Annotated in this window: 103 protein-coding genes, 2 tRNA genes, 1 pseudogene and 1 riboswitch (2 of these 107 running past the window's edge); of the genes and pseudogenes, 70 read left to right on the top strand and 36 right to left on the bottom strand. The window is 62.6% G+C overall.

Translation table 11 applies throughout. The annotated features are described in order from the left end of the window. Positions 1–430 carry the 3' portion of a peptidoglycan editing factor PgeF gene (gene pgeF / locus AC07OE_RS04265; protein ID WP_495069330.1) on the top strand. The gene continues 368 nt to the left of window position 1, outside the view, so 430 of the gene's 798 nt are visible here — the last part of the coding sequence; its start codon lies beyond the left edge, outside the window; its stop codon occupies positions 428–430. Here the strand turns inward: pgeF and AC07OE_RS04260 are convergent. Next, positions 362–676, bottom strand: coding sequence for a hypothetical protein (locus AC07OE_RS04260; RefSeq protein ID WP_495069329.1), 315 nt, complete (start codon positions 674–676; stop codon positions 362–364). The two genes, pgeF and AC07OE_RS04260, sit on opposite strands and share 69 nt — an antisense overlap. Positions 677–769: 93 nt before the next feature. On the opposite strand from AC07OE_RS04260, the gene phaC reads away from it, so the two are divergent. The 5 genes from phaC (at position 770) to AC07OE_RS04235 (ending at position 8,530) form a co-directional block, all read left to right on the top strand. Beyond that, on the top strand, positions 770–2,503 hold the full coding sequence (gene phaC / locus AC07OE_RS04255; RefSeq protein ID WP_495069328.1) for a class I poly(R)-hydroxyalkanoic acid synthase: 1,734 nt from the start codon (positions 770–772) through the stop codon (positions 2,501–2,503). A 31-nt stretch (positions 2,504–2,534) separates the two neighbouring features. After that, on the top strand, positions 2,535–3,713 hold the full coding sequence (locus AC07OE_RS04250) for an acetyl-CoA C-acetyltransferase (RefSeq protein WP_495069327.1): 1,179 nt from the start codon (positions 2,535–2,537) through the stop codon (positions 3,711–3,713). 85 nt (positions 3,714–3,798) lie between these two features. Next, complete coding sequence (phbB, locus tag AC07OE_RS04245; RefSeq protein ID WP_495069326.1) at positions 3,799–4,536, top strand: acetoacetyl-CoA reductase; 738 nt, start codon at positions 3,799–3,801, stop codon at positions 4,534–4,536. A gap of 278 nt (positions 4,537–4,814) precedes the next feature. Beyond that, a complete protein-coding gene (locus AC07OE_RS04240) occupies positions 4,815–6,116 on the top strand; it encodes an HD-GYP domain-containing protein (RefSeq protein WP_495069325.1) in 1,302 nt (433 codons plus the stop codon). After that, entirely contained in the window at positions 6,113–8,530 is a 2,418-nt protein-coding gene (locus AC07OE_RS04235) for a putative bifunctional diguanylate cyclase/phosphodiesterase (RefSeq protein WP_495069324.1), read from the top strand. The genes AC07OE_RS04240 and AC07OE_RS04235 overlap by 4 nt, the downstream gene beginning before the upstream one ends. A 219-nt stretch (positions 8,531–8,749) precedes the next feature. On the opposite strand, the gene AC07OE_RS04230 is transcribed toward AC07OE_RS04235, so the two are convergent. Continuing rightward, on the bottom strand, positions 8,750–9,094 hold the full coding sequence (locus tag AC07OE_RS04230) for a cell division protein ZapA (protein WP_495069323.1): 345 nt from the start codon (positions 9,092–9,094) through the stop codon (positions 8,750–8,752). After that, positions 9,091–9,315 carry a DUF904 domain-containing protein gene (locus tag AC07OE_RS04225; protein WP_495069322.1) on the bottom strand — a complete coding sequence of 75 codons (225 nt, stop codon included), beginning with the start codon at positions 9,313–9,315 and terminating at the stop codon, positions 9,091–9,093. The genes AC07OE_RS04230 and AC07OE_RS04225 overlap by 4 nt, the downstream gene beginning before the upstream one ends. A 37-nt stretch (positions 9,316–9,352) precedes the next feature. Then, positions 9,353–9,586: riboswitch (cobalamin riboswitch) on the top strand. A gap of 162 nt (positions 9,587–9,748) precedes the next feature. Between AC07OE_RS04225 and AC07OE_RS04220 the strand changes: the two genes are divergently transcribed. From AC07OE_RS04220 to AC07OE_RS04105, 24 genes and pseudogenes are all read left to right on the top strand, one after another. After that, positions 9,749–11,497, top strand: a complete 1,749-nt coding sequence (locus AC07OE_RS04220) for a TonB-dependent receptor domain-containing protein (protein ID WP_495069321.1) — start codon at positions 9,749–9,751, stop codon at positions 11,495–11,497. A 5-nt stretch (positions 11,498–11,502) separates the two neighbouring features. Beyond that, positions 11,503–12,843, top strand: a complete 1,341-nt coding sequence (locus tag AC07OE_RS04215) for a cobyrinic acid a,c-diamide synthase CobB (protein ID WP_495069320.1) — start codon at positions 11,503–11,505, stop codon at positions 12,841–12,843. Continuing rightward, on the top strand, positions 12,840–13,691 hold the full coding sequence (locus tag AC07OE_RS04210) for an ABC transporter substrate-binding protein (RefSeq protein ID WP_495069319.1): 852 nt from the start codon (positions 12,840–12,842) through the stop codon (positions 13,689–13,691). Before AC07OE_RS04215 ends, AC07OE_RS04210 begins: the two co-directional genes overlap by 4 nt. Continuing rightward, positions 13,688–14,272, top strand: coding sequence for a bifunctional adenosylcobinamide kinase/adenosylcobinamide-phosphate guanylyltransferase (locus tag AC07OE_RS04205; RefSeq protein ID WP_495069318.1), 585 nt, complete (start codon positions 13,688–13,690; stop codon positions 14,270–14,272). Before AC07OE_RS04210 ends, AC07OE_RS04205 begins: the two co-directional genes overlap by 4 nt. 170 nt (positions 14,273–14,442) lie before the next feature. Then, positions 14,443–15,273 carry an ABC transporter substrate-binding protein gene (locus AC07OE_RS04200; protein WP_495069317.1) on the top strand — a complete coding sequence of 277 codons (831 nt, stop codon included), beginning with the start codon at positions 14,443–14,445 and terminating at the stop codon, positions 15,271–15,273. Then, entirely contained in the window at positions 15,270–16,358 is a 1,089-nt protein-coding gene (locus AC07OE_RS04195; RefSeq protein ID WP_495069316.1) for a FecCD family ABC transporter permease, read from the top strand. Before AC07OE_RS04200 ends, AC07OE_RS04195 begins: the two co-directional genes overlap by 4 nt. After that, a pseudogene (locus tag AC07OE_RS04190) lies at positions 16,355–17,140 on the top strand (ABC transporter ATP-binding protein); the annotation flags it as partial. The gene AC07OE_RS04195 and the pseudogene AC07OE_RS04190, both read left to right, overlap by 4 nt. A gap of 27 nt (positions 17,141–17,167) precedes the next feature. Next, positions 17,168–17,737 carry a cob(I)yrinic acid a,c-diamide adenosyltransferase gene (gene cobO, locus AC07OE_RS04185; RefSeq protein ID WP_495069601.1) on the top strand — a complete coding sequence of 190 codons (570 nt, stop codon included), beginning with the start codon at positions 17,168–17,170 and terminating at the stop codon, positions 17,735–17,737. Between the two features lies 1 nt (position 17,738). After that, on the top strand, positions 17,739–18,584 hold the full coding sequence (locus tag AC07OE_RS04180) for an ABC transporter substrate-binding protein (RefSeq protein WP_495069315.1): 846 nt from the start codon (positions 17,739–17,741) through the stop codon (positions 18,582–18,584). Between the two features lie 21 nt (positions 18,585–18,605). Then, on the top strand, positions 18,606–19,667 hold the full coding sequence (gene cobW / locus AC07OE_RS04175) for a cobalamin biosynthesis protein CobW (RefSeq protein ID WP_495069314.1): 1,062 nt from the start codon (positions 18,606–18,608) through the stop codon (positions 19,665–19,667). A gap of 20 nt (positions 19,668–19,687) precedes the next feature. Next, positions 19,688–23,506, top strand: coding sequence for a cobaltochelatase subunit CobN (gene cobN / locus AC07OE_RS04170; RefSeq protein WP_495069313.1), 3,819 nt, complete (start codon positions 19,688–19,690; stop codon positions 23,504–23,506). An 8-nt stretch (positions 23,507–23,514) separates the two neighbouring features. Then, positions 23,515–24,582, top strand: coding sequence for a magnesium chelatase ATPase subunit I (locus AC07OE_RS04165; protein ID WP_495069312.1), 1,068 nt, complete (start codon positions 23,515–23,517; stop codon positions 24,580–24,582). Further along, entirely contained in the window at positions 24,561–25,247 is a 687-nt protein-coding gene (locus tag AC07OE_RS04160) for a vWA domain-containing protein (RefSeq protein ID WP_495069311.1), read from the top strand. Before AC07OE_RS04165 ends, AC07OE_RS04160 begins: the two co-directional genes overlap by 22 nt. A 22-nt stretch (positions 25,248–25,269) precedes the next feature. Further along, positions 25,270–25,665 carry a DUF1636 family protein gene (locus tag AC07OE_RS04155; RefSeq protein ID WP_495069310.1) on the top strand — a complete coding sequence of 132 codons (396 nt, stop codon included), beginning with the start codon at positions 25,270–25,272 and terminating at the stop codon, positions 25,663–25,665. A gap of 54 nt (positions 25,666–25,719) precedes the next feature. Continuing rightward, entirely contained in the window at positions 25,720–25,911 is a 192-nt protein-coding gene (locus AC07OE_RS04150) for a CbtB domain-containing protein (RefSeq protein WP_495069309.1), read from the top strand. Between the two features lie 24 nt (positions 25,912–25,935). Then, positions 25,936–26,778 (top strand): CbtA family protein, encoded by an 843-nt coding sequence (locus AC07OE_RS04145; RefSeq protein ID WP_495069308.1) that lies wholly within the window; start codon positions 25,936–25,938, stop codon positions 26,776–26,778. After that, positions 26,775–27,515, top strand: a complete 741-nt coding sequence (cobA, locus tag AC07OE_RS04140; protein WP_495069307.1) for a uroporphyrinogen-III C-methyltransferase — start codon at positions 26,775–26,777, stop codon at positions 27,513–27,515. The genes AC07OE_RS04145 and cobA overlap by 4 nt, the downstream gene beginning before the upstream one ends. A gap of 13 nt (positions 27,516–27,528) precedes the next feature. Beyond that, a complete protein-coding gene (gene bluB, locus AC07OE_RS04135) occupies positions 27,529–28,254 on the top strand; it encodes a 5,6-dimethylbenzimidazole synthase (protein WP_495069306.1) in 726 nt (241 codons plus the stop codon). Beyond that, positions 28,251–29,219: an adenosylcobinamide-phosphate synthase CbiB gene (gene cbiB, locus AC07OE_RS04130; RefSeq protein WP_495069305.1), complete on the top strand. Its 969-nt coding sequence runs from the start codon at positions 28,251–28,253 to the stop codon at positions 29,217–29,219. Before bluB ends, cbiB begins: the two co-directional genes overlap by 4 nt. Continuing rightward, positions 29,216–30,202, top strand: a complete 987-nt coding sequence (locus tag AC07OE_RS04125; RefSeq protein WP_495069304.1) for an aminotransferase class I/II-fold pyridoxal phosphate-dependent enzyme — start codon at positions 29,216–29,218, stop codon at positions 30,200–30,202. Before cbiB ends, AC07OE_RS04125 begins: the two co-directional genes overlap by 4 nt. Beyond that, on the top strand, positions 30,199–31,683 hold the full coding sequence (locus AC07OE_RS04120) for a cobyric acid synthase (protein ID WP_495069303.1): 1,485 nt from the start codon (positions 30,199–30,201) through the stop codon (positions 31,681–31,683). The genes AC07OE_RS04125 and AC07OE_RS04120 overlap by 4 nt, the downstream gene beginning before the upstream one ends. 19 nt (positions 31,684–31,702) lie before the next feature. Next, entirely contained in the window at positions 31,703–32,791 is a 1,089-nt protein-coding gene (gene cobT / locus AC07OE_RS04115; RefSeq protein WP_495069302.1) for a nicotinate-nucleotide--dimethylbenzimidazole phosphoribosyltransferase, read from the top strand. A gap of 11 nt (positions 32,792–32,802) precedes the next feature. Then, complete coding sequence (locus AC07OE_RS04110) at positions 32,803–33,672, top strand: adenosylcobinamide-GDP ribazoletransferase (RefSeq protein ID WP_495069301.1); 870 nt, start codon at positions 32,803–32,805, stop codon at positions 33,670–33,672. Next, on the top strand, positions 33,669–34,220 hold the full coding sequence (locus AC07OE_RS04105; protein ID WP_495069300.1) for a histidine phosphatase family protein: 552 nt from the start codon (positions 33,669–33,671) through the stop codon (positions 34,218–34,220). Before AC07OE_RS04110 ends, AC07OE_RS04105 begins: the two co-directional genes overlap by 4 nt. A 2-nt stretch (positions 34,221–34,222) precedes the next feature. Here the strand turns inward: AC07OE_RS04105 and AC07OE_RS04100 are convergent, their stop codons facing one another. The 6 genes from AC07OE_RS04100 to AC07OE_RS04075 all read right to left on the bottom strand — a co-directional run bounded on the left by AC07OE_RS04100 (position 34,223) and on the right by AC07OE_RS04075 (position 39,178). Continuing rightward, entirely contained in the window at positions 34,223–34,801 is a 579-nt protein-coding gene (locus AC07OE_RS04100; protein WP_495069299.1) for a hypothetical protein, read from the bottom strand. Positions 34,802–34,925: 124 nt separating this feature from the next. Then, the gene (locus AC07OE_RS04095) at positions 34,926–35,738 is read right to left on the bottom strand and encodes a substrate-binding periplasmic protein (RefSeq protein WP_495069298.1); all 813 of its coding nucleotides are present in this window, start codon (positions 35,736–35,738) and stop codon (positions 34,926–34,928) included. Then, positions 35,735–36,868: a GGDEF domain-containing protein gene (locus AC07OE_RS04090; RefSeq protein WP_495069297.1), complete on the bottom strand. Its 1,134-nt coding sequence runs from the start codon at positions 36,866–36,868 to the stop codon at positions 35,735–35,737. The genes AC07OE_RS04095 and AC07OE_RS04090 overlap by 4 nt, the downstream gene beginning before the upstream one ends. A gap of 25 nt (positions 36,869–36,893) precedes the next feature. Next, on the bottom strand, positions 36,894–37,715 hold the full coding sequence (locus tag AC07OE_RS04085; protein WP_495069296.1) for an HDOD domain-containing protein: 822 nt from the start codon (positions 37,713–37,715) through the stop codon (positions 36,894–36,896). 15 nt (positions 37,716–37,730) lie between these two features. Further along, positions 37,731–38,375 carry an endonuclease III gene (gene nth / locus AC07OE_RS04080; protein ID WP_495069295.1) on the bottom strand — a complete coding sequence of 215 codons (645 nt, stop codon included), beginning with the start codon at positions 38,373–38,375 and terminating at the stop codon, positions 37,731–37,733. Further along, the gene (locus tag AC07OE_RS04075; RefSeq protein WP_495069294.1) at positions 38,372–39,178 is read right to left on the bottom strand and encodes an HDOD domain-containing protein; all 807 of its coding nucleotides are present in this window, start codon (positions 39,176–39,178) and stop codon (positions 38,372–38,374) included. The genes nth and AC07OE_RS04075 overlap by 4 nt, the downstream gene beginning before the upstream one ends. Positions 39,179–39,300: 122 nt before the next feature. Between AC07OE_RS04075 and AC07OE_RS04070 the strand changes: the two genes are divergently transcribed. Further along, on the top strand, positions 39,301–40,488 hold the full coding sequence (locus AC07OE_RS04070; RefSeq protein WP_495069293.1) for an aminotransferase-like domain-containing protein: 1,188 nt from the start codon (positions 39,301–39,303) through the stop codon (positions 40,486–40,488). A 15-nt stretch (positions 40,489–40,503) separates the two neighbouring features. Here AC07OE_RS04070 and AC07OE_RS04065 read toward each other — a convergent pair whose 3' ends face one another. Beyond that, positions 40,504–41,103: a response regulator gene (locus tag AC07OE_RS04065; protein WP_495069292.1), complete on the bottom strand. Its 600-nt coding sequence runs from the start codon at positions 41,101–41,103 to the stop codon at positions 40,504–40,506. A 111-nt stretch (positions 41,104–41,214) separates the two neighbouring features. Here AC07OE_RS04065 and AC07OE_RS04060 point away from each other — a divergent pair, with 111 nt between their 5' ends. Together AC07OE_RS04060 and AC07OE_RS04055 are read left to right on the top strand one after the other, a co-directional pair. Then, complete coding sequence (locus AC07OE_RS04060; protein ID WP_495069291.1) at positions 41,215–41,862, top strand: DsbA family oxidoreductase; 648 nt, start codon at positions 41,215–41,217, stop codon at positions 41,860–41,862. Between the two features lie 11 nt (positions 41,863–41,873). Next, on the top strand, positions 41,874–43,439 hold the full coding sequence (locus tag AC07OE_RS04055; RefSeq protein ID WP_495069290.1) for an alkaline phosphatase D family protein: 1,566 nt from the start codon (positions 41,874–41,876) through the stop codon (positions 43,437–43,439). A gap of 12 nt (positions 43,440–43,451) precedes the next feature. On the opposite strand, the gene serB is transcribed toward AC07OE_RS04055, so the two are convergent. The 3 genes from serB to mfd form a co-directional block, all read right to left on the bottom strand. Further along, entirely contained in the window at positions 43,452–44,174 is a 723-nt protein-coding gene (gene serB, locus AC07OE_RS04050) for a phosphoserine phosphatase SerB (protein ID WP_495069289.1), read from the bottom strand. A gap of 89 nt (positions 44,175–44,263) precedes the next feature. Beyond that, a complete protein-coding gene (locus tag AC07OE_RS04045; RefSeq protein ID WP_495069288.1) occupies positions 44,264–44,746 on the bottom strand; it encodes a hypothetical protein in 483 nt (160 codons plus the stop codon). A 68-nt stretch (positions 44,747–44,814) separates the two neighbouring features. Beyond that, a complete protein-coding gene (gene mfd / locus AC07OE_RS04040) occupies positions 44,815–48,303 on the bottom strand; it encodes a transcription-repair coupling factor (RefSeq protein ID WP_495069287.1) in 3,489 nt (1,162 codons plus the stop codon). Positions 48,304–48,335: 32 nt separating this feature from the next. On the opposite strand from mfd, the gene ispD reads away from it, so the two are divergent. Genes ispD through ispF form a run of 3 tightly spaced genes read left to right on the top strand, consistent with a single transcriptional unit; the run spans position 48,336 to position 50,155 of the window. Beyond that, the gene (gene ispD / locus AC07OE_RS04035; protein ID WP_495069286.1) at positions 48,336–49,061 is read left to right on the top strand and encodes a 2-C-methyl-D-erythritol 4-phosphate cytidylyltransferase; all 726 of its coding nucleotides are present in this window, start codon (positions 48,336–48,338) and stop codon (positions 49,059–49,061) included. Between the two features lie 6 nt (positions 49,062–49,067). Then, positions 49,068–49,655, top strand: a complete 588-nt coding sequence (locus AC07OE_RS04030) for an adenylate/guanylate cyclase domain-containing protein (RefSeq protein ID WP_495069285.1) — start codon at positions 49,068–49,070, stop codon at positions 49,653–49,655. A 17-nt stretch (positions 49,656–49,672) separates the two neighbouring features. After that, the gene (ispF, locus tag AC07OE_RS04025) at positions 49,673–50,155 is read left to right on the top strand and encodes a 2-C-methyl-D-erythritol 2,4-cyclodiphosphate synthase (protein ID WP_495069284.1); all 483 of its coding nucleotides are present in this window, start codon (positions 49,673–49,675) and stop codon (positions 50,153–50,155) included. Here ispF and AC07OE_RS04020 read toward each other — a convergent pair. Further along, positions 50,142–51,503: an ATP-binding protein gene (locus tag AC07OE_RS04020; RefSeq protein ID WP_495069600.1), complete on the bottom strand. Its 1,362-nt coding sequence runs from the start codon at positions 51,501–51,503 to the stop codon at positions 50,142–50,144. The genes ispF and AC07OE_RS04020 overlap by 14 nt on opposite strands. A 63-nt stretch (positions 51,504–51,566) precedes the next feature. Then, entirely contained in the window at positions 51,567–52,298 is a 732-nt protein-coding gene (gene ompR, locus AC07OE_RS04015) for an osmolarity response regulator transcription factor OmpR (RefSeq protein ID WP_495069283.1), read from the bottom strand. Positions 52,299–52,469: 171 nt separating this feature from the next. Here ompR and AC07OE_RS04010 point away from each other — a divergent pair, with 171 nt between their 5' ends. From AC07OE_RS04010 to AC07OE_RS03990, 5 genes are all read left to right on the top strand, one after another. Beyond that, complete coding sequence (locus AC07OE_RS04010) at positions 52,470–52,715, top strand: hypothetical protein (RefSeq protein ID WP_495069282.1); 246 nt, start codon at positions 52,470–52,472, stop codon at positions 52,713–52,715. A 128-nt stretch (positions 52,716–52,843) separates the two neighbouring features. Next, positions 52,844–55,855, top strand: a complete 3,012-nt coding sequence (locus AC07OE_RS04005; protein ID WP_495069281.1) for an EAL domain-containing protein — start codon at positions 52,844–52,846, stop codon at positions 55,853–55,855. Positions 55,856–55,867: 12 nt separating this feature from the next. Further along, positions 55,868–57,211, top strand: a complete 1,344-nt coding sequence (locus AC07OE_RS04000; protein WP_495069280.1) for a putative bifunctional diguanylate cyclase/phosphodiesterase — start codon at positions 55,868–55,870, stop codon at positions 57,209–57,211. 107 nt (positions 57,212–57,318) lie between these two features. Then, positions 57,319–59,772, top strand: coding sequence for a protein kinase domain-containing protein (locus AC07OE_RS03995; protein WP_495069279.1), 2,454 nt, complete (start codon positions 57,319–57,321; stop codon positions 59,770–59,772). A 64-nt stretch (positions 59,773–59,836) separates the two neighbouring features. Next, entirely contained in the window at positions 59,837–61,030 is a 1,194-nt protein-coding gene (locus AC07OE_RS03990; RefSeq protein ID WP_495069278.1) for an MFS transporter, read from the top strand. Between the two features lie 61 nt (positions 61,031–61,091). Here AC07OE_RS03990 and AC07OE_RS03985 read toward each other — a convergent pair whose 3' ends face one another. Beyond that, positions 61,092–61,862: a 3-hydroxybutyrate dehydrogenase gene (locus AC07OE_RS03985; protein WP_495069277.1), complete on the bottom strand. Its 771-nt coding sequence runs from the start codon at positions 61,860–61,862 to the stop codon at positions 61,092–61,094. A gap of 70 nt (positions 61,863–61,932) precedes the next feature. On the opposite strand from AC07OE_RS03985, the gene AC07OE_RS03980 reads away from it, so the two are divergent. The 6 genes from AC07OE_RS03980 to AC07OE_RS03955 all read left to right on the top strand — a co-directional run bounded on the left by AC07OE_RS03980 (position 61,933) and on the right by AC07OE_RS03955 (position 69,689). Then, positions 61,933–62,820 carry an alpha/beta fold hydrolase gene (locus AC07OE_RS03980; RefSeq protein ID WP_495069276.1) on the top strand — a complete coding sequence of 296 codons (888 nt, stop codon included), beginning with the start codon at positions 61,933–61,935 and terminating at the stop codon, positions 62,818–62,820. Positions 62,821–62,845: 25 nt separating this feature from the next. Next, a complete protein-coding gene (locus AC07OE_RS03975) occupies positions 62,846–65,080 on the top strand; it encodes a RelA/SpoT family protein (protein WP_495069275.1) in 2,235 nt (744 codons plus the stop codon). Between the two features lie 22 nt (positions 65,081–65,102). After that, positions 65,103–65,858, top strand: coding sequence for a substrate-binding periplasmic protein (locus tag AC07OE_RS03970; protein ID WP_495069274.1), 756 nt, complete (start codon positions 65,103–65,105; stop codon positions 65,856–65,858). A gap of 179 nt (positions 65,859–66,037) precedes the next feature. Continuing rightward, entirely contained in the window at positions 66,038–67,501 is a 1,464-nt protein-coding gene (locus AC07OE_RS03965) for a sensor histidine kinase (protein WP_495069273.1), read from the top strand. Positions 67,502–67,512: 11 nt separating this feature from the next. Continuing rightward, positions 67,513–67,944 (top strand): response regulator, encoded by a 432-nt coding sequence (locus tag AC07OE_RS03960; RefSeq protein ID WP_495069272.1) that lies wholly within the window; start codon positions 67,513–67,515, stop codon positions 67,942–67,944. A gap of 14 nt (positions 67,945–67,958) precedes the next feature. Further along, positions 67,959–69,689, top strand: a complete 1,731-nt coding sequence (locus AC07OE_RS03955; RefSeq protein WP_495069271.1) for a putative bifunctional diguanylate cyclase/phosphodiesterase — start codon at positions 67,959–67,961, stop codon at positions 69,687–69,689. A 17-nt stretch (positions 69,690–69,706) separates the two neighbouring features. Here the strand turns inward: AC07OE_RS03955 and AC07OE_RS03950 are convergent, their stop codons facing one another. Genes AC07OE_RS03950 through AC07OE_RS03940 form a run of 3 tightly spaced genes read right to left on the bottom strand, consistent with a single transcriptional unit; the run spans position 69,707 to position 72,129 of the window. Continuing rightward, positions 69,707–71,173: a TRAP transporter large permease subunit gene (locus AC07OE_RS03950; RefSeq protein ID WP_495069270.1), complete on the bottom strand. Its 1,467-nt coding sequence runs from the start codon at positions 71,171–71,173 to the stop codon at positions 69,707–69,709. Further along, the gene (locus AC07OE_RS03945) at positions 71,170–71,619 is read right to left on the bottom strand and encodes a C4-dicarboxylate ABC transporter substrate-binding protein (protein WP_495069269.1); all 450 of its coding nucleotides are present in this window, start codon (positions 71,617–71,619) and stop codon (positions 71,170–71,172) included. The genes AC07OE_RS03950 and AC07OE_RS03945 overlap by 4 nt, the downstream gene beginning before the upstream one ends. A gap of 12 nt (positions 71,620–71,631) precedes the next feature. Beyond that, positions 71,632–72,129 carry a heme-degrading domain-containing protein gene (locus AC07OE_RS03940; protein WP_495069268.1) on the bottom strand — a complete coding sequence of 166 codons (498 nt, stop codon included), beginning with the start codon at positions 72,127–72,129 and terminating at the stop codon, positions 71,632–71,634. Positions 72,130–72,229: 100 nt separating this feature from the next. Between AC07OE_RS03940 and AC07OE_RS03935 the strand changes: the two genes are divergently transcribed. Further along, entirely contained in the window at positions 72,230–73,162 is a 933-nt protein-coding gene (locus AC07OE_RS03935; protein WP_495069267.1) for a ketopantoate reductase family protein, read from the top strand. Positions 73,163–73,234: 72 nt separating this feature from the next. On the opposite strand, the gene AC07OE_RS03930 is transcribed toward AC07OE_RS03935, so the two are convergent. Next, complete coding sequence (locus AC07OE_RS03930; RefSeq protein WP_495069266.1) at positions 73,235–73,708, bottom strand: EVE domain-containing protein; 474 nt, start codon at positions 73,706–73,708, stop codon at positions 73,235–73,237. 77 nt (positions 73,709–73,785) lie between these two features. On the opposite strand from AC07OE_RS03930, the gene AC07OE_RS03925 reads away from it, so the two are divergent. Further along, entirely contained in the window at positions 73,786–74,973 is a 1,188-nt protein-coding gene (locus AC07OE_RS03925; RefSeq protein ID WP_495069265.1) for an MFS transporter, read from the top strand. 20 nt (positions 74,974–74,993) lie between these two features. Here the strand turns inward: AC07OE_RS03925 and AC07OE_RS03920 are convergent, their stop codons facing one another. From AC07OE_RS03920 to AC07OE_RS03900, 5 genes are all read right to left on the bottom strand, one after another. Then, positions 74,994–75,746 carry a carbon-nitrogen hydrolase family protein gene (locus AC07OE_RS03920; RefSeq protein WP_495069264.1) on the bottom strand — a complete coding sequence of 251 codons (753 nt, stop codon included), beginning with the start codon at positions 75,744–75,746 and terminating at the stop codon, positions 74,994–74,996. 13 nt (positions 75,747–75,759) lie between these two features. After that, positions 75,760–77,046 (bottom strand): amidohydrolase family protein, encoded by a 1,287-nt coding sequence (locus tag AC07OE_RS03915; RefSeq protein ID WP_495069263.1) that lies wholly within the window; start codon positions 77,044–77,046, stop codon positions 75,760–75,762. 66 nt (positions 77,047–77,112) lie between these two features. Next, a complete protein-coding gene (locus AC07OE_RS03910) occupies positions 77,113–78,093 on the bottom strand; it encodes a GSU2403 family nucleotidyltransferase fold protein (protein ID WP_495069262.1) in 981 nt (326 codons plus the stop codon). Between the two features lie 65 nt (positions 78,094–78,158). After that, positions 78,159–78,812, bottom strand: a complete 654-nt coding sequence (upp, locus tag AC07OE_RS03905) for a uracil phosphoribosyltransferase (protein WP_315463949.1) — start codon at positions 78,810–78,812, stop codon at positions 78,159–78,161. Positions 78,813–78,875: 63 nt separating this feature from the next. Then, positions 78,876–80,468, bottom strand: a complete 1,593-nt coding sequence (locus AC07OE_RS03900) for a helicase HerA-like domain-containing protein (protein WP_495069261.1) — start codon at positions 80,466–80,468, stop codon at positions 78,876–78,878. A 58-nt stretch (positions 80,469–80,526) separates the two neighbouring features. Here AC07OE_RS03900 and AC07OE_RS03895 point away from each other — a divergent pair, with 58 nt between their 5' ends. The 12 genes from AC07OE_RS03895 to AC07OE_RS03840 all read left to right on the top strand — a co-directional run bounded on the left by AC07OE_RS03895 (position 80,527) and on the right by AC07OE_RS03840 (position 93,903). Continuing rightward, entirely contained in the window at positions 80,527–81,246 is a 720-nt protein-coding gene (locus AC07OE_RS03895) for a YebC/PmpR family DNA-binding transcriptional regulator (RefSeq protein WP_495069260.1), read from the top strand. Next, positions 81,243–82,535 (top strand): phosphoribosylamine--glycine ligase, encoded by a 1,293-nt coding sequence (gene purD / locus AC07OE_RS03890; RefSeq protein ID WP_495069259.1) that lies wholly within the window; start codon positions 81,243–81,245, stop codon positions 82,533–82,535. Before AC07OE_RS03895 ends, purD begins: the two co-directional genes overlap by 4 nt. 2 nt (positions 82,536–82,537) lie before the next feature. Further along, a complete protein-coding gene (locus AC07OE_RS03885; protein ID WP_495069258.1) occupies positions 82,538–83,179 on the top strand; it encodes a 1-acyl-sn-glycerol-3-phosphate acyltransferase in 642 nt (213 codons plus the stop codon). 5 nt (positions 83,180–83,184) lie between these two features. After that, a complete protein-coding gene (gene hemF, locus AC07OE_RS03880; protein ID WP_495069257.1) occupies positions 83,185–84,108 on the top strand; it encodes an oxygen-dependent coproporphyrinogen oxidase in 924 nt (307 codons plus the stop codon). Then, positions 84,105–84,710, top strand: coding sequence for a nicotinate (nicotinamide) nucleotide adenylyltransferase (nadD, locus tag AC07OE_RS03875; RefSeq protein WP_495069256.1), 606 nt, complete (start codon positions 84,105–84,107; stop codon positions 84,708–84,710). The genes hemF and nadD overlap by 4 nt, the downstream gene beginning before the upstream one ends. Further along, positions 84,710–85,399 (top strand): ribosome silencing factor, encoded by a 690-nt coding sequence (gene rsfS, locus AC07OE_RS03870; RefSeq protein ID WP_495069255.1) that lies wholly within the window; start codon positions 84,710–84,712, stop codon positions 85,397–85,399. Before nadD ends, rsfS begins: the two co-directional genes overlap by 1 nt. Before the next feature lie 8 nt (positions 85,400–85,407). Continuing rightward, complete coding sequence (gene rlmH, locus AC07OE_RS03865) at positions 85,408–85,875, top strand: 23S rRNA (pseudouridine(1915)-N(3))-methyltransferase RlmH (protein WP_495069254.1); 468 nt, start codon at positions 85,408–85,410, stop codon at positions 85,873–85,875. 112 nt (positions 85,876–85,987) lie between these two features. Continuing rightward, complete coding sequence (locus tag AC07OE_RS03860; RefSeq protein ID WP_495069253.1) at positions 85,988–86,602, top strand: Maf family protein; 615 nt, start codon at positions 85,988–85,990, stop codon at positions 86,600–86,602. Continuing rightward, a complete protein-coding gene (gene rng, locus AC07OE_RS03855; protein ID WP_495069252.1) occupies positions 86,584–88,059 on the top strand; it encodes a ribonuclease G in 1,476 nt (491 codons plus the stop codon). Before AC07OE_RS03860 ends, rng begins: the two co-directional genes overlap by 19 nt. Positions 88,060–88,068: 9 nt before the next feature. Then, on the top strand, positions 88,069–90,519 hold the full coding sequence (locus tag AC07OE_RS03850) for a glycosyltransferase family 4 protein (RefSeq protein ID WP_495069251.1): 2,451 nt from the start codon (positions 88,069–88,071) through the stop codon (positions 90,517–90,519). Then, on the top strand, positions 90,516–92,417 hold the full coding sequence (locus AC07OE_RS03845) for an acyltransferase family protein (protein ID WP_495069250.1): 1,902 nt from the start codon (positions 90,516–90,518) through the stop codon (positions 92,415–92,417). The genes AC07OE_RS03850 and AC07OE_RS03845 overlap by 4 nt, the downstream gene beginning before the upstream one ends. A 73-nt stretch (positions 92,418–92,490) precedes the next feature. Beyond that, positions 92,491–93,903, top strand: a complete 1,413-nt coding sequence (locus tag AC07OE_RS03840) for an O-antigen ligase family protein (protein ID WP_495069249.1) — start codon at positions 92,491–92,493, stop codon at positions 93,901–93,903. Here AC07OE_RS03840 and AC07OE_RS03835 read toward each other — a convergent pair. The 5 genes from AC07OE_RS03835 to AC07OE_RS03815 form a co-directional block, all read right to left on the bottom strand. Continuing rightward, positions 93,880–94,452, bottom strand: a complete 573-nt coding sequence (locus AC07OE_RS03835) for a hypothetical protein (protein ID WP_495069248.1) — start codon at positions 94,450–94,452, stop codon at positions 93,880–93,882. The genes AC07OE_RS03840 and AC07OE_RS03835 overlap by 24 nt on opposite strands. Positions 94,453–94,640: 188 nt before the next feature. Further along, positions 94,641–95,528 carry a DUF6492 family protein gene (locus AC07OE_RS03830; protein ID WP_495069247.1) on the bottom strand — a complete coding sequence of 296 codons (888 nt, stop codon included), beginning with the start codon at positions 95,526–95,528 and terminating at the stop codon, positions 94,641–94,643. Further along, on the bottom strand, positions 95,525–96,241 hold the full coding sequence (locus AC07OE_RS03825) for a polysaccharide deacetylase family protein (RefSeq protein ID WP_495069246.1): 717 nt from the start codon (positions 96,239–96,241) through the stop codon (positions 95,525–95,527). The genes AC07OE_RS03830 and AC07OE_RS03825 overlap by 4 nt, the downstream gene beginning before the upstream one ends. Then, positions 96,238–97,971, bottom strand: coding sequence for a lipid A export permease/ATP-binding protein MsbA (msbA, locus tag AC07OE_RS03820; RefSeq protein WP_495069245.1), 1,734 nt, complete (start codon positions 97,969–97,971; stop codon positions 96,238–96,240). The genes AC07OE_RS03825 and msbA overlap by 4 nt, the downstream gene beginning before the upstream one ends. Then, complete coding sequence (locus AC07OE_RS03815) at positions 97,964–98,758, bottom strand: glycosyltransferase family 2 protein (RefSeq protein ID WP_495069244.1); 795 nt, start codon at positions 98,756–98,758, stop codon at positions 97,964–97,966. Before AC07OE_RS03815 ends, msbA begins: the two co-directional genes overlap by 8 nt. A gap of 84 nt (positions 98,759–98,842) precedes the next feature. On the opposite strand from AC07OE_RS03815, the gene AC07OE_RS03810 reads away from it, so the two are divergent. The 7 genes from AC07OE_RS03810 (at position 98,843) to AC07OE_RS03780 (ending at position 103,390) form a co-directional block, all read left to right on the top strand. Next, positions 98,843–99,721, top strand: a complete 879-nt coding sequence (locus tag AC07OE_RS03810; RefSeq protein ID WP_495069243.1) for a glycosyltransferase family 2 protein — start codon at positions 98,843–98,845, stop codon at positions 99,719–99,721. A gap of 10 nt (positions 99,722–99,731) precedes the next feature. Beyond that, the gene (gene tolB / locus AC07OE_RS03805; RefSeq protein WP_495069242.1) at positions 99,732–100,994 is read left to right on the top strand and encodes a Tol-Pal system beta propeller repeat protein TolB; all 1,263 of its coding nucleotides are present in this window, start codon (positions 99,732–99,734) and stop codon (positions 100,992–100,994) included. A 23-nt stretch (positions 100,995–101,017) separates the two neighbouring features. Further along, entirely contained in the window at positions 101,018–101,560 is a 543-nt protein-coding gene (gene pal, locus AC07OE_RS03800) for a peptidoglycan-associated lipoprotein Pal (protein WP_495069241.1), read from the top strand. Between the two features lie 56 nt (positions 101,561–101,616). Next, positions 101,617–102,360 carry a tol-pal system protein YbgF gene (ybgF, locus tag AC07OE_RS03795; protein ID WP_495069599.1) on the top strand — a complete coding sequence of 248 codons (744 nt, stop codon included), beginning with the start codon at positions 101,617–101,619 and terminating at the stop codon, positions 102,358–102,360. A gap of 8 nt (positions 102,361–102,368) precedes the next feature. Beyond that, complete coding sequence (locus AC07OE_RS03790) at positions 102,369–103,160, top strand: tRNA threonylcarbamoyladenosine dehydratase (RefSeq protein WP_495069240.1); 792 nt, start codon at positions 102,369–102,371, stop codon at positions 103,158–103,160. A gap of 60 nt (positions 103,161–103,220) precedes the next feature. Beyond that, positions 103,221–103,296 (top strand) — tRNA-Lys (locus AC07OE_RS03785). 18 nt (positions 103,297–103,314) lie between these two features. After that, positions 103,315–103,390, top strand: a tRNA-Lys gene (locus AC07OE_RS03780). Between the two features lie 84 nt (positions 103,391–103,474). Here AC07OE_RS03780 and AC07OE_RS03775 read toward each other — a convergent pair. After that, a complete protein-coding gene (locus tag AC07OE_RS03775; RefSeq protein WP_495069239.1) occupies positions 103,475–105,418 on the bottom strand; it encodes an ABC-F family ATP-binding cassette domain-containing protein in 1,944 nt (647 codons plus the stop codon). Positions 105,419–105,534: 116 nt separating this feature from the next. Here AC07OE_RS03775 and AC07OE_RS03770 point away from each other — a divergent pair, with 116 nt between their 5' ends. After that, on the top strand, positions 105,535–105,669 hold the full coding sequence (locus AC07OE_RS03770; protein ID WP_495069238.1) for a hypothetical protein: 135 nt from the start codon (positions 105,535–105,537) through the stop codon (positions 105,667–105,669). A gap of 115 nt (positions 105,670–105,784) precedes the next feature. Here AC07OE_RS03770 and prmB read toward each other — a convergent pair whose 3' ends face one another. From prmB to dapC, 5 genes are read right to left on the bottom strand one after another with little or no spacing between them, the layout of a single operon-like run. After that, positions 105,785–106,675 carry a 50S ribosomal protein L3 N(5)-glutamine methyltransferase gene (gene prmB, locus AC07OE_RS03765; protein ID WP_495069237.1) on the bottom strand — a complete coding sequence of 297 codons (891 nt, stop codon included), beginning with the start codon at positions 106,673–106,675 and terminating at the stop codon, positions 105,785–105,787. Then, entirely contained in the window at positions 106,672–107,862 is a 1,191-nt protein-coding gene (gene dapE, locus AC07OE_RS03760) for a succinyl-diaminopimelate desuccinylase (protein ID WP_495069236.1), read from the bottom strand. Before dapE ends, prmB begins: the two co-directional genes overlap by 4 nt. Continuing rightward, on the bottom strand, positions 107,862–109,025 hold the full coding sequence (locus AC07OE_RS03755) for a PilT/PilU family type 4a pilus ATPase (protein ID WP_495069235.1): 1,164 nt from the start codon (positions 109,023–109,025) through the stop codon (positions 107,862–107,864). The genes dapE and AC07OE_RS03755 overlap by 1 nt, the downstream gene beginning before the upstream one ends. Before the next feature lie 31 nt (positions 109,026–109,056). Next, complete coding sequence (gene dapD / locus AC07OE_RS03750; RefSeq protein ID WP_495069234.1) at positions 109,057–109,881, bottom strand: 2,3,4,5-tetrahydropyridine-2,6-dicarboxylate N-succinyltransferase; 825 nt, start codon at positions 109,879–109,881, stop codon at positions 109,057–109,059. Positions 109,882–109,915: 34 nt separating this feature from the next. Then, a complete protein-coding gene (gene dapC, locus AC07OE_RS03745; protein ID WP_495069233.1) occupies positions 109,916–111,133 on the bottom strand; it encodes a succinyldiaminopimelate transaminase in 1,218 nt (405 codons plus the stop codon). A 213-nt stretch (positions 111,134–111,346) separates the two neighbouring features. Between dapC and smc the strand changes: the two genes are divergently transcribed. Beyond that, positions 111,347–112,872, top strand: the 5' end (the start) of a protein-coding gene (gene smc, locus AC07OE_RS03740) for a chromosome segregation protein SMC (RefSeq protein WP_495069232.1). Its footprint extends 1,990 nt past the window's final position; the window shows 1,526 of its 3,516 coding nt (coding positions 1–1,526); it begins with the start codon at positions 111,347–111,349; its stop codon lies beyond the right edge, outside the window.

Raw genomic sequence — 112,872 nt, 5'->3', positions numbered from 1 at the left:
CGCACACGCAGGTTGGCGCGGCCTGGCCGGGCAGGGTGGGGTGGGCGTGGTGGAGAGCACGCTGGCCGCCGTTTATAGACAAAAACAGGCGCTAGCCCCCGTGGAATATGCGCCAACAGCTCCTGAAATAATAGCGTGGCTGGGGCCTTGCATAGGCCCCGCTGCGTTTGAGGTGGGGGACGAGGTGCGCCAGACTTTTGTGGACAGCACGCCTGGGGCTTCGGGGTGCTTTGTGCCTGCCAAGCTGGGGAAATGGCTGGCCGATTTGCCGGCCCTGGCTCGGCTGCGCCTGCGGGCGGTGGGGGTCAAGGCGGTCTATGGCAATGACAGCAGCCCGCCCTGGTGCACCGTCAGCAACCCCTCACGGTTCTTTTCTCACCGGCGCGACCGGGTCAGCGGGCGGCTGGCTGCCTGCATCTGGCTGGGCTGATTCAGTTGCGGCAGTGGCCGCTGCGGCGTGGGCGGCAATGGCAGCTTCGCGTTCCGCCATCTCCTGGGCCCGGATTTTGCGTTTGCGCCCTGGTGTGCCCATGAAATACACCATCAGCGCGGTGGGCAGCAGTCCGTAGAGGATGAAGGTGAATACCGCCCCCAGCACGGTGCCGGTGGTGTTGGTGGCTTCGGCCACGCTCATCATGAGGGCCACATAGAGCCAGGCAATGGGAATGATGTACATAGAGTTTCAATTTGCGTTATGTCAGGATAACGCAGCCATGGGACTGCCATACTTGGGCGTTAGACTAGACACACTAAAACCCAAGGTGACGGCGTGACCCAATCCAATACTGACTTTTTGGCCCAGGCAACGCAACAATTTCAGCAGGCATTCACCCAGAGCTGGTCCAAGGCGCTGGAATCCTTCCAGGGCATGGACCTGGGGGCCGCGGGCGCGGGCTTTCCGGCCCTGGCCGAAAAGCCGCCCGAAATCCACTTTGCCCCCGAAAAATTGCAAGAACTGCAGCAGAAATACCTGCAAGACGCGATGGGCCTGTTCAGCCAGGGGCTGACCCACCCCACGCAGGCCCCTGCGACCGACGACCGCCGGTTTGCAGCGCCCGCCTGGGGCGCCAATCCCGTGGCCGCCTACGCCGCTGCGGTGTACCTGCTCAATGCCCGCACGCTAATGGGTCTGGCTGATGCGGTGGACGCCGACGCCAAGACGAAGAGCCGCATCCGCTTTGCCGTGGAACAGTGGATGGCCGCCGCCGCGCCGAGCAACTTTTTGGCCTTCAATGCCGAGGCGCAGAAAAAAGCCATTGAGACCAAGGGCGAGAGCATTGCCAAAGGCATGCAAAACCTGGTGCACGACATCCAGCAGGGCCACGTGTCCATGACGGACGAAAGCCTGTTCCAGGTCGGCAAGAACGTGGCCACTACCGAGGGGGCCGTGGTGTTCGAGAACGAGCTGTTCCAGCTCATCGAATACAAGCCCCTGACCGCCAGGGTCTATGAGAAGCCGTTTCTGCTGGTGCCCCCATGCATCAACAAGTTTTACATCCTGGACCTGCAGCCCGAGAATTCGCTGATCCGCTATGCGGTGGAGCAGGGGCACCGGACGTTTGTGGTGAGCTGGCGCAACCCCGACGCCACACTCGCCAACAAAACCTGGGATGACTACATCGAGCATGCGGTGATCCGCGCCATCGGCGTGGCCAAGGACATCAGCGGCTCGCCCACCATCAACGCGCTGGGTTTTTGCGTGGGCGGCACCATGCTGGGCACGGCGCTGGGCGTGCTGGCAGCGCGCGGCGAGAAGCCCGTGGACAGCGCCACCTTCCTCACCACCTTTCTCGATTTTTCGGACACCGGTATCCTGGACGTGTTCATCGACGAGGCCATGGTCAAGTTCCGCGAGGCGGAGTTTGCCAAGGGCGGCATCATGAAGGGCCAGGACCTAGCCAGCACCTTCAGCTTTCTGCGCCCCAACGATCTGGTCTGGAACTACGTGGTGGGCAACTACCTCAAGGGCGAAACACCGCCACCGTTTGACCTGTTGTACTGGAACAGCGACAGCACCAACCTGCCGGGCCCGTACTACGCCTGGTACCTGCGCAACACCTACCTGGAAAACAACCTCGTCAAGCCCGGCAAGCTCACCGTGTGCGGAGAGAAGCTGGACCTTCGCCTGGTGGACATACCGGTCTACATCTATGGTTCGCGTGAAGACCACATCGTGCCGATTGGCGGGGCCTACGCATCCACGCAGGTGTTGCCCGGCAAAAAACGCTTTGTGCAGGGCGCGTCGGGCCACATTGCCGGCGTGATCAACCCGCCGGCCAAGAACAAACGCAGCCACTGGATACGCGCCGACGGCAAGCTGCCCAAGACGCATGCACAGTGGCTGGAGGGTGCAACCGAGCATGCCGGCAGCTGGTGGACCGACTGGTCCCACTGGCTCAAGAGCCATGCTGGCAAGCAAATTGCTGCGCCCAAAACCTATGGCAAAGGCAAGTACAAAGCCATCGAGGCAGCTCCCGGGCGCTACGTTCAAGCCAAGGCTTGAGAATTTCTGATTGATTAAAAGGAGACACCTTATGGAAGACATCGTTATCGTTGCTGCAGCCCGCACTGCGGTCGGCAAATTTGGTGGCACCTTGGCCAAAACCCCCGCCACCGAGCTGGGCAGCATCGTCATCAAGAGCCTGCTGGAGCGCAGTGGCCTGCCCGTGGACGCCGTGGGCGAAGTGATCCTGGGCCAGGTGCTGGCCGCAGGCGTGGGCCAAAACCCTGCACGCCAGGCCGGCATCAAGTCCGGCCTTGCCAAGGAAACCCCGGCGCTGACCATCAATGCCGTCTGCGGCTCCGGCCTCAAGGCCGTGATGCTCGCGGCCCAGGCCGTGGCCTGGGGCGACAGCGAGATCGTGATCGCCGGTGGCCAGGAAAACATGAGCGCATCGCCCCACGTGCTGCTGGGTAGCCGCGACGGCCAGCGCATGGGCGACTGGAAGATGGTCGACACCATGATCACCGATGGTCTGTGGGACGTGTACAACCAGTACCACATGGGCATCACCGCCGAAAACGTGGCCAAGGCGCAGGGCATCACCCGCGAGCAGCAGGACGCACTGGCGCTGGGCAGCCAGCAAAAGGCCGCAGCGGCACAAGAAGCCGGCAAGTTCAAGGCCGAGATCGTTCCGGTGTCCATTCCCCAGCGCAAGGGTGACCCCATCGTGTTCGATGCGGACGAGTTCATCAACAAGAAAACCAACGCCGAAGCCCTGGCCGGCCTGCGCCCTGCGTTTGACAAGGCTGGCAGCGTGACTGCAGGCAACGCCTCCGGCATCAACGACGGCGCAGCCGGAGTGGTAGTCATGACGGCCAAGAAGGCGGCGGCCTTGGGCTTGACGCCATTGGCCCGCATCGCCAGCTTTGGCACCACCGGCCTGGACCCCGCCCTCATGGGCTTGGGCCCCGTGTCCGCCACCCAACGTGCGCTGGCCCGCGCGGGCTGGAAGGCGCAGGACGTGGACCTGTTTGAACTGAATGAAGCCTTTGCCGCGCAAGCCTGCGCCGTGAACAAGCTGCTGGACATCGACCCGGCCAAAGTGAACGTGAACGGCGGCGCCATCGCCATCGGCCACCCCATCGGTGCATCCGGCGCCCGCATTTTGGTGACGCTGTTGCACGAAATGCATCGCAGCGGCGCCAAGAAGGGCGTGGCCTCGCTGTGCATCGGCGGTGGCATGGGCGTGGCCCTGGCCGTTGAGCGTTAAGTATGTTTTTGGCTGCTAGTCCGCATGGAATGTGCGGGAGCAGCTCTAGTTTTCATAGCAGTTAGATTTAAAAAGAGGACACAAAATGAGCCAAAAAGTAGCGTACGTCACCGGCGGCATGGGTGGCATCGGAACCGCCATCTGCCAGCGCCTGCACAAGGAGGGCTTCAAGGTTATCGCCGGCTGCGGCCCTACGCGCGACCACGCCAAGTGGCTGGCCGAACAAAAGGCGCTGGGTTACACCTTCTACGCATCGGTGGGCAATGTGGGGGACTGGGACTCCACCGTGGAAGCTTTTGGCAAGACCAAAGCCGAGCACGGCACCATCGACGTGCTGGTCAACAATGCCGGCATCACGCGTGACCGCATGTTCCTGAAAATGAGCCGCGAAGACTGGGACGCTGTCATCGAGACCAACCTGAATTCCATGTTCAACGTCACCAAGCAAGTGGTGGCAGACATGGTGGAAAAGGGCTGGGGCCGCATCATCAACATCTCGTCCGTGAATGGTGAGAAGGGACAGGCCGGCCAGACTAACTACTCGGCTGCCAAAGCCGGCATGCACGGTTTCTCCATGGCCCTGGCGCAAGAGTTGGCCACCAAGGGCGTGACGGTCAACACCGTGAGCCCAGGCTATATCGGTACCGACATGGTCAAGGCGATCCGCGAAGACGTGCTGGCCAAGATCGTGGCCACCGTGCCTGTGAAACGCCTGGGTGAGCCGTCCGAAATTGCGTCCATCATCGCCTGGCTGGCCTCGGATGAGGGCGGCTACGCCACTGGTGCTGATTTCTCGGTGAACGGTGGTTTGCACATGGGCTAAGGGCTCGTGCTCTCCGGCCCTGTGGCCGGAGCAATAAAAAGCCCGCTGTTGCGGGCTTTTTTGTAACTGTTCAAAGGCTTAGGTGCCTGCCTCTAGCGTAGTGGCGCTGCACTGTGGTGGATATGCCAAAACCACTGACTCGGTTGGCAGTTTCCCCTTCCGGCGTGGGGTATGCTCGGGGCTGCCTGACAGCTGTCAAGCAGGTGGTTCCGCAGTGCGGATCCGGCCCGTCGCCAACGTGGGGCAGATGGGCCCAAGGCGATAGTCAACAACAGAATATGAACACAGAAGAGTCCGTTTGGGTAGATACCAAGCTGTTGCGCGTGGGCTTGTATGTCGAGCTGGACGTGGGGTGGATGTCGCATCCGTTTCCCACAGGCAGCTTCAAGATTTCTTCGCAAAAGCAAATCGACACCATCCGGGATCTGGGGCAGGTGCGCGTGCGCTACCTCCCATCCAAGAGTGACCCCGAAGCGCTTGCAGCGCTCAATGGCACGCCCAATGCCGCCACTGCCGCCCATTCCGCTGCGGCCGAAGAGCGCCTGCAAGCCGCCATACGCGAGAAGGAACAACGCCGCCTGCGCGCATTGGCCGTATCGGCCCAGGAGCGCAGCCTGGTGGTATGCGAGCGTCGTTTCGGTGAATCGGTGCGCCTGTACCGCAAGGCCCTGGACCAGGTGCTGACCCAACCCAAAGTGACCGCCGAGCAATGCCATGCCATGGTCAATGGCTATGTCACCGAGCTGCTGGAAGACGGTGAAGCTTCGATCCGGCTGCTGTCGGAAGCGGCGGGTGACAAGTCCTCTATGCACCCGGTGAACGTGACCATTGTTTGCCTGCTGCTGGGCAAGGCCATGGGGCTGCCTCACGGTGACATGCTGGACTTGGGGCTGGCCGCATTTCTGCACGATATCGGCAAGGTCAAAGTGCCCGACCGCGTGCGCTGGGTGGAGGAGAATTTCTCGTCTGTCGAGTACCGCATGTACCAGGAACATGTGGCCCAGGGGGCCTTGCTGGCCAAGGCCATGGACCTGAGTCCGGGAGCCCAGAACGCCATGGTGCAGCACCATGAGTTGGTGGATGGCAGTGGTTTTCCAGCCCGCCTGAAGGGCGATTCCATGTCCATGGCCGGCCGCATTCTGGCCCTGGTCAATCGCTACGACAACCTTTGCAATCCCAGCCGCCCTGGTGCCGCGCTCACCCCCCACGAAGCCTTGTCGTTGATCTTTGCGCAGCTCAAGACCCGGTTTGATGCGGCTGCGCTCAGCGCCTTCATTCGCATGATGGGCGTGTACCCACCGGGTTCGGTGGTGCAGCTGATCGATGACCGCTATGCCATCGTGGTGTCGGTCAATTCGGCGCGGCCACTCAAGCCGCGTGTCATCGTGCATGACCCCAGCGTGCCCAAGCAAGAGGCGCTGATTCTGGATCTGGAGCACGCGCCCCATCTGGGCATCCGCCGCAGCCTGAAGCCTTCGGCCCTGCCGGCATCCGCGCAGGACTATCTGGCACCGCGGCAACGCATCTGCTATTTCTTTGAACAGGCCACGGACCCCGAGTCGCCGGAACCTGCTGCATGACAGTGCAGGCTTGGGCAAGCTTGCTGGAGGGCATGCTCGAGGCAGTCTGGTTGGTCGACCCCAAAAGTCTGCGCATTCTGGCGGTGAACCAGACCGCGGCGTCGCTCGTGGGTCTGCATGCAGCGTCCTTGGTGGGCTTGCCAGCGATTGACCTGACCGCCACACCGGAGGACATGTTTTTCTGGGAAGACGTGGCAGCGGGCCTGGCGCATGGCATTCACTCCAACACCCTGTTGCGCGGCGCCGATGGCGATGCCATTCCGGTCGAGCGCAAAGTCAGCCGGGTGTGGCTGCAGGACGATGAGCCGGTGTACGTGGTGGGCCTGCGTGATATGCGCCCCCAAAAGCATGCCGAGGACGAGCTGGAACGGCGCCTGGCCGAGCTGCGCGCCACGCTGGAGTCCACCGGTGACGGCATTTTGGTGACTGACCTGCAAGGCCAGGTGCGCAACTACAACCGCAGGTTTGCCGAGTTGTGGCGCCTGCCCGTGGCGCTGCAGGAGGCGGCGGACCAGCCGGCTCTGGCCAGCCACATGGCGCAGATGTTGCAGGACGCTGCCGCCACGGATCCTCTGCAGGCCGACACAGTCGCCAGTCTGCCCGATGTGCTGCACCTGACCGACGGCAAGACACTGGAGCGCGTCAGCGTTACCCAGACCAGCCGCCATCAGGTGCAGGGGCAGGTCTATTCATTCCGCGACGTCTCGGCCCGCGTGGCCTCGGAGGGGCAGTTGCGTCTCGCCGCCAAGGTGTTTGAGTCCAGCCCGGATGCGGTGTTCATCACCGATGCCCGCTACGCCGTGGTGCAAGCCAACCCGCGCTGTATCCAACTTGCGCAGGCGCAGGAAGGGTGCTTGCTGGGTAGCTCGGCGCAACAGTTGTTCCACGACCCCGAGCGCCATGCGTTGTTTGCCGAGATTGAAATGGCTTTGCAGGCCCGCGGCATCTGGACGGGCGAGGTTTGGCGCACCGTGGGCGACACTTCGGTTGCGGTGGAGGTATCGTGGGTCGCACTGACGGATGCGCAGGGCGGCATCGTCAACACCATCGGACATTTTAAGGATATGACCGAGCGCATTGAGGCACAGCGCCGCATCGAAAAACTGGCTTACCGCGATGTGCTGACAGGATTGCCCAACCGCCTGTTGCTGGCCCAGCGCGTGGACTTTTCGCTGCGCTTGGCTGAGCGGGGGGGCGGCACCTTTGCCGTGATGTTCATTGATCTGGACCGCTTCAAGAATATCAATGACTCGCTGGGCCATGCCTTCGGCGACCGCGTGCTGATTGAAGTGGCCGATCGCATCCTGCATTGCATGCGCGACGTGGATACGCTGAGCCGCATGGGTGGCGACGAGTTTGTGGCGTTCCTGCAGGATGCCGACGCACTGGGTGCCGAGGTAGCTGCGCGCCGCATTCTGGATGCACTGGCCCAGCCGTTTTTGGTGGACGAGATGAACTTCTCGCTGGGCTGCAGCATCGGCATTGCCATGTACCCGGCGGATGGCCGTTCGCTGGACGACCTGATCAAATGCGCTGACACTGCCATGTACCGCGTGAAGGAGCGTGGTCGCGGAAATTTCCGTTTTTACCAGCCGCAGATGAATGTGGACCTGCTCTCGCGCATGAAGCTGGACCATGCCATGCGACGCGCCATGGAGTCGGGCCTGTACCGCCTGCACTACCAGCCGCAGGTGGCGCTGGATGATGGACGTCTGCTGGGCGCTGAAGCCCTGGTGCGCTGGACCGACCCGGAGCTTGGTACTGTGTCGCCCGGCACCTTCATTCCACTGGCCGAGGAGTCCGGCTTCATCATCGCCATCGGCAGCTGGGTCATGCAGGAGGCCGTGCGCCAGGCGGCGACCTGGCAGCGCGCCGGCCGGCCGCTGGTGGTGTCGGTCAACGTGTCGGCCTTGCAGTTCCAGCAACCTGACTTTGTCGAGCGTGTGGCGACCTGCATTGCTGATGCGGAGCTGAACCCTGCGCTCTTGGAGCTCGAGCTCACCGAGTCCATCCTGGTGCAGGATGCAAACGAAGCCCTGACCCGTTTGCATGCGTTGGCAGGCCTGGGGGTGAGTCTGGCGATTGACGACTTCGGCACCGGCTATTCCAGCCTGGCTTACCTGAAGAAATTTCCGATTTCCAAACTCAAGATCGACCGCACCTTTGTCATGGGGCTGCCGGAAGACGAAAGTGACCGCGCCATTGTGGGGGCCACGGTAGCCATGGCCCGCGCACTCAAGCTTTCTGTGGTGGCGGAAGGAGTGGAGACCGAGGCCCAGCGTGACTATTTGCGTGAGCTGCAGTGCGCATCGTTCCAGGGTTTTCTGTGCTCGCCGGGCTTGCCGGCAGCAGAATTTGAAACCCTGGCTGCGCAACTGATGCCGCCGCCAAGGCCCGGTGCGCTGGGCTTTTGAGCGGGAAGAATAAGGTGTCTGCGGTGTGATCCACCAGACCGTCACCCTAAACCGAAGTTTAGGTGGGCGAGGTCAGCACTGGCTTTGGGTTCATCTGACGCGAGATGATCACGCTAGCAAGGCAATGTTCCAAGCCCGGGCTCAATGAGCATTGGTTCAGGAAATATAAAGCCCGGCAGCACCGCAGACAGTTGCAATTGTAGGCCTTGGCGGCCCGGTTTAGAGCAAGCGTCCGTCTTCGCCGAGAGCGGCGTCCAGACGTTCCAGCAGGGAACTGAGCAGCAATTGGCTGTCGCCCGCATGGTCGGCAGAGGTGGCGGCAGGGCTGGGGGATGTGGCAGCCGCGGCAACCGCCGGAGCGGCAGGGCGTTCCGACAGGTCAAAGGCCAGGTTCAGCGCGGCCAGCACGGCAATGCGGTCCCGTGCGCGCACCTTGCCCGCGTCACGGATCTTGCACATGGCGGTATCCACACGCTCCACGGCTTCGAGCAGTCGGGCATCGCCGCCTTCCGGGCAGCCCAGCAGATAGCTCTGCCCCATGATTTGAACTTCAAGCTGTTTCATGTTGGGTCTTTTTGCGGGGTCAGCGTGTCCGGCAGGCGCTCCAGCAGCGCATCCACGCGCGCACGCGCAGCGCCCAGACGGGATTTCAGGGCATCCCGCTCGCTTGTGAGCGTTTCCACCTGGGTAGCCAGCAGGGCGTTGGTGCGCTGCAGCTCCTCGTAGCGCACCAGCAGGCGGTCTACGCGCTCGGCAATTTGGTCGATGGGGGTCTGGTTCGACATAGAAGCCGCATTGTAGGGTGAGCGAAAGCTGGGCAGCGTAAAATGCAAAGGTTGGTGCTCGCGGTGTGGTTCACACGCCGCAGTTCAACGGGAAGCAGGAGGGTTCGGCTGGCAACAGCAAACCTAACCTGCGCTGCCCCCGCAACGGTAAGTGGACGAGTCCCTGTACTCCGCTTCCATCACGGCCACTGAGCGTAACGAACACACGCTTGGGAAGGCGATGGAGGTTGCTTCCACCAGCCCGGATACCGGCCAACACGGTGGAGATGCGCTTGGCGCGCCTCCGTGACGCCCATGCCCTGGCGGGGAAGCCGGGGAGGGTTCTTGTTCGGGTTTTTATTTCATGAGATTGTGTTTGTCTGGGGTGCGATCTTCCGCACCTCTGCTCGCCTTCTGGGCATGCTCTGCCGCGCACGCACAGGTGGAGTCAACCGTGGCGTTGAAAGAGGTGGTGGTGACGGCGACACGCATGGCGCGTCCCGTTGGCGATGTCGTGGCCGATGTCACCATCATTGACCGCGAAACACTGGAGCGCGCGGGACCGGTGGGGTTGGCCGATGTGCTGGCCCGCGTGCCCGGGCTCGAGATTGCCCGCAATGGCGGGGTTGGCAATGCCACCTCGGTGTTCGTACGTGGCGGTGAAAGCAAGCACACGGCGGTGCTCGTAGACGGCGTGCGACTGGATTCGCAAAACGTGAGCGGTGGTGCCAACTGGAACACCATTCCGCTCTCGCAAATCGACCACATTGAAATCGTGCGCGGCCCCACCAGCGCCGTCTATGGTTCGGACGCCGTCGCCGGGGTGATTCAGATCTTCACCAAAAAAGGCGAAGGCCGTTTTTCCCCATCCCTGGCGCTGGGCTACGGCAGCAACAACACGCAAACCCTGGACTTCGCGGCCAGTGGCGGCTCTGGCTTGCTGGATTACTCCTTTGGCATCTCTGGCGCGACCAGCGATGGCTTCAATATCCGGACCGTCAGCACCCAGAACTCGGATGCAGACGGGTACCTCAGCAACAGCGGCAATGTGCGTGTGGGCCTGCAATTCAGCCCGGACCAGCGCCTGGAGCTGACCGCATTGCAGAGCCGCATGGATGCCCAGTACGACGGCGGACTGACCAAAGACTACCGCAGCATCAACAGCAACTCCACCCAAAGCCTGCAATGGAGTTCGCAGTGGACCGAGCGCTATGCGACCAAGCTCAGCCTGAGCCAGGGGCTGGACCAGGGGCGCGACTTGCCTGCGGACTCCAACAACCGCACGCAGATCGACAGCGCCTTGTGGTTGAACGAGTACCGCATGGGTCCGCAGACCTTCAGTGCCACGCTGGAGCAGCGCAACGACGCCTTCCAGCTTTCTGGCACACCGCGCATTGACAAGGGCAAGTCCCAGGCCGGTGCAGGACTGGGCTATGCGTGGTCGGGAGAGGTCCACACCTTCCAGCTCAGCGCCCGCAATGACAACGACAGCGAATTCGGCGGTCAGACCACCACCTCGGCAGCCTATGCCTATGCGCTTACGCCGCAATGGCGCCTATCCGCCAGCACGGCCAGCTCTTTCCGTGTACCCACGCTGTACCAACGCTTCAGCAAATACGGTGTGTCCACCCTGGTGCCGGAGTCCGGCCGCAATGCCGAGCTGGGCGTGCACTACACCGAGGGGCCCAATGCCTTTGGCGTGGTGGTGTACCGCAACACGCTGACCAACCTGCTGAGTTTTTTATCGGGGGCTACCGCTGCGGGTTGCCCGGTGCCGGCCAATGGCTGCTACGCCAACACCGCCCAAGCCCAGTACCAGGGGGTGGGCTTCAGTGCGCAGCGCGCGCTGGAGTTGGGGCGGCTGTGGGGGTCTCTGGACTTGCAGGACCCACGCGACAACGTGACCGGCAAACTCTTGCCACGCCGCGCGACCCACCATGCCGTAGTGGGTCTGGACACCCATGTGCAAAGCTGGTCATTGGGCGGGGAGTTGCAGCTATCGTCCATGCGCTTTGACGACGCCGCGAATAACACCGTGCTGCCGGGCTACGTGCTGCTGAATCTGTCGGCCCAGCGGATGGTGTCGCGGCAGTGGTCATTGCTGGTCCGGATGGACAATGCGACGGATACCAAGTACCAACTGGCGGACACCTATGCCACGGCAGGTCGCACCCTGTATGTGGGTCTGAAGTGGGCGCCCTGACACCTATGCACACCATCGCCACCTGTCCCGCCATCCTGATTGCTGCACCTGCCTCGGGGCAGGGCAAGACAACGGTCACATCGGCGCTGGCGCGTTTGCATGCGCGGCAGGGGCGGCGCGTGCGGGTGTTCAAGTGCGGACCGGATTTTCTGGACCCCTGCTGGCATGCGCTGGCCAGTGGTGCGCCGGTCTACCAGATGGACCTGTGGATGACCGGTGAGGCAGACTGTCGCACCCGCCTGCATGCGGCAGCGCTGGAGGCAGATCTGATCATTGTGGAAGGCGTGATGGGCCTGTTTGATGGCGAGCCCAGCGCAGCCGACCTGGCGCAGCGCTTTGGCCTGCCTGTGCTGGCGGTGGTGGACGCGTCTGGCATGGTGGGCACATTTGGTGCCCTGGCTTTTGGCCTGCAGCACTATCGACCTGACATGCCATGGGCTGGCGTGCTGGCGAACCGCGTGGCCAATGCGCGCCATGCGAGCATGTTGCAAGCCAGCGTGGCTGAGGACCAATGGCTGGGCGCGGTGCAGCGCAACGCCTCCATGGCCTTGCCCAAGCGCCACCTGGGCCTGACCGTGGCTGCCGAGGTGGTGGACGGCATGGAGCGGCTGGACGCTGCGGCCGATGCGCTGGCCACTACGCCGCTGGGCCAGATGGGCTTGGAAGACTTGCAGCGTTGGGCCGTGGAGTTTGCGGCGCCAGAAAAAACCGTACCCACGGCGCCGTTGCTGAATGGAAAAATCGTTGCCATTGCGCGCGATGCCGCCTTCTGCTTTATCTACGCAGCCAACCTTGACACGCTGCGCGCGCTGGGGGCCGAGCTGGTGTTTTTCTCGCCCCTGGCAGATGCCGCTTTGCCCGCATGCGATGCACTGTGGATTCCCGGCGGTTACCCCGAGCTGCACGCGGAAGTGATTGCGGCCAACACGGCTTTCAAAAACTGCCTGGCCGCACACATTGCTGCAGGCAAGCCCGTGTGGGCGGAATGCGGCGGCATGATGGCGCTGTTTGATACGCTGGTGACGCTGGATGGCCAATGCCATGCGCAGTGGGGGGTGTTGCCCGGAGAAGTGACCATGCAAAAGCTGTTGGCGGGCCTGGGACCGCAGCAGCTGACGCTGGAGAGCGGCACCTTGCGCGGCCACACCTTCCACTATTCGACCACGAGCACGCCGCTGCAGGCCTTGGTTCGTACCTCGCGCCCGAACATGGAGCCGTCTGACGATGCTGGTGAAGCCGTGTGGCAAATGGGCCCGGTGCGTGCCAGCTACTTCCACGCCTGGTTCCCGTCCTGCCCCGAGGCGGTGGTGGAACTGTTTACTGCGCCCGTGGAGGTCACCGCATGACGCACGACCTGCTGCACTTCCAGCCCGGCCCGCAGCGCATCGTTTGCCTGACCGAGGAGACCACGGAGTGGCTGTACCTGCTGGGCCAGGAGGCGCGCATTGTGGGCATCTCGGGTTACACCGTGCGGCCCAAGCGTGCGCGCGACGAGAAGCCGCGCGTCAGTGCGTTTCTGAGCGCCAAGCTCGACAAGATCATGGAACTGCAGCCTGACTGCGTGCTGGGTTTCTCGGACCTGCAGGCCGATATTGCGGCCGACTTGGTCAAGCGCGGCGTGCAGGTCACCATCTTCAACCAGCGCAGCGTGGCCGAGATTTTCTCCATGCTGTTCCAGCTGGCCGCCATGGTGGGTGAGGCGGAGCAGGGCGCACAGCGCATTGCGCAGATGCAGGCCGATCTGCGTGCCATGCAGGCTGCGATTGCGGCCAAGGTTGCCGCAGGTGCGCGCCGTCCCAAGGTGTTTTTTGAAGAGTGGGACAGCCCGCACATCAGCGCGATCCGCTGGGTGTCGGAGCTGATCGGCATTGCCGGGGGTGACGATTGTTTTCCCGAGCTGGCGACCGAGTCGCTGGGCAAGAACCGCATCATTGCCGATGGCGCCGAGATCGTCCGGCGCAACCCCGACATCATGCTGGGCTCCTGGTGCGGCAAGAAATTCCGGCCGGAAAACGTGGTGGCGCGAGAGGGCTGGGGTGCGGTGAATGCCGTGCGCCACAAGCAGTTGTTTGAAATCAAGTCCCCCGACATCCTGCAGCCCGGCCCCGCCGCACTGACCGATGGCGTGCAGAAGATGCATCAGATCATCCTGCAATGGATGGACGCAGATCAAGCGGGAGCTTTCCAGCCATGAGCACGATGACGATTGCAAAGAGCGAACTGATTCTGGGTGGCCAGAAAAGCGGCAAGTCGCGCCGTGCCGAGTTGCTGGCGCGTCAGTGGTTGGACCAAAGATTGGGTCACCGCGCTGTACTCATCGCCACCGCCCGGCCCTGGGACGACGAGATGCGCCAGCGCATTGCGCGCCACCAGGCCGACCGCGCCGAGCGCGTGCCGGGTATGACTACCGTGGAAGAGCCGCTGGCGCTGGCTGAAGCCATCCAAACGCACAGCCAGGCAGATACGCTGGTCGTGGTGGACTGCCTGACGCTGTGGCTGACCAACCGACTCATGCCCGCTGATTCTGAGAATAAAGTGCCTCTAGCCCCCGTAGATATTGCGCAAGCAGCTTCTCTTTTGATAGCAATTGCGCAGGCCCCCGGCCCCGTGGTGCTGGTGGGCAACGAGATAGGCCTGGGCGTGATTCCCATGGGACGCGAGGTGCGCGCCTTTGTGGACGCGCTGGGAAAACTGAATCAGGATGTAGCCGCCGCCTGCCAGCGCGTGACGCTGATGGCGGCGGGGTTGCCGCTGACGTTGAAGGATGCGTTATGAGGCTGAACCAGCTTTTCGGCCCCTCGCGACTCCGTCTGCAGCGAAGCGGTGAAGCGCTGGGGCGTTTTGCACAGGTAAAGGAGGAGCCCGCAAAGCGGGCGGGGGACACGGAGCAAAACGCCCCGGCGCTTCGCCGCCTGGTCGGTTGCGCCATCGCATTGGCGTGTGTATTGACCGGTGCAGCCCACGCCCTGCAAATCACCGACGACCGCGGCGTCACCGTCACGCTGCCCGCCGCACCCCAGCGCATCGTGAGCCTCTTGCCGTCACTGACCGAAACCGTGTGCGAACTCGGCCAGTGCCAGCGCCTCGTAGGTGTGGACCGCTATTCCAACTTCCCAGTCCGCGTACAAAAGCTGCCGCAAGTGGGCGGCGGGTTGGACCCGAACATCGAGATGATCGTGGCGCTCAAGCCCGACGTGGTGCTCATGGCCACCTCGTCCCGCGCTGGCGACCGGCTGCAGGCGCTAGGCATCAAAGTCATTGCGCTGGAACCCAAACGCCATGCCGATGTGCAGCGCGTGATGCTCAAGCTGGGCCAACTGCTGGAAGTGCCAGACGCCGCGCGAATCTGGCGCGCCATAGATGCCGGTGTATCGGCCGCCGCCCAGTCGCTGCCGGCCAGCGTGCGTACTGTGAAGGTCTACTTTGAGGTGAACCAGGGCCCCTATGCGGCGGGCGAGGCCTCATTCATTGGCGAAACACTCACGCGCCTGGGCGCCAAAAACATCGTCCCCGCCAACCTCGGGCCGTTTCCCAAACTCAATCCCGAATACATCGTGCGCGCCAACCCCGACCTCATCATGATCGGCCAGCGCAGCGCCGATGGCCTGACGGCCCGGCCCGGCTGGCAAAGCATTCGCGCGTTGCGCGAGCAGCGGGTCTGCATCTTCCCGCCAGACGAGGCCGACATGCTGGTGCGCCCCGGTCCGCGCATGGCCGAAGCAGCCCGTCTCATGGCCAAGTGCCTGAGCACGAAGGCCCCTGGAGCCAAACCATGATGCCCAAGCGCGTGTTCTGGCTGGTCTGGGCTGGCGTGCTAGGTGCATTGGCGCTGGTAGCGCTGGGCGTCTGCGTGGGCAGCGCTGGGCTGGAAAACCTTATTCGTCCCTTGCTCAACCCCACACAGGACCCGCAGCAGACCGCCATGGCGCAGCAAATCATCTGGCAGATTCGCCTGCCGCGTACGCTGGGAGCCTGGGCGGCTGGCGCCTTGCTGGGCCTGGCCGGTGCGGTGGCGCAGGGCCTGTTCCGCAACCCGTTGGCTGATCCGTATCTGCTGGGCAGCGCCTCTGGCGCTTCGCTGGGCGTGGCGCTCGCTCTGGCCGCGTTGGGCGGTGGCGCCGGCATGCTGGGAGGATCGGCCGCAAGCATGATGAGCGGTGGCGTGGCGGTCAGCGTGTTCTCCAGCAGCCTGTGGGTACGTCTGGGCCTGACCGGTGCGGCGTTTCTGGGCGCCGTGTTTGCCGTGACGCTCACGCTGGTGCTGTCGCGCGGCGTAGGCCACACCTTGCGTCTGCTGCTGGCAGGTGTGGTGGTGGGCGTGGTGCTGGGCGCCATGACGCACTTGGTGCTGCTGTTCTCGCCCGAGTCGCTGCAGGCCATGCAGGCCTTCATGCTGGGCTCCACCGCCTTTGTCGGTTGGACCTCGTGTGTGCTCATGGCCGGCGTGTGGGCCATGTGTGTGCTGGCAGCCTGGCTGCTGGCGCGGGTGCTCGATGGCCTGAGCCTGGGCGACGCTACGGCCATCAGCTTGGGTCTGCCCGTGGCGCCCATGCGTGCGGCGCTGGTGGCGGTGCTGGCGCTGGCCACGGGCACTGCCGTGGCCCAAACTGGTTTGATTGCGTTCGTGGGCCTGGCCGCGCCGCACCTTGTGCGTTCTGTCATCAAGACCACGCATGCGCACCTGATGCTGCTTTCCAGCCTCATGGGCGGCGTGTTGCTGATGGCAGCGGACACGCTGGCGCGCGGCCTCATTGCGCCGCAGGAGTTGCCCGTGGGCATGCTGACCGCAGTGCTGGGCGGCGGCTATCTCTTGTGGCTGATGCACCGTAGCAGCAGCCTGGGTGGAGGGCGTGCAGCATGACGGGTGCTACCAAAACCATAGCTATCAGCGCACATTCCATCGGGGCTAGCCTCGGAAATGGATTGCAGAAGCAGCCCATCCTGCACGACATCAGCCTGGACATTGCCGTCGGAAAGTGGACCAGCATCGTGGGCCCCAATGGCGCCGGCAAGTCCACCTTGCTCAAGTGCCTGGCCGGCGTGCTGCCGCACAGCGGTAGCGTCCATTTGCTGGGCCAACCGTTGCAGAGCCTGCCGCACCAGGAGCGCGCGCGGCAACTGGCCTGGCTGGGCCAGAACGAAACCTCGGCCGACGATTTGACCGTGTGGGACGTGGCCATGTTGGGCCGCCTGCCGCACCAGGCCTGGCTGGCGCCGCCCAATGCGGCCGACCATGCAGCTGTGGAACAAGCCCTGCGCGCCACCCGCGCGTGGGACTGGCGCCAGCGTGCATTGGGCCAGCTGTCGGGCGGAGAACGCCAGCGCGTGCTGCTGGCGCGCGCACTGGCTGTGCAGGCCCAGGTGCTGCTGATGGACGAACCCCTGGCCAACCTCGACCCGCCGCACCAGGCCGACTGGCTGGATGTGGTGCGCGCGTTGATCGCCGAGGGCAAGACCGTAGTAAGCGTTCTGCACGAGATCACCATGGCGTTGCAGGCCGACAGCCTGGTCGTCATGGCCGCGGGCCGTGTGACCCATCAGGGCGCCTGCGGCGATCTGGCGACACACCGCGCCATGGAAGATGTATTCGACGGACGCATTGCCGTTCACCCCGTACAGGGGCAGTGGATTGCGCTGCCCAAAGTGTCCCAAACCCCCAAGAGGGCTCCCATGCAAATTGAAACTCCACCCGTCGATTACGAACGTGTCGTCCCCACGGCCGAGCGCCGCGGCCTGATCCTGATCAACACCGGCCACGGCAAGGGCAAGAGCACGGCCGCTTTTGGTCTGGCCCTGCGTGCGCATGGCCGCGGCAAAGCCGTCAAGGTCTACCAGTTCATGAAGGTGCCGACCGCGCGTTTTGGCGAACACCGTTTGTTCGAGCAACTGGGTATCCCGATTGTTGGCCTGGGCGACGGCTTTAGCTGGAAGAGCAAGGACCTGGACCATTCCGCGCAACTGGCGCTGGATGGCTGGGCCAAGGCCGAAGCGACGATTCGCGCCGGCGAACATTTCATGGTGGTGCTGGACGAAATCATGTACCCGCTGCGCTACGGCTGGATTCCGCTGGAGACCATCCTCACCTGCTTGCGTGAACGTCCGCCGCATGTGCATGTGGTGCTGACCGGCCGCAATGCGCCGGGCGAACTGGTGGACCTTGCAGACACGGTGACCGAGATGACGCTGGTCAAGCACCATTTCAAAGCTGGTGTGCCCGCACAACGCGGCATTGAAGATTGAGATGAACACGCGGTTGCGGTTCATGTTGGGTGTCTTGGGACTGGCGTTAAGCCTGCTCTGCGGCTTCGCCATGGCGCAGAGTGCGCAGCCGGTGTCGCGCATCGTCACGCTGTCCCCATCGCTGACCGAATCGGTGTGTGCGCTGGGGCGTTGCGCGCAACTGGTGGGTACGGACCGGTATTCCACCTGGCCCACATCGGTGCTGGCGCTGCCCAAGGTGGGCGGTCTGGAAGACGCGCAGATCGAGCGCATTGTCACGTTACGGCCCAACCTGGTTTTGCTGGGCCCGCGCAGCCGTGCCGGTGACCGCCTGCAGGCGCTGGGTGTGCCGGTGCTCACGCTGGACGCGCGCACCCATGACGACCTCAAGCGCGTGATCGTGAAGCTGGGCGATACGCTGGGCGAGCCCGCGCGTGCCACCGAACTGCTGGCCCGCATCGGCAGCGAGCTGGAGGCTGCCGCAGCTCGCATGCCGGCCGCATTGCGCGGGCGCTCGGTGTATGTGGAAGTGGGCGCTGGTGCTGCCGCTGCCAGTGACAAGAGTTTTATCGGCGAAACCGTGGCCAAGCTGGGCCTGGTCAATGTGGTGAGTGGGGAACTGGGCCTGTTCCCTAAGATCAACCCCGAGCTGCTGTTGCGCCGTCCGCCCGACCTCATCATTGGCCCGCGTGCCACACTGGCCAACTTGGCAGATCGCCCTGGTTGGAGTGCGTTGCCAGCAGTTCGCAATCAGCAGCTATGCCTGCTGGACACCGAGCGCATGGACTTGCTGTCACGCCCCGGCCCACGCCTGGGTGAGGCCGCCCAAATGCTGGTTGAGTGCCTGAAAGCACTGCCATCTCGCTAAATTTTCTTGAAGGACCCTCGAATGCAAACCCGAAAAATCCCCGCCACCATCGTCACCGGCTTTCTGGGCAGCGGCAAGACCACGCTGTTGCGCCACTTGCTGGCCAACGCGCAGGGCCGCCGGATCGCGGTCATCGTCAATGAGTTTGGCGAGCTCGGCATCGACGGCGAACTGCTGCGCGGCTGCGGCATTGGCTGCGACGAGAATGGTGAAGAAAATGGCCAGTTGTACGAACTGGCCAACGGCTGCCTGTGCTGCACCGTGCAGGAAGAATTTGCCCCGGTCATGGAAAAGCTGGCCGCGCGCCGCGACCAGATCGACCACCTGATCATCGAAACCTCTGGCCTGGCGCTGCCCAAGCCGCTGGTGCAGGCCTTCCAGTGGCCCGCGCTGCGCAACACTTTCACCGTGGATGCGGTGGTGACCGTGGTGGACGCACCGGCTGTGGCCGCCGGCGACTTTGCCGATGACCCGGTGGCCGTGGACGCCCAGCGCCGTGCCGATGACAACTTGGACCATGACTCGCCGCTGCACGAGCTATTTGAGGATCAGCTGGCCACCGCTGATCTGGTGGTGGTGCACAAGACCGATGGCGTGACGCCCGCGCAGCTGGTCGACGTGGAAGCCGCTATCCGTGCCGAAACCCTGCCTGGCGTAAAGCTGGTGCATGCCCAGCATGGCCGCATTGACATTGATGTGCTGCTGGGCCTGCAGCGCGCGGTGGAAGACCAGATTGATGCGCGCAAGACCCACCACGACGAGGAAGAAGACCACGACCACGACGCGTTTGACTCGGTGCAGGTGGCACTGGACGTCACCAGCCGCGAAGGCCTGCTGGCCGCGCTGCGGGGCGTGGTGGCGCGCCATGAGATCTACCGCGCCAAGGGCTTTGTAGCCTTGCCCGGCGTGACCATGCGCCTGGTAGTGCAGGGCGTGGGCAGCCGTTTTGACAGCTACTTTGACCGCCCCTGGCGTGCGGACGAAGCGCGCCAGTCACGCCTGGTGCTGATTGGCGCTGAACTCAACGCCGCCGTTCTGCAAGCCGAGCTGAGCGAAGCGCTGGCAGCGCCTGTCGCGGCTTAAACCTTTTACCGAAAGCAGCCATGCATTTGCTCTCCACCCGCCCCGGCGGCCACGTTGAAGACGGTGGCCAGGGCGTAGTGCGCGTGGAGCAGACGCGCGGTGATATCGTGGTGCTAAGTGCGGCGGACACCACGCTGTCGTTGCTGGCCGATGCAGCGCAGCAGTTGCCTGATCACTTTCCCACGGTGCGCCTGGCCAACCTCATGTGGCTGCGCCAGCCGGCCTCGGCCGATATGTATGTGGACGACGTGCTGCAACATGCACGCGTGGTGGTGATTGACCATCTGGGCGCCGCCAGCGACTGGGCCTATGTGGTGGAGCGCGTGCGCGAGTTGGCGCGCGAACGTGGCCAGTGGCTGGCCCTGTTCTCGGGGGACGCGAGCGAAGACCTGCAACTGCTGCTGCGCAGCACCGCCGCGCAGGAGGACTGCCGCCAGCTCTGGCGCTGCTTGCGCGAAGGCGGCCGTGACAACGCGCGTAACTTTTTTGAGCTGATAGGTCATGCCGCATTTGGTATCGGCGCACGCCCCAAGCCACCTGCAGTGCTGCCACCAGCGATGGTCTACGAATCCCTGGCTACCCCAGCTTGGAAAGACGGCACGCCCGTGGCGCTTTTGGTGTTTTACCGCGCCCATGTGCAGGCTGGCAACACCGCCGTGTTTGACGCCATGCTGGCGGCGCTGCACGACCAGGGCCTGAACACGGTGGCGGTGGCGGTGGATTCATTGAAGAACCCCACCAGTCTGGCGCTGCTTCAATCACTGGCCACACAGCACAGCGTGGGCGTAGTGCTCAACGCCACCAGCTTTGCCATCACCGCACTGGATGGCGATGACGTGGACAGCGTGGACGGCGCGCAGATGGAGCCGTTGGCCGGTGATGCGCCCGTGCTGCAGCTCATCACTGCGGGCTGCGCGCAAGAGCAGTGGCTCTCTGACCCGCATGGCCTGGCGCCGCGCGACCTGGCGATGCAGGTGGTGCTGCCCGAGGTGGACGGCCGCATTGGCACGCGCGCCATCAGCTTCAAGGGCCTGGCCTGGCGCTGCGAGCGCACCGAGGTGGACGTGGTGCGCTACCAGCCCGAGCCCGAACGCATGGCCTTTGTGGCCGAACTCGCGCACCGCTGGTGCGTGCTGCGCGACAAACCCAACGCAGACAAGCGCGTGGCGCTGATTTTGGCCAATTACCCGAATGACGACTCCCGCCTGGCCAACGGCGTGGGTCTGGACACGCCAGCTTCCACCGTGGCCTTGCTGCGCGCCATGCAGGACGCGGGTTACGCCACGGGCGGGCTGCCCGAAAGCAGCGACGCGCTGATGGCGGCGCTGGTGGCGGGTGTGACGAACAACCTGGACGCCAACGACATGCGCCCCGTGGGCCAAAGCCTGGCCATGGCCGACTACCTGGCGGACTTCAACCGCCTGGACGTCGCCAGCCGCGATGCGGTCAACGCGCTGTGGGGCGCGCCTGAGCAAGACCCCATGGTGCGTAGCGGCAGCTTCATGGTGTCGGGCCATCGCTACGGCAATGTGTTTGTCGGCAACCAGCCAGCGCGCGGGCGTGATCTGGATTTGGTCGCGACCTACCACGATGCTGATCTGGTGCCCACGCACAACTACCTGGCTTTCTACTTCTGGCTGCGCCGCCAGTTTGCGGTGGACGCTGTGGTGCATGTGGGCAAACACGGCAACCTGGAATGGTTGCCCGGCAAAAGCGTGGCGCTGGGTGCCAACTGCTGGCCCGACGCCATCCTGGGCCCGCTGCCGCATCTGTACCCGTTTATCGTCAACGATCCCGGCGAGGGCAGCCAGGCCAAGCGCCGCACGCAGGCCGTCATCATCGACCACCTGATGCCAGCCCTGACCCGCGCCGAGACCTACGGTCCGCTGCAAAAGCTGGAGCGGCAGATGGACGAGTACTACGAGGCGCTCTCGCTGGACCCGCGCCGCGCCCAGCGCCTGCGCGGTGACATTCTGGACCGCGTGTTGACGGAGAACCTGCACACCGACCTGGGCTTTGCCAAGCCCGCCGACGATGCGGGCCGCGAGGCGCTGCTGCAGCGGCTGGATGCTTACCTGTGCGAGATCAAGGAATCGCAGATCCGCGACGGTCTGCACATTCTGGGCACATCCCCGCAGGGTCGCCAGCAGATCGACACGCTGGTGGCGCTGGCACGTTTTCCGGGTGGCACGGCGGCCGGGCAGCGCAGCCTGCTGGTGGCACTGGCGAAGGATTTGCAATTGGACGGTGTGGATGGCTTTAGCGCGTTGAGCCCGGAGTGGGCGGCACCCTGGAGTGGTCCATTCCCTGCGGTGTTGCGGGGCGTGAGCACCGAGGCCTGGCGCCATGCGGGCCATACACGCGAGAGACTGGAACTTCTTGCGCGTCAGTTAGTGATTGACCACGTGGTGGACGACCAAACAATCGATGCCTTAGCTTGGCCCCACACAGCCCCGGTGCTGCAACGCATGCAAGCCGTGCTGCGCCCACGCCTTGACGCTTGCGGTCCGCAAGAAATTTTGCAATGCCTGCGTGGCCTGTCTGGCAAGTTCGTGCCCGCCGGCCCCAGCGGCGCCCCGTCACGTGGCCGCCCTGATGTGCTGCCCACCGGCCGCAACTTCTATTCGGTGGACACGCGCGCCGTGCCCACACAAACCGCCTACGCCATGGGCGCTGCCGCGGCCGAGCGTGTGATTGAGCGGCACCTGCAAGACCACGGCAGCATGCCGGGCCAGGTGGGTCTGTCGGTCTGGGGCACCAGCACCATGCGTACGGGCGGCGAAGACATTGCCCAGGCGTTTGCGCTGCTGGGTGTGCGGCCCAAGTGGGCCGATGGCAGCAGCCGGGTGACGGACATCGAGGTGCTGCCCATGAGTTTGAAGGGCCGCCCGCGCGTGGATGTGACGCTGCGGGTATCTGGCTTCTTCCGCGATGCCTTCCCCAATGTGATCGACCTATTCGACACCGCGGTGCGCACCGTGGCCGCGATCAGTGAAGAGGACGAGCCCGACGAGGTCAACCCCATCCGCGCCCGCGTGCGACGCGAGGCGGCGGACGCACAGGCCAAAGGCCAGAGCGCCGAGGCGGCGGAGCGCGAAGCTACGTGGCGCGTGTTTGGACCGCGTCCTGGGGGCTATGGCGCTGGTTTGCAGGAACTGATGGCTAGTGGCCGCTGGACTGATGGCAATGATCTGGCCCAGGCCTATCTGCGTGCCGGTGCCTTTGCGTACGGCCAGGGTGAGCACGGCGTGGCCGCGCGCGGCAGTTTTGAGCAGCGCATTGCCGGGCTGGACGCGGTGCTGCACAACCAGGACAACCGCGAGCACGATGTGCTCGACTCGGACGACTACTACCAGTTCCAGGGCGGCATGGCAGTGGCCGTGGAAGCCCTGACCGGCGAGGCCGCTGCGCTGTACCACGGCGACTTCAGCGTGCCCGGTGCACCGCGCATCCGCACGCTGGGCGAAGAGGTGGCGCGCGTGGTGCGCTCGCGCGCCGTCAACCCCAAGTGGCTGGAGGGCGTGCGCCGCCACGGCTACAAAGGGGCGTTCGAGATGGCCGCCACGGTGGACTATTTGTTTGCGTTTGACGCCACCACCGGCGTGGTGGGTGACCACCAGTACGCGCTGGTGGCCGATGCCTATCTGTACGACGACACCAACCGCGCGTTTCTGCAACAACACAACCCTGGCGCGCTGCGCAGCATTGGCGAGCGCCTGCTCGAAGCCATGCAGCGCGGCCTGTGGGAGGCGCCGGGTGACCAGCGCGAACGCATTGAAGACCATTTGCTGGCGCTGGAGCGCCGCGTTGAAGAACACGGAGAAGGGCCCTTGGTATGAATACGACTATGAACACTTCTACAGACAACATTTCTCTGGAGCCCGCCACGCGCGCGGCGTTTCCCTTTACCGCCTTGGTGGGCCAGCCGCAACTGCAGCGTGCCTTGCAGCTCGCTGCCATCGACCCCGGCATTGGCGGGGTGTTGATCAGTGGTCCGCGCGGTACGGCCAAGTCCACGGCGGCGCGTGCGCTGGCTGCGCTGCTGCCCGGTGCGCCCTTTGTCACGCTGCCGCTGGCCGCCAGCCTGGAGCAACTGGTGGGCACGCTCAATGTGGAAGACGTGTTGCGCGATGGCAAAGTACGCCTGGCGCCCGGCCTCGTAGCGCGGGCCCATGGCGGTGTGCTTTATGTGGACGAAGTGAACCTGCTGCCCGATGCGCTGGTGGATGCGCTGCTGGATGTGGCCGCCAGTGGCGTCAATACGGTGGAGCGAGACGGTATTTCGCAGCAGCACGCCGCGCGTTTTGTGCTCGTAGGCACCATGAACCCGGAGGAGGGTGAGCTGCGCCCGCAACTGCTGGACCGCTTTGGCCTGTCGGTGGCGCTGGCCAACCCGACCGATGCTGCGCAGCGCACGGCGATTTTGCGTGCGCGCCTGGGCTTTGATGAAAACCCCGCGGGCTTGGGCGAGCAGCACGAGGAAGAGCAGAGCGCGCTGAGTGCCGCATTGGTAACAGCCCGTGCCGCATTGCCACGGCTGACATGGCCTGACGCAGTGCTGCACCACGCCGCCGCCTGTGCCATCGCCGCCGGTGTGGATGGCATGCGTGCCGACCTGGTGATGCTGCGCGCCGCCCGTGCATTGACCGCACTGGAAGGGCGCAATGAAGTGACGGTGGCGGATGTGGACGCCGTGGCCGAACTCGCACTAGCCCATCGCCGTCCCGAGGGCAATGCAGTGCAGCCGCCAAACAACGCTAACGCACCACAGCCACCGCAACAGAACCCGCAGCGCCCGCAAGACCAGCAAGCCGCCGCCCCCACGCCCCAAGGCGACTGGGGCACCATGCCCGCCCAGCCCGAAGGCACCACCAAGGTCCAACGCATCGCAGGGTGGCCACCAAAAAAAGCCTAGGCCACCCCAGCCGCCGCCCGCGTAACGGGCCTGGCAGCTGGCGGTGGCCTCCACCCCAGGCATCTTCTACAACGACTGCGCCCGGTGCACGGCAGCGCAGCAGCGCTATTGCCTGGCTGCCCACCGTGGTCGCCAAAGGCGCGGCGCCGTTGCAGCGCGCGCACCTGCGCCACCAGCCCGTGGCGCTGCGTGCCGGGCGGCTGCATTGCATCGTTCTGGACACCTCGGGCTCCATGCGTCAGCGCGGCCGCCTCGCGCTGGCCAAGGGCCATGCGGCCTTCATGATCGAGCAGGCCGCACGCCAAGGTGACGATGTGGCGCTGCTGCGCTTTGGCGGGCAGGGCGTGGAGCTGTTGCTGCCACCCGGCCGCGCACGCGCCTCCGGCAGCCAGCGCCTGCGCCCCGTGGGCGGTGGTGGTGGCACGCCGCTGGCAGAGGCCTTGGTGCAGGCTGACCGCCTGCTACAGCGCACTTTGCGTGTCAGTGGCCCCACCGAATGCTGGCTCTGGCTGCTGACCGATGGCCGCACGCTGGAGCAACCGCAGGCCCCGCTGACGCCGCAGCATCTGGTCATCGTCGACTTTGACGACCCGAAAAAGAACCTGGGCCGCTGCGCCGCCTGGGCCACGCGCTGGGGCGCAGAGCACCGGCTGGCACAGACCTGAACCCTTACCGAATTTTCTATTTATGTCCGATACCGAAATCATTGTCTGCACCACCTGCCGCCCGCCGGGCGCCTCGCGCGAGCTGCCGGCCGAAGGCCTGGCCCTGTTCGAAGCCGTGCAGGACGCACTCTTCGCGTGTGAGCTGGACACCGGCGAACACAAGGGCCTGCAAGTGCGCGGCCTCGCCTGCATGAGTGGCTGTTCGCGCGCCTGCACCGTGACGCTGCAGGCTCAGGGTAAGTTCACCTATTACTTTGGCGACCTGGCGCCCGATGCCGAAACCGCTGCCCAGGTGATTGCCTGCGCGCAGCTGCACAAAAACAGTGCCGACGGCAACCTGGCCCGAAACAGTCGCCCCGAGCGCATGCGCAGCGGTATCCTTGCCCGATTGCCCCCGCCAGGCTTGGCGCCGGCCTGATCCATTCCATTTTTTTGCGTACGTTTTTCCATTACCAACCCGAAGGAGATCGCGATGACCGAACCGACGACATTGACCCACAGCCCCGCTGCCACCCATAACCCCGGCCTGACCGTGCTGCGCCCCCTGCTGGGTGCGGCTGCATTGGGTCTAGTGGTGCTTTACGGCGTGGCGTTTGCCGAGAGCCCGCTGGCCCACAACGCCGCGCACGATGTGCGTCACATTACCGTCAAACCCTGCCATTGAACCGGCGCTTCACTGGAGATTGCCATGGTTTTCCAACGACTGATCTGGGCGGCGCTGGCCACCGCCGTGGTGGTGGGCAGTGTGCAAACCGGCGTGCAGCGCTGGCAGGCCGCGCCGCTGATCCTGGCCGCAGAGGTGTTCGAGGAGCAAAAGGCCGAAGCACATGCGGCCCCCGCCGCGGATGCCGCAACAGCCATCCATACCCACGCCGAGGGCGTGGCCCCGCATGACCACGACCATGAACATGGCGCAGCCAAGGAATGGGAGCCCGAGAATGGCGCCGAGCGCATTGGCTGGACCTGGGTGGCCAATATCCTGCACGCCTTCAGCATGGCGCTGCTGGCGTTTGCAGTGATGGGGGTCTGGCTATACCAACGAGGCACTGCCGTGGCTTCGCTGCGCCTGGCCGGTCTGGTGGCTGCCGCTGGCTGGCTGAGCTTTCACCTCTGGCCATCGCTGGGCCTGCACGCCGAAGTGCCCGGCATGGAAGCCGCGCCGCTGCATGCGCGCCAGGTCTGGTGGGCACTCGCCGTGGGCAGTGCCGCAGGGGCTTGTGCGGTGGCGGGCTTTGTCCGCGCCGGCTGGCGCTGGCTCGTCTCCGCAGCCTTGTTGGCACTGCCGTTTGTGGTGGGTGCACCGCAGCTGCAGGGCGATGCCCTGGCAGGTTTTGGCCCTGAAGCCCATGCCGCATTGGAACAGCTGGGTCGCCAGTTCATCTGGGCCACCCACTGGGTGGCGCTGTCGTTCTGGGGCAGCCTGGGCCTGGTGGGGGGACTCACCTTCCAGCGCTGGGTGCGCCCGGCTTTGCTGGCGGTGCTGCAGCGTGCGGATGTGCCCGCAGCGGGCGCAGTGCAAGCTTCGCAGTGAGCGGTGTGACTGGCTTTGTCTCCATCGTCGGCGCGGGCCCGGGCCCAGCCGACCTGATGACGCTGCGTGCGCTGGACCGGCTCCAGCGTGCCGAGGTGGTAGTGCACGACCGGCTGATTGGGCCCGAAGTGCTGGCGCTGATCCCGGCATCTGCGCAGCGTGTCTATGTGGGCAAGGCCTTGGGCAACCACGCGGTGCCGCAAGAAGGCATCCACGATCTGCTGGTGCTGCATGCGCGACGCGGTGCGCGCGTGGTGCGCCTCAAGGGGGGCGACCCCTATGTGTTTGGCCGCGGTGGCGAAGAGGTGCAGGCATTGCAGGCCGCAGGCATTGCGTTTGAGGTGGTGCCGGGCGTGACCGCGGCCAGCGGTTGCTCGGCCGCGGCGGGCATTCCGCTTACGCACCGCGACCTGGCAGGCAGCTGTGTGTTCCTGCCCGGCCATCTGGCCGACGACGACGCCACGCATGACTGGGCGGCTTTGGCGCGCCCGGGACAGACGCGGGTGTTCTACATGGGCGTGCAGCGCCTGCCGCAGATTGCGCAGCAGCTCATCCGCCACGGCCTGTCACCCGAGACGCCGGCGGCCATCGTGCGCGACGGCACACGGCCCACGCAAACCGTAATCGCGACCAGCTTGCGCAATCTGGTGGCCCGTGCGCCAGCCTATGGGCCGCAGCCAGGTTTGTTGATCATTGGCGAGACTGTGCAACTGAGCCCGGACTACCGTGCAGATTGAGGGCTCGCCACCTATGGCGGTAACGCCCACGCCCCCCGATGCCGCTGCCTCGGGCTTTTCCGAGCCCGAATGCAAGGCGGTGTACCGGGCCATTTTCGAGCGGCGTGATATGCGCCACTTTGCCGGTGGGGCCGTCGCGCCCGAGGTGATGCGGCGGCTGCTGACGGCGGCGCACCACGCGCCCAGCGTGGGTTTCATGCAACCATGGCGGTTTGTGCGTATTTCAGATGCCGCTGTGCGCGCGGATTTGCATGCCTTGGTCGAGCAGGAACGCGTGAAAACCGCCCAAGCCCTGGGGGAACGCCAAGATGCGTTCATGCGCCTGAAGGTGGAGGGCATGCGCGATGCCGCCGAGCTGTGGGCTGTGGCACTCGCTGACGGCCGGGAGGCCCATATATTCGGGCGCCGTACCTTGCCGCAGATGGACCTGGCGTCGGCTGCCTGTGCCATTCAAAACCTCTGGTTGGCCGCGCGTGCAGAGGGATTGGGTGTGGGATGGGTGTCCCTGTTTGACCCGTCAGCGGTCGCCGCACTCCTGCACATGCCGGCGGGCGCCGAGCCCATCGCGCTGCTGTGCATCGGACCTGTACATGCCTTTTACGAAGAGCCCATGCTGCAAAAGGAGCGTTGGGCGAAGCGTTGTGCCCTGGATGACCTGCTGTTTGAAAACGCCTGGGGCCAGGCCTTGAGGTCGGACGCTGGCGCCCCATGTGGCACATCCTCGGTGAACACTCCATGAGCCTTCTGGCAACCAATGTAGCCATTTTGGTCGCGTTGGCGGTAGACCGCTGGTGGGGCGAACCGCCCGTGCGCCTGCACCCCGTGGTGTGGATGGGCAACTACCTGGGCGCCGTGGGGCGCTGGGTGCAGCACCACACGCTGCAGGAGCCCGGCGTCGCAGATTACAAGGCATTTTGGCTCGCGGCCCTCGTCTGGTCTGCGGGGGCAGCTATGGTTTCAGGAGCGGCTGGTGCGCTGCAATGGTCGCTGCACGGCTTGCCCTGGTGGTGGCAGGGGCTGTTGCTGGGCCTGCTGCTCAAGCCACTCTTGGCCTGGGCCATGCTGCAAAGCGAGGTGCGGGCGGTAGAAGCCGCGCTGGGCCAGTCCTTGGCGGCGGGCCGCGAACGCCTGCGCTGGCTGGTGAGCCGCGATGTGGCCCAGCTCAGCGATACCCAGGTGCGCGAGAGCGCAATTGAGACGCTGGCCGAGAACCTGAACGACTCGGTCGTGGCACCGCTTTTCTGGTTTGTGCTGCTGGGGCTGCCTGGTGCTGCGCTGTACCGCTTTGCCAACACGGCCGACGCCATGTGGGGCTATCCCGGTGTCTACCAGGGCGCCAACTGGCAGTGGGCCGGCAAATGGGCGGCGCGGGTGGACGACGGGCTGAGCTATGTGCCGGCGCGCATCACCGCTGCGCTGTTGCTGCTGGCGGCCGGCGTGCGCGGTGCGGTGCTGGCGCGCCGCCTGCGGGCCGAGGCGCGGCAAACCCCCTCGCCCAACAGCGGCTGGCCCATGGCCGCCATGGCGCTGAACCTGGACGTGGCGCTGCGCAAACCCGGCGTTTATGTGCTCAACGCGCAGGGCAGGGCAGCGGACACCATGGACACAGCTTCTGCTCTCAGTTATGCATCAAAGGCACTGCTAGCCCTCGTCGTTATTGCGCTGGCAGCTATGGTTTTAATAGTGATTGGGGCCGGGCGATGAACGCGTTCTCCCGTGTCCATGGCGGGCCCGACGCGTTGGGCGCGCCGTTGCACGACTTTTCCACCAATAGCAACGCCTGTGGACCTTGTCCGCAAGCGCTGGCTGCGGTGCAGGCCGCTGAGGCCACACGCTACCCGGATGCGGGTTACGCGGCGCTGCGCGCTGCCTTGGCCGCCTTCCACGGTGTGGAGCCCTGGCGTATCACGCTGGCAGGCAGCGCCAGCGAATTCATTTTTCGCGTCACCGCCTGGGCCGTGCAGCAGGGCGCACGCAGCGTCTGCCTACCCACGCACGCCTATGGCGACTACGCGCATGCCGCACAAGCCTGGGGCCTGCCGGCGATGACCGATGCCAACGCGGCGTCGCTGGTCTGGGCCTGCGAGCCCTCCAGCCCGCTGGGCCAGGCGCACAGCCCGGCACTGGCCAGTTTGCGCGGCATCGTGGTGCTGGACAGCGCCTATGCGCCCCTGCGCCTGGAAGGGCAACCCACGCTGGGCGACAGCCAGCGCCAGCAGCTATGGCAGCTGTTTTCGCCCAACAAGGCGCTGGGCCTGACCGGCGTGCGCGCGGCTTACGCGATCGCGCCACTGGGAGCCGACGGGGCGGTGAAGCAGTTGGATGCGCTGGCGCCTTCGTGGGTGCTGGGCGCACATGGCGTGGCCCTGCTTACGGCCTGGACACAGCCCGACACCCAGGCATGGCTGCAGGTCAGCCTGCAAACGCTAGCGACATGGAAGCTGCGACAGACCGATCTGCTGCACGCCGCAGGCTGGAGCCTGCAGGTCAGCGACACCCCGTTTTTCTGCGCCCGCCCGCCTGCGGGTGTGGATACCGTGGCCCTTTGCGCCACGCTGCGCGCGCAAGGCATCAAGCTGCGCGACGCGACCTCGTTTGGCCTGCCGGGCTGGGTGCGGCTGGGCGTGTTGCCGCCCGCCGCGCAAGACGCACTGGCCAACGCACTGAACCAGAAAGTGGCTGCATGACCGCCAAATGCGTCATGGTGCTGGGCACCACCAGCGGCGCCGGCAAAAGCTGGCTCACCACAGCACTTTGCCGCTACTACGCGCGCCAGGGGCTCAAGGTGGCCCCGTTCAAGGCGCAGAACATGAGCAACAACGCGCGCGTCGTGGCTTCTGACAACGGCCAGGGCGAAATTGGCAGCGCCCAGTATTTCCAGGCCCTGGCCGCCAACGCTGTGCCCGATGTGCGCATGAACCCGCTGCTGCTCAAACCCGAGCGCGACACGCACAGCCAGGTGGTACTCATGGGGCAGGTGAGTCCGGAGCTGAGCGCCATGCCCTGGCGCGGCCGCAGCCTGAAGGTCTGGCCACAGATTGCGCAGGCCTTGGACGACTTGCGGGCCGAGAACGACGTGGTGGTGATTGAAGGCGCGGGCTCACCGGCAGAAATCAATCTGGCCACCAGCGATGTGGTGAACATGCGTGTGGCCCAGCATGGCGATGCGGCCTGCTTGCTGGTGACGGACATTGACCGCGGCGGCGCGTTTGCCCACCTCTATGGCACCTGGGCGCTGCTGCCGGAAGACCAACGCCAACTCATCAAGGGCTTTGTGCTCAACAAGTTTCGCGGTGATGCCACGCTGCTGGCCCCTGCGCCACAGATGCTGCAAGACCTGACCGGCATTCGCACCGTGGCCACCTTGCCCATGTGGTGGCACCACGGTCTGCCGGAGGAAGACGGCGTGTTTGACGACCGCAGTGTGAGCCGGGGCTCGGTGAACCTGACGGTAGCGGTGGTGGCTTATCCGCGCATCAGCAATCTGGATGAGTTCCAGCCGCTCAAGAATATTCCGGGCCTGCGTTTGCAGTGGGTACGTTCGCCTTCTGAGCTGGCAGGGCTCAAGCCGACCGACTGGATCATCCTACCGGGTTCCAAGCACACCAGTGGCGATCTGGGCTGGCTGCGCTCCCAAGGGCTGGACGCGGCGATCGCGCGGCATGCGGGGCAGGGCGGGGTGGTGCTAGGGGTGTGCGGTGGTTTGCAGATGCTGGGTGAGGCGCTGATTGATCCGCATGGGATTGACGGCAATGCGCCTGGGTTGGGATTGTTGCCGCTGGTGACGGTGTTTGCCGAAGACAAGACCGTGCGTCACACATCCACCCGCTTCGAGCCGCATATCGACGGGCGGTGGTCTGCACTGGCAGGCGCCCCGTTGACCGGCTACGAGATCCACCATGGCCAGACCGCGCAGCACGCTGCCATGGCCGCCGGCGGCGACTTGGCCCATGCGGTGTTACCCGATGGCCTCGGCTGGTGCAACGCCCGCGGCAATGTGCTGGGCCTGTACCTGCACGGCTTGTTTGAAGATGCCGCCGTGTTGCAAGCGCTGTTTGGCGCGCAACTGGGCGGCACCGTACCCACGCTGGAGACCGTGTTTGACGGGCTGGCGGATTACATCGCAGCGCACTTCTCGGAAGGTGTGCTGAAAGATTTGTTGAACTGATTTTTTGAAAGCGATTGCCATGACGAACTTCCTGCCTACTCTTGCCGACATTTCCGACGCCACGCTCACAGAAGCGCTGCAGGCCACGCTCAACAACAAGACCAAGCCCCTGGGTTCCCTGGGCCGCCTGGAAGACGTGGCCCTCAAGATTGGCCAGATTCTGGGCAGCACGGCCCCCGTGTTGGACCAGCCGCAGATGGTGGTGTTTGCGGGGGACCATGGGCTCACCGCACGCGGTATCTCGGCGTTTCCCAGCGATGTGACTTGGCAGATGGTGGAAAACTTTCTGGCCGGCGGTGCGGCGGTCAGCGTACTGGCCAAACAAAACGGCATTGCGCTGACCGTGGTGGACTGTGGCGTGAAGCGCGACTTCTTGGCCGGCTTGCCTGCGGGCAGCACGCGCCCTGGCTTGCAGGTGCGCAAGGCCACGGGTGCGGAGCTGGGCACGGCGGATTCCTCAGCCCAAGCCGCGATGACTCATACGCAACGCGACGAAGCGCTGCAACACGGCATGGACCTGATGAAGGGCTTGCCGGGCAATGCGCTGCTGCTGGGCGAAATGGGTATTGGCAATACCTCCGCGGCGTCGCTGCTGTTGTCGCGCCTGGCCGGGCTGGACATTGCGGTGTGCACGGGTGCTGGTACCGGGTTGGATGCGCCGGCCGTGCAACGCAAGACCGAGGTACTACGCGAAGTGCTGGCACGCCATGCTAACGCCACCGCGCCGTTGGACGCACTGGCGGCGTTCGGCGGCTTTGAGATTGCGACCATGGTGGGTGCGGTGTTGCAGGCAGCACATGAGCGCCGCCTGATCGTGGTGGATGGTTTCATTGCCACCAGCGCGGTGCTGGTGGCGCATGCGCTGCAGCCGCTGGTGTTGCAGCGCTGCGTGTTTGCGCACCGCTCGGGCGAGCGCGGCCATGAGTTCATGTTGCAGCACCTGGGCGTGCAGGGCTTGCTGGACCTGGGCCTGCGTCTGGGTGAAGGTTCGGGCGCCGCGCTGGCCTGGCCGCTGCTGCAGTCGGCCTGCACCATCCTGCGGGACATGGCGAGTTTTGCGTCTGCCGGCGTATCCGAGAAATCGGTCGACCCAGTCGTCATCCATTGAGTCAAGGCGCCATGGCCCGTTTCCTTCGCCACTACCTGCTGTCGCTGCAGTTCTTTACGCGCGTGCCGGTGACCGGCCGGCTGGCGGACTGGGTGGGTTTCAGCCCGGCCATGTTGCGCGCCAGCGCCGCGCACCTGCCGGGCGTGGGTTGGCTGGTGGGGGGCGTGGTGGCCTTGGCAAGCGTGCTGTTGCTCGTGCTGTTGCCCGCCAGCCCGTTTGCGCCGCTGGTGGCTGCGGTGTTGGGCACGGTACTCAGCGTGCTCATCACCGGCGCTTTCCACGAAGACGGCCTGGCCGATGTGGCCGATGGGCTGGGTGGCACGCAGAGCCGCGCGCGGGCGCTGGAAATCATGAAGGACTCGCGTGTGGGCGCATTTGGCGCCATTGCTGTGGTGCTGGCGCTGCTGGCGAAGGTGAGCCTGCTGGCGCTGCTGGGCTCGCTGCACGGCGCGGTGTTGTGTGTGGCGCTGTTCACGGGCCATGTGGTGTCGCGCTTCTGGCCGCTGCTGACCATTCGCCTGCTGCCGCATGTGGGCGACGTGGCCGGCTCCAAGTCCAAACCGTTGGCGGACCAGATCAGCCTGGGTAGTCTGTGGGTGGCGGGTGTGTGGTCATTTAGTGCTCTAGCCCTCGTGGTTATTGCGCAAGCAGCTATGGTTTTTGTAGTGCCGGTGCTGACGGTGCAGGCCTTGGCCCTCTGGCTGGGCACCGGCGTGCTGGCCAGTGGTCTGGCTTGGCTGGGCATGCGGCGATGGTTTGCGCGCCGCCTGCAGGGCTTCACCGGCGATTGCCTGGGCGCCACGCAGCAGGTCTGCGAGCTGGCGTTTTATCTGGGCTTGGCGCTGGCCTGGAGCGTGTGGACCCGCGGCGGGCTGGCATGACACTGTGGGTGGTGCGCCACGCGCAGCCGTTGGTGGCACCCGGCATTTGCTACGGCGCACTGGACCTGCCGGCAGAACCCGAAGCCACAACGCGCGCGGCTAATACGTTGGCGCAGGAGCTACCACCGGGCGCCGAAGTGCACGTCTCGGTGCTACAAAGATGTGAGCTGCTGGCGCAATGTTTACGGGGGCTACGCCCTGATTTGACCTTCAAACCCGAGCCGCGGCTGGTGGAAATGCACTTTGGCATGTTCGAGGGCGTGGCCTGGGCCGACATTGCGAAGGAGGCCATGGACGCCTGGACGGATGACTTCTGGGCGCACCGCTTCGGTGGACAGGAATCGGTGGCCGAATTCATGGCCCGCGTGGCCCAGGTGTGGGACGCCTGCCTGCCCGCGCGCGCGGCGGGCCAGGCCCAGGTGTGGATCACACACGCCGGCGTGGCGCGGGCGGCCAGCCTGCTGGCCCGGGGCCAGCGTCACATCCAGACTGCCGCACAGTGGCCTCAGAGCGCGCCGACTTTTGGGCAGTGGGTGTGCCTAGATTGAGATCAACATCCTGCTGCAATGGCAGTGGGGACGCTGATGCCACTGGTTCCCGGAAGGCTGTTCCAACTGGTATCGGACGACGTAATCGGCAACATATAGGCCCAGTGGGTCAAGCCTGCGGCCCCCGATCCCGCCGATATTTGCATGATGAAAGCAGGCTGGCTATAGGCCGTGGTCAACAGGCCTTGGCCCACGACCAACGAGCTTCCAAAGAAGCCAATCGACACCGTGTCGTTGATCGTGACCGATCCGATCAGTGTGGAAGCTGTCCAGCTGCTGCCATTGTCGGTGGAGGTGAACGCGCAGCCCATCAGATAGCCATTGCTGGCCGAGGTGAAGTGCCAGACCGTCTGGTCATTTACCTGCGTTACCGATTTGCTGGGGACGCTGACGTACTTTTGTGCAGGCAGGTAGCTGGTGGGCACGTACCAGTAGGTATTTACAAAGCTGGAGAGGTTTTTGACTGCAGGTGTGCTGCCACTGGATTGGGCTTGGGCCGTTCCACCGCTGCCTCCGCCGCAGCTGCTGAGCAGCAGTGCCAATGCGCAGGCGGGCAGCGCAATTGTCGTTATGGTTTTCATGATTTCCCTGGGGTTGGTGCGGTTGGCTGCCTGGGATTGCAGTCCAAGCGGTGGGGTACGCCATAGTGCGTTTCCAACCTTTCAATTGGCTGGAACTGAAGTCGCCATGTGATGAAGGGTGTTGCTAGTTGGGCATGTTCTCCATGGCCTGGCGTTCCAGGCGCCGGTAAGAAGCGCTGTTGCGCACGGTTTCAATCGCCTTCCAGACCCGCTGGGCCAACTCTGGCTGGGTGGCCAGCAACTGATGGGACAGCATCAGGTAGTAGGGCTTCTCGGTCAGGGGAAGGGGTAGCTCCTCCAATTGCGCGGCCACGTCGGGCTGTACCAGGACCATGGCGGCATCGCTGCCCCCCATGGCCACGGCGGCTACGCGTCCCAGCATCAGGCGGCGTGCCAGCGCCAGCGCGCCCTGGTTGTTTTCTTCCACAGGCACACCCCAGGTGCGCAGCTGCGCACCGATGGAGTAGCCCAGTTGCACGCCCACGGGGCCGTCGAGGTTGCTGATCTGCTTGCCATCCCACTGCACCGTGCCTCCCTTGCGGCGCAGCAGCACATAGCGGTCGGTGTGCATGCGCTTGCTGGCGTCCACCGTTTTGCCACCCGGGTAGGCGCCGATGTCGAGCCGCTCGTCGCTGAAGCTGGCGGCAAAGGCACCATCCACTTCGTTGCCCTGTAAGCTGGCCAAGCAGCGCTTCCAGGGCAGGGATTGGTAAACAAACGGTACGCCCACGTGTTGGCTGACTTGCTGCAACAGCTCAAAGTTCAGCCCCTTGCCCTCGGCGGTGCGCCAAGGCTGGATGGTTGCGCTTTCGAAACACAGGCGCAGGGGCGTAGCAGGTCTGGCTGGTTCCGCTGCCCAGAGAGGTGTGGCGCAGAGCAGGGCACAGCCAAGCGCACTCCACCAGCGTGCGATGGCGTGGCCGGGCCTGACGCTCATTGCGTCACGACCCGATTTCGACCCTGGTCCTTGGCACGGTACATGGCTGCATCGGCCCGCGACATCAGGTGCTGCAGCGACATATCGCTGGCCTGCAGGGTGGCCACTCCCATGCTGACCGTGTAGCGCGGGTGGGCGGGCGAGCTGGCAGTGGCGGCGCGGATGCGCTCGGCCACCACCACGGCTTCGTCCCGCGAGGTTTCCGGCAACAGCAGCACAAACTCTTCGCCGCCCAAACGGCCCAACTGGTCCTGGCGACGCAGATGCGTGTTGACCCGGACCACAAAATCAATCAGCGCCTTGTCCCCCGCCAGATGACCATAGGTGTCGTTGATCTGCTTGAAGTGGTCCAGGTCCATGGCCACCAGTGACAGGTCACGCCCATGGCGGCGGCAGCGGTCCATTTCCAGCTGGGCCGCAGTATCCCAGGCCCGGCGCATGAGCGCGCCGGTCAGTGAGTCTTTGGTGGCCAGGCGTTCAAATTCGTCACGCACGCGCTCACTGGCCAGCAGCACAAAGCCAATCAGCGTGAGCAGGGTGCAGCAGGTCAGCACCGCGCTGATCACCGCGTTGAAGTTGTTGGAGACCATGGCGTTGCCTTGGGTGTAGCCCGACAGCGCCCCCGCGCCCTGAACCACCCAGGCGCAAGCTGTGGCCATGAGCGACAGCACCAAAAAACGCCCCGAGAAATCGAAGCGATTGTGCTCAACCAGTCGGTGGCTGTGAAGCACAATCAGCACAACCAGCGTGGTGTCGATCACGGTGACCCGCGCTTCATAAAAGGGCTGGACCTGCACGAAGTACGCCAGCAGCGCAGATGCCAGCAGTACCATCGCACCGGTTTTGCGCAGGCTGGAGGGCAGACCCAAAAACTTCTCCGTGCCCAACAGCCACATGAGGGTGCCCCCCATCAGCAGGCTGTTGCCGCCCCACACGGTCGCCAGCAGAGGCAATATGTCCCGCAATGCCACCAGCACAATACCGACAAAGATCACCAGGGTGCCGCCAGCCCACCAGCCCAGGCCGCGCACACTGACGGGGTAGTTGCGCCGCAAAGACAGCAGCACAAATGCCATGAGCGGCCCCATGAAGGCGGCCATGAACAAAATGGTGCGAATATCCAGCTTCAAAAAATCACTCTCTCAAGGGTGCCGTTCAGGCGAACAGACTGGAAATATCGCTGAAGTCCTCAGGGTCTGGCAACTGTCCCGCGAGTCGGTCTACTGGCAGCTTCAGGTAGGCCAGCAGGCTGGACGGCGCTTGGCGAAGTCCGTTCTGCACGCTGGCCAGACTTCCGGCCTGATCGGCCAGGCAAGCTGCCAGGTGCACTACGGCGCACAGACGTGATACCTGAATCGCGGTCGATGCATCCGTGCAATGGCCCAGGGCCTGCACCACTTCGTCCGGAAAATCCCAGCGCAGCGCAACGCGGGCGGTAATTTGCCCTTCGTCAAATCCCAGGGTAGCGCGCTCACGTTGCCAGCGTTCCCCTGGAAGGGCGGGATGGGCTTCCAGGGTCGCAATCAATGAGGGGGTGTGCATAGCTACGACCAGCTCGCCCAGGCGCAGCATCATGCCGGTGAGCCAGGCCTGTTGTTCGTCCAGTCCTATTTGGCCTGCCAGAAACCTGGCGTAGCCTGCGCAGACCATGCTGTAGCGCCAGAACTCCTGGCGGCTGATCGATGGGGGCAGGGTGAAGCCCTGTGCCATGCAAATACCCAGCGCGCGTGCGCGAATTTGCGCCATGCCCACCACGCTGACGGCGTTGTCCAGCGAAGTGACCGAGCGTGACAAACCGAACATGGCACTGTTGGCCATGCGCAGCAAGGTGGTGGTGAGCGCCGGATCTTTGGCGATGATGTCGCGCACCATGACCACATCGGCCTCGTCATCGTCCAGCGTGCGGATCAACGCATGCGCAACTTCCGGCATCACGGGCAACTTGACCGTCTGGATGAAGGAGTTGATATCCGCCATGGTGTGGGACGCGGTTTAGCGTGGGGGTGCGGGAGTCTTGAGTGTATAGCCACAGACGGCAGCCACACCACATTGCCAGCACAGGGGTTTGCGGGCTTGGCATACGTAGCGTCCATGCAGGATCAGCCAGTGGTGGGCATCTACCATGTAAGCAGGCGGAATACGCTTGAGCAGCTTGTGTTCCACTTCCAGTGGAGTTTTTCCTGGCGCCAAACCGGTGCGGTTGCCCAGACGGAACAGATGCGTGTCCACGGCCATGGTGGGCTCGCCAAAGGCCACGTTGAGCACCACGTTGGCGGTCTTGCGGCCAACACCGGGCAAGGCTTCCAGCGCCTCGCGCGTGCGTGGAACCTGGCCACCATGCAGTGTTACGAGCATCTGGCAGGTCTGCATCAGGTGCTTGGCCTTGCTGCGGTACAGGCCTATGGTTTTGATGTGCTGTTCCAACCCGTCTAGCCCCAAGTCCAGAATCTTCTGCGGCGTGTTGGCCACCACAAACAGCCGCCGCGTGGCCTTGTTTACCCCCACATCCGTGGCCTGTGCAGACAACAGCACGGCCGCCAGCAACTCAAACACCGAGCTGAATTCCAGCTCCGTCTGTGGGTGTGGATTGGCTGCCTTCAGGGTGGCAAAAAAGGTCTCAATGGCGGCAGGGGTCACTGGGTGCTGACATCCAGAAAGGTGGATTCATCGGGGAACTTGGCGCGCAGCCATTCCACGTCAAGCATCAGCGCGGCAATCACTTCCTTGGGAAGAATGTCGACGGCTGTGGCATCGCGGTGGGGTTCTTCGGCCAGCAGGCCTGCCAGATGCACGATGGCGCCCAGGCGTGAGAAGGCTTGCTCGGTGATAGGGTCGGCCGAGCGCTGCAAGGCTTGCACGATTTGCATGGGGAAATTCCAGCGGCGGGCCAGTTCGGCGGTGATCTGTCCCTCGGTAAAGCCGGTGAGGCGCTGCTCGCGCTGCCAGCGCACTCCGGGGATGTGGGGCAGTTTTTCGATTTCGTGCAGGGTGACGGGATCGGCCTGGGCAATCAGCAGTTCGCCCAGACGCAACATCATGCCCGTGAGCCATGCAAGTTGGCCATCAATGCCCAGCCGCACGGCCAGCCATTGGGCGTAACCTGCGCAGGCCATGCTGGAACGCCAGAATTCTGTGCGGTCCAGGTCGGGCAGGGACGGAAAGGATTCGCTGAGGCAGGCGCCCAGCGCCAGGGTGCGCACCTTGGACATGCCGACCATGGTGATGGCGTCGTCCAGCGTGCCCACACCGCGCGGCAGGCCAAACTGGGCGCTGTTGGCCAGGCGCAGCAGCTTGGCCGACAGGGCGGGGTCTTTGGCGATCAGGTCGCGCACTTGGGAGACGGAGGCATTGTCATCATTCAGGCTCTGGATCAGCGCATGCGCGACCTCGGACATGGAAGGCAATTTGATGGATTCAAAGAATGAATCGAGGTTGGCCATGGTTTCTCCCAAAAAAGTTGCGACCCAATCGGTGACAATTTAACCCAAAGCCAAGCGCGCTCGCTGCAATCTGCGCCGCCCGGCTGACTATTTTTGCCCTTCGTTTGTCCAAAGAGAGCCCCATGCAATTTGCCGATCGCCTGAACAATGTAGAAACCTCTGCCATCCGTGAGCTGTTCAAACTGCTGGGCAAGCCCGGCATCATCAGCTTTGCCGGCGGTTTTCCCGACCCCGCGCTGTTTGATGTGGAAGGCATCCGCGAATCCACCGAGGCGGTCCTGAAGAACTCCCCGGGCCCGGTGCTGCAGTACGGCGCTACCGAAGGCTACCAGCCGCTGCGCGAGGGCATCAGCGCCCATATGGCGACCAAGGGTGCCAGCGTGGCGCCGGATGGCCTCATCGTCACCACTGGCAGCCAGCAGGCCCTGGACCTGATTGGCAAGACCATGATTTCGCCCGGCGACAAGGTCATCATGGAGGCGCCTACGTTCCTGGCCACCATCCAGTGCTTCCGCCTCTATGGTGCCCACGTCATCGGTGCGCCGATCGACGCCAACGGCGTGGATGTGGACAAGCTCGAAGCCCTGATTGCCGAGCACAAACCCAAGCTGGTTTACCTCATTCCCACTTTTGGCAACCCCAGCGGCGCCATGCTGAGCCTGGAGCGCCGCAAGCGTATTCTGGAAATTGCGGTGCGCACCCAGACCCTGGTGGTGGAGGACGATCCCTATGGTGAACTGTTCTTTGAACAGGCGCCACCGCCCAGCCTGCTGGCGCTGAGCGACAGCGTGCCCGGCAGCCGTGACTGGCTGGCGCACTGCGGCAGCTTCAGCAAGGTGCTGAGCCCCGGCTTGCGTGTGGGCTGGCTGATTGCGCCGCCCGCACTGTTGAGCCGCGCCACCATGTGCAAGCAGTTCAGCGATGCCCACACCAGCAACCTCACCCAGGCCACTGCGGCCCACTACCTCACGCTGAACCGCCTGCCCACGGCGCTGAAAGCCGTGCGCGCCACCTATGCGGAGCGTGCGCGGGTGATGGCCGAATGCCTGCAGCGCGAGCTGGGTGATGCGATTGCGTTTGACCGGCCCCAGGGCGGCATGTTCTTCTGGGCACGCCTGACAGGCGCCAACGGCAAGGAGCGCAATGCGGGTGAGTTTGCCAAACGTGCCATCGACAAGCTGGTGGCATTTGTACCCGGCGCGCCGTTCTACGCGCATGACCCGGACCAGAGCACCCTGCGCCTGAGTTTTGCCACCGCCGATGTGGCCAAAATCGAAGAGGGCATCGGTCGCCTCGGCCAGGCGCTCTAGGCCAGTGGGCCGGCGCTAGACGCGTTTGAGTTTGTAGGCCTCGACCATGCCGGGGGTGCCGCGCAGCTGGACGACCAGCTCGCCGCGGCGAAAAATCACATGCTTAACCGTGTCCTGGCGCCCCTGGTAGATCACGGTGTCGCCGTCCTTGAACTTGGGCATGACCGGCATGAGCTGGCGAGCGGCCTGGGCACTGGTGGGGTGCAGCATGCGCGCTATGGGTGGATGGGTTTCCGCCAGTTTTTCCATAGCCTTGGCCATCGCCCCCTTGATTTCGGACGCTGTGAACGGTTTGTGCAAATGAAAAAGGGCGTGGGCCTTTTGGGCTTGCTGAACCAGCGTGGGGTCCATTTGTGCGCTCATCAGCGCCAGCTGGCACTGCGGGTTGTATTGCAGCAATTGCGCTTGCACGGCCAACGCGGTCAGCGAATTTCCTGAGAAGCAGTCACTGATCAAGACATGGGGGCGGTGTTCCGCCGCGACTTCCAGCGCGGCTTGCGGGGTGCTGACGGTCTTGATCCAGGCGGATGCAAATCCGTAGCTTTCAAGAAGTTGGCGCAGAAAGGCTTGCACCGCGGGGCTGCTATCGGCCACCAAGAAATGAATCGTTGACATGGGAACGGACAGGCTCTTGATGCCACAGGAAAACCCGCGGCCTGCAGTAATGGATAACCCTGAGCATAATGGTGCAAACACGGTTTTGGGCCGTGAGAAATGAGGTTTTTTATGTTGAAGACTCTAAAAATTGATTTCGTGTCGGATGTGTCCTGCCCCTGGTGCGCCATCGGCCTGCAGAGCCTGGAAACTGCGCTGGGCAAATTGGACGGGGAAGTACAGGCGGACATCCATTTCCAGCCCTTCGAGTTGAACCCGAAGATGGTGCCTGAGGGTGAAGACATCACTGAACACCTGCACAAGAAGTACGGCTCCACGCCGGAACAAGCCGCTGCAGCGCGCGAAAACATCCGCCAGCGTGGCGAGTCGCTGGGTTTCACCTTCAACATGGACAAGCGCGGTCGCATTTACAACACCTTTGACGCGCACCGCTTGCTGCACTGGGCCGAGACTTCGGGCCAGCAATTGCAGCTGAAGAAAGCCTTGTTCGCCGCCTATTTCACCAATGGCGAAGACCCCAGCAACCACGAGGTATTGCTGCGCGCCGTGCGCGCGGCGGAGCTCGATGTGGACGAGGCCCAGCGCGTGTTGGCATCCAACGATTACGCCGATGAGGTGCGTGAGCAGGAGCAGTTCTACCTCGACCAAGGCATCCATTCGGTGCCAGCCATCGTCATCAACGACCGCCACCTGATTTCGGGCGGTCAGCCGCCGGAGGTGTTTGAGCAGGCGTTGCGCCAGATCGCCGCCCAAGCCTGAGCGAAGCCCGCATGGTTGACCGGCGGCGACTCCTTGGCTTCGCTGCCGCCAGTGCCGGGGCCCTATGGTTGCCACGCAGTGCCTGGAGCCAGCCGCGGTTGGATGGTGACCCATTTGCGCTGGGCATTGCCAGCGGTTCGCCTACGCATGACTCGGTGGTGTTGTGGACGCGGCTGGTGCAAGACCAGGCCTCGCGCCTGGGTGCTGATCCCGTCACCGTGCGCTGGGAAGTGGCACACGACGCGCAGTTCCGGCGCCCGGTGCAGTCTGGCCAGGCACAGGCTTTGCCCGTACTGGGGCATTCGGTGCATGTGGACGTACAGGGCCTGGAGCCCGACCGCTGGTACCACTACCGTTTTACGCTGGGCTCGGCGGTCAGCGCGGTGGGTCGCACGCGGACCTTTCCCGCGCCGGGCGCCCCGGCCCGGCGGCTGCGCCTGGGCTATGCGTCTTGCCAGCACTGGGAGCATGGCTATTACAGCGCTTACCGCCATATGCGGGACGAGCAGTTGGATGCGCTGATGTTTCTGGGCGACTACATCTACGAATACGCGGGCAGCAGCAAGGCGGTGCGCAGCGTGCCGGGCGGCACCGCCATCACGCTGGACGACTACCGGGCACGCTACGCCCTCTACAAGACCGACCCGCACCTGCAGGCCATGCATGCGGCCTGCCCCTGGCTGCTGACCTGGGACGACCACGAGGTGCAAAACGACTATGCCGGTGAGGCGCCAGGCAGCCACGGCCCCGAGGGCATTGACTTCGCCGCGCGCCGCGCCGCGGCCTACCAAGCCTACTACGAACACATGCCGTTGCGCGCGTCAGCCCTAGGGCGTGCACTCAATGGCGTCTGGGGCCCTAGCCGCGAATTGAGGCTCTATGGCCGCGTGCCCTTCGGCAATCTGGCAACACTGCATCTGCTGGACGACCGCCAGTACCGTGATCCGCAGGTCTGTACCAAGGGCGGTGGCTCCGGCTCCAGCACGGTGAACCCGGCGCGCTGCGCTGCGCTGGCAGATCCCAGGCGTACCTTATTGGGGGCCGCACAGGAGCGCTGGCTGGACCAGTCGTTGGCTTCCGGCGGCGGGCAATGGACAGTGTTGGGCCAGCAAACTGCATTTGGCCAGCGTGACTTCCATCTGGGCGACGGGCTTAGCGTGTCCAACGACGGCTGGGACGGCTACGCTGCGGCCCGCACCCGCATGACCGAGGCGCTGCAGCGCCATCAGGTCAGCAACCCGGTGTTCCTGGGTGGCGATGTGCACTCCAACTGGGTGGGGCATGTGAAGGCTGACTACGCACGCCCCCAGAGCAAGGCGGTGGGCGTGGAGTTTTGCGGTACCAGCATCACCTCCCGCGGCGCAAGCAATGAACGGCTACCGGAAACCCTGGCGGAAAACCCGCACTTCATTTTTGCGGACCGCGAACGGCGCGGTTACGGTGTGGCCGAATTCACACCCAAGCAACTTAGCGTCACCCTGCGGGTGGTGGAGGATGTGACCCAAGCAGACTCGGGGGTGCAAACCCTGGCAGCGTTTGCCGTGGAGCCGGGGCGGCCCGTGGTGCATCGGGCCTGAGCGGCCTGGTCGCTACGCTTGCTGCAGGACTTCGAGCAGCCGGTCCAGCCCGCCGCTGTTGATGGCCACCTGGGCTTGGGCCCGCACGGCGGGCTTGGCATGGTAGGCCACGGAGAGGCCGGCCGCACCCATCATGGGCAAGTCGTTGGCGCCATCGCCCATGGCAATGCACTGCGCGGGTTCGATACCCAGCAACGAAGCCACTTCCAGCAGGGTGCGGCGTTTTTCGGCACCGTCGCAGATGTCGCCCCAGCTTTGCTGCACCAGCCCGCCAGTCAGTGTGCCGCAATTGGGGCCAGAGGCGATTTCCAGCACATTGGAGCGGGTGTAGTCGATGCCCAGCAGTTCGCGCACATGCTCGGCAAAGTAGGTGAAGCCGCCGCTGACCAGCAAGACCTTGAGCCCGGCCTGCTTGCAGGCCGCCACCAGCGCGGCCGCCCCGGGGTTGAGCTGCAGGCGTTCGCGTTTGACGGCCTCCAGGTCCGCCACGGTCACGCCCTTGAGCAGCGCCACGCGGCGGCGCAGGCTGTCCTTGAAGTCGGTGATCTCGCCGCGCATGGCTGCCTCGGTGATGGCAGCTACCTCGGCCTTGCGGCCCACGGCGTCGGCAATCTCGTCGATGCACTCGATGTTGATGAGCGTGGAATCCATGTCGAAGGCGATGAGCTTGTAGTCGCTCAGGCGCAGCGCGGCGGGCAGGTTCTGGACAACGAGGCCGGGGGAGGGGTCTGACATGGTGAGGTCGGTTGCTATGAATTTGGTAGCTGCTTGTGCTTATTTCACGGGGGCTAGAGTCGTATTTCTTTCACAACCCGGGCTGGCATTCAATGCAGCGCATTGGCGCGCACCAGTTCCTGATGGCGGGCGTTGATGGCCATCACGGCCTTGTCGCCCCGGTCCCAGTGGTCCAGAAAGACCTCGCTGTCCTTGGTGAAGCGGTGGCCGATGCGGATGGAGTAAGACTTGAACATCCAGCTGAACATGGATTTGAAGAATACGGCTTCGTCCAGATCCCGCCACTTCACGCCGCTGGTACCCTTGGTCCAGGGCAGGAAGCCGGAGGAGCGCCAGACACCGATGTCGTCCATGTACAGGCGGTGGCTTTTGATGGAGAAGATGCGCAGGACGATGGCGATGGTGAACACGCTCGAGACGATCAGGCCGCCGATGATGTTGGCGTACAGGAACATGGAGGCCAGGATCGCCAGGATGATGGTCAGAATTACGGTCCCGATGTAGGCGGTCCAGGATTTGCCGCCCAGTTCCTGCACATTCTTGGCCGTGATGTTGGTGTTTTCTTGATCCATGGGCTCCCCGTAAAAAGTTGTGCCGAAAATGTAGCCGGAAAAAAGGCAGATTCCGCGACAGGCTGTGTTTAGGCCTTCGATTGCGTTGCCGTACTGTTGACGGGCGTACCTAAGCTGCGCAGCACAGCCCGCACCATTTGCACCCGGGCCTTCACCTCGGGCAGCTCACGTTCGATGCGCAGCTTCTCGTTGCCCACCAGCTTGATGTGCTTGTTCTTCTGGATCAGTGCGATCACCCCCATGGGGTCGATGGGGGCGTCCTTCTTGAAGGTGATGGTGATGACGCCGGGCGCGGCATCCACCTTCACCACGCCATAGGGCTTGGCGATCACGCGCAGGCGGTGCACGTCGATCAACGTCTGCGCCTGGGCCGGTAGCTTGCCGAAGCGGTCCACAATTTCTTCCAGCAGTGCATCCACCTGGTCGGTGTTCTTGGCCGTGGCCAGCTTCTTGTAGAAGGACAGGCGCAGATGCACATCGCCGCAGTAGTCATCGGGCAACAGCGCTGGCGAATGCAGGTTGATTTCGGTGGTGACGTTGAGCGGGCTCAAGAGGTCCGGCTCCTGGCCGTTCTTGAGACAGCGTACGGCTTCGGAGAGCATTTCGTTATAGAGCTGGAAACCCACTTCCAGCATGTTGCCGCTCTGGTTTTCGCCCAGCACCTCGCCCGCACCGCGAATCTCCAGGTCGTGCATGGCCAGGTAGAAGCCGCTGCCCAGTTCCTCCATCTGCTGGATCGCGTCCAGCCGCTGCTGGGCCTGCTTGGTCAGGCCCTCGATGTCGGGCACCATCAGGTAGGCGTAGGCTTGGTGGTGGCTGCGGCCCACGCGGCCGCGCAGTTGGTGCAGTTGGGCCAGGCCGAACTTGTCGGCGCGGCTCATCACGATGGTGTTGGCGCTGGGTACGTCGATGCCGGTCTCGATGATGGTGGAGCACAGCAGCAGGTTAAAGCGCTGGGCCACAAAGTCCCGCATCACGGCTTCGAGCTGGCGCTCAGGCATCTGGCCGTGGGCCACGGCGATGCGGGCCTCGGGCAGCAACTCTTCGAGCTTCTGGCGCCGGTTCTCGATGGTTTCTACCTCGTTGTGCAGGAAGTAGACCTGGCCGCCGCGTTTCAATTCGCGCAGCACGGCTTCGCGGATCACGCCGTTGCCTTCCGAGCGCACAAAAGTCTTGATGGCCAGGCGGCGCTGCGGCGCGGTGGCGATGACACTGAGGTCGCGCAGGCCTTCCAGCGCCATGCCCAGGGTGCGCGGGATGGGTGTGGCGGTGAGGGTCAGCACATCCACCTCGGCGCGCAGCGCCTTCATTTGCTCCTTGTGGCGCACGCCAAAGCGGTGTTCCTCGTCGATGATGAGCAGGCCCAGGTTGGCGAACTTGGTGTCCTGGCTCAGCAGCTTGTGCGTGCCCACCACAATGTCGACCGTGCCATCGGCCACACCCTTGAGCGCCGCCGTGATCTCCTTGCCGCTGCGAAATCGGCTCATCTCGGCAATCTTCACCGGCCATTTGCCAAAGCGGTCCACCAGCGTCTGGTAGTGCTGTTCAGCCAAGAGCGTGGTAGGGGCCAAAAACGCCACCTGCTTGCCACCGGTCACCGCGACAAAGGCTGCGCGCAGGGCAACCTCGGTCTTGCCAAAGCCCACATCGCCGCAGACCAGGCGGTCCATGGGGCGGGGGCTGATCATGTCCTGGATGACGCAGTGGATGGCGGCTTTCTGGTCGGCGGTTTCTTCAAAGCCGAAGTCGTTGGCGAACTGCTCGTAGTCGCCCGCGCTGTAGCGGAAAGCGTGCCCCTCGCGGGCGGCGCGGCGGGCGTAGATGTTGAGCAGCTCAGCCGCACTGTCGCGCACCTGCTCGGCGGCCTTGCGCTTGGCCTTCTCCCACTGGCCGCTTCCCAGGCGGTGCAGCGGTGCCTCGTCGGCGCTGACGCCGGTGTAGCGGCTGATGAGCTGCAGCTGGCTCACGGGCACGTAGAGCGTGGCCTTGTCAGCGTACTCCAGGTGCAAAAACTCTTGCAGCTCAGGTTCACCCGCAGCGTTCTTGTTGCCCATGTCCATGTGGATCAGGCCGCGGTAGCGCCCGATACCGTGGGCGCTGTGCACCACGGGGTCACCCACGTTGAGCTCGGAAAGGTCCTTGATCAGGGCTTCGACGTCGCTGACCTGCTCCTGCTTCTTGCGCCGGCGTGTGGTTGGGCCGGTGGCAAACAGCTCGGTCTCGGTGATGAGGTCGATGCCCATCTCCAGCCAGCTGAATCCGACCGTCAGGCCGGCGGTGGCCATGCCGAATTTCTCGTCGCTGGCCAAAAACTCTTGCAACGAATCAAACGCGGGCGGCGAGATGCCACTGGCACGCACGAAGTCCAGCAGGCTCTCCCGCCGGCCATCGCTCTCGGCCAGTACCAGAACGCGGCGCTGGGTGTTGCGGGCGTGGGTCTTCAGCCGGGCGAGCGGGTCCTCGGTGCCGCGCTCCACCGAAAGCACGGGCAGGCCGGAAAACTCCACAAAGGCATCGCCTTCGCCCGCCGCGCGAATCGCCAGTTGGGCATGGGCATTGGCCCGGGCATAAAACTGCTCGGTGCCCAGGAACAGCGACTCTGGCGGCAGGGCGGGACGATCCGGATCACCCTGGACCAGGCGGTAGCGGTCCTTGGTGTCTTGCCAGAAACGCTGGAAGGCGGGCTCCAGGTCCCCGTGCAGCACCACGGTGGCGTCCGCGCCCACGTAGTCAAACACGGTGGCGGTTTCTTCAAAGAACAGTGGCAGGTAGTACTCAATGCCAGCCGTGGCTACGCCGTTGCCAATGTCCTTGTAAATGCGGCTCTTGGTGGGGTCGCCCTCCAGCAGTTCGCGCCAGCGGCTGCGGAACTTGGCGCGCGCCTCGTCGTCCATGGGGAATTCGCGCCCTGGCAGCAGGCGCACCTCGGGCACCGGGTACAGGCTGCGCTGGCTGTCGGGGTCGAAGGTGCGGATGCTGTCGATCTCGTCGTCAAACAGATCCACGCGGTAGGGCACGGGGCTGCCCATGGGGAAGAGGTCGATCAGTCCACCGCGTACCGCGTATTCACCGGGGCTGACCACCTGCGTCACATGGCTGTAGCCGGCCAGCGTGAGCTGGCTTTTGAGTTTGGCTTCATCCAGCTTCTGCTTGACCTTGAATTCAAAGGTGTAGCCGGCCAGAAAACTGGGCGGCGCCAAGCGGTACAGCGCCGTGGTGGCGGGCACGATAACCACGTCGGCACCTGTTTCCTTGTCGCGCTGGCTGATGCGCCAAAGGGTTGCCAGTCGCTCGCTGATCAGGTCCTGGTGCGGGGAAAAGGTGTCGTAGGGCAGGGTTTCCCAGTCCGGGAACAGGGCGCAGCGCAGCGTGGGAGCAAAGAAGGCTATTTCTTCGATCAGGCGCTGGGCATCGCTGGCGTTGGCGGTTATCACCGTCATGGGCAAGCCAGCGGCTTTTTCGCGTTCGCCCAGGCGGGCCAGGAGCAGTGCGTCGGCAGAACCGGCGGGGCGGGGCAGGGTGAAGCGCTTGCCCGAGGTCAGTTTAGGTAAATCCATGGATGGGTTCGATTTTAGAATGGGCTACCCGTATGAATGCCTCTCCCCCCCAAACTCTGCCTACTTTCGCTGCCATCGCACCGCGCATCTGGGTGCTTATTCCCTGCGCAGGCCTTGGCAGTCGCTCGGGCGCCGCTGGCCCCAAGCAGTACCAGCCCATCGCTGGCCGGCCCATGGTGCTGCACACACTGGCAGCCTTCGCCGCGGTGTCCCGGTTGGCCGGTACGCTGGTGGTGGTGAGCCAAGGGGATACGTTCTTCGAGCAGGCGGATGCTACTGTTTTGGTAGCGAATTGTGGAGGAAGCACGAGGGCTCAGACGGTATTGAACGGGTTGGGCGCTTTGCTGGCGCAGGGTGCGCAGGCGCATGACTGGGTGCTGGTACACGACGCCGCCCGTTGCTTGGTCACCCCTGCCCAGATCGAGGCGCTGATCGACGTGTGCCAGGATGACCCCATAGGCGGTCTGTTGGCCCTCAAGCTGCCCGATACGCTGAAGCAGGAAAGACATGGCCGGGTGGCACAAACGGTAGAGCGTGGCGACAAGTGGCTGGCCCAGACGCCGCAGATGTTTCACCTGGGAGCCCTACAGGAAGCCCTGGAGAAAGCCGGTGACGCCGTCACCGATGAGTCCAGTGCCATGGAGTTCATGGGCTGGCAGCCGCGTCTTGTAGAAGGCAGTGCCCAGAATTTCAAGGTGACCTATCCGCAGGACTTCGCATTGGCGCAGGCTGTGCTGATCGCGCGCGCACAGGAGTAAACCGCCATGCATGCCTTTGCCGCTCTCCTGGATACCCTGATTGCCACGCCCGAGGCGCGCAAGCCTGGCGTGGAGCAGATGATTCTGGACACCTTTCAGCGCCGCAAAGCCGTGCTCGCGCTGGACATGAGTGGCTTCACCCTGACAGTGCGACGAGAGGGGATTCTGGCGTACCTCTGCCAGATTCGGCGCATGCACAAAATTACCCGGCCGCTGGTGCTGGCCCACCGTGGCGAGGTCGTAAAGAACGAGGCGGACAACCTGCTGGCGGTGTTTGACGATGTGGTCGATGCGGTGGCGGCTGCCCTGGCCATGGTGAATGCGGCGGTGGAGGAGGGACAGGCGCCGCTGTTGGCGTTCAGTGTGGGTATTGATGTGGGCGATATTTTGTTGCTGGAGCAGGTGGATTGCTTTGGCGATGCCGTTAACCTGGCCTACAAATTGGGCGAAGACATTGCCCGCCCAGGCGAAGTGCTGGTGACCCAGCGTGCCCGTGAATTGCTGGCACAGACCGTTGGGCTGGATTTCCAGTCCATGCAAGTTTCCATTTCGGGCATGGAAGTCACAACATTTGCCGTGACTTCAGCCCCCTGATACAGGAATCCAACACCATGAACATTCGAATTGGCGAGGGCTGGGACATCCACCAGCTCGTGGAGGGACGCAAGCTGATGCTGGGTGGCGTGGAGATACCCCATAGCAAGGGCTTGCTGGGCCACTCCGATGCCGATGCATTGCTGCACGCCATCACGGACGCGCTGCTGGGCGCGGCTGCGCTGGGCGACATTGGCAAGCACTTCCCGGATACGGATGCCCGGTACAAGGGGGCTGACTCGGCGGTGCTGCTGGCCAAGGTGATGGCGGACATTCGTGCGCTTGGCTATACGCTGGGCAATCTGGACAGCACCATCATTGCCCAGGCGCCCAAGCTGGCGCCCTACATCGTGTCCATGCGCGAGCGTATTGCGGCCGTGTTGGGCGTGGAACTGGGCCAGGTGAATGTGAAAGCCAAGACGGCCGAAAAAATGGGGCCTGTGGGAGAGGGGCGGGCCATGGAGGCCCGCGCCGTCGTCCTGCTGTTCAAAGCCGCGTAGCGCGCTGCAGCCGAATCTGGGCGGAAAGCCCGCCGGAGCTGGAGTTGCCCAGCTTGAAGGTGCCGCCCATGCGTTGGATGGTTTTGTCGACAATGGCCAGGCCCAGTCCTGCACCGTTGGCTGCCGTGCGGGCGGCCTCACCCCGGTAGAACGGCTGGGTGAGCTGGTGCAACTGCTCTTCGGCCACGCCAATGCCATGGTCACGCACCTTGATCAACACCCATTTGTCACGCGAGATGGCCGCAATGTCAATCATGGCGATGCCGGTGTGTACGGATTTGCCGTAGCGTCTGGCGTTTTCCAACAAATTGGATAGCACCCGGCCCAGCTCCACCTCGTCGGCCAGCACCAGCAAGTCTTCCTCCATGTCGATTTTGATGCGCACATCCGGCAGCTTTTGTAGCGAGTAAGCGCAGGTTTCCACCACATCGCCCAGCACGACGGGGGCCAGTGCCACGCGATCGGGGCGGGCGTAGTCCAGAAATTTGTCGATGATGGCGTCGAGCTGGCTGATGTCGGCAGCCATGTGGGCGCGCGCACTCTCATCGGCCACACTCATTTCGGTTTCCAGCCGCAAGCGCGCCAGCGGCGTACGCAGGTCGTGAGAGATACCAGCCAGCATCACGGCCCGGTCTTGCTCCACTTTGGCCAGCTTCTGGGCCATGCGGTTGAAGCCAATGTTGACCTCACGGATTTCGCTCGTGTTGACGTGTTCGTCCAACTGGCTGGCGCTGAAATTGCCCTCGCGCACCCGGCTGGCCGCAAACGACAGTTCCTTGAGTGGGCGGTTGATCAGCCGGGCAATCAATGCGGCGCCGGCGAGGGACAAGGCTGCAGCCACAAACAGCCAGATCATCCAGGTGGTCCCTCCCGCGGGTGCGAACCGGCTTTGGTCGGCTTGCAACCAGTATTCGTCCCCATCGATCGTGAAGCTCACCCACATACCCATCTGGCCGTTTACTTGGCTGGCTACCACGGTGTCTTTGCCTAGGCGTTCCGCCAAGTCCTGGGCCACGCGGCGGCTCAGGGTGTCGTTGTCGAGCAGGCTGAACTCGTCGTTGGGTTCGCGCGGCACGATCCGTAGGCCTTCCTCGTCCTTCATGGTCTTGATCAGCGAGACGCGCGCAATGGCATCGGCATGGATCAGCGCAGCGCGGCTCAAATTGACTTGGGATGCCAACTGCTGGGCCGTCTGCAGCGCACGCGGCTCAAACTCCAGCGACCGCAAGGTTTGCAGCCAGGCCAAGATGCTGCCCAGCAGCAGGATTGCCAGCAGGAAAAACGTCCTCCAAAACAGGCTGAGCCGCGCAAATGGCCAGCGGATGCCCGCGGGTTCATCCGCAGACAATGCCGCTACGGCACTGGGATCGAAGTCGGGGGGATTGATTTGTGACACTGCTTACCGCGGCACTCAAACGGCTTCGTCAGGCACGAAGACATAGCCCACGCCCCATACCGTCTGGATAAAACGCGGGGTGGTTGGGTCGACCTCGATCAGCTTGCGCAGGCGTGACACCTGCACGTCCAGGCTGCGGTCAAAGGGCTCGAACTCTCGGCCGCGCGAGAGTTGGGCCAGTTTTTCGCGGGATAGTGGGATGCGTGGGTGGCGTACCAGAGCCTTGAGCATGGCGAACTCACCCGTGGTCAGCGCCAGTTCCTGGCCACTCTTGCTCAGGGTCCGGGCCCCCAAGTCAAATACAAAGGCGCCAAACTTCACCACCTCGTTGTCGCTGGAGGGCGCCCCTGGCGCCTCACTGACGGGGCGGCGGCGCAATACGGCATGGATGCGCGCCAGCAATTCACGGGGGTTGAAGGGCTTGCCCAAGTAATCGTCGGCACCGACTTCCAACCCCACGATACGGTCAATGTCCTCGCCTTTGGCGGTCAGCATGATGATGGGAGTCAGGTCGTTGGCAGCCCGCAGGCGGCGGCAGATCGACAAGCCATCTTCGCCGGGCATCATCAGATCCAGCACGATCAGGTCCGCTGTCTCGCGCAGCATGATCCGCGTCAGTGACTTGCCATCCTCGGCAATCAGCACATCGAAGCCTTCCTGCGTCAGGTATCGGCGCAGCAGGTCCCGAATGCGGGCATCGTCATCGACCACCAAAATCTTGTTGGGGCGGGTTCCGGTGGGTTGCATGAGCCACTTTCCTTTTCTGAATTTGTAACAAGGCCGATTTTGCGCGGCTTATAGAGCTCCAGTCGGGGCGAACCCACACAGATTGACACTATGTTACAAATAGGCAATCCATGAGCCAAGGGCTGGCTTTCACAATGTCAGCAGCCGTCCTTGATCACGCGTTAAGCAGCCATGTCCCATTCCAAAGTTTTGTTGTTGTGTGCATTTCCTCTCGTGGTCGCGGCGGGGGCGGGTCATGGTGCGCCTGCCACGAATGAAGGGGCAACGCAGCGCAGGGCTGAACTGCGTGAGGCCTTGCAGCGTCGTAATGTGCCCACGCAAGACGCCGCAGTACCGGTCAGCAGCGAACGCCAGCTGACTGCGGAAGAGCGTGCTGAACTGCGCCGCCAATTGCGCGCCCAGCAAAAAAGTCCCTGAAGTCCCGGCAATTGGCCCTTCAACGTAGGGCACCGCAAACCGGCATAGCCACGCCATAATGGCCTGAACAATACTTCTGGAGTATTCGGTTTGGTGTGCTGTTGCTTACCGGGCGGGGGGCTTGTCGTATGGTGTTAGAGCTGCTCAAGGGCGTCGTCCTTTTGCTGGCGCTGAGCCTGTTGCACAGCCTGAACATTCGCGCTTTGCGCGGGCGGGAGCCGTGGGGTCAGATTTCCAGCGGCGTACTGTTTGGTGGCATTTGCGTCATCGGCATGATGATGCCACTGGTGATTTCCCCGGGCGTTATCTTTGATGCCCGATCGGTCGTGATCAGCATGGCCAGCCTGTTTGGCGGGCCTTTGACGGGAACCATTGCCACCCTCATTGCAGGGGGCTACCGCTGGTACTTGGGCGGAGTTGGAGCCTACGTGGGTATGTCGGTGGTGCTCGTCAGCTACGCAATGGGTCTGGCTTATTACTATGGATTCCGGGCGGGGCGGGTTAACCTGGGCTGGCCCACCTTGCTGGGCTTTGGTCTCCTGGTACACCTTGCGGAAGTGGCCTTGTTCCTGGAACTGCCGTCAGATGTAGCGCCCAAGGTCATTTCTGCTGTGGGCATCCCCTTGTTGCTGGTCTTTACTCCCGCCAGTCTTTTGATGGGGCTGATCCTCAAGGATGTGCGCTCTCGCTTTGAAACCGAGGTAGCGTTGGAGACTCACCAAGCGCGTCTGCAGGCCACGGTGCACGCAATCCCCGACCTGCTGTTTTTGCTGGATGAGGATGGTCGCTTTGTCGATGTCCTGTCCAGCCGTAGCAACCTTCGCGTTACACGGGGCGAATCGCTGTTGGGGCGGCGCTTGCATGACGTACTGCCCACTGCCGAAGCGGACCGCCTGCTGGCGCAGGTGCTCAAAACCCTGGAGTTGCAAGCCACCCAGATGTTTGAGTATGAAATTCAGACCCACCGGGGCATGCGGCGGTTTGAGGGGCGTACCCACCCGCTGGCGGAGCGTCTTGATCAGCGCCGTGCTGTAGTGCTACTGGCGCGAGATGTCACGGAGCGTTCTGCGGCACAGGAGGAGTTGCGGGCTTCGGAAGCCAGGTTTCGCAATCTTCTGCAAAACCTGCCCTCGGTCGCGGTGCAAGGCTACACACCCGATGGCACCATTACGTATTGGAACCACGCGTCAGAGCGTTTGTACGGCTACACAGCGGCAGAGGCGGTGGGGCGCAACTTGTTTGAGACCATCGTTCCGAACAATTTGCGCAAAAGCATGCGGGAAGCGCTGCAGGATATGGCGATTTCAGGCGAGGTGATCGTCCCCGAAGAGCTGACCCTGAGGCATAAAAACGGGAAGGATGTGCCGGTGTTTTCCAGCCATGCTGCCGTACACAACCCGGCGGAACAGGCTGAGTTTTTTCGCTTCGACATTGACCTGGCCGATCGCAAGCGCACCGAGGAGGAGCTACGGGTCGCGGCGACCGCCTTTGAGGCGCAGGAAGGCATGCTGGTGACCAATGCCCGGCGCGAGATCTTGCGGGTGAACCAGGCGTTTACCCGCATCAGCGGTTACGAAGACCATGAGCTGATTGGCAAGACGCCCACCCTGTTCAGCTCGGGCTGGCATGACAACGCGTTTTATACTGAGATGAATGCCAAGCTGGCACGCGATGGAACCTGGCAAGGAGAGTTGTGGAACCGGCGCAAGAACGGTGAGGTTTACCCGCAGTGGATGCACATCACCGCGGTAACCGATGAAGCCAAGCAACTGACCCACTATGTGGCGACCGTCACTGACATCACCCAGCGCAAGGCTGCAGAAGACCAAATCCGCCAATTGGCGTTTTACGACCCGCTGACCGGCTTGCCCAACCGGCGCATGCTGATGGACCGATTGCAGCATGCCCTGGCCAGCAGCGCCCGCAGTGGTGCCTGCGGCGCCTTGCTGTTCATTGACCTGGACCACTTCAAGACGCTGAATGACACCTTGGGGCATGACAAGGGCGACTTGCTGCTGCAGCAGGTGGCGCAGCGGCTGATGGAGACGGTTCGCGAAGAAGACACCGTAGCCCGACTGGGGGGAGACGAGTACGTGGTGATGCTGGAAGGCTTGGATACCGTGCGTGAAGTTGCCGCCGCCCAAGCCACTGCGGTAGGAGAAAAACTCATTGCGGTGCTGAATGCGCCTTTTGGCTTGGCGGGACACGAGTACCACAGCACACCCAGCATAGGATTGGCGCTCTACAGCGGCCACGAAGTGGGCATCGATGAACTGCTCAAGCAGGCCGATCTGGCCATGTACCAGGCCAAAAATGCCGGACGCAATGGGCTGCGATTCTTTGACCCCTTGATGCAGGCCGCCGTGTCCCAGCGCGCAGAGCTGGAAGCCGATATCCGGCAAGGCATTTTGTACGGTCAGTTTTTGCTCTATTACCAGCCGCAGGTGAATGCTCAGGGCAGGGTTTTGGGTGCAGAAGCCTTGCTGCGTTGGCGCCACCCGGTGCGCGGCCTGGTGTCTCCCGCATCGTTCATACCGGTGGCGGAGGAAAGCGGGCAGATATTGACACTGGGGAGCTGGGTGCTGGAGACCGCCTGTGCCCAATTGGTGGAGTGGGCCAAGGACCCACTGACCGAGCCGCTGGCACTGGCTGTCAATGTCAGTTCGCGCCAGTTCCGCCAGCAGGATTTTGCCGACCACATCCTCGCCATGCTGGATTACACCGGGGCCAACCCGCGACGGCTCAAGCTGGAGCTGACGGAGAGTCTGCTGGTGGACAACGTGGACGACGTGATTGCAAAGATGACGGCTTTGCGCGCACGCGGCGTGGGCTTCTCGCTGGATGACTTCGGCACGGGCTACTCGTCGCTGTCCTACCTCAAGCGCCTGCCACTGGACCAGTTGAAGATTGACCAGTCATTTGTGCAGGATGTGCTGACCGACCCCAACGACGCCGCCATCGCCCGCACCATCGTGGCGCTGGGCAACAGCTTGGGGTTGGCCGTGATTGCTGAGGGGGTGGAGACGGCGGCGCAGCGGGACTTTCTGGCCAACAATGGTTGCAACACCTACCAAGGCTACTATTTCAGCAAACCATTGCCCGTAGACATGTTTGAAGCTTATCTGAGCGCACAGGCCTGAGGCCTGCACACCATGGGTCTTTCAACCAACACCCTGGACCAACACCACCGCCGTGTGCGGCGCATGTTGTTCACCGGTGCCACGTTGATGATCGGCATTGGCGCGGTATGGTCGATCTTCTTTGTGATGCGGGGTGTCTGGCCCATCGTGGCGATCGAGGTCAGCATGCTGCTGCTCGGTGTGGCGGTGGCTTATCTGACGGTGCGACACCGCACCCGCTTTGCTTTCGCGATCATGGCCGGCGGCATTTACGCCATGCTGTGCGTTTTCTCTCTCGTTTTTGATGTTCCTGATTCAGTAGCACCACGCTCCACACACCACTATTTTTTGGTGCTCGCGTTAGCCTCCATGCTGGTATTGCGAGACGAATCACCCTGGATTCGCAATCTGGTGGTGGGCGTTCTGTTCGTCACCTACGTGGCGGTGGCCAGCACCGTTTGGGGCCTTTCTACGCCGTACCGCATTCCCGATGACATTCGTCTCACCGGCACGTGGGTCAACACCACGTTTGCCATGCTGGGGTTGTATGCGTTGGTACACATCATGGTGACCGACGTGGCCGAGTCCAGCCGGCTCGAGATCGACATGCGCAAGGGCATTGCACGGGAGGAGTTTTTTCTGGTTTACCAGGCGCAGGTGACCTCGGAGGGGCGGATTCTCGGGGCAGAAGCCTTGCTGCGCTGGAAGCACCCGCAAAAAGGGCTGGTCAGTCCAGGGGAGTTCATTGATCTGGCGGAGAGGTCGGGGTTGATCTTGCCCTTGGGTGCATGGGTGTTACGCACTGCGTGCATTCAGTTGGTGATGTGGTCGCGCATGCCTGAAATGGCCTCGCTCAACCTGTCGGTGAATGTCAGCGCGCGCCAGTTTCACCAAAAAGACTTTGTGGACCAGGTGCAGGCCATGCTGCAGCGCACGGGGGCCAACCCACAGCGGCTCAAGCTGGAGCTGACGGAAAGCATGCTGGTGCAGGATATGGACGACATCGTCTACAAGATGGAGGCCTTGCGCACGTTGGGTGTCAGTTTTTCGCTGGATGACTTTGGGACCGGCTATTCCTCGTTGACCTATCTCAAGCGTCTGCCTCTGGAGCAAATCAAGATCGACCAGTCCTTTGTGCGCGATGTGCTCACCGACCCCAACGACGCCGCCATCGCCCACACCATCATCACGCTGGGCAAGAGCCTGGGCTTTGCGGTGGTGGCCGAGGGCGTGGAAACACAAGGGCAGCGTGATTTCCTTCTGGACCACGAGTGCCATATCTTTCAGGGATATCTGTTTAGCAGACCCCTGGCCTTGCCGGAATTTCTCGCTTTTGTTCGTGCCGCACAGTCGTCACGCGGACTTGCCACGGCCTGACAAAACTGCTCGAAAGGCGTGGCTGGCAGTGCCATACTTCCGCATGTGTTTTGTTTTCTTTGGGTGCCGTCGTTGGAGCCCTTTCACAATAGCCAGAAGCTTGCGATATGCCTGATTCCTCGCCTTTTGCTCCGAGCCAGCCGCCCACTGCGGAGCTGCCTTCGGTGGGCAGCATGATGGGGCGGTTCGAACTGCGCCAGCAAATGGGGCAGGGCGTGCAGTCCACCGTTTGGCGGGCCTTTGACCCACGCATGGTGCGTGAGGTGACCATCAAGCTCGTGCACCCCGATGCGGGCGCAAGCGAAGAAGCGATAGCCCGTTGGCTGCAGGAGGCGCGCAGCGCCGGACGTGTCACCCACCCCGGCATCATTCAGGTCCTTGAAGCCGACATCCAGGCGCGTCAGCCCTATCTGGTATGCGAGTATGTGGCGGGCCAGACACTGGAACAGATTCTGCGCGAACGCGGGGCCCCGCCCGTGCCGCAGTCGGTGGCCTGGATGATGGATGTGCTGGACGCCGTGGCCACCGCCCATGCCGCCGGCGTGGTGCACCGTGACCTGAACCCCTCCCACGTATTGATCGATGGCGCGGGGCGTGCCCGTGTTACGGACTTGGGTATTGCAGCCCACATCCCAGGCACCGGTAGCTTCGCCGCTGCGGTGGCCTGGGGCACGCTGGGCTATTTGTCGCCGGAGGCCGCAGACGGTGCCCCCCCATCGGCGGCGATGGACATATTTTCGGCCGGCGTGGTGTTGGCCGAGCTGTTGACGGGCAAACGACTGATTGACGAGGCCGCCCCCGACCGGGCCCTGTACCGGGTGATGCACGAACAGCTTCTGCTCCCGGACGATGCGGTGCCCGGGGTGGACGACCGTTTGCGTGCCATCGTAAACCGTGCGCTCGCCCATGATCCGCACCAGCGCTTTGTGAGTGTCCGCATGTTCCAGTCCGAGCTGGAGCAATGGACGCAGTCCGCGGCTGGCAGTGGCACCGGCGCTCCTGGCGCGACCGCCAGCAGCAGCGACACGCTGGATTTTTTGCTGCGGCGCATGCGCCACAAGAGCGACTTTCCGGCCATGTCGGACTCGGTGGTGCGCATCCAGAGCATGGCGGCCTCCGAGACCGAAAGCGTGGGCAGCGTCACCAATGAAATCTTGAAGGATGTGGCACTGACCAACAAGCTGCTGCGTCTGGTCAACAGCGCCCACTATGGCCGCAGTGGCAGTATCAGCACGGTGTCGCGCGCCGTGACCCTGGTGGGCTTCAATGGCATCCGCAACATGGCGTTGAGCCTGGTGCTGCTGGAGCACATGCAGGACAAAGCGCATGCAGCGCAACTGAAAGAGGAGTTTTTGCGCTCTCTGCTGGCGGGCAGCATTGGTGTGGAGCTGTGCCCCGTAGTGCGGGAAAGCGAAGAGGCGTTCATAGGTGCCATGTTCCAGAACCTGGGGCGGTTGCTGGTCCTGTTTTACTTCCCGGAAGAGGCGTCACGGGTACGTGGTCTCATGCAAGACCCGCGGCGGCCCTTGTCCGAAATATCAGCGGCCATCAGTGTGCTGGGCTTGAGTTTTGAGGCCTTGGGCTTGGGTATTGCGAAGGCCTGGAGCCTGCCGGAGGACATCCAGCGCTGCATGCGCAAGCCCGCGGGCGAGCCGCCCCAGCGTGCCCCCGCCGACAGCGCCGAGCGTGTGCGCTGGGTAGCCCTGGCGTCCAATGAAATGGCCGATGTGCTGTTGCACAGCGACCCGCAGGAGCGGGAGTCACGCCTGGCTCTGGTGGCCCGCAAGTACATGGCAGCCATGGGACTGGGCGCGAAAGAAGTGATGGCGGCCACCAACAAGGCACGCCAGAAATTGGTGGACCTGGCTGCGGCCATGGAGATCCGGGTGGCCCCGGGGTCTGCCGCGGCCAAGCTGCTCAAGCCGGCCGAGCCGCCCGCAGAGTTGCTGCGCCCAAGCCCGCCCGAAGAATCGCAATTTGGCAGCCTGGAGCTGCAGGCCACCCCCGCCGCGGGCGCCGACCAGATGGTTTCTTTGCGCGCACACCAGGTGGCAGAAACGCTGGCAGCCGGCATCCAGGACATCACCAATGCAATGGTGGAGGATTTCAAGCTCAGCGATGTGTTGCGGATGATTCTGGAGACCATGTACCGTGCCATGGAGTTTGACCGCATCATCTTCTGCATGCGCGACGCCAAAAGCGAGATGATGGTGGGCCGCTTCGGTCTGGGGGAGGGCGTGGAGCGCTGCGTCAGGGTATTCAAGACCCATCTGAAAGCGGCCAACCCTGATTTGTTCGGTGTGGTCAGCGTCAAGGGTGCAGACACCATGATCAGCGACGCCTCCGAGGCCCGTATCGTCCAGCGCCTGCCCGACTGGTACCGCCTGCATATCAATGCTCCCACCTTTCTGCTGCTGCCCTTGCAGATCAAGGGTTCCCCGTTTGGCCTGATTTACGCCGACAAGACCGTGCGCGGCTCCCTGGAACTGGATGACAAGGAGCTGGCCCTGCTACGCACGCTGCGCAACCAGGCGGTCATGGCATTCAAGCAGTCCAGCTAACCCAAAGACTCCTCCTATTGCCCTTGTGACAGCGTGCGCAGGGTGGGGCGGTGAGAATGTGTGCATGACTTCTACATCGCCCCCGGCGGCGGCATCGCTGCCCAAAATCCTCTGGCCTCTGCTCTTCGGTAACTTTGTCATCGGCACGGGGGTGATGGTGGTGCCGGGCACGCTCAATGACATCAGCACGTCGCTGAACATTTCGGTCTCCACCGCAGGGCAACTGATTGCCGCCGCCGCTGCGGTGATGTGCCTGGGAGCCCCCTTGCTGGCCAGTGTGGTGGCCGGGTGGGACCGGCGCCGGCTCTTGACCCTGTCCCTGCTCTGGTACGCCGCATTTTTGGGGCTGAGCGCGATGATGCCCAGCTTCAGTTCGTTGCTTGTGGTGCGGGTGCTGACCGTAATCTCGCCCGCTATTTTTACCCCCCAGGCCGCGGCGTGCGTAGGGCTTTTGGTGCTGCCCGAACAGCGCGGGCGGGCCATTACCTTTGTGTTTCTGGGCTGGTCGGTGGCGTCGGTGCTGGGCATGCCCATCGGTGCGTTCATCGGCGGCACGCTGGGTTGGCGCAGTGCGTTTGCTGCAGTGGCGTTGCTCAGCGTCGCAAGTGCGGTCTGGGTCTGGCGTGCCATGCCGGACGGCATCAGGCCGCCGGCCTTGTCGCGCGCAGCCTGGGGTGAGGCTTTGCGCTCTCCTGCGCTGATGTTGTGTGTGGCCGTTACCCTGTTGTATTCGGCCGGACAGTTTGTGCTGTTCTCGTATTTCGCACCGTATTTCAAGGTGATGCTGGCGATCACGCCGCTGCAGCTGAGTTTGCTGTTTGCCTGGTTTGGTGCGTTTGGGTTGGTGGGCAACATCCTCATGTCGCGCCGGATCGACCGCATGGGGGCGTCCAACGCGGTGATGTGGGGCGTGGGCGCCATGGCGCTGAGCTTGCTGCTATGGCCTCTGGGAACCAGCCTGGGTCTGGCGGCACTCATTGTGGTGCCGTGGGCCCTGGGCTGCTTCTCGTCCAATTCGGCGCAACAGGCGCGCTTGGTAGGTATTGCGCCAGCGCTGGCGTCGGGCTCTATTGCGCTCAATACCTCCGCCATGTATGCAGGCCAAGCGCTGGGCGCTGGCAGCGGCGGTTGGCTCATTGCCCATAACGGCATGGCCACACTGCACTGGTTTGGGCTGGTGGGGCTGCTGGCGTCCATGGCCATGAGCTGGTGGGCCACCCGCCAGCGGCCCCACGTCAGCCTGGGTTCTGTCGCATAACCGCTATAAAAACAGGAGCTATCTGCACAATATTGACGGGGGCTAGCGGCTCAAATCGTTCTTATTGGGCAGCCCAACCGCCATCCATGTTCCAGGCCACGCCGCGCACGTTATTGCCGGCGGGCGAGCAGAAGAACACGGCCAGCGCCCCCAGTTCTTCGGGCGTGGTGAACTGCAGCGAGGGCTCTTTCTCCCCCAGCAGCTGCTTGGTGGCGTCGGCATTGCTGATGCCCTGGGCGGCGGCCTTGGCATCCACCTGCTTTTGCACCAGGGGTGTGAGCACCCAGCCGGGGCAGATGGCGTTACAGGTCACGCCGCTGGTAGCGTTTTCCAGCGCGGTCACCTTGGTCAGGCCCACGATGCCGTGCTTGGCCGCCACGTAGGCCGACTTTTCGGCTGAGCCCACCAGGCCGTGGACGGAAGCCACGTTGATGATGCGGCCCCAGTTTTTGGCCTGCATGCCGGGCAGCACCAGGCGGCTGGCGTGGAAGGCGCTGGAGAGGTTGATGGCGATCACGGCGTCCCACTTCTCCACCGGGAAGTTCTCCACCCGCGCTACGTGCTGGATGCCGGCGTTGTTCACCAGAATGTCCACGCCGCCGAAGGTGCCGGTGGCGTACTGCACCATGGCTTCGATGTCGGCGGGCTTGCTCATGTCGGCACCGTGGTAACCCACCTGCACGCCCAGCGCCGCCACTTCAGCCTTGGGGCCCTCCACGTCACCAAAGCCGTTGAGCACGATGTTGGCCCCTTGTGCGGCCAGGGCTTTGGCGATGCCCAGACCGATGCCGCTGGTGGATCCGGTCACGATGGCGGTTTTACCTTTCAACATTGCTGCGTCCTTCCAAAAGAGTAGGGGGTTTCCATTAGGATGTGGTCATTATCAAACCACTGATTGCACCATGGCTGACCCTACGCTGAACTACGTACCCTGCGCCGACGCGCAGGGCGGGCACCGGATGGCGTACTGGCAGTGGGGCGCGGCCGATGCGGCCCACACCATCGTCTGTGCCCACGGCCTTTCGCGCCAGGGCCGCGACTTCGATGTACTGGCCCAAGCCCTGCTAGCGCGCAGCCCGCAGCCGTTGCGTGTGGTCTGCCCCGACGTGGTGGGCCGCGGCCGGAGCGATTGGCTCAAAGACCCGCTTGGCTATCAGTTGCCCACCTACGCGGCCGACATGCTGGCGCTGCTAACCCAGCTGAAACCCGCCACGCTGGACTGGTTGGGCACCAGCATGGGCGGGCTGATCGGCATGGCGGTCTGTGCCCATGCGCAAGCGGTGGGCACCACCGTTCGCCGCCTGGTGCTGAACGATGTGGGCCCCGCCATCCAATGGGAAGCGTTGGCCCGCATTGGCACCTACCTGGGCAAGGCCCAGACTTTTGAGACCCTGCAGCAGGCTGCCGACGCCATGTGGACCGTCTCGCAAAGCTTTGGCCCGCACACGCCGGCCCAGTGGCTGGAACTGTCGCGCCATATGGTCAAGTCGACGCCTGACGGTCGCGTGGCCTTGCATTACGACCCGGCGATTGCCGTGCCCTTTGGCGCGGTGACGCAGGAGGTGGCCGCCCAGGGAGAAGCCCAGCTCTGGCAGCTGTACGACAGCTTGACAGCGCAAACGCTGCTGCTGCGCGGTGCGAACTCTGATTTGTTGTCCCCTGCCACCGCGCAGGCCATGACCCAGCGCGGCCCCAAGGCGCGGCTGGTCGAATTTGCCGGTGTGGGCCATGCCCCCACCCTGATCGCGGCCGACCAGGTCGACGCGGTGGCTTCTTTTTTGCTGGGGTAGCGTCCCCGGATGATGTGAGCGTTGCATGAAAAGTTTGTACGCCGAGCACACTGCCTCGGCCACCCCGCAGGTCATCGCGGCCACGGCCGATAGCCTGCCCGAACAGGTAGATGCTCTGGCGCGTGCGCGCGCCTTTGCCGAGCCCCTGTTGGCCACCCAAGCCCTGGACACCGGTGAAAACGTGCTGCAGCACGCGGACGCCGTGGCCTCCATCCTGCGCACGATTGGCGGCTCAGAGGCCATGCAAGCCGCCAGCTACCTGGTCTATGCCTGTGACCACCTGAACAAACCGCACGAGGTGATTGCCAAGGCCTTTGGCGACAACTTTGCCGACCTGGCGCTGGAAACTACCAAGCTGGTGCGCCTGCAGCGCATTGCACGCGTGGCCCACAGCCAGCAGGGGGCTGGCGGCAGTACTGCTCCCATGGCGCAAACTGCGGCCGCCCAGACGGAGAGCGTGCGCAAGATGCTGCTGGCCTTTAGCAAGGACCTGCGCGTGGTCATGCTGCGGCTGGCTTCGCGCCTGCAAACGCTGCGCCACTTTGCCGCCACCAAGCAGCCTGTGCCGCCCGGCCTGGCCAGCGAGGCGCTGCAGGTGTTTGCACCCCTGGCCAACCGCCTGGGTATTTGGGAAATCAAATGGGAGATGGAGGACCTGTCCTTCCGTTTTCTGGAGCCCGACACCTACAAGCAGGTGGCCAAGCTGCTGGACGAAAAGCGCGCGGAGCGTGAGGCCTCGGTGGAGCGCCTGCGCCTGCAGCTCGCGGACGACCTGGCGGCGCAGGGCATTGAGGCCACGGTGCAGGGCCGGCCCAAACACATCTACAGCATCGTCAAGAAAATGCGCGGCAAGTCGCTGGGCTTTGACCAGGTCTATGACATCCGCGCGCTGCGCATCGTCGTGCCCAGCGTGCCCGACTGCTACGCCGCTTTGAGCTGGGTGCACAGCCACTTTGTGCCGGTGACCGAAGAGTTTGACGATTACATCGCCCGACCCAAGCCCAACGGTTACCAGTCGCTGCATACCGTAGTTCGGGACGCCGGCGCACAACCGATTGAAGTGCAGATCCGCACCCAGGCCATGCACGACCATGCGGAGCACGGCGTTGCCGCGCACTGGGCTTACAAGGAAGCCGGTGCCAAGGGCTACGGTGGCAGCGTGACAGCGGCGGGCGAATATGACGCCAAGATTGCCGTGCTGCGCCAGCTGCTGGCCTGGGAGCGAGACCTGTCGGGGGCGCATGCCGGTGCAGAGGGTACGGGTATGTTCGATGACCGCATCTATGTGCTGACGCCGGACGCCGCCATCGTGGAGCTACCGCAGGGCGCCACAGCGGTGGACTTTGCCTACAGCGTGCACACCAACCTGGGCCACCGCTGCCGCGGCGCCAAGGTGGACGGTGCCATGGTGCCGCTCAACACGCCGCTGAAAAATGGCCAGACCGTGGAAGTAACCGCGGTCAAGGAGGGCGGCCCCTCGCGTGACTGGCTTAACCCCGAGCTGGGGTACCTGGCCAGCCACCGCGCGCGCGCCAAAGTGCGTGCCTGGTTCAATGCGCTGGCTATGGGTGAAACCATGGCCAAGGGCCGTGAGGCCGTGGAAAAGCTCTTGCAGCGCGAGGGCAAAACCGCCGTCAAATTGGATGATTTGGCCAGCCAGTTGGGCTTCAACAACGCGGATGCGCTGTTTGAGGTGGTGGGCAAGGACGAGTTTTCTCTGCGCAACATCGAAATGCTGCTGCGCCCGCCAGAGCCTGCATCGGCACAAGACGACTACATGCCCCTCAAGAAGCCGCGTGGGGCGGGTGGCAAGGGCGGCGTACTGGTGGTGGGCATTGATTCGCTGATGACGCAGCTGGCCAAGTGCTGCAAGCCTGCGCCACCAGACCTCATCAGCGGCTTTGTCACGCGTGGCAAGGGCGTGAGCGTGCACCGCTCGGATTGCTCCAACCTGCGCAACATGGTCAACCGTAGCGGCGACCGTCTTATTGACGTAGAGTGGGGGGCGCCCGGTGGCAAAGATGGCAACGTCTACCCCGTGGACGTGGCAGTGGAAGCGCATGACCGGCAGGGGCTGCTGCGCGACATCTCGGAAGTATTTGCCAAGGAAAAGATGAACGTCATTGGCGTGCAGACCCAGTCGGTCAAAGGCACGGCGTGGATGACGTTTACGGTGGAAGTCGCCGAGTCCGGCAAACTGGCCCGGGTGTTGAAGATCGTGGGCGAGCTGGGCGGTGTGCGCTCGGCACGGCGGCGCTGACATCCTTAAGGGGAGGCTCACTATGCGTGCTTTGATGCTGGCAACCCTGGTGCTCTGGGGAAGTCTGGCAGGTTCTGCAGGCGCAGCCGATGTAAGCATGGCATTTGGTGAGCGTATCCCGCCATTTTGTTTTCCCGAAACCAACTCGGGTATCGAGGTGGATGTGATGCGCGAGGCCCTGGCCTACCGGGGCCATGTCCTCAAACCCAAGTACTTTCCCTTCATGCGGGTACCGGTGGCGTTCAAATTGCATGAGGTGGATGCCGCCATGTCGGACCTGGGGACAGATTTGCAAGCGGATGGGGGGGTCTATGGCGACCCCGGGGTGTTCTACGACAACGTATTCATCAGCCTGGCGGAGCGCAAGCTGGTGATTCGCCAGCCCGAGGACCTGCACGGCCTTACCGTGATTGCGTTCGTAGGGGCTGCCAAGCGTTACCCAGAGTGGCTGAACCCCGTCAAGGCAGAGGGGCGCTACTTTGAGCAGAACGACCAGGCCCTGCAGGTGCTGACCTTGCACAAGAAGCGCTATGACCTGGTGCTGAGTGACCGCAACATCTTCAAGTATTTCAGCGCCCAGGTGGAGCGCACCGAAGGAACCATGCTGGGGCCGGTGACGGAGCACAGCTTTGTCAAACTCAACCCCATGGACTACCGCCCGGTATTTCGTGACGCCAAGATTCGCGACGATTTCAATGCCGGTTTGGCAGCGATCAAGCGGAGCGGGCACTTCAAAGCCATCTACCAAAAGTACCTCGGCGACAACGTGCCCAAATAGGCCCGGATGGTGTGACGCGGCCTTCTGGAGTGCCAGGTTCCGCACCTTGACAAAGATCAATATTCGGCCATAGTCACACCCACACGTTCAACAATATTGCCACGGGCTTGCGCCCACCAAGAGCAATGTGGCGTGCCAGACTATTTGCATTGCTTTTCAGGGAAAAGCGAAGGGGGTGCATGAGCGATGTGCTGATACAAGGCCAAGAGGGGCAATTTCGCCAGATCGTGGAGATGGCGCCTTATGCCATTGTCATGATTGGCGAGGGCGGCCTTATCGAAATGGTCAATCGCCAGGCCGAGGCCATTTTTGGCTATTCCCGTTCGGAGTTGCTGGGTCGGGCCATCGAGGTGTTGCTGCCTGAGCGCTTCCGGCGCGTGCATCCCGCCCACCGAGCCAATTTCGTGGCCGATCCCAGCCCGCGGTTGATGGGCATTGGCCGCGACTTGTTCGGCCGCCGCAAGGACGGTGGCGAATTCCCCATCGAAATTGGTCTCACCCCCATCAAAACAACGGAAGGGATGAAAGTGGTGTCGGCCATTGTCGATCTGTCCGAGCGCAAGCGGCAGGAGGAGCAGTTCCGCCAGGTGGTCGAAATGGCCCCCAACGGCATGGTCATGATTGACAAGTCGGGCGTGATTGAGATGGTCAACTCCCAGGCCGAGGCCATTTTTGGCTATTCGCGCTCCGAGTTGTTGGGGCAGTCCATCGACCTGCTGTTGCCTACGCGGTTTCGCGGAGGCCACCCCCACCACCGGGCCGCCTATTTTTCTGACCCCAGCCCGCGCGCCATGGGCAGTGGCCGTGACTTGTATGGCCTGCGCAAGGATGGCAGCGAGTTCCCGGTCGAGATCGGCCTGAATCCCATCATGACCTCCACAGGACTCAAGATCCTGTCCGCCATTGTGGATATCACGGCCCGCAAACAGTCAGAGCTGCAACTGAGCCACCTGGTAGGGCAACTCACGCGCAGCAATGACGACTTGAACAACTTTGCTTATGTGGCCTCACACGATCTCAAGTCGCCCTTGCGCGGAGTGGATCAACTCGCCACCTGGATCGAAGAGGACCTAGGCGATTCCTTGGGCAGCGAGACGCGAGAGCACCTGCGCCTGATGCGCAGCCGCATAGGCCGCATGGAAATGCTGCTAGACGATCTGCTGGCCTACTCGCGCGTAGGGCAGTCTGACAACCCGGTGGGCGCGGTGAATACGGGCAACCTGGTGCGCGATATCTTTGAACTGGCGGCCTCGCAGAAAAATATCCAGTTGATTGCCGCGCCCGACATGCCCACTCTGCGCACACAGAAAGTGCCACTGGAGCTGGTGCTGCGCAACCTGATCAACAACGCCATCAAGCACCATGACAAGCCAAAGGGGACTATCTGGATACAGGCACAACCCTGTGCCGGGGGGTACGAATTTTTAGTCGGGGATGATGGACCAGGCATTCCGCCAGAACACCAGAAGCGCGTATTCACGATCTTCCAGACGCTCAGGCCACGTGATGAAATCGAAGGTAGCGGCATGGGCCTGGCGATTGTGAAGAAGGCCGTGGAAACAGTGGGCGGGGTGGTCGCGTTGGATTCGGACGGCAAGTCCGGTTGCACGTTCCGCTTTACCTGGCCAACCCAGTCCGAATGAGGAGAAGTGGCATGCAAGCCAAGAAGACCGATAAGGATGTCACCCTGCTTCTGGTGGACGACGACGACGTGGATGTGATGGGCATTCAGCGAGCGCTCAAGAAGCTGCAAATCACCAATCCCATGGTGCGCGCGCGGGATGGCATGGAGGGGTTGGCCAAGCTGCGCGAGTGCAACGCGTCGCACCGGCCTTATCTGGTTCTGCTGGACTTGAACCTCCCGCGCATGAATGGATTGGAGGTGCTGGCAGAGATTCGCAAAGACCCCGCGTTGTCCAGTGCAGTGGTGTTTGTGCTAACCACCTCCAAGGCTGAGGAGGACAAGGCTATTGCCTACCAGCACAACATTGCGGGATACATCATCAAAAGCCAGGTGGGTGATGGGGTGGTACGCGCCATGGAAATGCTCCATGGCTACTGGCGTGTGGTGGAGTTGATTGCCTAGTGGCGAAGGTATCCATGCTTGCTGAACTCTCCCTGCTACTGATTGACGATGACGAGCTGGACCGGCACGCCATCACACGCACACTGCGCAAAAGCTCGGTTCCCTGCGATGTGAGCTACGCCGAAACGGCTGCTGCGGGCTTGCAGATGGCATCCGACCGAAAGTTCGATGCCATCCTGCTGGACTATCGCCTGCCTGACCAAAATGGGCTGGAAGTGCTGCGTGCGCTGCGCGGCGGGGCGTATGACAGCGTAGCGGTGGTCATGCTCAGTCGGTACGAGAACGAAAGCCTGGCCGAAGAGTGCTTGGAGGCCGGTGCACAGGATTTCTTGCTGAAGGACGAAGTGAACAGCCGCCACCTGACTCGGGTGGTGGTGCAGGCACGCCAGCGGTTCCAGATTGAAGAGCGCCTGCGCTATAGCCTGGAGCAGGTTCGCAGTCTGTCCGAGCACGATGCACTGACCGGGCTTATGAACCGCCGTGGTTTCGAGCGTTCGCTGGAAGCCCAGCTTGCCCGCGTCCGTCGCTCGGACGGCAGGCTGGCCATTTTGCTGCTAGACCTCGATGACTTCAAAAGCATCAACGACACACTGGGGCACGATGCAGGAGACCAACTGCTGGTGGAGGTGGCGCGTCGCCTGACGCTGATTGCACGCGACGGTGACTTGCTGTGCCGATTGGGTGGCGATGAATTTGTGGTGATGATGACCAACTTTGACCACGATGAGCAGGCCATCGTGCTGGCCGACCGCATCAACGCTAGGCTGCGTGAGTCCATTTTTATCGGATCCAGCGAGCAGACCATTACCACCAGCATTGGCATCGCGGTGCTGGGCAACACCACCGACAACGCAGCCGATCTGCTCAAGTATGCCGATCTGGCCATGTACCAGGCCAAGCTGGACGGGCGCAATAAAAGCCGGTTTTACTCCGTGTCATTGCAAGAGGCCGTGCAGTTTCGCTCGGTCATCAAGAACGACCTGCAGCGTGCACTGGAGAAGAACGAACTTCAGATTTACTACCAACCGCAGATCCGCTCCGCGGACGGCGGCCTGCGGGGCATGGAGGCGCTATTGCGATGGCACCATCCCCGCCTGGGCGTGCTGTCACCTGCCGCCTTTTTGGCGATTGCGGAAGAAACGGGCCTGATCGTCGACATTGGTGCCTGGGTGCTTCAGGAGGGATGCCGGCAGCTCAAGGTCTGGCGGGAACGCTATTCGCCGCGTCTGGCAGATCTGACGCTGGCAATCAATCTGTCCGCCGTGCAGATCAAACAGGAACAACTGCCGCGTACCGTGATGTCCGCGTTGACCGCGCATGGCCTGCCAGCCAATGCGCTGGAGCTCGAAATTACCGAGAGCATGTTGATCGAGGTGACAACGGACACGGTGTCGCTGCTGTCCGAGATATCGGCCCAAGGTGTTGCCATGTCGCTGGATGATTTTGGTACCGGCTATTCGTCGCTGGACCACCTCAAGCTGTTCCCCATCAGCATCCTCAAGATCGACAAGGGCTTTGTGTCCGCCGTGGGGGAGGGTGGCAAGAGCGAAAAGCTCTTCCTGGCCATCATCGCCTTTGCCAAGACGCTGAGCATGCAGATTGTGGTGGAAGGCGTGGAAACCCAAGCGCAGGTGGAGTTTTGTACCCAGCAGCACTGCGACCTGCTGCAGGGGTATTTTTACTCCAAGCCCATTCCCGCCCCCGAGTTCGAGGCCATCTTTCTGGCGCCCCACGCGCTGCATTGACGCTTTGCTTGCGCCCGTCAGGGTTTGGTGACTGCGGTGGGGGCGGACATTTCACGCATACTTTTCTCGATCTCGTCATCCGACAGGGGCTGTTGCTCCGCAGTGGCTGACAGTTGCGGGGCGTCCAGTCCATGTACAACGCCGGGAACGGCGAAGACCACAGCGCTTACCAGCACTTGGGCACACCAGTAAGGGAGCAGGGCCCACAGCAGGGCGCGGGTGTTCACCCGGCCCAACCCCCCATGGTTGCGCGCCATCATGACAGCGTAGCCCATGGGCGGAATGAGAAAGCTGATCTGGAGCACCAACAGAAGCAGCACGGCGGCCTGCTGCGCATCCCCCAGACTCACGACCAAGGGCGGCGCAACGATGGGGATGATGACAAAAATCATCTCAAAGGCATCAAGCACCCAGGCACACAGGGCTACCGCTAGCAGGGCCACTGCCGCCGTCGCCTGCGCCGGCCAGGGCGAGGCCAAGATGTGCGCCGTGAGCCATTGATCGGTCCCCCAAAGACGGAACACCAGACTGAAAGTGTTTGCGCCCAGCAGCAAGGCGAAGAGCGCACCGCTCAGTTCCAGGGTTTCTTGCAAGGCCGTTCGCCACTGGGCCACCGTCATGGCACGCGCCAGAAGGGCCCCAACCAACAACACCATGGCGCCCGTGGCCGCAGCCTCTACGGCATAAAGCTTGCCCGTGAACACCGACACGAGCAGCGTGATCACTCCAACAATGGCGAGTGCGCCGGTCACCCCTTGGCGTGCAGGTAGTGAGGTCGGTACTGCGGGCGGGGTGGGCACGGCTGACGCGGTGCGCCCCTGCCACCAGGCCACGCCAAACCACAAAACCAAAATGGCCGTCGCAGGCACCAGGGCCGCAAGAAATACGTCTTGCGTATTGATGATGCGCCCCGCCAGATGGTAGCCGGGCAGGTTGCTGGCCTCTGTGTGGGCGCGCAGCATGGCATCTCCCAACAAAATCAATACCAGCGAAGGGGGTACGACTACACCAATGGTGGCTGACGCGCTGACAAGCGCCACCGCACGGGCAGGTGCGGCGCCCCGCAGGCGGGGCGCAATGAGGCGTGCGAGCAGTGAGGCACTGGAGGCCACCGATCCATTCATGGGGGCCACCAGCGCTCCCACGCCCATGGCGGCCATTGCAGTACTCGCCGGCGTTCGTCTAAGCAGGTGCTGCAGCAGCGCAAATACGGCATTCGCGACCTGCAAACGCTGCAGCAATACGCCCATCAGCACATACAGCGGCAAGGCCTGCAGCAAGTCATGCTCGAGCAAGCCCAGGGTACGTCCAGCCACCGCGGTCAACACCTGCAGATCCATATGGCCCCACAGGCAACCGACGACTGCAAACAGACTGGCGCAGCCCATCAGCAGAGCCCATACGGGCAAACCCGTCGCCAGAATTAACAATGCCAGCATCACCAGCATGGCCAGGCCCATGAACGGAGACAGCGCAGCGCTCATGGGGAAGAGGGGGGACGCCGCAGCAGGCTGGCAACGGCTTGCCACAAGGCCAGTACCGCCAGCAAGACCAAGGCCCATCGCAGCATGAAATAACCCACATTGAACGTCTCCGGAAACCGCTCCCACTGAAGCAGCGCTGTGAACGCCTGCGGAACACCGATCCAGAGAAGAAAAAAAGCCCACGGCGCAACACATGCCAGCAGCGCCCAGGTTTTCCACCGGGGTGTCTGAGGCGCATTGGCTGTCTCTCCATGGGCAGCCAGGTGCGTGCCTGCGCGGCTGGCTGCGGTAACGGCCACGGCGGCATAGATCGCAAAGACAATTTGCCCCCAATCGTTGGCCAGCCGGGCAGGGGCCTGTTCCAGGCCACGCAAGGGCCATTGCGCCCACAGCAAGAAGGCCAAGGGGAGCGCCAGGACGCTGGCGTAGACGATGATGCGGCGCATGCTGTCCGCCGCCTAGACGGGGGCCAGCGCCACTTCAGCCAGCGGCACATTGCACAGCGCGGCCAGGGCACGGATCACCATGGCGTGGTCTTCCCGCTGGGGAATGCCTGACACCGTGACCACGCCCACCACGCCTACACCACGTACGCGAATGGGAAAGCTGCCGCCGTGCGGGGTGTAGTCGCGCAGCGGCAGGCCCTGCTTTTCCTGCAGCGTGCTGTTCTCCTGCTCCAGCTTGAGCCCCACCGCATAGGAGCTGGTGTGCAACAGTTCCACCACATTGCGCTTGCGGCGCGCCCAGTCGGCATTGGTAGGGCCGGTGCCGGGCATGGCGTAGTAGAAAACCGTGTCCTTGGCCAGGCGAATCTCGATGGTCAGCGCCACACCGGCCGCTTCGCACAGCGCCTTGATATGGGTGCCCAGCGTCCAGGCGCTGGTCTGTTCAAAGGCGTCAAATTGCAGGCGCTGCTCTTGCAGGGCCAGGCGTTCAAGGTCGGCGGCGAGTGTCATGGTGCGGTGGAGTGGCTAGTGATGAGCCGGAGTGTAGGGGAAGGTGTGGCTGCCTAGAATGGGGCATTCCCGCCCCTCAACGTACCCCTGCGAGTTGCTTATGCCATCGTCACCTCCCGCCGTTACCCCTCTTCGCGTTGCCATCATGGGGGCCGGCGCGGTGGGCTGTTACTTTGGCGGCATGCTGGCCCGTGCGGGCCATGGCGTAACCCTGATCGCCCGGCCCGCCCATGTGCAGGCCATCCAGGCCGACGGCCTGCGCATGGAGACACTCACCTTTGACGAGCGGGTGCGCCTGTCTGCCAGTACCGAGGCCAGCGCGGTGCAGGGTGCAGACCTGGTGCTGTTCTGCGTCAAGTCGACCGACACCGAGGCAGCCGGAGCCCTAATCCGCCCGCACCTGGCGCCCGGTGCGCTGGTGCTGTGCCTGCAGAATGGGGTGGACAACGCCGACCGCCTGTGCAACGTGCTGCCCGACCACACCGTAGCGGCAGCCGTGGTGTACGTGGCCACCGAGATGGCCGGCCCCGGCCATGTGAAACACCATGGGCGCGGCGATCTGGTGATCGAGCCCAGCGCCGCCCATGTGGCCCCGGCCCTGCAGGCCGCTGGCGTAGGGGCCGAAGTATCCGACAACGTGCGCGGTGCACTGTGGCTCAAGCTCATCCTGAACTGCGCCTACAACGCCGTCTCCGCCATCAGCCAGCTGCCCTACGGGAAGACGGCGGTGGGTGAGGGCGTGCAGGACGTGATGCGCGATGTAGTCAACGAATGCCTGGCGGTGGCCAAGGCCGAAGGCGTGCAAGTGTCAGGAAATGGCGCCGGCGATGTGGATGCCGCGGTGCGCATGATTTTTGACACTATGCCGCACCAGTTCTCCTCCACCGCGCAAGACCTGGCACGGGGCAAGAAGAGCGAGATCGATTACCTGAATGGACTGGTGGTGCGCCGCGGCCAGGCCCTGGGCATTGCCACCCCCGCTAACCGCGTGCTGTGGGCGCTGGTGAAGCTGCTGGAGAGCAAGCAAACTTAAGGGATGCCTTACTATGCTATTTATTTGGTAGCTGTACGCGCAATACGGACGGGGGCTAGAAGCCTATTTTCTTTATAAACCCGGGCTTCCGAGCTTGTGCAGAATGTGCTGCCAGTGCGCAGGCTCCACGGGCGTGATGGACAGTCGGTTGCCCTTCTTGAGGACAGTCAGTTCCTGCAGGTCGGGGTCTTGGCGCAGCTCGGGCAGGGTGAGGTTGCGCGTCTTGTGCAGCACCTGCACGTCCACCAGGATCCAGCGCGGCGCTTCAGGTTTGCTGGCCGCATCAAAGTAGTGGGATGTGGGATCGAACTGCGTGGGATCGGTGTAGGCGCCTGAAGCCACGCGGGCTATGCCGACGATGCCTGGCTCCGCACAGCTGGAGTGGTAGAACAGCACGCCGTCGCCCACCTGCATGCCATCGCGCATGAAGTTGCGCGCCTGGTAGTTGCGTACGCCGGTCCATGGCACCGTCGCGTTTGGCATGGCCAGTACATCGTCCACCGAGGCTTCGGCGGGTTCCGCTTTCATTAACCAGTAGTGGGGCATAGATTCACTCGTCACAATGGCGGCACAGGGAGCCACCATTGTTTCACTCATTTGCACTGATTTTCGGGAACGCCAGATTGCGGATTTGCACGCTGGGCCTGTTCCTGTCTGGCGTTACGTTTTCGGCCACCGTGCCTTACCAGTCTCTGGTGGGGGTGGAGCTGCTGAAGATGTCCAACCATTTGTACTCGATCTTGGTGTTTGCCACGTCGGTGTCGGGCATGCTGATTGGCGTGAGCATCGGCCTGGCGTCCGACCGGTTTTCCAACCGCTACGCGCTGATACCGCCGGCCGCCCTTATGGGCGTGCTGGGGTTCGGGCTGGTGTTCTTTTACCCACGCATCGCCACCTTTTTCTTTGCCCACCTGCTGCCCATCCCGATTGCAGGCTCGCTCTACAGCCTGTTCTTTGCGGCGGCTCGGGCGGAGACCAACCAGCTTCCTCTCTACGAGCGTGATGCGGTCACCTCGACCATTCGCGCGCTCTTTGCCACCTCCTGGGTCGTGGTACCCACGGTGATGGGGGTTCTGCTGTCGCTGGGCAGCTCCGTCTATGTGGTCTACCTGATTTCCGCATGTGCCTGCCTCTCGAACGCAGGGCTGTTCGCCGCCTACAGCCGAGGCAGCAAAGTCAAACCCGTTGAAATGGAGGCCAGTTCCAGCACACCCCAGAAAGCACGCGGAGTGCTGTGGGACGTTCTCTCGTGGATGTTGCTATGGCGCCTGCTGCTGATCGGCTTCATCACCAGCGCGCACCGGCTGCAGAGCATTCTGTATGCGCTGGTCATCACTGGCACTGCGGGCGGCGCAGAAAGCGATGTGGGCGTGTATGCCGGCCTGGTGGCCATGGCGGAAATTCCGTTGATGCTGGTGTGGGGCCGTTTGCTGCGGTGGATTTCCAAGTCCACCGCGCTGGCCATTGGCGCGGTCTTTTACGCGGGCTACCTGGTGCTGCTGAGCCACGCCCACAGCATGGAGGCTGTGTACTGGTCCATCCCGCTGAATGCCGTGGGCGCCTCGGTGATCCTGAGCGTGACCATCAGCTACCTGCAGGGCATTTTTGAAGACCGGCCGGGGCTCAGCACTTCGCTGAGCTACATCACCTCGGTGATCGCGGTGGGCATTTCGTCATTGATCTTCAGCGCCACCACCGCCCGCCTGGGCTATTCAGACGCAGCGCTGCTGGGTGCAGTGCTGGCGTTGGCGGGGGGCGTTGGGCTGGTGGTGACGGAAACGCGCTTGGCGAAGTTGTCACAGGTGCCTTGAGCCAGAAGAGGGACGTGAGTCTAAGTGGCGGGGTGCGCAAGAACCAACCAATCCCCTGGCCCAGCCGCTTCGGCCATACGGTTGCCCTGCGCATCCCAAATCCCACTGCGCCCCGCTGACACATAGCCCCCTGACGGCCCGCCGTGGTTGGCAATGAGCACCACCATGCGGTGATCGCGTGCGTAGCTTGCCCACAGCGGGGCTTCGGCGGCGTAGCCTTTTTCTGAGGTCAAAATTCCTGCGGCGTAGATGCCGGCGCCAGCGTGTGCTGCGCGGGCGGCGTGCGACGGAAAATTGGTGTCCGCACAGATGGCGCTGGCAATGTGCGCGCCATTCGCACTCTGCAGATGTACCGCGTCCAATCCCGGCGCGGCGAACTGCTTTTCGCCGTCATGCAAGTGGAATTTGCGGTACACGCTGTGCTGCCCGTCTGGCCGCAGCGTGATGGCGCCGATGGAGGGCAGGGCGTTGTTGGTGCCACTGGTCACCGGCGCCCCCACGGTGATAGCCATGTTCGTGCGCGCGGCTGCGTCACGCAGCGGGGTGAGTATGGCGTGGTCGGCATGTAGCACCAGCCTGGGCATGGCGGCCAGTTCATAGCCGGTGAGGGAGAGTTCGGGGAACACCAGCCACTGCACGCCTTGCTGCGCAGCGGCCTCCACGAAGCGCAGGTGGTCTTGTACATTGGCCGCCACGTCCAGCGGCACCGAGGTGCTTTGGGCTGCAGCGATGGTGAATGCTATATCTTTGGTAGCTGCCCGCGCAATATTCATGGGGGCTAGAGGCCTATTTGGTGTGCAGGAATGATGTCTGCGTCGGCCGACCTGGCAGACTGAGCGTTGCAGTACGGGCCGGCGTCTGCGCTACCAGTGTGCCCCTGCGCCAGACCTTGAGGCGCGTGGCTTTGAGGCGCAGGGCCTCCACCGGGTTTTGCGCCTGCAGCAGCACGAAGTCGGCGTTGCAGCCGGCTTCCAGCCCGTAGCCTTCCAGGTGCAGGATGCGGGCGGGGTTTCGGGTCACGGCCTCAAAGCATTGGGCCATGGCGGCCTGGCTGGTCATTTGCGCCACGTGCAGGCCCATGCTGGCCACCTCCAACATGTCGCCGCTGCCCATGCTGTACCAGGGGTCCATGCAGCAGTCCTGGCCAAAAGCGACCGTCATGCCGGCGGCCATGATTTCGGGCACGCGCGTCATGCCGCGGCGCTTGGGGTAAGTGTCGTGCCGGCCCTGCAGCGTGATGTTGATGAGCGGGTTGCTCACCACGCTGATCTGCGCCTCCGCCATCAGCGGCAGCAGCTTGCTCACGTAGTAGTTGTCCATGCTGTGCATGGAGGTGAGGTGGGAACCGGTCACGCGGCCGTGCAGGCCCAGGCGGTTGGCCTCGAAAGCCAGAGTTTCAATGTGGCGCGAGAGCGGATCGTCCGACTCGTCGCAGTGCATGTCGACCAGCTTGCCCTGTTCGGCGGCCAGCTCGCACAACAGCTTCACGCTGGCCGCGCCGTCGGCCATGGTGCGCTCGAAGTGGGGAATGCCGCCGACCACGTCCACGCCCAGGCTCAATGCTTTTTTCAGGTTGTCCACGCCGCCCTTGCTGCGCAGCACGCCATCCTGCGGGAAGGCGACCAGTTGCAGGTCGATGTAGGGCGCCACCTGTTTCTTGACCGCCAGCAGCGCTTCCACGGCCAGCATGCTCGCGTCGCTGGTGTCCACATGGCTGCGGATGGCCAGCAGGCCATTCGCCACGGCCCAGTCGCAGTAGGCCAGGGCGCGCTCCACCAGCGCGTCAAACGTCAGGTGGGGCTTGAGCTCACCCCACAGCGCAATGCCTTCCAGCAGCGTGCCGCTGGCGTTTAGGCGCGGCAGGCCCAGGCTCAGCGTGGCGTCCATGTGGAAATGCGCGTCCACAAAGGGTGTGGAGAGCAGCAGGCCGCCAGCATCCACGGTCTCCTTGGCAGGTGCGGCTGAAGGGCTGAGCCCCTCCGTGACTTCGGCTATGCATCCTGCCTGCACCGCCACGGACATGTTGGTGCGCCCATCGGGCAGGGTGGCGTTGTGGATGAGCAGGTCGAGCATGGAAATGTCCTGATGGTTACTACTAATTTGATAGCTTCTTGCGCAATGAATACGGGGGCTAGAGGCCTATTCAATTGATGCAGCGCCACCTTCAGCAAGCAAGAAGTGTGGCAAATACTCGTTCACCAATTCGGTGACGATGCGGGACTGCAGCGCATCTTTGCCGCTCTTGTTCGGGTCGCGCCCCAGCTGGGTGGATAGGCCTTGTTTGATGCGTGCAAAGTCCAGCGGGTGGATGGTGCGCATCAGCGCCATCTCGCCAGAAGTAGCCACCACCACCTGGTCCATGCGCCGAGCCGATTGCAACCGTTCGCCCATGGACACCTGTACCGCCCAGAAGTCATCGTCCTCATCGCTCATGCGCAATGGATGCGGATCGGCATCTTTGGCGGCGCGGCGGATGATGTCGACCTCAAAACCGTCCTGATTCCTGGCCGTGTACGACTGGTCTTCCACCACTTCAAAGCTGGGATCCACCTTGCGCAGCACGCCAATCAGGGAGCTGTCGAGCTTCTTCATGGTCGTGAAAAAGGAGATGTGTTTGCGGGCGTCAAACAGCATGTCCACATCGCGCGTGGCCATGGCTTCCTCGGCAATCCGCACACCAGCGGCTGTTTCGTAGGCATACAGAGCGTGGGTGCCGACCACCAGGAAGTGCTCCTGCACCCCGATGCTCTCCAGCGCGTTGAGCACTCCAACCACCACATTCGGCACGCGGCCCACGCGCAGCGCGCGATTCAGGCGTTGTTGAGTCGCAAGTTGGGCTTTCAGCGCTTTGAGTCGTTCCTCTGCCGACTTCTTGCGGGCCATGAAGTTGGCGTAGATCGACTCTGTTTCTTCACTGCGCATCCCCAGCGATTTTTGGGCGCCGTTGGCGGATGTGCGAATCAATGTGGATTTGCCGCGCAACTCACGCCAGAGCATGCTACCACGCACCTCTGCCGCCGCCTTCTTGGCTTTGGCAGTGGCCAGAAACACCGTTTCCGCGTCAATGAACTGGCGCTTCTGGCTTTCCGACTGGTCGAGGAAGAAGGTGCTGGAGGGCATGTTCAATGTATTTTTCTATTTTTATATAATACATTGAACATTCAATAAATTCAAAGACTTACAGATTACTGAGTGCCAAAAATTCGGTCCCCCGCATCCCCCAGGCCCGGCATGATGTAGCCGTGGTCGTTCAGTCCGCGGTCGATGGCGGCGGTGAAGACGCGGACATCGGGGTGTTCCTTGTACAGGGTGTTGATGCCTTCGGGGCAGGTCAGCAGGCACAGGAACTTGATGGACTTGGGCTTGCAGGCTTTCAGGCGGGTGACGGCGGCGGCGGCAGAGTTGCCGGTGGCCAGCATGGGGTCGACCACGACCACGTCGCGCTCTTCCATGTTGCTGGGCATCTTGAAGTAGTACTCCACGGCTTGCAGGGTCTTGGGGTCGCGGTACAGGCCCACGTGGCCGACGCGGGCGCCGGGCACCACGGAGAGGACCCCGTCCAGAATGCCGTTGCCGGCGCGCAGCACGCTGGCAAACACCAGCTTCTTGCCGTCAATGACCTTGCCGGTGGTCTTTTCCAGCGGGGTTTCAATTTCCAGGTCCTGCAGCGGCATGTCGCGGCAGACTTCATAAATCATCAGGCCGGCCAGCTCGTTGAGCAGGCGGCGGAAGCTGCTGGTGCTGGCTTCTTTTTTGCGCATCAGCGTGAGCTTGTGCTGCACCAGGGGGTGGTCGATCAGCGTGACATTGGCACGGGCTGCAGGATCGATGGTGACCATGTTCTTATTCCTTATATGTTTTGTGAAGGCTGCGATTGTCGCAAAGCAAGTTTGGCGCCTGATTTACCGGCGCGAACCTCCCAGGATGCTGCCCAGCACGCCGCGGATGATCTGGCGGCCCACTTCGCGGCCGATGGAGCTGGCGGCGCTCTTGATCATTTGCTCGCCCACGCTGGCGCGCGAGCGGCGGGCACCGCCGCCCAGCATGTCACCAATGCTGTCCAGAATGCCGCCGCCGCTGGGCGCAGGTGTGGCGGTCGGCGTGGGAGCAGATCCCCGCCTGGATGCGCGCGGCGCGGCAGTGTCTGCTGCCGGAAAATCGTCTTCTACCGGTGCCGCGTGGCCCATATTGGCCTTGGTGCGGCCCTTGAGCTTCTCGAACGCAGACTCCCGGTCCACAGCCTTCTCGTAGACACCCGCGACGATGGACTCGGAGAGCAGCGTCTTGCGCTGTTCGGGAGTGATGGGGCCAATCTGGCTTGCCGGGGGCAGCACAAACACGCGCTCGGTCAGGCAAGGGTGCCCCTTTTCGTCCATCAGGCTTACCAGGGCCTCGCCCACGCCAAGTTCGGTGATGGCGGTGGCTACGTCCAGTCCAGGGTTGGCGCGCATGGTGTCGGCGGCCGATTTGACGGCCTTCTGGTCGCGCGGGGTGAAGGCGCGCAGCGCGTGCTGCACGCGGTTGCCCAACTGGGCGAGCACGCTGTCGGGAATGTCCAGCGGGTTTTGGGTGACGAAGAACACCCCTACGCCCTTGGAGCGCACCAGGCGCACTACCAGCTCAATGCGCTCTATCAGCACCTTGGGCGCGTCAGCAAACAGCAGGTGGGCCTCGTCAAAGAAGAACACCAGCTTGGGCTTGTCCAGGTCGCCCACCTCGGGCAGGGCCTCGAACAACTCGGACAGCATCCACAGCAAAAAGGTGGCGTACAAGCGCGGTGACTGCATGAGCTTGTCGGCCGCCAGGATGTTGACCACGCCTTTGCCCGAGCCATCGGTCTGCATGAAGTCTTCGATGTTGAGCATGGGCTCGCCAAAGAACTGGTCGCCGCCTTGCTCTTCAATCTGCATGAGGCCGCGCTGGATGGCGCCAATGCTGGCGGCGCTGATGTTGCCGTACTCGGTGGTGTAGTGGCTGGCGTTCTCGCCCACATCCTGGCACATGGCGCGCAGGTCTTTCATGTCCAGCAGCAGCAGGCCATCGTCGTCCGCAATCTTGAACACCAGCTGCAGCACACCGGCCTGGGTCTCGTTCAGGTTCAGCATGCGGGCGAGCAGCAGGGGGCCCAGGTCGCTCACCGTGGCGCGCACGGGGTGACCTTGCTGGCCAAACACGTCCCACAGCGTGGTGGGGAAGGCGGAAAACGTGGGTTCGTCAATGCCGCGTTCCTTGAGGATCTTGGCCAATTTGTCGCCCAATGCACCTTTTTGGGAGATGCCGGTCAGGTCGCCCTTCACATCGGCCATGAAGACGGGCACGCCGATGCTGGAAAAGCCTTCGGCCAGTGTTTGCAGGGTGATGGTTTTACCGGTGCCGGTAGCGCCGGTGATGAGTCCATGGCGGTTGGCCTTGTCGGGCCGCAAAAAGCACTGGACGGTGGAGTTGCCGGTGCCGTGTTGGGCAATCAGGATGCCCTCGTCTTGGATGGAAGCCATGAAAGTCTCAAAAAGTACAATCGAAGGAGTAGCGTAACGAATTTTTAGAGGGCATCAAGTGGCAGGACATAGCAAATGGGCCAATATTCAGCACCGCAAAGGGCGGCAGGACGAGAAGCGCGGCAAGATCTGGACCCGCATCGTTCGTGAAATCACGGTAGCGGCCCGTGCCGGCGGTGGAGACCCCGCCATGAACCCCCGCTTGCGCCTAGCCATTGAGAAGGCCAAAGCCGCCAACATGCCCGCGGACCGAATCAAATACAACGTGGACAAGGCCACGGGTTCGCTGGACGGCATCACCTATGAAGAAATCCGCTATGAGGGCTACGGCTTCGGCGGCGCGGCCATCCTGATCGACACCATGACGGACAACAAGGTGCGCACCGTGGCCGAGGTGCGCTTTGCGTTCACCAAGCATGGCGGCAACATGGGCACCGAAGGTTCGGTGGCTTTCCAGTTCAAGCACTGTGGTCAGCTGATCTTTGCCCCCGGCACCAGCGAAGACAAAGTCATGGAAGTGGCCCTGGAGGCCGGCGCCGAAGACGTCATCACCGATGACGATGGCGCCATCGAGGTACTGACCGCCTATACCGACTTTGAAGCCGTGAAGGCTGCGCTGGAGGCTGCAGGCCTGAAGGCTGAAGTGGCGGGCGTAACCATGCGCCCGGAAAACACCATTGAGCTGACCGGCGAAGACGCCGAGCGCATGCAAAAACTGCTGGACGTTCTGGAAGACCTGGACGACACCCAAGAGATTTACCACAACGCTGCACTATGAATATCCTTGTAATTGGCGGCGGTGGTCGCGAACACGCTCTGGCCTGGAAACTGGCCCAGTCTCCCAAAATCCAGCGGGTCTATGTGGCCCCCGGCAACGGTGGTACGGCCACCGATCCGCACCTGGAAAACATCGCCATTACCGACGTGGTGGCTCTGCGCGAGTGGGCACAAGAGAACAAGATCACCCTAACCGTGGTGGGCCCCGAAGTGCCGCTGGCCGCTGGCGTGGTGGACGAATTCCGCGCCCACGGCCTGCGCATCTTTGGCCCGACCAAGGCCGCGGCCCAACTGGAAAGCTCCAAGGCCTTCAGCAAGGCCTTCATGCGCCGCCACAACATTCCCACGGCCGAATACGCCACCTTCTCCGACCCCGTGGCGGCCCACGCCTACGTGGACAAGATGGGCGCGCCCACCGTGGTCAAGGCCGATGGCCTGGCCGCCGGCAAGGGTGTGGTGGTCGCCATGACGGTGGCCGAGGCGCACGAGGCGATCGACTTCATGCTGGTGGACAACATCCTGGGCGTGGCGCACAACGATGGTGGCGCGCGTGTGGTGATTGAAGAGTTTCTGGAAGGCGAAGAGGCCAGCTTCATCGTCATGGTGGACGGCAAGAATGTGTTGCCCCTGGCCACCAGCCAGGACCACAAGCGCCTGCAAGATGGCGACCAAGGCCCCAACACCGGCGGCATGGGCGCCTATTCGCCCGCCCCCGTGGTCACGCCCGACATACACGCCAAGGCCATGCGCGAAATCATCCTGCCCACGGTCAAAGGCATGGAGGCGGACGGCATTCCGTTTAGCGGTTTCCTGTACGCCGGTCTGATGATCGACAAAAACGGCCAGCCCAAGACGCTGGAGTTCAACTGCCGCATGGGCGACCCCGAGACGCAGCCCATCATGATGCGTCTGAAAACTGATCTGGTGGACGTGCTCATGGCCGCCACCGAACCCGGCCCTCACGGCAAGCTGGACGAGGTGGAACTGCAATGGGACCGCCGCACCGCACTGGGCGTGGTGCTTGCCGCGCACGGCTACCCCCTGAGCCCGCGCAAGGGCGATGCCATCACCGGCATTCCCAAAGACAGTGAGGACGCTGCCGTGTTCCACGCCGGCACCACCCTCAAGGACGGCGTGTTGCAGACATCCGGCGGACGCGTGCTCTGCGTCACCACGCTGGCCGACAGCGTGAAGCAGGCGCAACAACGCGCCTACCAGGTGATCAGCGAGATTCGCTTCGACGGCATGCAATACCGCACGGACATTGGCTACCGGGCCATTAAAGGCTAGGCATGCCGCAAGCCTGGACAGCGCCCCATGCAGTGCAATTGCAGGGCAGTGCGGTAGCGCGCCGCCTGCTGGCCCTGATGGGCTGGACGGTGCGCTTTGACGGCTTGCCCGCGCTGCAGGGCGTGATCGTGGTGTATCCGCACACCAGCAACTGGGATTTCGTGGTGGCCATGTTCGCCAAATGGGCGCTGGGCCTGCCCGTGCGTTTTTGGGGCAAGGACAGCCTGTTCAAAATTCCGGTGTTTGGTGCGTGGTTGCGCTGGTTGGGCGGTGTGCCTGTGTTGCGTCACGCCCCCCAGGGCGTGGTGGGGCAAGTGGTGCAGGGGCTTGCCGAAGCCCGTGCCGGTCAGCGCCTGTTTTGGCTGGGCCTATCGCCCGAGGGTACACGCCGCTGGACACCCGGTTGGCGCAGTGGCTTCTACCAGGCGGCCCTGCGTGCGCAGGTGCCACTGGGCGTGGTGAGCCTGGACTATGACCGCCGCGTGGTGGACGCCACCACGTTTTTGACATTGAGTGGGAATGCCGAGGCTGACTTTGCTCGCATTGCCGCTACGTTGGCCGGTGTGCGGGGCAAGAACCCGGCATGGGCTTCCCCTGTTCAACCCATGCCGACGCCGCAAGACGCAGGCCCACAGAATTCCTGATCACCATGGCCGAACCGCAAGCAACTCCCGCCCATGTGCGCCAGTACCTGATAGGTTTGCAAAGCCGCATCACCACCGCCATTGCTGAGGTGGATGGCGGTAACTTCCTGTCTGACCCCTGGGAAAAAGCGCCCCATGAGCCTTTGCAGGGCAGTGGCATCACGCGGATTCTGGAAGGCGGCGCGGTGTTTGAACGCGCTGGCTGCGGCTTCTCGCATGTGCGCGGTCCCAAGCTGCCGCCCAGCGCCACGCAGCACCGGCCTGAGCTGGCCGGCGCGCCGTTTGAGGCCATGGGCGTCTCACTGGTGTTTCACCCGCGCAACCCCTATGTGCCCACGGTGCACATGAATGTGCGCATGCTGGCCGCCAAAAACCCGCAAGGGCAGGAGGTGTGCTGGTTTGGCGGCGGCATGGATCTCACGCCGTACTACGGCTTTGACGACGACGCGGTGCACTTCCACCAGACCTGCAAGGATGCGTTGACGCCGTTTGGTGACGACAAGTACCCGCGCTTCAAAAAGTGGTGCGATGAGTATTTCTTCCTGAAGCACCGCAACGAGCCGCGTGGCGTGGGCGGTGTGTTCTTCGACGACTTCTCCGAGCTGGGCCAGGACCGCAGTTTTGCCATGCTGCAGGCGGTGGGCGATGCGTTTTTACATGCCTACCTGCCCATCGTGCAGCGCCGCAAGGACATGCCGTACACCGAACGCGAGCGCGCGTTTCAGCTCTACCGCCGCGGCCGCTATGTGGAATTCAACTTGGTGTGGGACCGTGGTACGCACTTTGGCCTGCAGTCCGGCGGGCGCACGGAATCCATTTTGCTGTCCATGCCGCCGCTGGTGAGCTGGGCCTACCAACAGCAGCCAGAACCGGGTTCTGCAGAAGCTGCCTTGACCGAGCGCTTTTTGACAGCGAGGGATTGGGTTTGACCCAGCCGCGGCGCATTGGCGTGTTTGGCGGGGCTTTTGACCCGCCACACCGGGGGCACCACGCGCTGGCGGCTACGGCTATTCTGCAGCTGCAGCTGGATGCATTGCATGTCATACCTACCGGGCATGCCTGGCACAAAAGCCGCACCCTCAGCGGCGCCACACACCGTATGGCCATGGCCCGTCTGGCATTTGCAGACCTGCCACAGGTGGTGGTGGACGGGCGTGAATTGGCGCGCCCCGGGCCCACCTATACCGTGGACACCTTGCTGGAGCTGCAGCAGGAAAATTCGGGCGCTCAGCTGTACCTGCTGATTGGCGAAGACCAGGCGCACGCGCTGCCCAGCTGGAGCCGCTGGGAGCGATTGCCCGCACTTGCTATAATTTGTGTAGCTGCTCGCGCAGATTCAACGGGGGCCAAGGGCCAATTTGATGCCTTGAAAGCACATGTGCCCGGCCTGACGGTTCTGAACATGCCCCCCGTGGCCACCAGTGCCACCGAACTCCGACACCGCGCTGCCACGGGCCAAAGCCTTGGCCCTCTGGTTTTTGAAACCGTTGCGCGTTATATTGACCAACACCATCTTTACCAATCGACCTGATGACTACTTCCACCGTTGCCAAAAACACCCAGAAACTCCAGCGTGCCATCGTGGACGGTTTGGAAGACGTCAAGGCCCAAGACATTGTGGTGTTCGATACCGAACACCTGTCCTCCCTGTTTGAACGCGTGATCATTGCCTCCGGTACCAGCAACCGCCAAACCAAGGCGCTGGCCGCCAGCGTGCGCGATGCCGTACGCGAAGCTGGGTTTCCCAAGCCCCGCATTGAAGGCGAGGCCAATGGCGAATGGATCATCGTGGATTGCGCGCAGGCCGTGGTGCACATCTTCCAACCCAACTTCCGCCAGTACTACCACCTGGAAGAACTGTGGGGCGAGAAGCCTGTGCGCTTGAAGTTGGGTGCTGCCAAGCCCGTGGTGGCGGAAGCTGCCAAACCCGCAGCCAAAGCACCCGCCAAAAAAGCCGTTGGCGAGCCCAGCATGCGCCGCTCCAGCGCGGCCAAGAAGGGTGTGGAAGAGGCCTTCCCATCGAAAGCTGCCCTGAAAAAGGCGGCCGCAAAGTCAGCCGGTGCCAAGACACCCGCCAAAAAGGCGCCTGCCAAGAAAGCGGCAACTGCCAAGGCCCCGGTGAAAACGGTGGTAGTGAAGCCGGAAGTCAAGAAAACGGCTGCCAAGCCCGTTGCGGCCAAGAAGGCCCCCGCCAAGAAAGCCGCGCCCCGTAAAGCCTGAGGCTGGCCGTGCGGCTGCTCATCGTCGCTGTGGGGCAGCGGGTACCCGACTGGGCGCAAACCGCCTGGGACGACTACGCCAAACGCTTCCCCCACGAACTCAAGGTCGAACTCAAGGCCATCAAGACAGAACCCCGCGGCTCCAAGACCGTGGAGCAGCTCTACGCGGCTGAGCGCAAGCGCATTGAAGAGGCCATCCCCAAGGGCACGCGCATCGTGGCTTTGGACGAGCGTGGCACCAGCCTGCGCACCACGGCGCTGGCCGAGCGACTCAAGGAGTGGCAACTGGGCGGCAGCGATGTGGCCTTGGTCATCGGCGGGCCCGATGGCCTGGCCCCCGAATTCCGCCAGGCCGCCCACGAGCGCATACGCCTGTCCGACCTGACCCTGCCGCACGCCATGGTGCGAGTGCTGCTGATTGAGCAGCTCTACCGCGCCTGGTCTGTCAATGCCAACCATCCGTATCACCGCGAATGACAAATGTTGCCCCCACGCTCCTCCGTTGCACGGGTCGCTGCCCCCCAAGGGGGCCCTCGCGCCTTGGGGCGGCCCGGCGGCGCTCAAGTCCTTCAAACGTTAGCGTGTTTGTATGACTGATTTCATTTACTTGGCATCCCAAAGTCCGCGCCGCCGTGAGCTGCTGGGGCAGATTGGTGTGGCGCATGAACTGCTGCTGCCCACGCCCGACGAAGATGCGGAAAGTCTGGAGGCGGTCTTGCCCGGCGAGGCGCCCGAGGTCTATGTGCAGCGTGTGACTGCTCTTAAATTGATAGCTGCTCGCGCACGATTGACAAGGTCTGAAGGCCAAAATCTGCCTGTTCTTTGTGCTGATACGACGGTGGCACTGGGAACGCAGATTCTGGGCAAGCCGGATGACGCAGAAGATGCCAAGCGCATGCTGCGGGCCCTGTCTGGCCAGACTCACCGGGTGTTCACCGCCATTGCCATTGGATGGGGCGACAAGACGGTGCAGCGTTTGTGCGAATCCGAAGTGGTGTTTGCCGATCTGAGCGATTCCGAGATCGCCGATTACGTGGCCAGCGGCGAGCCCATGGGCAAGGCGGGCGCCTATGGCGTGCAGGGCCGGGCGGCAGCATTTATTGCGCGCATTGAGGGCTCGTACTCTGGCATCATGGGCCTCCCTTTGTTTGAGACCGCGCAGGCGTTGCGCGAGCTGGGTTTCCCATGCAACAAGACATTCTGATCAACTGGTCGCCGCAGGAGACGCGTGTGGCCATCGTCGAGCACGGTGCGGTGCAGGAGCTGCACGTGGAGCGCACGCTGGAGCGCGGCCTGGTGGGCAATGTTTATCTGGGCAAGGTGGCGCGTGTGCTGCCGGGCATGCAGTCGGCCTTCATCGACATTGGCCTGGAGCGCGCTGCGTTTTTGCATGTGGCCGATGTCTGGCATCCGCCGGCGCCGGGTGAGTCGTTGAGCGAATCTCGCGCCAACCAGCCGCAAGTGCCGATCGAGAAACAGGTGTTCGAGGGCCAGTCGCTCATGGTGCAGGTCATCAAGGACCCGATCGGTACCAAGGGCGCACGCCTGTCCACCCAAATTAGCATTGCCGGGCGGCTGCTGGTGTTTTTGCCGCAGGACGACCATATTGGCGTGTCGCAAAAAATCCCCACTGCGCAGCGCGACGAGCTGCGCAGCCGCATGCAGGCGCTGGCTGGCAAGCAGGGCGGCGGCTTCATCCTGCGCACCAATGCCGAGGATGCATCCGACACCGAGCTGGCCGAGGACATCGGCTATCTGCGCAAGGCCTGGGCGCGCATCAAGGATGCTTCGGTGCGCCTGCCTGCTCAAAGCCTACTGCACCAGGATCTGAGCCTGTTGCAGCGCGTGCTGCGCGATCTGGTGGGCGAGGGCACGCAGACCATCCGCGTGGACTCGCGCGAGCAGTTCGAGGCGCTCAAGGCCTTTGGCTCGGAGTTCATGCCGGCCGCCGCTGAGAAGTTGCAGCACTACAAGGGCGAGCGCCCCATCTTTGATCTGTTCTCCATCGACGAGGAAGTGGCCAAGGCCCTGGGCCGGCGCGTGGAACTCAAGTCCGGCGGCTACCTGATCGTGGACCAGACCGAGGCGCTGACCACGGTGGACGTCAACACGGGTGGCTTTGTCGGTGCGCGCAATTTCGACGACACCATCTTCAAGACCAATCTGGAAGCCGCACAGGCCATTGCGCGGCAGCTGCGCCTGCGCAACCTGGGTGGCATCATCATCGTGGACTTCATAGACATGGCGCGCGAAGACCACCGCGAAGCCGTGCTGGGCGAATTCCGCAAGCAGTTGGCACGTGACCGCGTGAAGACCATGGCCGGGGGCTTCTCGCAATTGGGTCTGGTAGAGATGACACGCAAGCGCACACGCGAATCGCTGGCCCACATGCTGTGCGAGCCATGCCCCACCTGCGAAGGCAAGGGCATTGTCAAAACCCCGCGCAGCGTGGCCTACGACATTTTTCGCGAGATCCTGCGCGAGGCGCGCCAGTTCAACCCGCGCGAGTTCCGCGTGGTGGCTTCACCCAAAGTTATCGAATTGTTTCTGGACGAGGAAAGCCAGCACCTGGCGGGCCTGTCCGAGTTCATCGGCAAGCCGGTGTCGCTGCAAAGCGAAGCGGCCATGGCGCAGGAACAGTACGACATCGTGCTCTTGTGATGGTGGCGTGTGACTGAACGTTTGCGGATCGCCGTACTGAGCCGGAACTTTGCCACCACAGGCGGTGGTGCTGAGCGTTATTCCATCGCGGTAGTGGAAGAGTTGGCGGCGCGTCATGAAGTACATGTGTACGCGCAGACGATTGCGCACGAATTTCCCGGCGTCACCTACCATCGCATCCCCATTCCACTGGAGCGGCCACGCTGGATCAACCAGCTGTACTTCGCCTGGAAAACCTGGCGTGCCACGCGCACGGGTTTTGACATCGTGCATTCGCACGAGAACACCTGGCATGGCAATGTGCAGACCGTGCATGTGCTGCCGGTGAAGCACACCTTGTTTGAAGGCAAGCAGGGCGTTGGACGGGCGCTGCGCTGGCTCAAGGTGCTGACGAGTCCGCGGCTGCTGGCCTACCTGTGGCTGGAGCGGCGGCGCTACGCGTCTGCCTGCAAAAAGCGGGTGGTGTGCGCCTCTGCCTCGCTTCGCGAAGTGGTGCAAGAGTCGTTTCCTGCGGCGGCCCCCATGCTGGAGGTCATCACGCCGGGTGTGCAATCGGTGCCGGGCCGCGCATCTGCAGAAGCCCAAGCTGCTGCACGCCAAGCACTGGGTTTGCCGGTCACAGTGCCATTGCTGCTGTTTGTGGGCAATGATTTCGTCAAGAAAGGCCTGCCCACCTTGCTGGAGGCGCTAAAGCAACTGGATGCAGGCACGCATCTGGCCGTGGTTGGCAAAGGCGAAAGCCAGTCCGAGATGCAGCGTTTGGCAGAACGTTTGGGTTTGGGATCACGGGTGCACTTTCTGGGCAGCCTGTCTGATATGGGGCGGGCCTATAGTGCCGCCGACTTGTTGGTGCATCCGACATTGGAAGACGCTTACGGCATGGTGGTGCTGGAGGCCATGGCCTATGGTTTGCAGGTGGTCGTGAGCCAAGCACCCTACGCCGGCATCGCACGGGATTTGTCGGACGAACATAACGCGCTGCTGTTGCAAGACCCGGCGGATCCTCAAGAGCTTGTGACCCGGATACGCCGGGTGCTGGGAGATACAGCATTGGCGGCCAAGCTGTCCGCGGAAGCGGTAGCGTTTGCGGGTGCGCATTCGTGGCAGAAAGCGGCGTCTGATTACGAAGCCTTGTTCCAAGGCATAGCCAGAAAATTCAAGCAGCGCTGGCTGGTGCTGTCTCACGCTTTCAACATGGACGGCCGCGCCGCCAGCCAGACCATCACCGACAAGCTGCCGCATCTAGAGGCAGCAGGTATCGAACTCGTGGTGTTAAGCGGTGTGTCAGGCCACAAGGACACGCACTATGAGCACTACCAGCTGTGGCCCGCAGGCCCGGCAGGCATTCGCTTTGAGCTGCGCCATGTGCTGCGCAAACATCTGGGTTCTGCAGGGGCTTATCGCCTGGTCATGGTGCTGCTGTCCATCCCCTTGTTGCCGTTCATGTTCATAGAAAAGCTGCTACGGCCTGTGGAAAGTTCCTGGTCCTGGTGGCTCAGCGCCTACCTCAAGGGGCGTGCGCTGGCCCAGCACCGCAAGTTCGATCTCATCTATTCCACCGGCGGGGCTTTCGCCGCCCATGTGGCCGGACGCGCCTTGAAACAGGCGCTGGATGTGCGTTGGCTGGCTGAGGTGCACGACCCCCTGGTGATGCCAGGCAGAACGCCCAAGACTGCGCAGGAACGCATGCAGGCTGATGTGGAACGCCAGATTTGTACCGATGCCGATGTAGCCATCTGGTTTACCGAGCAAGCCCTGGCCAGCGCCAAGCGTCGCCATCTGCAACTGGGCGAACGCGGCAAGATGCTGCTGCCGGGCATTGACGCGCCGTTCAAGGTGCTGCCGCCTTACGTACCGGGGCCAAAGATGGTGATAGGGCACTTCGGCTCGCTCTCGGCCACACGCAACCTCACGCCCATCATCTCTGCACTGGAGTCTTTGGTCGCCGACCGCCCTGAGTTGCGTAGCCAGCTGCAGCTGCAGCTTACCGGCGGGCCGCTGGACTCTGTGTCCCAAGCCGCCATCGCCCAGTCGCCCGTACGGGATATGGTGTGCCACCTGGGGCGTATCGAGGCGGATCCGGTGACCGGGCTTTCCGGGCGTGAGCAGATCTTGCGCCGCATGCGAAGCGCCGATGTGCTGCTGCTTCTGCACGGCACCGAGCCTATCTGTGCCGAATACATCCCCTCCAAGCTCTACGAATACCTGTGGATGCAACGACCCATACTGGCAACGGTGCATGGGAATGCGCAAATGGCAGAGTTGCTGCGGCAGCAGGGGCATAGTGCGGTTGAAATCCTGACTGCTGGTGCTCAGGACGCGCTGACTTTGGCCACCAAGCAGTTGGTCGCGCGCTGGGAGAGTAACGGGCTTGCGGACAACGGACTACCCAGTCCCTACACGACGCAGGCAGCAGTCAGTCAGTTGTTGGGCGAGATGGCGGTGGGGGCAACTGCATGAGCATTGCATACCGCTCCGATATCGATGGCCTGCGGGCCATTGCCATCCTGACTGTCGTGGCCTTCCATGCCTTCCCGGAGGTATTTCCCGGCGGGTTCATCGGGGTCGATGTCTTCTTTGTGATTTCGGGCTTTCTGATCACCAGCATCCTGCAGCAGGAGATACAGGCTGGCCGCTGGAGCCTCGCGTCTTTTTACGCACGGCGCATTCTGCGCATCTTCCCCGCCCTCATTCTGGTGCTGCTAGCCTGCTTGATTGCGGGCTGGCATACCTTGCTGGCGCAGGAGTACATGCAGCTGGGCAAGCATCTGGGCCTGGGGGCAGCCTTTCTTTCGAACATCGGTTTGTGGTGGGAGGCAGGGTACTTTGACAAGGCGTCCGAGGCGAAGCCGCTGCTGCATTTGTGGTCACTGGCGATCGAGGAGCAGTTCTACATCTTATGGCCCTTATTGCTGTGGCTGATTCTGCGTAGCCGGCGCGGTGCCGTGCGCATCGTTGCCGCACTGGCCGCTGTCTCTCTGTTGCTGTCGATCTGGTGGGTGTGGAGTGACCGCACGCAAGCTTTCTATTCCCCCGCGAGCCGGGCCTGGGAGTTGCTTGCGGGGGCATGGCTGGCCTTGCAGCCCCAGCGTTTGCAGTCCTTACGACAGGTGGTGCGGGGCATGGCGGTTACTGTGCTGTTGGGCGCGACGGTGCTGCTGAATGCAAAGGTGCCGTTTCCTGGTGTGGTTGCGCTGATGCCCGTGCTGGCTGCGGTGGTGCTGATTGGCGTGCCTGCGACGTCGGATTGGACGGGGCGTCTCCTGAGCCATCCGTCGATGGTGGCCGTGGGCAAGGTAAGCTACCCTTGGTATCTGTGGCATTGGCCTTTGCTTAGCTTTGCCTACATCATCGAAAGTGGCCAGGCGTCTGTGGGCCTTCGGCTGGGGCTCGTTCTGGTGAGTCTGCTGCTGTCTGTACTGACCTACCGACTTTGGGAGGTGCCTCTGCGTAGGTTGCCGCGCCGTCTGGTGATCAGCCTCTTGGTGGTGGCAATGGTTATCCTTGGTCTGCTCGGCAAGAATATTTATGACCGCTATGGTCTGGAGCGTATACGCCACAAGAACCTCATTCATTTAGATCAGGCGTCGAGCCAAGATTTCCTGGATTTCGAGAAGCAGGGACTTATTACCGAGGCGAAGTGTGAAAAGCCCTTCAAATTCCCGGAGCGGGAGGTATGCCTGCGCGCCCATGCGGATAAACCGGTCAGTGCCGTGGTGCTTGGCGACAGCCATGCGGTGCACGCATTTTGGGGACTGGCCAAAGCCTTCGATGCCCAAGGTCTGAACCTGGCCGTGCGCGGCAAAGGTGCCTGTGTTCCGGTGATGGCGGCCACACCAGGCGCTGGAACCTCAGAGTGCGAGCGTCATATGGAAACCACGCTGCGCGATATCGCTGGGGATGCGAATGTGCGTGCGGTGGCGCTGGTGTTTCGAGGGCGCTATCTGACAGCGCAGTCTTCGCCGCAGGAGCGTCAGGACTTTGAGGTCAAACTGGATGCCACGCTGTCGTTGCTGCAATCTGCCGGCAAGCAGGTGTACTATTTTTTACCAGTGGTAGAGCCGGGCTTTGATCCACGCCTGTGCATGGGCGCGCTGCCACTTGGGCGCAAACCACCTTATTCCTGTGTCATTGATAAGACCGCAGACGATGCGAAATCCGAAGCGGTGCGCACCAGTGCCACACGCGTACTAGCACACTGGCCGCAGGTTCGCGTTGTGGACCCAAATACCATGCTGTGCCGTGAGGGGCAGTGCCCCATCCTGCAGGATGGACACAGCGTTTTCAAGGATGAGAATCACTTGTCCCAGGCCGGCTCCATGCGGTTGAGCGAGAGTTTGAACGCCGCCAATCATTGAGAACTACATGATGTTGAATCGATTTCAGGGGCTTTACTTTGCGATGCTTCTGGCCTTTGCCGGTGTGCTGTCCGTGTCGGGCACGATTGCCTTGCGCAATGTCTTGCACCTGGGCTTGTTGCTGCTCCTTCTTTGCTATCTGGGCTTTGCATGGCGCACGGAGCGTGTGCGCATGACCACGCTGGCTGCTGCGGTGCCATTGCCGGTCTGGCTCTGGTGCGCCTATCTCCTGATATTCCCCTTGATTGCCCCGGATCCGGCAGGGGCATGGAGCAACATGATTGGCAAGGGCATGTGGGGCGAGTCCATGCTGACTTGGTTGCTTGCGTGGGGGGCGTTTCTGATACTTGGCACGAAACGCCTGACGCTCTGGGTACTTACATTGGTCAGCGCGGTGCCGGTATTCATTCACCTGGGCCTTACCGTGCTGGCCTGGGCCGGCGTATTTCAGCCCGCGTTTTATGAGGATCCGTCCTTGCAGGCGGCAGGCCAGTCGTTGTGGGCAGTGCTGCGAGATGTTTCCTTGTTGCACAAGCCGTTTCAAGCCTTTCCACTGGGGTTTAGAGGCATAGAGCCCATGCATGGCAATTTGGGTTATCCAGCCTCCCAGGCTATGTGCATAGGCTTGGCTGTGATGTTTGCAGCCTGGCAGCAGGGCAAGCACCGCAGGGCAATCGAGGCAGGGGCCCTTGTAGCGCTGTGTTTTGTGAGCGTGGTGATTGCTCAGTCACGTGCTGCGGCCTACTTTGAACTGTTGATTCTGGCGCTGGCCTGCGTGATCTATGCAGTGTTCGTCCGGGTACGGCGCAAGCCGTTGCGCTTGGGACGGGGTGCGGGTCTCGTGATCGTGGGCGTCGGGGTGCTGTGTCTGGTGTTCTTTTACCAGGTGGTCTCGCACAACCCGGTGTGGTACTCCATGGGGGACAAGGTGGCGATTGGGTTTCAGGTTGAGAAGCCGAAAGACTTGATCTGTGAAGGATTTACCCCTGCGACCTCCGAGTTTGTCCGCCGACAGCATCCCGATAGGGACGCGGCCTACATAGCATCTTTGGTCGAAGGGCTCAACGCGGATGGTGGGCGTGTGCTGTTAGCTCGGGTTGGCGCAGAGTTGAGTGTCAACAATCCTTGGGGATGGAACGGCGGGCGTGATGCTTACCAGTACCGCATAGAGCAGCGATGTGGCCATGTGCCGGCGATGAACTTTTCCCATGCGCACAATGCCTGGATCAATCTGATACTGGCCGTGGGCTGGATCGGGGCCATTCTCTACGCTTGGGTACTTTTGCGGTTCGCTAAGTCGGGCTGGAGCGCGCTGAAGCAAGAGCAAACATGGCCAGCGGGTTTGGCGCTTCTATTGCTGTCCATTTTCTGGCTGTTGCGCGGCATGGTGGATGCCGTCTACCAGGAACACTATCTGGAGATGCAGGCCTTTTTCCTGCTCACGCTGTTTTTGCGGCTGCGTTCAGGCAAACCAGCTTCGGAATAGCGGGTTGTGCTTGACGAGCTGGTAGCGCCACTTTTCCTTGAGTTGGCGCAAGAGCGTGTTCTTGTAGTACGCGCCAGTTCCGCCCCCCACGCCGCTGATGACCGGAGGAGGGCTCATCAGGCAACCTTGCAACTGCTTGTTCAGAAAGATATCCCTGAAGCTCTCTTCCAGGCCATAGCCGTCTTGGGCACGAATGAATTCATGGGCATGCAGAAAGTACTGTTGGTATGTCTGCAGGTCCATCGCATAAAACCGCGTGTCGATATAGGCCAGCGTTGTTGCCTTGCGCGGCGAGAAAGCATGGTCAAACACCCCCTTCATGAGCAAATACCCATTCCATGCTTGCATGCAGGCACTGAAGTTGTCCACCCATAGCTTGGAGGTGCATTTGGCAAAGCAGCTAGCAGACTGGATCAGCGTGGAGTGTTCCATGGCGTGGCGCACGATCTCGCCTTCACCATAGCCCCGACCATGCTGCTGGACCCGCTCCACATTGTTCTGGAAATGCAGGCATTCCACCGGGCCGCCCCCAGGCAGCGTAGCGAGCAAGGGTTGGAAGTCGAAGCCCGATCCATCACAAAGTACTAGTGGGTTGCGAGGGACAATGGCCCGCCACCGTTGTACGGACTCCATTGCCAGTCGAGCCCGCTCCGTGGGATCTTGTAGGCGAACTCCCTTGTCATGGGCCACTACGCTGGAAGTCAGCAGTATGGGGATGTGTTCGGTGCCGGGGGGGCTCATATCTTGCCCAGCTTGCGACGCAATTGCCGGCCGACGCGCGAGAGCAGGCCACCGCCTTCCCTGGGCCAATCCATCTCGCGCTCCCAGGCCGACTGGTAGATCACGCCGCAGTACAGGGTGGACAGTTGCTTCTGAGTGATGCCGCGGCGTGTTTCCTGGTCTAGCTGCCAGGCATAGTGATAGACCTTGAAAAGCGCCTGGCAGGGGTGCAGGGGAATGGCTTGGTAGGCCAGCAGCGATTCCCCATACCAGCGCGACTCAATCGGGGTTTGCGCAATCGCGTCGGCAAAGCTCATTGCGCGCGGCTGCAGGTAGTTGCTGTCCAGCGATTCCCACACCTTGCGGTGCCATACCAGAGGAAACGGGCCGAAGCTGTAGCGACGGCCATGACGTCCGAATGTCTGTTGCATCGATGCGGCTTCTCGCACAAAGTCATCCACGATGCGCGGGCGACCATGTTGCATGGCGCCTTCCAGCAGGTCGTGCGCCTCATCCAGCACTGTGTATGGATAACCGTCTGGAGCCAGAAAATCATCGACAGAAAACGGACGTATGAAGACCGCATCCGAATCCAGACAGACATAGGACTCAGCAAATCCCAAGCGCCAGAACTCCGACTTCACGACCTGCTGTGCCACCGCACCGTGCATGCCTGCGACCAAGTCAAGGTTCAGGCGCGGAGATGCCTGCAGAATGCTCTCATCAGAGATCAATTGGGCAGAGGTGGTGCCTAGGTGCTCGCGAAACAGGGCCAGCTCTGAGTCGGGCACGGATACATAGACGGGAATGCGTGTCCCGTTGAAGCGCTCGATGGATTGCATTAGGCGCACGACGCGCCGCAGGTCGGTGCTATAACTTTTACAGTACAGCGCCAGCGGGTTCATGCACGCTTGTCCTCGTAGGTCGTGGCCACCTTCAGAAAGAACTGCAGGGGAAGTGTAGCCCGCGCCACCATGATGCGGTTGAGCGCATAGGGGTTGTCGCCCGCTTGCGCACGGCCCCGGCGTGTGCTTGTGGCCGTCACGTAGCCTGCGGCGCGCACCATGTCTTCGTGCTCGGGTTTGAACCAGCCGTAGGGGTAGCAAAAATGCCGCACCTCCGCGCCCAACAACCGCTGCAGCTCGTCCTTGGACTGCACGATCTGCTGCCGCGCCGCTTCTTCGGGCAGCTCCTGGAGGTTGGCATGCGTCTGTGTGTGCGAGCCCACGTCCATTCCAGCCTCGTGCCAGGCTATCCAGTCCTGTCGTGTCATCAGCGGTTTTTGCGCCACTTTCCCTGCATCCCAAGCGTTGGTGCCTCCCACCATGCTGCTGACACCATAGCAAGTTGCGGTGAAGCCGTTTGCTTTCAGGGTGGGTAGAGCGTGGACCAGGTTGTTCTGATAGCCATCGTCAAACGTGATGCCCACTACCTTGCCTTGCAGGTCTCCACGCAGATAGGGCTCCAGATCGCGCATGGACAGGCCTTTGTAGCCCATCAGGCGCAGCATGCGCATTTGCCAGGCGAACGAGGAGGGCGCCACGATGAGTCCGCGTAGTGCCGTGCCACGCGGTGGCGGCTCGTCGATCTGGTGGTACATCAGGATGGGGATTTTCATGTCTGCAACCTCTGCAAGCTGGCGTAGTAGCCGTTGCGTTGGATCAGGGAGGCATGGTTGCCAGATTCCACGACGCGTCCTTGATCCAGCACGACAATCAGGTCTGCGCGTTCAATGGTGCTGAGTCGGTGTGCAATGACCAAGGTGGTTCGGTTGCGCATGAGGGTGGACAAGGCATCCTGTACCACGCGCTCTGACTCGGTATCCAGGGCCGAGGTGGCCTCGTCGAGGATGAGCATGGGCGCATCCTTGAGCAGAGCTCGCGCAATCGCAATGCGTTGTCGCTGGCCGCCCGAGAGCGCTGCACCGTTTTCCCCGGTGAGCGTATCCAGTCCTTGTGGCAGCTGGGAGATGAATTCCCAGGCATGGGCAGCAACCGCAGCTTCCTGCACTTTGGTGTCATCAGCACCGCGAGATTGGCCAAAGGCAATATTGGCACGAATGCTGTCATTGAGCAGAACGATGTCCTGGCTGACCAATGCGATGTGCTCGCGCAGGTTGGCCAGCGCCAGTGTGGAGATGTCGACACCATCCACTGTGATGCGGCCAGAGTCTGGCGTGTAAAAGCGCGGAATCAGCGACGCCAGCGTGCTTTTTCCGCCGCCCGACGCCCCTACCAAGGCTATGGTCTGGCCGGGTTGTACCTGCAGGGTGATCTTGTCCAGTGCCAGCTTGTCGCTGCCGGGGTAGCGGAAAGACACGTTTTCAAAGCGGATCTCGCCTTTGCAGTCTGGCAACTTGGCATGGCCTTTGTCGGCTTCTACAGGCGCATCGAGAACCTCAAAGACGCTTTCGCAAGCGGCCAAGCCTCGTTGCAGGATGGGGCTGATGGTGGTCAGCTGCTTGATGGGCGAGATCAACAGCAGCATGGCGGTAATGAAGGAGACAAAACCGCCTGCCGTATCTCCGGCCTGCCCCATGGCACGGCTGAGCGCCATGTAGATGATGAAGGCAATCGCGATGGAGGCCGTCATATGCGTGATGGGTGTCAGGGCCGAGGCCGGTACGGCCTCCTTCATCATGCTGCGGCGAAAGCTTTCGGTGACGGCATGGAATCGCTCTTTTTGCTGCGCCTGACCGCCATATATCTTGATGACTTTGTTGGCCGCAGTAGTCTCTTCCACGGTGTGGGCGACGGCACGCAATGACTCCAGGCTGGCCTTGCTGGCCTTGCGTATGCGGCGACCAAAGCTCTGGATCAAAACAGCAATTACCGGCCCCACAGTCAGCGTAATCAAGGTCAGCTTCCAATCCAAGTAGACCAGATAGGACAGCAGCGCTAAAGCCGTCAGGGATTCACGTACCGCAATGACCAACAGGTTGGTGGAGGCCTGATTGATATTGTCCACGTCGTAGAGCAGGCGGGCAATCCATTGCGAGGCAGGCTTGGTGTGAAATATTTGTGTGGGGGCGCCTACCAGCTTGTCGAACATTGCACGCCGCAGGTCCACCACCAAGCGCGTCGAGACCCAAGTCATGAGGTAATTGGTCACAAAAGACAGCACCCCGCGCGCCAGAAACAGCAGCACGATGCTGGCGGGTATCAGCCACACCATCCGTGCTTCGGTGGTGCGGAAGCCGCTGTCGAGCAGATGCTTCATGATGGCAGGAAACACCGGCTCAGTCGCTGCAGTGCACACCATGCAAAGCACGGCGACAGAGAAGGCCTTCCAGTAGGGGCGGAGAAAGCCCAGCAGCCGCAGATAGAGCGTGCGGTCTGCCTTAGTCATGCGGAGACAAGGATGGCTTGGTCGGGGAGTGCCATGCCTCACCCTTTTGGATCTCCAGAGCCTTTACATAACGGTAGAAAGTGCCCTCGAAGTTACCCACGGCAATCACAAAGCCGGCCCAGCCATCCAGAAAACCCAGCTTAAAAAGGTAGTGTTTCCAGAAGGCCCATTTGGCGTGCAGCAGGGCGGAGCCCATGGTGATGCGCTTGTGCTTGATCTTCTCCGCTCCCAAGGAAGAGTAGCGGTTGGCCTTGTGCATGACCTCAGCCATGTTCTTGAAGGGGAACTGCCAGATCGCCTGCTGCATGTGGCCCAGCGGCTTGTCGGATTCGAGGATGTAGCCCTCGTGCACGGGCTTCTGGTCGTAGCGCATGGCGCCCTTGCGGAATAGCTGAGGCTGCCGATAATTGGGATACCAACCTGAGTGCTTGATCCAGCGCCCCATGAAGAAATTGCGGCGCGGCGTATGGTACGCGTCCAGCGCCCTGGAATTTTCGGTTAACTGCCTGATTTCTTGTGCGGCTTCGGGTGTGCACCGCTCATCCGCATCCAAACTGAAAATCCATTGGTGTGTGCAAGCGGCAATCGCCTGGTTGCGCAGGTCCCCAAAGCCCTTGAATTCGACTTGCACGACACGGGCTCCGAGCTGGGTGGCGAGATCCGCAGTGCCATCCGTGCTCCAGGAGTCCACCACCACGATCTCGTCAGCCCAGCGCACACTTTCTATGGCGGCGCGGACCTTTTCCACTTCGTTGAAGGCAATGATGTAAACAGAAATCTGGGCCATGGGTGATAACATTCGTCGGTGTTGTGAACTTTTTGCGTAGCGCAACGTCTATCGCAAACTCAAGGTGTCTCCACACCGCTCCGCGTGAGCGGCTTAGTCTATTCCAAAATGCTTTCTTCCGACCTGATATCGGTGGTTATCACCACCTATAACCGCAGCGACGCGCTGGTGCTCGTCCTGCGGGGGCTGGCACAGCAAACAGACCGGAACTTTGAGGTCGTCATCGCCGACGACGGATCCTCCGATGTCCATAGGGAGAAGGCGGAGCAGGCATGCCGCGACAGCGGGTTGCAGGTGACCCATGTCTGGCACCCGGATGTGGGTTTTACGGTATCGCAGGTACGCAATCTGGGGGTAGCTGCTGCCAAGGGGACTTATTTGATACTCATGGACGGCGATTGCGTTCCGGAAGTGGACTTTATCGCACGCCATCGCCGGCTCGCGCAGTCAGGCTGCTTTGTCAATGGCAGCCGCGTGCTTTTGAACCCGGCCTTTACCCAGCGCGCGATTGCACAGAATCTGGCGATTGCCGGCCATTCCGTCGCATTCTGGTTGCGTCGGCGCCTAGCGGGTGAAGCCAGTAAATTGATGGGTTTGGTGCGCCTACCTGATTGGCGCAGGCGTTTGCAGTCGCGCTTTGTCTGGAAAGGTATTCGCAGCTGCAATATGGCGGTGTGGCGTTCGGATTACGAAGCTGTCAACGGCTTTGATGAAACCTTCGTCGGCTGGGGGCACGAGGATGCAGACTTCGTACTGCGGCTACACAATGCGGGCTTGATACGCAAGAATGGCTTTTGTTCAACCGAGGTCTACCACTTGTGGCACCCCGAATCCGATCGTGGCCGTGAAGGCGTGAACGCAGAGAAGGTGCGTGAGCGGCAGAAGACAAAGCAAGTACGGGCAACTGTTGGTTACCAAGAAAGTCTTGCAGCCAGCGATACCGTCGTTCGCAGTTGGGGATAATCGGAACACGATGCATAAATTTCTTTTGTCACTGGTTGTTGGTTTTTTCAGCCTGCAGGCCGCGGCCCAATTCCGCGTAGAAGTATCTGGCGTGGGCATGACGCAGCTGCCCATCGCCATACCAGCATTCCGAGGTGAGGATGGTACGCCCCAGAAGTTAGCCGCGATCGTGATGGCCGACTTGGAACGCAGCGGGCAGTTCCGGGGCACAGACAATGTTGCAGGTGCTTGGGATGAGTCCTCTCGCCCGGACGTCGCGCAATGGCGGCAAAAAGGGGCAGATGCATTGGTAGCCGGAAGCGTGACACGGCTGGCAGATGGTCGTTACGATGTTCGCTTCCGGGTCTGGGACACTGTGCGCAACCAGGATTTGGGCGGGCAGAGCCATGCTGTGGCTTTGGGAGATTTGCGACTCGCAGCCCATCGCGTTGCAGACTTCGTGTACGAAAAATTAACCGGCGACAAGGGCATTTTCTCGACCCGCATCGCCTACGTTACCAAGGCGGGCACGTCGTTCAATTTGTGGGTGGCTGACGCCGACGGGGAAAACCCCCAGAGTGCGCTGAATAGCTTTGAGCCCATTATTTCCCCCTCTTGGGCGCCCAACGGCAATCAGCTGGCCTATGTGTCCTTTGAATCACGCAAGCCCGTAGTCTATGTGCACGACGTGGGAACAGGGCGTCGTCGTTTGGTAGCCAATTTCAAAGGGTCCAACAGCGCACCTGCGTGGTCACCAGATGGCCGCACCCTGGCTTTGACCTTGAGCCGCGATGGGGGCTCGCAAATCTATTTGATGGATGCCAACGGTGGCGAGCCCAAACGACTTGCCCAATCTACCGCCATCGATACTGAGCCCGTCTTTACGTCTGACGGAAAGACCATTTACTTTGTCAGTGATCGCGGTGGCTCACCGCAGATTTACCGTATGCCCGTTAGCGGCGGAAACCCGGAGCGTGTGACTTTCAATGGAACCTACAACATCTCGCCCGCGGTTAGCGCAGACGGTAAGTGGTTGGCGTATGTGTCGCGCGTAAACGGTGCGTTCAAGTTGCACATCATGGATTTGGCCACGGGTACTGCAAACGCTATTACGGACACCAGTGCGGACGAGAACCCCAGTTTTTCACCCAACAGTCGTTTGGTGATTTACGCCACCTTGCAACAGGGCCGTGAAGCATTGATGACCACGACCTTGGATGGAAAAATCAAAGCCCGTTTGGCGGGCCAGAATGGCGACATCCGGGAGCCCGATTGGGGCCCCGTGCAGAAGTAAAGAGACTTAACTAGGAGTATGGAATGAAGCGGATTCTTTTGGCAATGTCGGTGGCTTTGGTGTTGAGTGCTTGTGGCTCGGCCGTCAAATTGGACACCCCCACTGTGGAAGACAGGACCGGTACCGCCGTCGGCGAGAACAAGGACAGCACGAAGACGACGGACACAGGCCAGGTTACCGACAAGAACATTGACACCACGAACCTGGAAAAGATGGCGCTCGATAAGCTGCTGGCAACTACACCCACCACGGTGTATTTCGACTACGACAGCTTCGTTATTCGTGCTGAATTCCAATCTGTGATTGAGGCGCACGCCAAGTTCCTCAAGGCCAACAAGGCTCGCAAAGTCATTCTGGAGGGGCATACCGATGAGCGTGGTGGTCGCGAATACAACTTGGCGCTAGGTCAAAAGCGTGCTGAAGCAGTACGCAAGGCGCTGCTGCTGCAAGGTGTGACGGATGGCCAATTGGAAGCTGTGAGCTTTGGCAAGGAAAAACCCGCCGTGCAAGGCAGCAGCGAAGCTGCGATGGAGAAAAACCGTCGCGCTGTGTTCAGCTACCGCTGAGGCAAACCGTGACGTTGACCGTCTGGAACGGAACTCGCAGCGCCGCCTTGTCGGTCATGCTGCTGATGACCTTGGGCACTGCTTCTGCTGGTCTTTTTGATGACGAAGAGGCACGTCGGGCGATTCTGGATTTGCGACAAAAAATAGAGACTCTGCGCCAAGAGTCCGACCAAAAGCTGGCAGAGGAAAACCGCCGAGCCTCCGAAGAGGCCGCGCAGCTTCGCCGCAGTCTCGTCGATTTGCAAAACCAGTTGGAAGCCAGCCGTGCCGAGATGGCAAAAATGCGTGGTCAGGATGAGCAACTCGCCCGTGATGTGGCCGATTTGCAGCGCAAGCAGAAAGATGGTGCTCAGCAGCTGGATGACCGCCTGCGCAAGTTGGAGCCAGTGCGCGTGAGCTACGACGGTCGCGAGTTTGGCGCAGACCCTGCAGAGAAGCGCGATTTCGAGGCTGCTTTGGCCGTCTTCCGTCGTGGCGAATTTGCACCAGCGCAAAGTGCTTTTGTCGACTTCCTCAATCGCTATGGCCAAAGTGGCTATCGTCCTTCCGCTTTGTTCTGGCTGGGCAATGCCCAATACGCCACCAAAGACTACAAAGAGGCGCAGGCAAATTTCCGCATGCTTGTGCAGCAGGCGCCCGACCACATGCGCGTTCCCGAAGCCCTGCTAGCTATTGCCAATTGCCAGTTGGAAATGAAGGACACCAAGGCCGCTCGCAAAACTTTGGAAGAACTGGTGTCTGGCTATCCCGGCACGGAAGCCGCTGCGGCCGGCAAAGACCGCTTGGCACGCTTCAAGTAGCGTTTTGCATGTCAGCTGAGACTTCCGCCGTGGTGCATGGCGCCGATGTGGTACGGCGCTTTTCCGGATTAGACCGGTTGCTGGGTGTTGACCCGGCACAGCGCGTGCGAAACGCCCACCTCATGGTGGTGGGCATTGGTGGGGTGGGGTCCTGGAGCGCTGAGGCACTGGTGCGAAGTGGGGTGGGGCGCATCACCTTGGTGGATATGGACCATATCTCCGAGTCCAACATCAATCGCCAGCTCCACGCCTTGACCGACACTGTGGGCATGGCCAAGATTGAGGCCATGCGGCAGCGCATCGCGCTGATCAATCCTGCATGTGTGGTGACCTGCGTGGACGACTTTGTGGAGCCAGAGACTTGGTTACCCTTGGTGGCATCAGGCATCGACGGTGTGGTGGACGCGTGTGATCAGGTGCGTGCCAAGACGGCCATGGCTGCATGGGCGCGCGGTACAAAAATACCTTTTATTTCGGTGGGAGCTGCGGGGGGTAAACGCTTGGCGCATGCGGTGGATATTGCCGACCTGAGCGAAACAACGCATGACCCTTTGTTGGCGCAACTGCGCTACCGTCTGCGCAAGGAACATGGGGCGCCCAAGAATGGCAAAAAAATACATGTGGCATGCGTCTTTAGCAAAGAAGCTGTGGCGGCTCCTGATGCCTCTTGCGCGGTAGAGTCTGACGGCTCATTGAACTGCCATGGTTACGGCTCGCTGGTCACGGTGACTGCGACCTTTGGCATGTGTGCTGCGGGCTGGATCATCGACAAAATATCGCGCAGGGAGCCGAAGCCATAAAAAAACACGCTATAATTTGAGGCTTAGCGGGATCAAGTAACTGAGTTGCCAGTTCTCGTAGGGACCATAGCTCAGTTGGTAGAGCAGCGGACTTTTAATCCGTTTGTCGTGGGTTCGACCCCCGCTGGTCCCACCAAAGTTATTGACGATTTAAGGGAATTTAGCTCAGCTGGTAGAGCAGCGGACTCTTAATCCGTAGGTCGAGAGTTCGAATCTCTCAGTTCCCACCACTTCATGTGGAATCGAAAAGCCCACTGTTGCAAAACAGTGGGCTTTTTCTTTGCCGGTTAGGCTTGGAAAGGCCGCAGCCTTCCTCACCCCTCTATCTGCGCAGTCAATTCCAGCCACTGTTCTTCCAGTGTTTGCAGTTCGCTGTTCACCGCCTTCAGGCGTTTGCCCGTTTCGGCGATAACGGAAGGGTGAGGATTGGTAGAAAGCTTGGCTTCCAGCTCCGCGCCTTCAGTATTGAGAGTGGCCATGCGTTCTTCCACCTGGACCAATTCCTTCTTCCATTTGCGCAACGCTTCAGGACTGGGGCCTGATTTGACCGGCACAACAGCAGTGGTGACCACCGGTTTGACTGCTTCAGACTTCGCCTCTTCCTTGGCCAATTCACGCTGGCGCTTGGCTTCGTCCAACAAGTATCGCTGGTAGTCGTCCAGATCTCCGTCAAAGGGCTCTACGCCACCGCGAGACACCATCCAGAACTCGTCGCAAACGGAGCGCAGCAGGGCACGGTCGTGGCTCACCAGCATCACGGTGCCTTCAAACTCGTTGAGCGCCATGGCCAGGGCCTCGCGTGTGGCCAGATCCAAGTGGTTGGTGGGTTCGTCCAGCAGCAAAAGGTTGGGGCGTTGCCAGACGATCATGCACAGTACTAAGCGAGCCTTCTCGCCACCGCTCATGCTGCCCACAGCCTGCTTGACCATGTCGCCGCTGAAGTTGAAGGTGCCCAGGAAGCTGCGCAGGTCCTGCTCGCGCGTCTGCTGGCCGGCAATCTTGCCTGCGGCTGTCATCTCGCGCACCAGGCGGATCATGTGCTCCAGCGGCGATTCATCGGGCCGCAGGACGTCGAGCTCCTGCTGCGCGAAGTAGCCAATGTTCAGGCCCTTACCCTCGGTGACGTCACCGCCCAGCGGCGCCAGATCGCGCGCCACGGTTTTCACCAGCGTCGATTTACCTTGGCCGTTGGCACCCAGAATGCCGATGCGCTGGCCCGCCAGCACCGACTTGCTGACGTTGTGCACGATGGTGGTGGGCGGGGTGCCCTTGGGGGCGTCTTCGGGCGGCGGGTAGCCAAAGCTCACGCCTTGCATGGACAGCATGGGGTTGGGCAGGTTGGCGGGTTCCTTGAATTCGAAAGTGAACTCGGCCTCGGCCATCAGCGGCGCAATCTTCTCCATGCGGTCCAGCGCCTTCACACGGCTTTGGGCCTGCTTGGCCTTGCTGGCCTTGGCCTTGAAGCGTGCAATGAACTTCTGCAAGTGGGCGATCTTGTCCTGCTGCTTGGCAAAGGCGTTCTGTTGCAGCTCCATCTGCTCGGCCCGCATGTCTTCGAACTTGCTGTAGTTGCCGCCGTAGCGCACCAGCTTGCCCATGTCGATGTGCAGCGTTACGTTGGTCACCGCGTCCAGAAATTCGCGGTCGTGGCTGATGACGACCATGGTGCCTTCGTATTTCTTGAGCCAGGCCTCCAGCCAGACGAGCGCATCCAAGTCCAAGTGGTTGGTGGGTTCGTCGAGTAGCAGCAGGTCGCTGGGGCACATCAGGGCGCGTGCGAGCTGCAGGCGCATGCGCCAGCCGCCCGAGAAGCTGTTGACCGGCTTGTCCAGCTCGGTGGTCTTGAAGCCCAGGCCCAGGATCAGCGCCTGCGCGCGGGCAGCGGCGTCGTATTCGCCGGCATCGTGCAGTGCCGTGTAGGCGTGGGCCATGCGGTCGTAGTCGTCCGTGGCTTCGGCCGCAGCCACTTCGGCCCGTGCGGCGCCCAGCAGCGTGTCGCCTTCGACCACAAAATCAGTCGCGCCTTGTTCGGTCTCTGGCATGTCCTGGGCCACCTGGCCCATGCGCCAGGCGGCGGGAATGTAGTACTCGCCCGCGTCTTCGTGCAGATTGCCATTGAGCAAGGCGAACAGCGAGGATTTGCCGGCACCGTTGCGCCCCACCAGACCGACTTTTTCGCCGGGGTTGAGGGTAACGGAAGCACTTTCGAGGAGAACCTTGGCGCTGCGGCGCAGGGTGACGTTTTTCAGGGTAATCATTTGAAGGACTCAGTTATCAATTCTTTGAGGCGTTTCAGGCCTGCATCGTGGTGAGGGCTGGTAGACGGGGTATCCGTTCTCCGGCACATCTCGCGGGCGAACACTTTAGGTTCGCAATGGTTATTTCGTTAACGCCGTTGTTGGCTGGTGTGTTCTGTGGCAACCGCGAACAGCGCCTGCGACCGGACACCCCATCCACCATCCCCAGCGAGGCGTTTTATTTCAATGAAGAGACCGGCTACTGTTCGTAGCTGAGGGCTTGGGGTGCGGGGCGCAGTGAGGTCAAGGAGGAGCCCGAAGGGCGGGGGACACGAACGGAGTCCCGTACCCCAAGCCCGCAGCGGGCTCAGAACCAAGGTACAGGCGCTAAAGCAGCAAAGCCTCCTTGGTCACCAACAACACCTGGTCTTCTCCAGCGCTGGTTTCCAGCCAGACCACTTCCAGATCCGGAAAGGCGGTTTCAAAGAAAGCCCGCTCATTGCCAATCTCCAGCACCAGCACCGCATCGTCCGCCATCACTGCAGGCGCCTGCTTCAGCAGCGTACGGATGAAATCCATGCCGTCGCCACTGCCACCAGCCTGGTTGCCGTCCAGCGCAATAAAAGGCTCGGCCAAGTACTCCGCAGGCAGGGCAGCCATGCTCTGCGCGTTCACATACGGCGGGTTGCACAGAATCAGGTCAAACGGACCGGGCACGGCGGCCAGCCCATCGGACGCCACCAACTGCACCCGCGCCTGCAGGCTGTGCTTGTCCACATTGATGCGGGCCACGGCCAGCGCATCGGTGGAAATATCTGCCCCGGTGACTTCCACTTCGGGGTACACCATGGCCGCCAAAATGCCCAAGCTGCCATTGCCTGTGCACAAGTCCAGCACGCGGTGCGTACTTTCCTTCAGCCAGTAATCAATGCTGCCATCCACCAACAGCTCGGCAATCAGCGAGCGCGGCACGATGACGCGCTCGTCCACATAAAAGGGCACGCCCTGCAGCCAGGCCTCGTTCGTCAGGTAGGCCGCAGGCTTGCGGGTGCTGATGCGTGCTCCTAAAAGCGTAGCTGCTCGCGCATATTCTTCGGGGGCTACAGGCCTATTTGACTCTGCATCGTCAGCATCCAACGGTGTATCCAGCGGCAACCCCAGCGCGTGCAACACCAGCCAGGCCGCTTCGTCCCGCGCATTGGTGGTGCCGTGGCCGAAAGAGACTTTCGCGTCCGTGAGCTGCTGGGTGGCCTGGGCCACCAGTTCCGACAGGGTCATGCCTGCGCCTGACGGTTCAGGTTGACCAGCACCTGGCGATAGATGTTCTTCAGCGGCTCAATGTCAGCCACCGCCACAAACTCGTTGATCTTGTGGATGGTCGCGTTGGGTGGGCCCATCTCGATGACTTGGGGGCAGACCTGGGCGATAAAGCGCCCGTCACTGGTGCCACCGGTGGTGGACAGCTGCGTTTCGATACCGGTCTCGGAGCGGATGGCGTCGCGCACTGCGTCCACCAGCGTGCCGGGCGTGGTGAGGAAGGGCAGGCCGCCCACGGTCCAGGCCAGGTCATATTCCAGCTCATGCTTTTCCAGCACGCTGGCCAGCCGCTTCTGCAGCGATTCGGGCGTGGACTCTGTGGAGAAGCGGAAGTTGAAGTCGATCACCACGTGGCCGGGGATCACATTGCTGGCGCCCGTGCCGCCGTGGATGTTGCTGACCTGCCAGGTGGTGGGCGGGAAAAAGTCGTTGCCGCGGTCCCACTCGATGCCCACCAGCTCGGCCAGCGCGGGCGCAGCCAGGTGGATGGGGTTCTTGGCCAGATGCGGGTAGGCAATGTGACCCTGCACGCCCTTGACCGTGAGCTTGCCGCTCATGGTGCCGCGCCGGCCGTTCTTGATCATGTCGCCCGTGCGTTCCACGGAGGTGGGCTCGCCCACGATGCAGTAGTCCAGCACCTCGCCACGCGCCTTCAGCGTGTTGCAGACGACCACGGTACCGTCGTTGGCGGGGCCTTCCTCGTCGCTGGTCAGCAGCAGGGCGATGTTGAGCTGCGGGTCGGGGTGGGCAGCCAGAAACTCTTCGATGGCCACCACAAACGCGGCCAGCGAGGTTTTCATGTCGCTGGCGCCACGGGCAAACAGCTTGCCGTCACGGTAGGTGGGCACAAAGGGGGCGCTGTCCCACTGCTCCAGCGGGCCGGTGGGCACCACGTCGGTATGGCCGGCAAACACCAGCGTCTTGGCTGCTATGGATTTGCTAGCTGCTGGCGCACTGTTTGCGGGGGCTGCAGGCCGTTTTGCCCATAGATTGGTGACGCGGAAGTCGGCCGGGCCGCTCTCAATAATTTCGCAAACAAACCCCAGTGCGGCCAGGCGTTGGGCAATCAGGGTTTGGCAACCGCCGTCGCTGGGCGTGACCGACGCCATGGAAAGCAGCTGCTCGGTGAGCTGCAAGGTTGTTGTCATCAGTGCTTCACATCCAGGGTAATTTCGGTGAATGAGGCTTCTTCTTCCTCTTCCACCGCAGCGGCCGGTTTGGCGGCCTTGCTGAAATCGTTTTGCAGGCGCCACAACAGGTTGGTGGGGGAGTCTGCGTGGGACAGGCCCTCTTTGCGCTCGACCATGCCTTCCACAATCAGGCGGGCAATGTCGTGCTCAAAGGTCTGCGAGCCCTCGGCCATGGACTTCTCCATGGCTTCCTTCACACCCGAGAAGTCGCCTTTTTCAATCAGTTCGGCAATCAGCTTGGTGTTCAGCAGCACCTCCGCCGCCGGCGTGCGCATGCCCGCTACCGTGCGCAGCAGGCGCTGCGACACCACGGCGCGCAGGGCCGCGGACAGGTCACCCAGCATGGTTTGACGCACTTCCACGGGGTAGAAGCTCAAGATGCGGTTCAGTGCCTGGTAGCTATTGTTGGCGTGCATGGTGGCCAGGCACAGGTGGCCCGACTGCGCATAGGCTATGGCGGCCGACATGGTTTCGCGGTCACGGATTTCACCAATCAGGATCACATCCGGCGCCTGGCGCAGAGCGTTCTTCAACGCGACTTGCAAGTTTTGTGTATCGGTACCGATTTCGCGCTGGTTGACGATAGATTTCTTGTTCTTGAACAAAAACTCCACCGGATCTTCGATGGTCAGGATGTGACCGGACACGCTCTCGTTGCGGTAGTCCATCATGGACGCCAGCGTGGTGCTCTTGCCGGCACCGGTGGCTCCCACCATGAGCAGCAGGCCACGCTTCTCCATGATCAGGTCGCCCAGAATCGGGGGCAACTGCAGGTTAGCCAGAGAAGGAATGTCCACTGCGATATAGCGGATCACCGCGGCGATGGACCCTCGTTGGCGCATGGCGCTGACCCGGAAACGACCCACGCCCGCCATGGGAAAGCCCACGTTGAGCTCACCCTCGGCCTCCAGCTGCGCCATCTGGTCGGGTGAGAGCACCTCGGCCAGCAGGTTCTTGGGCGCATCCGCCGGCAGCACCTGACTGTTGATGGGTACGCACTGGCCATTGATCTTGATCAGCGCAGGCGCGTGCGCGGACAAGTACACATCCGACGCCTTCTTGTCGCTCATCAGACGAAGAATGCGCTCCATCGTTCCCGACGGTTGGGGCGTGGTGGCCATGGCGTACCTCTCGGAACAGGTCTAGGGATCTTTAGTCGCGCAGCAGGTCGTTGAGCGACGTCTTGGAACGCGTCTGGGCGTCCACACGCTTGACGATGATGGCGGCATACAGGCTGTACTTGCCATCATTCTTGGGCAGGCTGCCGCTGATGACCACGGAGCCAGACGGAATGCGGCCGTAGCTCACGGTGTCGGTGGCACGGTCGTAAATCGGGGTGCTCTGGCCGATGTACACGCCCATGGAGATCACCGAGTTTTCTTCCACGATCACACCTTCGACCACTTCGGAGCGCGCGCCGATGAAGCAGTTGTCTTCAATGATGGTGGGGCCGGCCTGCATGGGTTCCAGCACGCCGCCAATGCCCACGCCACCCGACAGGTGCACTTGCTTGCCGATCTGCGCGCAGGAGCCCACGGTGGCCCAGGTGTCAACCATGGTGCCTTCGTCCACGTAGGAGCCGATGTTGCAGTAGGACGGCATGAGGATCACGCCCTTGCCCTGGAAGCTGCCACGGCGCGCCACGGCGGGAGGCACCACGCGCACGCCGCTGGCCTTGAGGTCCGCTTCGGACATGCCGGAGAACTTGGTGCCCACCTTGTCGTAGAAGCCCAGGTCGCCGGATTGCACGATGGCGTTGTCCTTCAGGCGGAAGCTCAACAACACGGCCTTCTTGACCCACTGGTGGGTGGTCCACTGGCCCACGGCTTCACGCGTGGCCACGCGCAGACGACCGGCGTCCAGTTCATTCAGCACATGCTCTACGGCATCACGCACTTCTGCAGATGCAGAGGCGACGGAGATGTTGGCGCGGTCTTCCCACGCGGCTTCGATAACGGTTTGCAGTTGTTGGCTCATAGGGCTCTTCAGAAGGGAAAAGGGGTTGAAAGACTCAGGAAACTCGGGACTTCACAAACTGGACGATGCGCTGCGCGGCTTCCACGCACTCTGCCGCTTCGGCCACCAGCGCCATGCGGATGCGCTGCGCGCCCGGGTTGCTGCCATGGGCCTCGCGGGCCAGGTAGCTTCCAGGCAAGACCGTCACATTGTATTGAGCGAGCAGGTCGCGCGCGAAGTCGGTGTCACTGCCCTGGACCTTGGCCCACAGATAAAAACCAGCATCGGGCAGGGCCACGTCCAGCACCTCGGCCAGCATGGGTGTGACCTGGGCGAATTTGGCGCGGTACTGGGCGCGGTTTTCCACCACGTGGGCCTCGTCGTCCCAGGCGGCGGCGCTGGCCGTCTGCACCACCATGCTCATAGCACTGCCGTGGTAGGTGCGGTACAGCAAAAATTGCTTGATGAGCTTGGCGTCGCCCGCACAAAAACCGCTGCGCATGCCGGGCACATTGCTGCGCTTGGACAGGCTGGTGAAGGACACCAGGTTCTTGAAGTCGCTGCGGCCCAGCTTGGCGGCCGCCTCCAGGCCCCCCAACGGCGGCTCGTCGCGGAAGTAAATCTCGCTGTAGCACTCGTCCGAGGCAATCACAAAGCCGTACTGGTCGCTCAGCGCAAACAGCTTTTCCCATTCGGACAGCGGCATCACGGCGCCGGCCGGGTTGCCGGGGGAGCAGACATACAGCAGCTGGGTAAGCGCCCAGACGTCAGCCGGCACGCTGTCCCAGTCCTGCGCAAAGTTGCGCTCGGGCACGGACGGCACAAAGTAGGGCTGGGCGCCGCAGAGCAGGGCTGCGCCTTCGTAGATTTGGTAGAACGGATTCGGGCACACCACCTGCACCGGGCCGCGCGCGTCGGCCTTCTCGGGGTTCACCACGGTCTGGGCAAAGGCAAACAGCGCCTCACGCGAACCGTTGATGGGCAGTACCTGGGTAGCGGCGTCCAGTTGCAGGCCGTATCGGCGGTCCAGCCAACGCACCATGGCATTGCGCAGCTTGGCGTCGCCGGCGGTGGCGGGGTAGACCGACAGGCCGCCGTCGGCACTGCGGATGGCGTCGCAGTAGGCGTCCTTGATCAGATCGGGCGTGGGGTGGCGGGGCTCGCCGATGCCCAAACTGATGGGCCGATAGGCAGGGTTGGGCGTGACGGTCGAGAACAGCTGGCGCAGGCGTTCAAAGGGATAGGCCTGCAGGCGCGACAAATTCGGGTTCATGGGGCAGCATTATCCCCTGAGTCCCCGGCGCATCCGGCTTGCGTCCACCTTGCGGGCAATGAGTGCTGCGCCAGTTTTCAAGCTGTAACGTTTGCCCATGGTGCGGCGCGGAATGCCACCCCTGCTACACAGTATCATCGGGGACCATTCGTCAGTGGCTGCTGACGAATTAATTCAATGAAATCAACTGCTTAGAGCAGATACCACCGATCCGTGCGCCTTAATTCCATCAAGTTATCCGGCTTCAAGTCCTTTGCGGAGCCCACCAACTTCCTGTTGCCAGGGCAACTGGTGGGGGTGGTGGGGCCCAACGGCTGCGGCAAATCCAACATCATGGATGCGGTGCGCTGGGTGCTGGGCGAGAGCAAGGCATCGGAATTGCGCGGCGAGTCCATGCAGGACGTGATCTTCAACGGCACCACCAGCCGCAAGCCAGCGAGCCGCGCCAGTGTGGAGCTGGTGTTTGACAACGCCGACCACCGCGCCGGCGGCCAGTGGGGCCAGTTCGGCGAAATTGCTGTCAAGCGCGTGCTGACGCGCGATGGGGGATCGAGCTACTTCATCAACAACCAGCCCGTACGCCGCCGCGACGTGCAGGACGTGTTCCTGGGTACGGGCCTGGGCCCACGTGCCTACGCCATCATTGGTCAGGGCACGATTTCCCGCATCATCGAGTCCAAGCCCGAAGAACTGCGTTTGTTCCTCGAGGAAGCCGCGGGCGTTTCCAAGTACAAGGAGCGCCGCCGCGAGACGGAAAACCGCCTGTCCGATACGCGCGAAAACCTGACCCGCGTTGAAGACATCTTGCGTGAACTTAATGCCAACCTCGACAAGCTGGAAAAGCAAGCCGAGGTGGCGCAAAAGTACAACGCACTGCAGGCCGAGGTCACGCAGAAGCAGCACCAGCAGTGGTTCCTGAAGCGCGCCGAGGCGCTGGCCGATCAGGCCAAGGTGCAGTCTGAAGGCCTGGGTGCCGTCAACGCGCTGGAATCGCGCATGGCAGATCTGCGCCATATCGAAGCCGACCTGGAAACCGTGCGCCAGGCCCACTATGCGGCCGGCGACCAGGTGAACCAGGCCCAAGGCCTGCTGTACGAGGCCAGCACCGATGTGGGGCGCCTGGAAGCCGAAATCCGCTTTGTGGTGGAAGGCCGCCAGCGCGTGGAGCAGCGCCTGGTGACGCTGAAGGACCAGATCGCCGAATGGGCGGTGCGCCGAGACGATGCACAGGCAGAGATTGAACGCCTTGCCGAACTGGCCGCCTTGGGCGAAGAACAAACCGAGCTGCTGGCCGCCCAGGTGGAAGAGCAGGCCATGCAACTGCCCGACATGGAAGAGGCCGTGGCCAAGGCGCAAAACGCTGCCAACGACCAGCGCGGCAGTGTGGTGCAGGTGCAGCAGCAGATCCAGGTACTGGCCGCCGAGCAGCGCAGCATCGAAGAGCAAAGCCGCCAGCTGAACACCCGCCGCGACCGCCTGATGACGGACCGCAATGCACTGTCTGCGCCCGACGAAGCCCGATTGATCAGCCTGCAGGAGCAGCTGGAAGCTGCTCAAGAGACCAATCAGATCGCCGAGGCCCGCTTGCACGAGCTGCAAGAGTCGGTGCCCCAGTTGGACGAAGCCCGCCGCACCCAACAGCAAACCGTGAATGACGAGTCCGCCAAGCAGGCTGACTTCTCGGCCCGGTTGGACGCGCTGAAGGCCTTGCAGGAAAAGGTGAAGACCGACGGCAAGCT

The organism is Rhodoferax sp. GW821-FHT09E07 (genome assembly GCF_059416145.1).
This window is presented reverse-complemented; position numbering and strand designations above follow the sequence as displayed.

What these genes read in the sequence shown, in the direction of transcription:
- AC07OE_RS04260 (WP_495069329.1), bottom strand. Translation starts at nt 676, where the DNA reads ATGTACATCATTCCCATTGCCTGGCTCTATGTGGCCCTCATGATGAGC.
- AC07OE_RS04250 (WP_495069327.1), top strand. Translation starts at nt 2,535, where the DNA reads ATGGAAGACATCGTTATCGTTGCTGCAGCCCGCACTGCGGTCGGCAAA.
- phbB (WP_495069326.1), top strand. Translation starts at nt 3,799, where the DNA reads ATGAGCCAAAAAGTAGCGTACGTCACCGGCGGCATGGGTGGCATCGGA.
- AC07OE_RS04240 (WP_495069325.1), top strand. Translation starts at nt 4,815, where the DNA reads ATGAACACAGAAGAGTCCGTTTGGGTAGATACCAAGCTGTTGCGCGTG.
- AC07OE_RS04235 (WP_495069324.1), top strand. Translation starts at nt 6,113, where the DNA reads ATGACAGTGCAGGCTTGGGCAAGCTTGCTGGAGGGCATGCTCGAGGCA.
- AC07OE_RS04230 (WP_495069323.1), bottom strand. Translation starts at nt 9,094, where the DNA reads ATGAAACAGCTTGAAGTTCAAATCATGGGGCAGAGCTATCTGCTGGGC.
- AC07OE_RS04225 (WP_495069322.1), bottom strand. Translation starts at nt 9,315, where the DNA reads ATGTCGAACCAGACCCCCATCGACCAAATTGCCGAGCGCGTAGACCGC.
- AC07OE_RS04215 (WP_495069320.1), top strand. Translation starts at nt 11,503, where the DNA reads ATGCACACCATCGCCACCTGTCCCGCCATCCTGATTGCTGCACCTGCC.
- AC07OE_RS04210 (WP_495069319.1), top strand. Translation starts at nt 12,840, where the DNA reads ATGACGCACGACCTGCTGCACTTCCAGCCCGGCCCGCAGCGCATCGTT.
- AC07OE_RS04205 (WP_495069318.1), top strand. Translation starts at nt 13,688, where the DNA reads ATGAGCACGATGACGATTGCAAAGAGCGAACTGATTCTGGGTGGCCAG.
- AC07OE_RS04195 (WP_495069316.1), top strand. Translation starts at nt 15,270, where the DNA reads ATGATGCCCAAGCGCGTGTTCTGGCTGGTCTGGGCTGGCGTGCTAGGT.
- cobO (WP_495069601.1), top strand. Translation starts at nt 17,168, where the DNA reads ATGCAAATTGAAACTCCACCCGTCGATTACGAACGTGTCGTCCCCACG.
- AC07OE_RS04180 (WP_495069315.1), top strand. Translation starts at nt 17,739, where the DNA reads ATGAACACGCGGTTGCGGTTCATGTTGGGTGTCTTGGGACTGGCGTTA.
- cobW (WP_495069314.1), top strand. Translation starts at nt 18,606, where the DNA reads ATGCAAACCCGAAAAATCCCCGCCACCATCGTCACCGGCTTTCTGGGC.
- cobN (WP_495069313.1), top strand. Translation starts at nt 19,688, where the DNA reads ATGCATTTGCTCTCCACCCGCCCCGGCGGCCACGTTGAAGACGGTGGC.
- AC07OE_RS04165 (WP_495069312.1), top strand. Translation starts at nt 23,515, where the DNA reads ATGAACACTTCTACAGACAACATTTCTCTGGAGCCCGCCACGCGCGCG.
- AC07OE_RS04155 (WP_495069310.1), top strand. Translation starts at nt 25,270, where the DNA reads ATGTCCGATACCGAAATCATTGTCTGCACCACCTGCCGCCCGCCGGGC.
- AC07OE_RS04150 (WP_495069309.1), top strand. Translation starts at nt 25,720, where the DNA reads ATGACCGAACCGACGACATTGACCCACAGCCCCGCTGCCACCCATAAC.
- AC07OE_RS04145 (WP_495069308.1), top strand. Translation starts at nt 25,936, where the DNA reads ATGGTTTTCCAACGACTGATCTGGGCGGCGCTGGCCACCGCCGTGGTG.
- bluB (WP_495069306.1), top strand. Translation starts at nt 27,529, where the DNA reads ATGGCGGTAACGCCCACGCCCCCCGATGCCGCTGCCTCGGGCTTTTCC.
- cbiB (WP_495069305.1), top strand. Translation starts at nt 28,251, where the DNA reads ATGAGCCTTCTGGCAACCAATGTAGCCATTTTGGTCGCGTTGGCGGTA.
- AC07OE_RS04125 (WP_495069304.1), top strand. Translation starts at nt 29,216, where the DNA reads ATGAACGCGTTCTCCCGTGTCCATGGCGGGCCCGACGCGTTGGGCGCG.
- AC07OE_RS04120 (WP_495069303.1), top strand. Translation starts at nt 30,199, where the DNA reads ATGACCGCCAAATGCGTCATGGTGCTGGGCACCACCAGCGGCGCCGGC.
- cobT (WP_495069302.1), top strand. Translation starts at nt 31,703, where the DNA reads ATGACGAACTTCCTGCCTACTCTTGCCGACATTTCCGACGCCACGCTC.
- AC07OE_RS04110 (WP_495069301.1), top strand. Translation starts at nt 32,803, where the DNA reads ATGGCCCGTTTCCTTCGCCACTACCTGCTGTCGCTGCAGTTCTTTACG.
- AC07OE_RS04105 (WP_495069300.1), top strand. Translation starts at nt 33,669, where the DNA reads ATGACACTGTGGGTGGTGCGCCACGCGCAGCCGTTGGTGGCACCCGGC.
- AC07OE_RS04100 (WP_495069299.1), bottom strand. Translation starts at nt 34,801, where the DNA reads ATGAAAACCATAACGACAATTGCGCTGCCCGCCTGCGCATTGGCACTG.
- AC07OE_RS04095 (WP_495069298.1), bottom strand. Translation starts at nt 35,738, where the DNA reads ATGAGCGTCAGGCCCGGCCACGCCATCGCACGCTGGTGGAGTGCGCTT.
- AC07OE_RS04085 (WP_495069296.1), bottom strand. Translation starts at nt 37,715, where the DNA reads ATGGCGGATATCAACTCCTTCATCCAGACGGTCAAGTTGCCCGTGATG.
- AC07OE_RS04075 (WP_495069294.1), bottom strand. Translation starts at nt 39,178, where the DNA reads ATGGCCAACCTCGATTCATTCTTTGAATCCATCAAATTGCCTTCCATG.
- AC07OE_RS04070 (WP_495069293.1), top strand. Translation starts at nt 39,301, where the DNA reads ATGCAATTTGCCGATCGCCTGAACAATGTAGAAACCTCTGCCATCCGT.
- AC07OE_RS04065 (WP_495069292.1), bottom strand. Translation starts at nt 41,103, where the DNA reads ATGTCAACGATTCATTTCTTGGTGGCCGATAGCAGCCCCGCGGTGCAA.
- AC07OE_RS04060 (WP_495069291.1), top strand. Translation starts at nt 41,215, where the DNA reads ATGTTGAAGACTCTAAAAATTGATTTCGTGTCGGATGTGTCCTGCCCC.
- AC07OE_RS04055 (WP_495069290.1), top strand. Translation starts at nt 41,874, where the DNA reads ATGGTTGACCGGCGGCGACTCCTTGGCTTCGCTGCCGCCAGTGCCGGG.
- serB (WP_495069289.1), bottom strand. Translation starts at nt 44,174, where the DNA reads ATGTCAGACCCCTCCCCCGGCCTCGTTGTCCAGAACCTGCCCGCCGCG.
- AC07OE_RS04045 (WP_495069288.1), bottom strand. Translation starts at nt 44,746, where the DNA reads ATGGATCAAGAAAACACCAACATCACGGCCAAGAATGTGCAGGAACTG.
- mfd (WP_495069287.1), bottom strand. Translation starts at nt 48,303, where the DNA reads ATGGATTTACCTAAACTGACCTCGGGCAAGCGCTTCACCCTGCCCCGC.
- ispD (WP_495069286.1), top strand. Translation starts at nt 48,336, where the DNA reads ATGAATGCCTCTCCCCCCCAAACTCTGCCTACTTTCGCTGCCATCGCA.
- AC07OE_RS04030 (WP_495069285.1), top strand. Translation starts at nt 49,068, where the DNA reads ATGCATGCCTTTGCCGCTCTCCTGGATACCCTGATTGCCACGCCCGAG.
- ispF (WP_495069284.1), top strand. Translation starts at nt 49,673, where the DNA reads ATGAACATTCGAATTGGCGAGGGCTGGGACATCCACCAGCTCGTGGAG.
- ompR (WP_495069283.1), bottom strand. Translation starts at nt 52,298, where the DNA reads ATGCAACCCACCGGAACCCGCCCCAACAAGATTTTGGTGGTCGATGAC.
- AC07OE_RS04010 (WP_495069282.1), top strand. Translation starts at nt 52,470, where the DNA reads ATGTCCCATTCCAAAGTTTTGTTGTTGTGTGCATTTCCTCTCGTGGTC.
- AC07OE_RS04005 (WP_495069281.1), top strand. Translation starts at nt 52,844, where the DNA reads ATGGTGTTAGAGCTGCTCAAGGGCGTCGTCCTTTTGCTGGCGCTGAGC.
- AC07OE_RS04000 (WP_495069280.1), top strand. Translation starts at nt 55,868, where the DNA reads ATGGGTCTTTCAACCAACACCCTGGACCAACACCACCGCCGTGTGCGG.
- AC07OE_RS03995 (WP_495069279.1), top strand. Translation starts at nt 57,319, where the DNA reads ATGCCTGATTCCTCGCCTTTTGCTCCGAGCCAGCCGCCCACTGCGGAG.
- AC07OE_RS03990 (WP_495069278.1), top strand. Translation starts at nt 59,837, where the DNA reads ATGACTTCTACATCGCCCCCGGCGGCGGCATCGCTGCCCAAAATCCTC.
- AC07OE_RS03985 (WP_495069277.1), bottom strand. Translation starts at nt 61,862, where the DNA reads ATGTTGAAAGGTAAAACCGCCATCGTGACCGGATCCACCAGCGGCATC.
- AC07OE_RS03980 (WP_495069276.1), top strand. Translation starts at nt 61,933, where the DNA reads ATGGCTGACCCTACGCTGAACTACGTACCCTGCGCCGACGCGCAGGGC.
- AC07OE_RS03975 (WP_495069275.1), top strand. Translation starts at nt 62,846, where the DNA reads ATGAAAAGTTTGTACGCCGAGCACACTGCCTCGGCCACCCCGCAGGTC.
- AC07OE_RS03970 (WP_495069274.1), top strand. Translation starts at nt 65,103, where the DNA reads ATGCGTGCTTTGATGCTGGCAACCCTGGTGCTCTGGGGAAGTCTGGCA.
- AC07OE_RS03965 (WP_495069273.1), top strand. Translation starts at nt 66,038, where the DNA reads ATGAGCGATGTGCTGATACAAGGCCAAGAGGGGCAATTTCGCCAGATC.
- AC07OE_RS03960 (WP_495069272.1), top strand. Translation starts at nt 67,513, where the DNA reads ATGCAAGCCAAGAAGACCGATAAGGATGTCACCCTGCTTCTGGTGGAC.
- AC07OE_RS03955 (WP_495069271.1), top strand. Translation starts at nt 67,959, where the DNA reads ATGCTTGCTGAACTCTCCCTGCTACTGATTGACGATGACGAGCTGGAC.
- AC07OE_RS03950 (WP_495069270.1), bottom strand. Translation starts at nt 71,173, where the DNA reads ATGAGCGCTGCGCTGTCTCCGTTCATGGGCCTGGCCATGCTGGTGATG.
- AC07OE_RS03945 (WP_495069269.1), bottom strand. Translation starts at nt 71,619, where the DNA reads ATGCGCCGCATCATCGTCTACGCCAGCGTCCTGGCGCTCCCCTTGGCC.
- AC07OE_RS03940 (WP_495069268.1), bottom strand. Translation starts at nt 72,129, where the DNA reads ATGACACTCGCCGCCGACCTTGAACGCCTGGCCCTGCAAGAGCAGCGC.
- AC07OE_RS03935 (WP_495069267.1), top strand. Translation starts at nt 72,230, where the DNA reads ATGCCATCGTCACCTCCCGCCGTTACCCCTCTTCGCGTTGCCATCATG.
- AC07OE_RS03930 (WP_495069266.1), bottom strand. Translation starts at nt 73,708, where the DNA reads ATGCCCCACTACTGGTTAATGAAAGCGGAACCCGCCGAAGCCTCGGTG.
- AC07OE_RS03920 (WP_495069264.1), bottom strand. Translation starts at nt 75,746, where the DNA reads ATGAATATTGCGCGGGCAGCTACCAAAGATATAGCATTCACCATCGCT.
- AC07OE_RS03915 (WP_495069263.1), bottom strand. Translation starts at nt 77,046, where the DNA reads ATGCTCGACCTGCTCATCCACAACGCCACCCTGCCCGATGGGCGCACC.
- AC07OE_RS03910 (WP_495069262.1), bottom strand. Translation starts at nt 78,093, where the DNA reads ATGCCCTCCAGCACCTTCTTCCTCGACCAGTCGGAAAGCCAGAAGCGC.
- upp (WP_315463949.1), bottom strand. Translation starts at nt 78,812, where the DNA reads ATGGTCACCATCGATCCTGCAGCCCGTGCCAATGTCACGCTGATCGAC.
- AC07OE_RS03900 (WP_495069261.1), bottom strand. Translation starts at nt 80,468, where the DNA reads ATGGCTTCCATCCAAGACGAGGGCATCCTGATTGCCCAACACGGCACC.
- purD (WP_495069259.1), top strand. Translation starts at nt 81,243, where the DNA reads ATGAATATCCTTGTAATTGGCGGCGGTGGTCGCGAACACGCTCTGGCC.
- AC07OE_RS03885 (WP_495069258.1), top strand. Translation starts at nt 82,538, where the DNA reads ATGCCGCAAGCCTGGACAGCGCCCCATGCAGTGCAATTGCAGGGCAGT.
- hemF (WP_495069257.1), top strand. Translation starts at nt 83,185, where the DNA reads ATGGCCGAACCGCAAGCAACTCCCGCCCATGTGCGCCAGTACCTGATA.
- rsfS (WP_495069255.1), top strand. Translation starts at nt 84,710, where the DNA reads ATGACTACTTCCACCGTTGCCAAAAACACCCAGAAACTCCAGCGTGCC.
- AC07OE_RS03860 (WP_495069253.1), top strand. Translation starts at nt 85,988, where the DNA reads ATGACTGATTTCATTTACTTGGCATCCCAAAGTCCGCGCCGCCGTGAG.
- rng (WP_495069252.1), top strand. Translation starts at nt 86,584, where the DNA reads ATGCAACAAGACATTCTGATCAACTGGTCGCCGCAGGAGACGCGTGTG.
- AC07OE_RS03845 (WP_495069250.1), top strand. Translation starts at nt 90,516, where the DNA reads ATGAGCATTGCATACCGCTCCGATATCGATGGCCTGCGGGCCATTGCC.
- AC07OE_RS03830 (WP_495069247.1), bottom strand. Translation starts at nt 95,528, where the DNA reads ATGAACCCGCTGGCGCTGTACTGTAAAAGTTATAGCACCGACCTGCGG.
- AC07OE_RS03825 (WP_495069246.1), bottom strand. Translation starts at nt 96,241, where the DNA reads ATGAAAATCCCCATCCTGATGTACCACCAGATCGACGAGCCGCCACCG.
- msbA (WP_495069245.1), bottom strand. Translation starts at nt 97,971, where the DNA reads ATGACTAAGGCAGACCGCACGCTCTATCTGCGGCTGCTGGGCTTTCTC.
- AC07OE_RS03815 (WP_495069244.1), bottom strand. Translation starts at nt 98,758, where the DNA reads ATGGCCCAGATTTCTGTTTACATCATTGCCTTCAACGAAGTGGAAAAG.
- tolB (WP_495069242.1), top strand. Translation starts at nt 99,732, where the DNA reads ATGCATAAATTTCTTTTGTCACTGGTTGTTGGTTTTTTCAGCCTGCAG.
- pal (WP_495069241.1), top strand. Translation starts at nt 101,018, where the DNA reads ATGAAGCGGATTCTTTTGGCAATGTCGGTGGCTTTGGTGTTGAGTGCT.
- ybgF (WP_495069599.1), top strand. Translation starts at nt 101,617, where the DNA reads ATGCTGCTGATGACCTTGGGCACTGCTTCTGCTGGTCTTTTTGATGAC.
- AC07OE_RS03790 (WP_495069240.1), top strand. Translation starts at nt 102,369, where the DNA reads ATGTCAGCTGAGACTTCCGCCGTGGTGCATGGCGCCGATGTGGTACGG.
- AC07OE_RS03775 (WP_495069239.1), bottom strand. Translation starts at nt 105,418, where the DNA reads ATGATTACCCTGAAAAACGTCACCCTGCGCCGCAGCGCCAAGGTTCTC.
- AC07OE_RS03770 (WP_495069238.1), top strand. Translation starts at nt 105,535, where the DNA reads ATGGTTATTTCGTTAACGCCGTTGTTGGCTGGTGTGTTCTGTGGCAAC.
- prmB (WP_495069237.1), bottom strand. Translation starts at nt 106,675, where the DNA reads ATGACCCTGTCGGAACTGGTGGCCCAGGCCACCCAGCAGCTCACGGAC.
- dapE (WP_495069236.1), bottom strand. Translation starts at nt 107,862, where the DNA reads ATGACAACAACCTTGCAGCTCACCGAGCAGCTGCTTTCCATGGCGTCG.
- AC07OE_RS03755 (WP_495069235.1), bottom strand. Translation starts at nt 109,025, where the DNA reads ATGGCCACCACGCCCCAACCGTCGGGAACGATGGAGCGCATTCTTCGT.
- dapD (WP_495069234.1), bottom strand. Translation starts at nt 109,881, where the DNA reads ATGAGCCAACAACTGCAAACCGTTATCGAAGCCGCGTGGGAAGACCGC.
- dapC (WP_495069233.1), bottom strand. Translation starts at nt 111,133, where the DNA reads ATGAACCCGAATTTGTCGCGCCTGCAGGCCTATCCCTTTGAACGCCTG.